General features: G+C 71.5%; 99 protein-coding genes, 2 tRNA genes and 4 pseudogenes. 65 read left to right on the forward strand and 40 right to left on the reverse strand.

What is annotated here, in order from left to right; all coding sequences use genetic code 11:
- Positions 1-380, reverse strand: a 380-nt coding sequence (locus ACF1A1_RS27960) for a transposase (protein WP_392003765.1), incomplete at its 3' end; no start/stop codon positions are given.
- Positions 381-891: 511 nt separating this feature from the next.
- The gene (locus ACF1A1_RS27965; RefSeq protein ID WP_392003766.1) at positions 892-1,344 is read right to left on the reverse strand and encodes an NUDIX hydrolase; all 453 of its coding nucleotides are present in this window, start codon (positions 1,342-1,344) and stop codon (positions 892-894) included.
- A 30-nt stretch (positions 1,345-1,374) separates the two neighbouring features.
- Between ACF1A1_RS27965 and ACF1A1_RS27970 the strand changes: the two genes are divergently transcribed.
- From ACF1A1_RS27970 to ACF1A1_RS28025, 12 genes and pseudogenes are all read left to right on the forward strand, one after another.
- Positions 1,375-2,154, forward strand: coding sequence for a GntR family transcriptional regulator (locus tag ACF1A1_RS27970; RefSeq protein WP_190154420.1), 780 nt, complete (start codon positions 1,375-1,377; stop codon positions 2,152-2,154).
- A gap of 139 nt (positions 2,155-2,293) precedes the next feature.
- Positions 2,294-2,656: a hypothetical protein gene (locus ACF1A1_RS27975; protein ID WP_392003767.1), complete on the forward strand. Its 363-nt coding sequence runs from the start codon at positions 2,294-2,296 to the stop codon at positions 2,654-2,656.
- A gap of 2 nt (positions 2,657-2,658) precedes the next feature.
- Complete coding sequence (locus ACF1A1_RS27980) at positions 2,659-4,014, forward strand: FtsK/SpoIIIE domain-containing protein (RefSeq protein ID WP_392003768.1); 1,356 nt, start codon at positions 2,659-2,661, stop codon at positions 4,012-4,014.
- An 87-nt stretch (positions 4,015-4,101) separates the two neighbouring features.
- Positions 4,102-4,260, forward strand: a complete 159-nt coding sequence (locus ACF1A1_RS27985) for a hypothetical protein (RefSeq protein ID WP_392003769.1) — start codon at positions 4,102-4,104, stop codon at positions 4,258-4,260.
- Positions 4,260-4,940, forward strand: coding sequence for a DUF2637 domain-containing protein (locus ACF1A1_RS27990; RefSeq protein WP_392003770.1), 681 nt, complete (start codon positions 4,260-4,262; stop codon positions 4,938-4,940). The genes ACF1A1_RS27985 and ACF1A1_RS27990 overlap by 1 nt, the downstream gene beginning before the upstream one ends.
- A gap of 20 nt (positions 4,941-4,960) precedes the next feature.
- Positions 4,961-5,146 (forward strand): hypothetical protein, encoded by a 186-nt coding sequence (locus ACF1A1_RS27995; RefSeq protein ID WP_392003771.1) that lies wholly within the window; start codon positions 4,961-4,963, stop codon positions 5,144-5,146.
- Positions 5,147-5,151: 5 nt separating this feature from the next.
- Positions 5,152-5,344: pseudogene (locus ACF1A1_RS28000) on the forward strand (mobile element transfer protein).
- Between the two features lie 12 nt (positions 5,345-5,356).
- On the forward strand, positions 5,357-5,515 hold the full coding sequence (locus ACF1A1_RS28005) for a hypothetical protein (RefSeq protein WP_392003772.1): 159 nt from the start codon (positions 5,357-5,359) through the stop codon (positions 5,513-5,515).
- Positions 5,516-5,526: 11 nt separating this feature from the next.
- On the forward strand, positions 5,527-5,838 hold the full coding sequence (locus ACF1A1_RS28010; protein ID WP_392003773.1) for a SpdD-like protein: 312 nt from the start codon (positions 5,527-5,529) through the stop codon (positions 5,836-5,838).
- Between the two features lie 91 nt (positions 5,839-5,929).
- Positions 5,930-7,351 carry a replication initiator protein RepSA gene (gene repSA, locus ACF1A1_RS28015; RefSeq protein WP_392003774.1) on the forward strand — a complete coding sequence of 474 codons (1,422 nt, stop codon included), beginning with the start codon at positions 5,930-5,932 and terminating at the stop codon, positions 7,349-7,351.
- Positions 7,348-7,542, forward strand: coding sequence for a helix-turn-helix domain-containing protein (locus ACF1A1_RS28020; RefSeq protein ID WP_290012560.1), 195 nt, complete (start codon positions 7,348-7,350; stop codon positions 7,540-7,542). The genes repSA and ACF1A1_RS28020 overlap by 4 nt, the downstream gene beginning before the upstream one ends.
- On the forward strand, positions 7,542-8,693 hold the full coding sequence (locus ACF1A1_RS28025) for a tyrosine-type recombinase/integrase (protein ID WP_392003775.1): 1,152 nt from the start codon (positions 7,542-7,544) through the stop codon (positions 8,691-8,693). The genes ACF1A1_RS28020 and ACF1A1_RS28025 overlap by 1 nt, the downstream gene beginning before the upstream one ends.
- A 71-nt stretch (positions 8,694-8,764) precedes the next feature.
- On the opposite strand, the gene ACF1A1_RS28030 is transcribed toward ACF1A1_RS28025, so the two are convergent.
- The 3 genes from ACF1A1_RS28030 to ACF1A1_RS28040 all read right to left on the reverse strand — a co-directional run bounded on the left by ACF1A1_RS28030 (position 8,765) and on the right by ACF1A1_RS28040 (position 12,171).
- Positions 8,765-8,837, reverse strand: a tRNA-Arg gene (locus tag ACF1A1_RS28030).
- 69 nt (positions 8,838-8,906) lie between these two features.
- Complete coding sequence (locus ACF1A1_RS28035) at positions 8,907-10,493, reverse strand: helix-turn-helix domain-containing protein (protein ID WP_392003776.1); 1,587 nt, start codon at positions 10,491-10,493, stop codon at positions 8,907-8,909.
- A gap of 346 nt (positions 10,494-10,839) precedes the next feature.
- A complete protein-coding gene (locus ACF1A1_RS28040; RefSeq protein ID WP_392003777.1) occupies positions 10,840-12,171 on the reverse strand; it encodes a M6 family metalloprotease domain-containing protein in 1,332 nt (443 codons plus the stop codon).
- A 501-nt stretch (positions 12,172-12,672) separates the two neighbouring features.
- Here ACF1A1_RS28040 and ACF1A1_RS28045 point away from each other — a divergent pair.
- On the forward strand, positions 12,673-13,317 hold the full coding sequence (locus tag ACF1A1_RS28045) for a TetR/AcrR family transcriptional regulator (protein ID WP_392003778.1): 645 nt from the start codon (positions 12,673-12,675) through the stop codon (positions 13,315-13,317).
- A gap of 50 nt (positions 13,318-13,367) precedes the next feature.
- Here ACF1A1_RS28045 and ACF1A1_RS28050 read toward each other — a convergent pair whose 3' ends face one another.
- Complete coding sequence (locus ACF1A1_RS28050) at positions 13,368-13,574, reverse strand: hypothetical protein (RefSeq protein ID WP_392003779.1); 207 nt, start codon at positions 13,572-13,574, stop codon at positions 13,368-13,370.
- A gap of 23 nt (positions 13,575-13,597) precedes the next feature.
- Between ACF1A1_RS28050 and ACF1A1_RS28055 the strand changes: the two genes are divergently transcribed.
- Positions 13,598-15,145 carry an MFS transporter gene (locus ACF1A1_RS28055; protein WP_392003780.1) on the forward strand — a complete coding sequence of 516 codons (1,548 nt, stop codon included), beginning with the start codon at positions 13,598-13,600 and terminating at the stop codon, positions 15,143-15,145.
- A gap of 207 nt (positions 15,146-15,352) precedes the next feature.
- On the opposite strand, the gene ACF1A1_RS28060 is transcribed toward ACF1A1_RS28055, so the two are convergent.
- Complete coding sequence (locus ACF1A1_RS28060) at positions 15,353-15,862, reverse strand: MarR family winged helix-turn-helix transcriptional regulator (protein WP_392003781.1); 510 nt, start codon at positions 15,860-15,862, stop codon at positions 15,353-15,355.
- A gap of 144 nt (positions 15,863-16,006) precedes the next feature.
- Between ACF1A1_RS28060 and ACF1A1_RS28065 the strand changes: the two genes are divergently transcribed.
- On the forward strand, positions 16,007-16,816 hold the full coding sequence (locus ACF1A1_RS28065; RefSeq protein WP_392003782.1) for a dioxygenase: 810 nt from the start codon (positions 16,007-16,009) through the stop codon (positions 16,814-16,816).
- Positions 16,817-17,006: 190 nt separating this feature from the next.
- Here ACF1A1_RS28065 and ACF1A1_RS28070 read toward each other — a convergent pair whose 3' ends face one another.
- The gene (locus ACF1A1_RS28070; RefSeq protein ID WP_392003783.1) at positions 17,007-17,537 is read right to left on the reverse strand and encodes a GNAT family N-acetyltransferase; all 531 of its coding nucleotides are present in this window, start codon (positions 17,535-17,537) and stop codon (positions 17,007-17,009) included.
- 204 nt (positions 17,538-17,741) lie between these two features.
- On the opposite strand from ACF1A1_RS28070, the gene ACF1A1_RS28075 reads away from it, so the two are divergent.
- Positions 17,742-18,740, forward strand: a complete 999-nt coding sequence (locus ACF1A1_RS28075; protein ID WP_392003784.1) for an RNA polymerase sigma factor RpoD/SigA — start codon at positions 17,742-17,744, stop codon at positions 18,738-18,740.
- Between the two features lie 776 nt (positions 18,741-19,516).
- Positions 19,517-20,368, forward strand: a complete 852-nt coding sequence (locus tag ACF1A1_RS28080; RefSeq protein WP_392003976.1) for a TetR/AcrR family transcriptional regulator — start codon at positions 19,517-19,519, stop codon at positions 20,366-20,368.
- A 64-nt stretch (positions 20,369-20,432) separates the two neighbouring features.
- Here the strand turns inward: ACF1A1_RS28080 and ACF1A1_RS28085 are convergent, their stop codons facing one another.
- Positions 20,433-21,404: a helix-turn-helix transcriptional regulator gene (locus ACF1A1_RS28085; RefSeq protein WP_392003785.1), complete on the reverse strand. Its 972-nt coding sequence runs from the start codon at positions 21,402-21,404 to the stop codon at positions 20,433-20,435.
- A gap of 63 nt (positions 21,405-21,467) precedes the next feature.
- Between ACF1A1_RS28085 and ACF1A1_RS28090 the strand changes: the two genes are divergently transcribed.
- From ACF1A1_RS28090 to ACF1A1_RS28110, 5 genes are all read left to right on the forward strand, one after another.
- Positions 21,468-23,024, forward strand: coding sequence for an MFS transporter (locus ACF1A1_RS28090; protein ID WP_392003786.1), 1,557 nt, complete (start codon positions 21,468-21,470; stop codon positions 23,022-23,024).
- A gap of 535 nt (positions 23,025-23,559) precedes the next feature.
- Positions 23,560-24,321 carry a DeoR/GlpR family DNA-binding transcription regulator gene (locus tag ACF1A1_RS28095; RefSeq protein WP_392003787.1) on the forward strand — a complete coding sequence of 254 codons (762 nt, stop codon included), beginning with the start codon at positions 23,560-23,562 and terminating at the stop codon, positions 24,319-24,321.
- Positions 24,318-25,265, forward strand: coding sequence for a 1-phosphofructokinase (gene pfkB, locus ACF1A1_RS28100; RefSeq protein WP_392003788.1), 948 nt, complete (start codon positions 24,318-24,320; stop codon positions 25,263-25,265). The genes ACF1A1_RS28095 and pfkB overlap by 4 nt, the downstream gene beginning before the upstream one ends.
- 328 nt (positions 25,266-25,593) lie before the next feature.
- Positions 25,594-27,735, forward strand: coding sequence for a fructose-specific PTS transporter subunit EIIC (locus ACF1A1_RS28105; RefSeq protein WP_392003789.1), 2,142 nt, complete (start codon positions 25,594-25,596; stop codon positions 27,733-27,735).
- A 223-nt stretch (positions 27,736-27,958) separates the two neighbouring features.
- Complete coding sequence (locus tag ACF1A1_RS28110; protein ID WP_392003790.1) at positions 27,959-28,261, forward strand: hypothetical protein; 303 nt, start codon at positions 27,959-27,961, stop codon at positions 28,259-28,261.
- Positions 28,262-28,294: 33 nt separating this feature from the next.
- Here ACF1A1_RS28110 and ACF1A1_RS28115 read toward each other — a convergent pair whose 3' ends face one another.
- The 3 genes from ACF1A1_RS28115 to ACF1A1_RS28125 all read right to left on the reverse strand — a co-directional run bounded on the left by ACF1A1_RS28115 (position 28,295) and on the right by ACF1A1_RS28125 (position 31,740).
- Positions 28,295-29,041, reverse strand: a complete 747-nt coding sequence (locus ACF1A1_RS28115; protein ID WP_392003791.1) for a DUF6227 family protein — start codon at positions 29,039-29,041, stop codon at positions 28,295-28,297.
- 372 nt (positions 29,042-29,413) lie between these two features.
- Positions 29,414-30,442 carry a P1 family peptidase gene (locus ACF1A1_RS28120; protein WP_392003792.1) on the reverse strand — a complete coding sequence of 343 codons (1,029 nt, stop codon included), beginning with the start codon at positions 30,440-30,442 and terminating at the stop codon, positions 29,414-29,416.
- Between the two features lie 41 nt (positions 30,443-30,483).
- Positions 30,484-31,740: a low temperature requirement protein A gene (locus ACF1A1_RS28125; protein ID WP_392003793.1), complete on the reverse strand. Its 1,257-nt coding sequence runs from the start codon at positions 31,738-31,740 to the stop codon at positions 30,484-30,486.
- 218 nt (positions 31,741-31,958) lie between these two features.
- Here ACF1A1_RS28125 and ACF1A1_RS28130 point away from each other — a divergent pair, with 218 nt between their 5' ends.
- Positions 31,959-32,141 carry a hypothetical protein gene (locus ACF1A1_RS28130; RefSeq protein WP_392003794.1) on the forward strand — a complete coding sequence of 61 codons (183 nt, stop codon included), beginning with the start codon at positions 31,959-31,961 and terminating at the stop codon, positions 32,139-32,141.
- Positions 32,142-32,274: 133 nt separating this feature from the next.
- Here the strand turns inward: ACF1A1_RS28130 and mscL are convergent, their stop codons facing one another.
- The 6 genes from mscL to ACF1A1_RS28160 form a co-directional block, all read right to left on the reverse strand.
- Positions 32,275-32,748: a large conductance mechanosensitive channel protein MscL gene (gene mscL / locus ACF1A1_RS28135; RefSeq protein WP_392003795.1), complete on the reverse strand. Its 474-nt coding sequence runs from the start codon at positions 32,746-32,748 to the stop codon at positions 32,275-32,277.
- 138 nt (positions 32,749-32,886) lie between these two features.
- The gene (locus tag ACF1A1_RS28140; protein WP_392003977.1) at positions 32,887-33,615 is read right to left on the reverse strand and encodes a hypothetical protein; all 729 of its coding nucleotides are present in this window, start codon (positions 33,613-33,615) and stop codon (positions 32,887-32,889) included.
- Positions 33,616-33,928: 313 nt separating this feature from the next.
- Entirely contained in the window at positions 33,929-34,762 is an 834-nt protein-coding gene (locus ACF1A1_RS28145) for an S-methyl-5'-thioadenosine phosphorylase (RefSeq protein WP_392003796.1), read from the reverse strand.
- 142 nt (positions 34,763-34,904) lie between these two features.
- Complete coding sequence (locus tag ACF1A1_RS28150) at positions 34,905-35,225, reverse strand: FmdB family zinc ribbon protein (protein WP_392003797.1); 321 nt, start codon at positions 35,223-35,225, stop codon at positions 34,905-34,907.
- Between the two features lie 67 nt (positions 35,226-35,292).
- On the reverse strand, positions 35,293-36,585 hold the full coding sequence (locus ACF1A1_RS28155) for an MFS transporter (protein ID WP_392003798.1): 1,293 nt from the start codon (positions 36,583-36,585) through the stop codon (positions 35,293-35,295).
- Positions 36,586-36,864: 279 nt separating this feature from the next.
- Positions 36,865-38,418, reverse strand: coding sequence for a potassium/proton antiporter (locus ACF1A1_RS28160; RefSeq protein WP_392003799.1), 1,554 nt, complete (start codon positions 38,416-38,418; stop codon positions 36,865-36,867).
- A 205-nt stretch (positions 38,419-38,623) separates the two neighbouring features.
- On the opposite strand from ACF1A1_RS28160, the gene ACF1A1_RS28165 reads away from it, so the two are divergent.
- Complete coding sequence (locus ACF1A1_RS28165; RefSeq protein WP_392003800.1) at positions 38,624-41,419, forward strand: penicillin acylase family protein; 2,796 nt, start codon at positions 38,624-38,626, stop codon at positions 41,417-41,419.
- A 141-nt stretch (positions 41,420-41,560) separates the two neighbouring features.
- Here the strand turns inward: ACF1A1_RS28165 and ACF1A1_RS28170 are convergent, their stop codons facing one another.
- Positions 41,561-42,175 (reverse strand): 5-formyltetrahydrofolate cyclo-ligase, encoded by a 615-nt coding sequence (locus tag ACF1A1_RS28170; RefSeq protein ID WP_392003801.1) that lies wholly within the window; start codon positions 42,173-42,175, stop codon positions 41,561-41,563.
- A gap of 93 nt (positions 42,176-42,268) precedes the next feature.
- Here ACF1A1_RS28170 and galU point away from each other — a divergent pair, with 93 nt between their 5' ends.
- The 7 genes from galU (at position 42,269) to ACF1A1_RS28205 (ending at position 48,068) form a co-directional block, all read left to right on the forward strand.
- A complete protein-coding gene (galU, locus tag ACF1A1_RS28175; RefSeq protein ID WP_392003802.1) occupies positions 42,269-43,180 on the forward strand; it encodes a UTP--glucose-1-phosphate uridylyltransferase GalU in 912 nt (303 codons plus the stop codon).
- On the forward strand, positions 43,177-44,502 hold the full coding sequence (gene glp / locus ACF1A1_RS28180; protein ID WP_392003803.1) for a gephyrin-like molybdotransferase Glp: 1,326 nt from the start codon (positions 43,177-43,179) through the stop codon (positions 44,500-44,502). The genes galU and glp overlap by 4 nt, the downstream gene beginning before the upstream one ends.
- A 130-nt stretch (positions 44,503-44,632) precedes the next feature.
- Complete coding sequence (moaC, locus tag ACF1A1_RS28185; protein WP_392003804.1) at positions 44,633-45,112, forward strand: cyclic pyranopterin monophosphate synthase MoaC; 480 nt, start codon at positions 44,633-44,635, stop codon at positions 45,110-45,112.
- Positions 45,109-45,651: a molybdenum cofactor biosynthesis protein B gene (locus ACF1A1_RS28190; protein ID WP_392003805.1), complete on the forward strand. Its 543-nt coding sequence runs from the start codon at positions 45,109-45,111 to the stop codon at positions 45,649-45,651. Before moaC ends, ACF1A1_RS28190 begins: the two co-directional genes overlap by 4 nt.
- A gap of 17 nt (positions 45,652-45,668) precedes the next feature.
- A complete protein-coding gene (locus ACF1A1_RS28195; RefSeq protein WP_392003806.1) occupies positions 45,669-46,316 on the forward strand; it encodes a GNAT family N-acetyltransferase in 648 nt (215 codons plus the stop codon).
- Positions 46,317-46,499: 183 nt separating this feature from the next.
- Positions 46,500-47,903 (forward strand): gephyrin-like molybdotransferase receptor GlpR, encoded by a 1,404-nt coding sequence (gene glpR, locus ACF1A1_RS28200; RefSeq protein WP_392003807.1) that lies wholly within the window; start codon positions 46,500-46,502, stop codon positions 47,901-47,903.
- A 91-nt stretch (positions 47,904-47,994) separates the two neighbouring features.
- Positions 47,995-48,068 (forward strand) — tRNA-Ala (locus ACF1A1_RS28205).
- Positions 48,069-48,479: 411 nt separating this feature from the next.
- Here the strand turns inward: ACF1A1_RS28205 and ACF1A1_RS28210 are convergent.
- Positions 48,480-49,451 carry a GNAT family N-acetyltransferase gene (locus ACF1A1_RS28210; RefSeq protein WP_392003808.1) on the reverse strand — a complete coding sequence of 324 codons (972 nt, stop codon included), beginning with the start codon at positions 49,449-49,451 and terminating at the stop codon, positions 48,480-48,482.
- 85 nt (positions 49,452-49,536) lie between these two features.
- On the opposite strand from ACF1A1_RS28210, the pseudogene ACF1A1_RS28215 reads away from it, so the two are divergent.
- Positions 49,537-49,846: pseudogene (locus ACF1A1_RS28215) on the forward strand (response regulator transcription factor); the annotation flags it as partial.
- 6 nt (positions 49,847-49,852) lie between these two features.
- Here ACF1A1_RS28215 and ACF1A1_RS28220 read toward each other — a convergent pair.
- A complete protein-coding gene (locus tag ACF1A1_RS28220; RefSeq protein WP_392003809.1) occupies positions 49,853-50,335 on the reverse strand; it encodes a GNAT family N-acetyltransferase in 483 nt (160 codons plus the stop codon).
- A gap of 81 nt (positions 50,336-50,416) precedes the next feature.
- Here ACF1A1_RS28220 and ACF1A1_RS28225 point away from each other — a divergent pair, with 81 nt between their 5' ends.
- The gene (locus ACF1A1_RS28225; protein ID WP_392003810.1) at positions 50,417-51,220 is read left to right on the forward strand and encodes an exodeoxyribonuclease III; all 804 of its coding nucleotides are present in this window, start codon (positions 50,417-50,419) and stop codon (positions 51,218-51,220) included.
- A gap of 115 nt (positions 51,221-51,335) precedes the next feature.
- Here ACF1A1_RS28225 and ACF1A1_RS28230 read toward each other — a convergent pair whose 3' ends face one another.
- Complete coding sequence (locus tag ACF1A1_RS28230) at positions 51,336-51,980, reverse strand: MerR family transcriptional regulator (protein ID WP_392003811.1); 645 nt, start codon at positions 51,978-51,980, stop codon at positions 51,336-51,338.
- Positions 51,981-52,144: 164 nt separating this feature from the next.
- On the opposite strand from ACF1A1_RS28230, the gene ACF1A1_RS28235 reads away from it, so the two are divergent.
- The 4 genes from ACF1A1_RS28235 (at position 52,145) to ACF1A1_RS28250 (ending at position 55,800) form a co-directional block, all read left to right on the forward strand.
- Positions 52,145-53,728, forward strand: coding sequence for a flavin-containing monooxygenase (locus ACF1A1_RS28235; RefSeq protein WP_392003812.1), 1,584 nt, complete (start codon positions 52,145-52,147; stop codon positions 53,726-53,728).
- Positions 53,725-54,627, forward strand: a complete 903-nt coding sequence (locus ACF1A1_RS28240; protein WP_392003813.1) for an alpha/beta fold hydrolase — start codon at positions 53,725-53,727, stop codon at positions 54,625-54,627. Before ACF1A1_RS28235 ends, ACF1A1_RS28240 begins: the two co-directional genes overlap by 4 nt.
- A complete protein-coding gene (locus ACF1A1_RS28245; RefSeq protein ID WP_392003814.1) occupies positions 54,624-55,508 on the forward strand; it encodes an SDR family oxidoreductase in 885 nt (294 codons plus the stop codon). The genes ACF1A1_RS28240 and ACF1A1_RS28245 overlap by 4 nt, the downstream gene beginning before the upstream one ends.
- 88 nt (positions 55,509-55,596) lie before the next feature.
- Positions 55,597-55,800: a hypothetical protein gene (locus ACF1A1_RS28250; RefSeq protein WP_392003815.1), complete on the forward strand. Its 204-nt coding sequence runs from the start codon at positions 55,597-55,599 to the stop codon at positions 55,798-55,800.
- Positions 55,801-55,878: 78 nt separating this feature from the next.
- Here the strand turns inward: ACF1A1_RS28250 and ACF1A1_RS28255 are convergent, their stop codons facing one another.
- The gene (locus ACF1A1_RS28255) at positions 55,879-59,328 is read right to left on the reverse strand and encodes a S41 family peptidase (RefSeq protein ID WP_392003816.1); all 3,450 of its coding nucleotides are present in this window, start codon (positions 59,326-59,328) and stop codon (positions 55,879-55,881) included.
- A gap of 176 nt (positions 59,329-59,504) precedes the next feature.
- On the opposite strand from ACF1A1_RS28255, the gene ACF1A1_RS28260 reads away from it, so the two are divergent.
- The 3 genes from ACF1A1_RS28260 to ACF1A1_RS28270 all read left to right on the forward strand — a co-directional run bounded on the left by ACF1A1_RS28260 (position 59,505) and on the right by ACF1A1_RS28270 (position 63,409).
- A complete protein-coding gene (locus ACF1A1_RS28260) occupies positions 59,505-60,104 on the forward strand; it encodes a TetR/AcrR family transcriptional regulator (protein WP_392003817.1) in 600 nt (199 codons plus the stop codon).
- 176 nt (positions 60,105-60,280) lie between these two features.
- Positions 60,281-62,497, forward strand: a complete 2,217-nt coding sequence (locus tag ACF1A1_RS28265) for an MMPL family transporter (RefSeq protein WP_392003818.1) — start codon at positions 60,281-60,283, stop codon at positions 62,495-62,497.
- A 315-nt stretch (positions 62,498-62,812) separates the two neighbouring features.
- Positions 62,813-63,409, forward strand: coding sequence for a lamin tail domain-containing protein (locus tag ACF1A1_RS28270; RefSeq protein WP_392003819.1), 597 nt, complete (start codon positions 62,813-62,815; stop codon positions 63,407-63,409).
- A gap of 92 nt (positions 63,410-63,501) precedes the next feature.
- Here the strand turns inward: ACF1A1_RS28270 and ACF1A1_RS28275 are convergent, their stop codons facing one another.
- Positions 63,502-63,930, reverse strand: coding sequence for an ATP-binding protein (locus ACF1A1_RS28275; RefSeq protein WP_392003820.1), 429 nt, complete (start codon positions 63,928-63,930; stop codon positions 63,502-63,504).
- Between the two features lie 140 nt (positions 63,931-64,070).
- On the opposite strand from ACF1A1_RS28275, the gene ACF1A1_RS28280 reads away from it, so the two are divergent.
- Both ACF1A1_RS28280 and ACF1A1_RS28285 read left to right on the forward strand, forming a co-directional pair.
- Positions 64,071-64,916, forward strand: coding sequence for a Scr1 family TA system antitoxin-like transcriptional regulator (locus ACF1A1_RS28280; RefSeq protein ID WP_392003821.1), 846 nt, complete (start codon positions 64,071-64,073; stop codon positions 64,914-64,916).
- The gene (locus tag ACF1A1_RS28285) at positions 64,913-65,101 is read left to right on the forward strand and encodes a DUF397 domain-containing protein (protein WP_392003822.1); all 189 of its coding nucleotides are present in this window, start codon (positions 64,913-64,915) and stop codon (positions 65,099-65,101) included. The genes ACF1A1_RS28280 and ACF1A1_RS28285 overlap by 4 nt, the downstream gene beginning before the upstream one ends.
- A 314-nt stretch (positions 65,102-65,415) precedes the next feature.
- Here ACF1A1_RS28285 and ACF1A1_RS28290 read toward each other — a convergent pair whose 3' ends face one another.
- Complete coding sequence (locus ACF1A1_RS28290) at positions 65,416-66,009, reverse strand: TetR/AcrR family transcriptional regulator (protein ID WP_392003823.1); 594 nt, start codon at positions 66,007-66,009, stop codon at positions 65,416-65,418.
- Positions 66,010-66,318: 309 nt separating this feature from the next.
- Here ACF1A1_RS28290 and ACF1A1_RS28295 point away from each other — a divergent pair, with 309 nt between their 5' ends.
- From ACF1A1_RS28295 to ACF1A1_RS28310, 4 genes and pseudogenes are all read left to right on the forward strand, one after another.
- Positions 66,319-66,975 (forward strand): CatB-related O-acetyltransferase, encoded by a 657-nt coding sequence (locus tag ACF1A1_RS28295; protein WP_392003824.1) that lies wholly within the window; start codon positions 66,319-66,321, stop codon positions 66,973-66,975.
- Positions 66,976-66,989: 14 nt separating this feature from the next.
- Complete coding sequence (locus tag ACF1A1_RS28300) at positions 66,990-67,880, forward strand: virginiamycin B lyase (RefSeq protein WP_392003825.1); 891 nt, start codon at positions 66,990-66,992, stop codon at positions 67,878-67,880.
- Positions 67,881-67,943: 63 nt separating this feature from the next.
- Positions 67,944-68,291 carry a YciI family protein gene (locus tag ACF1A1_RS28305; RefSeq protein ID WP_392003826.1) on the forward strand — a complete coding sequence of 116 codons (348 nt, stop codon included), beginning with the start codon at positions 67,944-67,946 and terminating at the stop codon, positions 68,289-68,291.
- Positions 68,292-68,507: 216 nt separating this feature from the next.
- Positions 68,508-68,870: pseudogene (locus tag ACF1A1_RS28310) on the forward strand (transposase); the annotation flags it as partial.
- 4 nt (positions 68,871-68,874) lie between these two features.
- On the opposite strand, the gene ACF1A1_RS28315 reads toward ACF1A1_RS28310, so the two are convergent.
- Positions 68,875-70,086 carry an IS110 family transposase gene (locus tag ACF1A1_RS28315; RefSeq protein WP_392003827.1) on the reverse strand — a complete coding sequence of 404 codons (1,212 nt, stop codon included), beginning with the start codon at positions 70,084-70,086 and terminating at the stop codon, positions 68,875-68,877.
- Between the two features lie 222 nt (positions 70,087-70,308).
- On the opposite strand from ACF1A1_RS28315, the pseudogene ACF1A1_RS28320 reads away from it, so the two are divergent.
- The 3 genes and pseudogenes from ACF1A1_RS28320 to ACF1A1_RS28330 all read left to right on the forward strand — a co-directional run.
- Positions 70,309-70,776: pseudogene (locus ACF1A1_RS28320) on the forward strand (IS5 family transposase); the annotation flags it as partial.
- 55 nt (positions 70,777-70,831) lie between these two features.
- On the forward strand, positions 70,832-71,323 hold the full coding sequence (locus tag ACF1A1_RS28325) for a YbaK/EbsC family protein (protein WP_392003828.1): 492 nt from the start codon (positions 70,832-70,834) through the stop codon (positions 71,321-71,323).
- Positions 71,320-72,165: an EamA family transporter gene (locus tag ACF1A1_RS28330; RefSeq protein ID WP_392003829.1), complete on the forward strand. Its 846-nt coding sequence runs from the start codon at positions 71,320-71,322 to the stop codon at positions 72,163-72,165. The genes ACF1A1_RS28325 and ACF1A1_RS28330 overlap by 4 nt, the downstream gene beginning before the upstream one ends.
- Before the next feature lie 3 nt (positions 72,166-72,168).
- On the opposite strand, the gene ACF1A1_RS28335 is transcribed toward ACF1A1_RS28330, so the two are convergent.
- Positions 72,169-72,573 (reverse strand): VOC family protein, encoded by a 405-nt coding sequence (locus ACF1A1_RS28335; protein ID WP_392003830.1) that lies wholly within the window; start codon positions 72,571-72,573, stop codon positions 72,169-72,171.
- 299 nt (positions 72,574-72,872) lie between these two features.
- On the opposite strand from ACF1A1_RS28335, the gene ACF1A1_RS28340 reads away from it, so the two are divergent.
- Both ACF1A1_RS28340 and ACF1A1_RS28345 read left to right on the forward strand, forming a co-directional pair.
- On the forward strand, positions 72,873-73,793 hold the full coding sequence (locus ACF1A1_RS28340) for an arylamine N-acetyltransferase (protein WP_392003831.1): 921 nt from the start codon (positions 72,873-72,875) through the stop codon (positions 73,791-73,793).
- Positions 73,794-73,858: 65 nt separating this feature from the next.
- On the forward strand, positions 73,859-74,131 hold the full coding sequence (locus ACF1A1_RS28345) for a DUF1876 domain-containing protein (RefSeq protein WP_392003832.1): 273 nt from the start codon (positions 73,859-73,861) through the stop codon (positions 74,129-74,131).
- A gap of 71 nt (positions 74,132-74,202) precedes the next feature.
- On the opposite strand, the gene ACF1A1_RS28350 is transcribed toward ACF1A1_RS28345, so the two are convergent.
- From ACF1A1_RS28350 to ACF1A1_RS28375, 6 genes are all read right to left on the reverse strand, one after another.
- Positions 74,203-75,369: a serine hydrolase domain-containing protein gene (locus ACF1A1_RS28350; protein ID WP_392003833.1), complete on the reverse strand. Its 1,167-nt coding sequence runs from the start codon at positions 75,367-75,369 to the stop codon at positions 74,203-74,205.
- Positions 75,370-75,448: 79 nt separating this feature from the next.
- A complete protein-coding gene (locus tag ACF1A1_RS28355) occupies positions 75,449-75,895 on the reverse strand; it encodes an organic hydroperoxide resistance protein (protein WP_392003834.1) in 447 nt (148 codons plus the stop codon).
- Positions 75,896-76,001: 106 nt separating this feature from the next.
- Entirely contained in the window at positions 76,002-76,463 is a 462-nt protein-coding gene (locus ACF1A1_RS28360; protein ID WP_392003835.1) for a MarR family winged helix-turn-helix transcriptional regulator, read from the reverse strand.
- Positions 76,460-77,227, reverse strand: coding sequence for an energy-coupling factor ABC transporter ATP-binding protein (locus tag ACF1A1_RS28365; RefSeq protein ID WP_392003836.1), 768 nt, complete (start codon positions 77,225-77,227; stop codon positions 76,460-76,462). Before ACF1A1_RS28365 ends, ACF1A1_RS28360 begins: the two co-directional genes overlap by 4 nt.
- The gene (gene cbiQ / locus ACF1A1_RS28370) at positions 77,215-77,976 is read right to left on the reverse strand and encodes a cobalt ECF transporter T component CbiQ (RefSeq protein ID WP_392003837.1); all 762 of its coding nucleotides are present in this window, start codon (positions 77,974-77,976) and stop codon (positions 77,215-77,217) included. Before cbiQ ends, ACF1A1_RS28365 begins: the two co-directional genes overlap by 13 nt.
- Position 77,977: 1 nt before the next feature.
- Entirely contained in the window at positions 77,978-79,036 is a 1,059-nt protein-coding gene (locus ACF1A1_RS28375) for an energy-coupling factor ABC transporter permease (protein WP_392003838.1), read from the reverse strand.
- A 182-nt stretch (positions 79,037-79,218) separates the two neighbouring features.
- On the opposite strand from ACF1A1_RS28375, the gene ACF1A1_RS28380 reads away from it, so the two are divergent.
- Positions 79,219-79,575, forward strand: coding sequence for an SsgA family sporulation/cell division regulator (locus tag ACF1A1_RS28380; protein WP_392003839.1), 357 nt, complete (start codon positions 79,219-79,221; stop codon positions 79,573-79,575).
- 107 nt (positions 79,576-79,682) lie between these two features.
- Here ACF1A1_RS28380 and ACF1A1_RS28385 read toward each other — a convergent pair whose 3' ends face one another.
- From ACF1A1_RS28385 to ACF1A1_RS28395, 3 genes are all read right to left on the reverse strand, one after another.
- A complete protein-coding gene (locus ACF1A1_RS28385; RefSeq protein ID WP_392003840.1) occupies positions 79,683-81,353 on the reverse strand; it encodes a penicillin-binding transpeptidase domain-containing protein in 1,671 nt (556 codons plus the stop codon).
- 178 nt (positions 81,354-81,531) lie between these two features.
- Positions 81,532-83,172 (reverse strand): penicillin-binding transpeptidase domain-containing protein, encoded by a 1,641-nt coding sequence (locus ACF1A1_RS28390; protein WP_392003841.1) that lies wholly within the window; start codon positions 83,170-83,172, stop codon positions 81,532-81,534.
- A gap of 209 nt (positions 83,173-83,381) precedes the next feature.
- Positions 83,382-85,145, reverse strand: a complete 1,764-nt coding sequence (locus ACF1A1_RS28395) for a dolichyl-phosphate-mannose--protein mannosyltransferase (RefSeq protein WP_392003842.1) — start codon at positions 85,143-85,145, stop codon at positions 83,382-83,384.
- A gap of 62 nt (positions 85,146-85,207) precedes the next feature.
- Between ACF1A1_RS28395 and rsmI the strand changes: the two genes are divergently transcribed.
- The 4 genes from rsmI to ACF1A1_RS28415 all read left to right on the forward strand — a co-directional run bounded on the left by rsmI (position 85,208) and on the right by ACF1A1_RS28415 (position 89,546).
- Positions 85,208-86,065, forward strand: coding sequence for a 16S rRNA (cytidine(1402)-2'-O)-methyltransferase (rsmI, locus tag ACF1A1_RS28400; RefSeq protein ID WP_392003843.1), 858 nt, complete (start codon positions 85,208-85,210; stop codon positions 86,063-86,065).
- Positions 86,066-86,398: 333 nt separating this feature from the next.
- Positions 86,399-86,842, forward strand: a complete 444-nt coding sequence (locus ACF1A1_RS28405; RefSeq protein WP_392003844.1) for a hypothetical protein — start codon at positions 86,399-86,401, stop codon at positions 86,840-86,842.
- 61 nt (positions 86,843-86,903) lie between these two features.
- A complete protein-coding gene (locus tag ACF1A1_RS28410; protein WP_392003845.1) occupies positions 86,904-87,782 on the forward strand; it encodes a TatD family hydrolase in 879 nt (292 codons plus the stop codon).
- Positions 87,783-87,902: 120 nt separating this feature from the next.
- Complete coding sequence (locus tag ACF1A1_RS28415; protein ID WP_392003846.1) at positions 87,903-89,546, forward strand: ubiquitin-like domain-containing protein; 1,644 nt, start codon at positions 87,903-87,905, stop codon at positions 89,544-89,546.
- Between the two features lie 59 nt (positions 89,547-89,605).
- Here the strand turns inward: ACF1A1_RS28415 and ACF1A1_RS28420 are convergent, their stop codons facing one another.
- Complete coding sequence (locus ACF1A1_RS28420; RefSeq protein ID WP_392003978.1) at positions 89,606-90,148, reverse strand: hypothetical protein; 543 nt, start codon at positions 90,146-90,148, stop codon at positions 89,606-89,608.
- A 305-nt stretch (positions 90,149-90,453) separates the two neighbouring features.
- On the opposite strand from ACF1A1_RS28420, the gene rsmA reads away from it, so the two are divergent.
- The 6 genes from rsmA (at position 90,454) to ACF1A1_RS28450 (ending at position 99,729) form a co-directional block, all read left to right on the forward strand.
- Positions 90,454-91,326, forward strand: coding sequence for a 16S rRNA (adenine(1518)-N(6)/adenine(1519)-N(6))-dimethyltransferase RsmA (gene rsmA / locus ACF1A1_RS28425; RefSeq protein ID WP_392003847.1), 873 nt, complete (start codon positions 90,454-90,456; stop codon positions 91,324-91,326).
- Entirely contained in the window at positions 91,323-92,219 is an 897-nt protein-coding gene (locus ACF1A1_RS28430) for a 4-(cytidine 5'-diphospho)-2-C-methyl-D-erythritol kinase (protein WP_392003848.1), read from the forward strand. Before rsmA ends, ACF1A1_RS28430 begins: the two co-directional genes overlap by 4 nt.
- Positions 92,220-92,292: 73 nt before the next feature.
- Complete coding sequence (locus ACF1A1_RS28435; protein ID WP_392003849.1) at positions 92,293-94,101, forward strand: ABC-F family ATP-binding cassette domain-containing protein; 1,809 nt, start codon at positions 92,293-92,295, stop codon at positions 94,099-94,101.
- Between the two features lie 495 nt (positions 94,102-94,596).
- Positions 94,597-96,450, forward strand: coding sequence for a PQQ-binding-like beta-propeller repeat protein (locus ACF1A1_RS28440; RefSeq protein ID WP_392003850.1), 1,854 nt, complete (start codon positions 94,597-94,599; stop codon positions 96,448-96,450).
- A 142-nt stretch (positions 96,451-96,592) separates the two neighbouring features.
- Entirely contained in the window at positions 96,593-98,755 is a 2,163-nt protein-coding gene (locus ACF1A1_RS28445) for a PQQ-binding-like beta-propeller repeat protein (RefSeq protein ID WP_392003851.1), read from the forward strand.
- A gap of 266 nt (positions 98,756-99,021) precedes the next feature.
- Complete coding sequence (locus ACF1A1_RS28450; RefSeq protein ID WP_392003852.1) at positions 99,022-99,729, forward strand: LuxR C-terminal-related transcriptional regulator; 708 nt, start codon at positions 99,022-99,024, stop codon at positions 99,727-99,729.
- Between the two features lie 59 nt (positions 99,730-99,788).
- On the opposite strand, the gene ACF1A1_RS28455 is transcribed toward ACF1A1_RS28450, so the two are convergent.
- Positions 99,789-103,280, reverse strand: a complete 3,492-nt coding sequence (locus ACF1A1_RS28455) for a DNRLRE domain-containing protein (RefSeq protein ID WP_392003853.1) — start codon at positions 103,278-103,280, stop codon at positions 99,789-99,791.
- A 584-nt stretch (positions 103,281-103,864) separates the two neighbouring features.
- Between ACF1A1_RS28455 and ACF1A1_RS28460 the strand changes: the two genes are divergently transcribed.
- The 3 genes from ACF1A1_RS28460 (at position 103,865) to ACF1A1_RS28470 (ending at position 112,847) form a co-directional block, all read left to right on the forward strand.
- Complete coding sequence (locus ACF1A1_RS28460) at positions 103,865-111,529, forward strand: ricin-type beta-trefoil lectin domain protein (RefSeq protein WP_392003979.1); 7,665 nt, start codon at positions 103,865-103,867, stop codon at positions 111,527-111,529.
- Positions 111,530-111,603: 74 nt separating this feature from the next.
- The gene (locus tag ACF1A1_RS28465; RefSeq protein ID WP_392003854.1) at positions 111,604-112,146 is read left to right on the forward strand and encodes a hypothetical protein; all 543 of its coding nucleotides are present in this window, start codon (positions 111,604-111,606) and stop codon (positions 112,144-112,146) included.
- 50 nt (positions 112,147-112,196) lie between these two features.
- On the forward strand, positions 112,197-112,847 hold the full coding sequence (locus tag ACF1A1_RS28470) for a hypothetical protein (protein ID WP_392003855.1): 651 nt from the start codon (positions 112,197-112,199) through the stop codon (positions 112,845-112,847).
- Here ACF1A1_RS28470 and ACF1A1_RS28475 read toward each other — a convergent pair.
- Positions 112,834-113,037 (reverse strand): DUF397 domain-containing protein, encoded by a 204-nt coding sequence (locus ACF1A1_RS28475; RefSeq protein ID WP_392003856.1) that lies wholly within the window; start codon positions 113,035-113,037, stop codon positions 112,834-112,836. The genes ACF1A1_RS28470 and ACF1A1_RS28475 overlap by 14 nt on opposite strands.
- 9 nt (positions 113,038-113,046) lie before the next feature.
- A complete protein-coding gene (locus ACF1A1_RS28480; RefSeq protein WP_392003857.1) occupies positions 113,047-113,898 on the reverse strand; it encodes a helix-turn-helix domain-containing protein in 852 nt (283 codons plus the stop codon).
- Between the last annotated feature and the right edge of the window lie 109 nt (positions 113,899-114,007).

A 114,007-nucleotide genomic window follows, 5' to 3' on the forward strand; every position in this document is an offset into this window, starting at 1 on the left:
CTGTCGGCGGGCAGAGAGCGGTGTTCGGCGGGATCGGTGCGCAGGATGTGGGCCAGGACTTTGGCGTCGAGGTGGTCGGACTTCTTGCGGCTGAGCGCGTAGCGGTCGCGGTAGCGGGCGGCGGTGAGTGGGTTGATGACGTAGATCGGCCGTCCGGTGGCGCGCAGGCAGGCGACCAGGAGTCCGTGGGAGGTCTCAATGGCGACGGGGATCGGGTTGTCGGGGTTGTCGCCGTGGCGGGCCAGGAGGTCGAGGAGCTGGGTGAGGCCTTCGGGGTTGTCGTCGATGCGGAGCTTGGCGAGGAGGGTGCCGGTTTCGTCGAGCAGGGCGATGTCGTGGTGGTCGGTGGCCCAGTCGATACCGCAGAACACGCTGGTCATGGGGGTGTCCTCTGATTGGCGGTGGCGTGCTGGTCCTCGCCGGGCAGGGGTTGCGCGTCTTCCTAATGGCAGGGCTCGACGGCCCGTCATCCGATCAGTCGTTCGCAATCCCAGCGGTCGTCAGGGGTCTCGGTCAGCTGCGGAACTGAAGCGTTCGCCGAGCGGTGAGAGGTGTTCCCTGGCGGCGGCTTGGACCACGAGAACTAACGATGCCGCTGTTTGCGTGCGAGCGGGGGTGGCGGGGTCGGCCCGCGCGGGACGAAGGCATGAGCGCGGGCCGGCCCCGCCACCCCCGCGATGCTGCACTGGGCAAGTAGGCACGTGGGGCCGGCTCTGTCTTAAGAGGTCAGGCCTCAGGAGCGGCTACGGATCACCACATGCCGACCCGCCCAAGACGCTCGGCCATCATGAACGGCTCAACGTCTTACCGCACCATTAGGAGCGCAGGCCCGGCCGGGGGCCGGGGCGCGCGGTGAGCGGAGCGAGCCGCCTTGATGATGGAGAGAAAGTCTTATCCCGCTGGGATGAGGTGCTTGCCGTCGTGGCTGCGTACGTGGGGGCCGTTGCCGTCCAAGGCGTCCAGGAGCCTGACTGCGTAGACCTCGGTCATGCGCTCGCTGACCTCGTCCGGAGTGAGCCAGGAAACGGCGGTGGACTCGCTGGAGGTGCGTTCCGTGCCGCCGGAGGGCTTGCAGCGGAAGACCAGGGCGACAACGCCTCGGACCATGTTCTTGTACACGCCGGTGAGTTCGTCCACCTCGACGTGGATGCCGGTCTCTTCCAGGACCTCGCGGACCACGCCGGCTTCCGGGGCCTCGTCGAGTTCGAGGATCCCGCCGGGGAGCTCCCAGGTGCCGTTGTCGGCTCGGCGGATCGCCAGGAGACGGCCGTCCTCGCGCACCACCACTCCGGCTACTGACACGGAGTGCAGGGGAGGCGGTGTCGCTTCCTGTGGTTGACTCATGTAGAGGAGCTTAGGAGGCAGAGAAGGACTATGGGAACTGCTGCTGGAGGGGGCACGGCCGGGCCTCGGTACGTGCAGATCGCGGAAGAGATCGTGCAGCAGATCCGGGCGGGGGTTCTGAAGCCTGGCGACATGGTGCCGAGTGAATCCGAGCTGGTGGATCGCTACGGCGTGTCTGGCGGAACCATCCGTAAGGCCATGGCCGAGGTGCGGGCGAGTGGACTCGTCGAGACCCGGCACGGCAAGGGCTCGATCGTGAAGAACCGGCCTCCTGTGCGGCACCGCTCCTCCGATCGCTTCCGGCGCTCGCTCAGGCAAGGAGGGCAGGCGGCCTACCTCGCGGAGTCCGCCCAGTCCGGCGCCACCGCAAAGGTCAGCGTCCTCTACATCGGGCCTATGGAGGCTCCCGAGGATGCCGCCCAGCGGCTGGGCGTCCCCGCCGGCACGCAGGTGCTGGCCCGTCGGCGCCTCTACTTCCGCAACGGCGTTCCGGTCGAGACCGCCACGTCCTACCTGCCGTGGGACGTCGTGAAGGAGATCCCGGAGCTGTTCGCCGAGAACCCCGGTGGCGGTGGCATCTACGCCCGGCTCGAAGATCACGGACATGAGTTCGCGGAGTTCGTCGAGACGCTGCAAGCGCGGCCGGCCTCGAAGGCGGAAGCCTCGGAGCTTGCGCTGAGCCCGGGTGCTGCCGTGGTTCACCTGATCCGGGAGGCCCGTACGACCGCGGGTCTCGTGGTCGAGGTGTGCGACACGCTCATGGCCGCTGATCAGTTCGTTTTCGAGTACCGCATCCCTGCCGACGACTGACGCTCACTCAACTTCTTACAGCCCGTCGCGAGTTCTTCTTCGCGGCGGGTTGACTCATGTACAGGAGTCATGCACTCTTCTTCATGTCACTCATGTACATGAGTGTCGAAGTTCGGCATCTATAGAGGAGTGCTCCGCTATGCGTCAGATTCCCGTCGACACCTCCGCCGCGATCGTGATGGTCGCCAAGACTCCGCAGCCCAAGGTCAAGGACCGCCGCACGGGCGAGATCGCCATGGACATCGAGTCCGGCGCGAAGCTGATGACGGTTGACGTGATGTTCGCGGCGAACGAGGAGGTGGAGATCCTGTCCATCACCGTCCCGGAGCCCGGGATCAGCGGTGAGCTGGCCATGGGCACGCCGGTCGCGCTCACTGGCCTGGTTGCCCGGCCGTGGGAGAACGACTTCAACGGTCAGAAGCGGCACGGCATCGCGTTCCGTGCGGTCGCGGTCACCTCGCTCGCTGACGTCAACGCCGCTGCAGGACCGAAGGCGGCCTGATCATGACCGGCTTCACGGTCGCTCTGGTGCTGGTCGTCGCCGCCGCGGGTCTCCTGCGGTGGCGGCGTCCCGCCTGGTACTGGCTGGCCTTCGGGATCATCCTGGCCACGCTGCGGGTTCTGGTCCGGTACGGCTCCGTCATGGACGCCTGCGGGCTGACCGTACCGCCTGCGAGATGGCGGCTCGCCCTGGCACGGGTCACCAACCGCCCTATGCCGGAGTCCCGTCCACCGCGCATCTTGCGGCTGTGGCCGACTCGCACCGGCCTGGTCCTACGGCTCAAGCTGCGCCCCGGACAAGACGCCTTCGACGTCGCCGCCGCCTCGGACCGGCTGCGGCACTCGTTCTCGATGTACGGGGTCACCTCGCGTGAACTGCGGTCCGGCGTCGTGGAAGTGCGGATGACCGGCTACGACGTCCTCAAGCGGGTGCAGATGCCCGCCACGACCGAGACCCGGCCCATGCGGGTTCCCGTCGCCCTGCGGCAGGACGGCTCGGTGCACTACCGCGACTACCGCGCCGTCCCGCACGCCCTCACCCTCGGCGCCACGGAATCCGGCAAGTCCGTCTACCAGCGCAACCTGGTCGTCGGACTCGCCCCCATGGATGTCGCCCTGGTCGGCATCGACTGCAAACAGGGGGTCGAGCTGTTCCCGCTGGCCCGCCGGTTCTCCGCGCTGGCCGACAATCCCGACACCGCCGCCGAACTGCTCGACGCGCTCGTGACTCGGATGGCAGACGTCTATCAGCTCATCCGTGCCCAGCAGCGGATCACGGTCGACGTGCCGGACGCGGAGATCGCCGCCGACATCTGGGACCTGCCCGAGCATCTGCGGCCGGTGCCGGTCGTGGTCCTGGTCGACGAGGTCGCCGAACTCGCCCTGTTCGCCAGCAAGGAGGAGGAGAAGCGGCGGGACCGGATCATCACCGCGCTGGTCCGCCTGGCCCAGCTCGGCCGTGCGGCCGGCATCTACCTGGAGATCTGTGGGCAGCGCTTCGGCTCCGAGCTCGGCAAGGGCATCACCATGCTTCGCGCCCAGCTCACCGGCCGTACCGCCCACCGCGTCAACGACGAGACCTCCGCCAACATGGCCTTCGGCGACATCTCCCCGGATGCCGTCCTGGCCGCCATCCAGATCCCCGCCGAACTGCGCGGCCTCGCCATAGCCGGAGACTCCACCGGCGGCTGGCACCGCATCCGCGCCCCACACACCTCACTCCGCCAGGCCGTGAACACCTGCAACCGGCACGCCGACCGCACCCCGGCCCTGCCCGAACTGGCACCGTTTCGGCCCGCCCTCGCCGGACCCGCCGCCGCTCCCGTGCCGTCGGCCAAGCCTTCTCCGGCCACCGCCTGATCTCTCGCTCGTCCCATCGGCCGGCGCGACCGTCCCTCGCGCCAAGTCCCTACCCCCGCCATGCCTGATGAAGGGAGAACCCGCGTCATGTGTCCCGACTGCGAGGACTTCGCCCGCACCGTCCTGCTCCTGGGCCAGCTCGCCCTCTACGCCGACTCCACCGGTGCTGACCTCGACTTCGTCGACATCGTCAGCCCCTCCCTGGCCGCCTCGCTCCCCGAGCCGCCGACCGGTGAGGAGTGCTGATGGCCGCCCGTCACGGCCTGCGCGTCGACGCCGTTCTGGTCCAGGCCGTCATCGCCGGGGCGCTGTCCTTCGCCCACCTGCACGACCTGGCCGCCGCTGCCGGACAGGACGGCTGGAAGGCCTGGGCCTACCCGGTCTCGGTGGACCTGCTCCTGGTTGCCGCCTGGCGACGCCTGCGCAGTGAGGGGCCGTCCCGGCTGGCCTGGTGCTGGTTCCTCATCGCCCTGTTCGCCTCGCTCGGCGCCAACGTCGCCACCGCTGGATTCCTCGACCTGGCCGACCCGCCCGCCCTGCTCCGCCTGGGCATCGCCGGATGGCCCGCCCTCGCCTTCCTCGGCGGCACCCTTCTCGCCCACTCCGCCGACCACCGCACACCCACTCCGCCGGCACCCGCCCCGGCCCCCGAACCCGACCGCGCCGACGACCGCACACCGGACCCCGACCCCGTGCCGGACCCGGAACCCGACCTGGCCCCGGCCCCGGCCCCGGTGGAGGAACCCCCGGCCCTTCCGCCCGCCGACCCGGCGCCCGCGGTTCCCGCCGTCCTCGTCGACCACGCCCGCAAGGTCGCCGCCGACTACCGCGACCGCACCGGCGCCCCCATCGACACCGACACCCTGCGCGCCCGCCTCGGCGTCCCGCCCCACCTCGCCGACGCCATCGCCGCCCACCTCACCTGACCGGCAAGAAAGGCACACCGATGACCTGCGACCCCGCCGACCTGACCGCCGCCGACTACCTCGACAGCGCCCGCGAGATGACCGCCGCCGACCGGCCCTACCTCGCCCACCTGCTCGCCGAGGAAGCCGCCCAGCGCACCACCAGCCCGGCCACCGCCGCCGCCATCCGCGCCAGCTTCCCCGACCCCACCACCCGGAAGGACTGACCGCCATGCCCGCCCGCGACCACTTCCACTCCGTGATGCGGCATCGGCCCCGTACAGATCGGCACCCACCGCGACCGCCACGGCCACACCGCACACGCCGCCGTCTGCACCGCCGACCGCTGCGGCTGGTCCGCCGACTACTCCAGCCAGACCGCCGCCCAGCTCGCCGCCCGCACCCACCGCTGCCGCGTCCGCTAGGAGACACCCGACATGCAGGTCCCCCTCTGGTTCGCCCTCGCCGCCGTCGGCTACCTCGGCTGCAAGCTCTTCCGCCCGCCGCTCTGGCTGGTCCTGGTGCTGCTCCTCGGCGGCTACCTCCTCGCCGACAGCCTCCTCGCCCCCGTCATCGACACCGCCATCACCAAGTAGGGAGCCCTGCCATGCTCCGCCCGAAGATTCCCACCATGCCCACCCCCACCGGGCTCGTCACCCCGCCCGCCGTCGTCGAGCCGACCACCGTGGTCCAGCATCACCCGACGTCCACCCCGGGCCCCGCCGCGTCGACTCGCCCTACGGTCCAGCTCACCCCCGGCACCGCCCTCGCCCTCGTCGGCGCTGGCACCGCCGCCGTCCTGGTCGTCGGCGCCGTCCTGGTCTCGATGCTCCTGGCCGTCGCCATCACCGGCGCCTCGGTCGCCGTCTGCGCGGTCGTCCTGCGCTCGCTGCTCGCCTCCGACGCCAAGCGTCGCTGACCGGCCCCCGGGCGGCCCTGATACCGCCAAGCATCCGCCGCCCGGGAGCCGTCCCCACCGATCGATCTCGCAACCGGAAGGAACCTCCAGCATGGCCCACCGGGCCTCACCCGCGACATCCAAGGTGACCACGTCCGCCCACCTGCTCGACCCGATCATCCTCGGAGACATCCTCCGGGTGGCCTCGGCTGCCGACTACACCCGCTGGGAGGACCAGATCCGCCGTACCGGCGGCTGCTCCGACCCGATCCACCTGACCGGCTGGACACTCACCAAGGACAAGACCACCGGCGAGACGCTGCACCACTACTCCACCGAGAACGAGCCGGGCGGACGCCTCCGCCTCGCCTGCGGCAACCGCCGGGCCTCCCGCTGCCCGTCCTGCGCCTGGACCTACGCGGGCGACACCTACCACCTGATCCGCGCCGGCCTCGCCGGGGACGACCGCCGCGACATCCCCGCCGACGTCCGCGATCACCCGCGTGTCTTCGCCACCCTCACGGCCCCCTCGTTCGGCCCGGTCCACAACCGGCCCGATCACGGCGGCCCCTGCCGCTGCGGCGCCCGGCATGCGTCCGACGCCCCGGAGCTGGCCACCGCCCTCGACCCGGACGCCTACGACTACGCGGGCGCCGTCCTGTTCAACAACCACGCGGGACAGCTCTGGCAGCGCTTCACCACCCGGCTCCGCCGGGAACTCGCCGCCCGTGGCGGCCTGGCCCGCCGAGAACTCGCCGACCACCTGCGCGTCTCGTACAGCAAGGTGGCCGAGTTCCAAAAGCGCGGGGCCCTGCACTTCCACGCCGTCGTACGCCTCGACGGCCCCGACGGACCCGGCACCCCGCCGCCCGTCTGGGCCACGGTCGATGTGCTCACGGACGCGGTACGGGCCGCCGCCGCGCACTCCTACACCTCCGTCTCCGTCCCGGCCGCCGCCGATCAACCCGCTCGGACGTTCCGCTGGGGCCGACAGCTCGACGTCCGCCCGGTCAAGGCCTTCGGGGACGGCTCCGACATCACGGAACAGGCCGTCGCCTCGTACGTCGCCAAGTACGCCACCAAAGCCGCCGAGAACACCGGCACCCTCGACCGCCGCATCGGCGAACTCGCCGAACTCGACCGCCACGGCGTCCCCGACCACACCCGGCGGCTCATCACCGCCTGCCGCGACCTCGATGCCCTGTACCCGGACCGACGCCTCTGGGCCTGGGCGCACATGCTCGGCTTCCGCGGCCACTTCTCGTCCAAGTCGCGCGCCTACTCCACCACCCTCGGCGCCCTCCGCCAGGAACGCGCCGACTTCCGCGCCGCCCAGGAGCACGCCGCCCTCGGCCTCGACGACCGCGAGCCGGACACCGTCCTCGTCCTGACCGACTGGCAGTACGCCGGCCACGGCCACACCCCTGGCGAAGCCGCCCTCGCCGCCACCATCGCCCGCGACCTCCAGACCAACCGCGAGACCGCCCGCGACGCCCTGCGTGACAGCTTCACCGAGGAGGGAGCCGCAGCATGACCACCGCCACCGCTACCGCCGAACTCCTGACCGTGCCGGAGGTCATGGCCCGGCTCAAGCTCGGGCGTTCCAAGGTCTACGACCTCATCCGATCGCACCGCCTCGCCTCCATCAAGATCGACGGCGCCCGCCGCATCCCTGCCCACGCCGTCACGGACTTCGTCCTCGGACAGATCGAGGAGGCTGCCTGATGGCCAGTCAGCGCAAGCGCAACCCGAACGGCGCCGGCACCATCACCAAGCGCAAGGACGGCCGCTTCCAGTGCGCGGTCTACGTGCTCCAGCCGGACGGCACCCGTGCCCGCAAGTTCGCCTACGGCAAGACGTGGGCCGAGTGCGACGCCAAGCGCCGGGAGCTGCTCGACAAGGTGGACCAGGGCGTGCCCGTGCCCACCAAGTCGGCCAAGCTCTCCGAATGGCTGCCGTACTGGCTGGACAACGTCATCAAGCCCCGGCGCAAGCTCAGCACCTTCGACAAATACGAAGCACACGTCCGCCTTTACCTGGTGCCCCTCCTCGGCAGCAAGCGGCTCGAAAGCCTCGGCGTCGCCGACGTCCGCCGTTTCCTCGTCCGCCTGGAGAAGGAGACGACCGCCGCAACCGCCAAGGAGTCGCACCGGGTTCTGCGCTCGGCGCTGACCTCCGCCTGCCGTGAGGAACTCATCACGCGCAATGTCGCCAAGCTCGTCGAACCGCCGCGCACGGACAATCGGGAGTTGCAGCCCTGGAGCCTCGACGAGACGCTCGATTTCCTCGCCGCCTCTCGTAAGGATCCGCTCTACGCGGCCTTCGTCCTCGCTATCGCCATGGGGCTGCGTCGGGGCGAGATCATCGGTCTCCGCTGGTCCGACCTCGACCTCGACAACCGCGTCCTCTACGTCCGCCAGCAGACCCAGCGCCGTCGCGGTGTCCTCTACGACGACGACCCCAAGAGCCGGCGCCGGCGTGTCGTCCCGCTGCCCGCGCTCTGCATCGCGTCCTTGCGTTGGCACCGGATGCGGCAGGCGGCGGCTCGGACCAGGGCGGGGGAGACCTGGCAGGAGTCGGGCTACGTCTTCACCACCCGTACCGGCCGTCAGGTCGAGCCGCGGAACGTCTACCGCTCCTTCACCCGTGTCGCTGAGTCCGCCGGCCTCCGCGTCATCCGGCTGCACGACGCTCGCCACGGCACCGCGACCCTCCTCACGGCGGCCGGAGTCGCGCCCCGCGTCGTGATGGAGATCCTGGGCCACTCGCAGATCAGCATCACCATGGACGTCTACACGCACGTCGTGCAGGACACGCAGCGGGAAGCCATGAGCCACATGGACCGGCTGCTGCGGAGGCGTCCCGGTCGTCAGTGACCGCCCGCGTTGATGTCAGAAGTGGATGTCAAAGGCCCCGGACCATGATCGGTCCGGGGCCTTTTCCCTTGTGCCCCCGGCAGGATTCGAACCTGCGACACCCGCTTTAGGAGAGCGGTGCTCTATCCCCTGAGCTACGAAGGCGAAGGTGTGACCGTTGGCGCGTGGGTCACAGGCGTCAGCGTACCGGATGTGGTCGGTGGGGGTGGGGGGTCAGGTCAGGGGGACGCGGGTGAAGCGGGCTGCTGTGTGGAGGTCTGTCTCGATGTGGGAGGCGGTCGACTCCAGGTCGGGGAGGATGTCGTGGACGCATTCCTCGACCGTGCGGCGGGCGACGTGGGTCGCCGCGTTCAGGGCGGCGATCACCCGGCCGGTCCGGTCGTGGATCGGGACCGCGATCGAGCGCACGCCCTGCTCCAGTTCCTCGTCGACCAGGGCGTAGCCCGCTGAGGTGTCCACGTCCGGCAGCAGGATCCGGCCCAGCGACGTGGCCCGCGCCGGAAGCCGTGTTCCCACGGTGATGTCCACGCTCATGACGTGGCTCGCGGTCACCCGGGCCGTGTACTGGATCTCGTCGCCCCGCTCACTCAGGACGGCCAGGGACGTCGACTCCTGGATCCGTTCCGCCAGCGTCGTCAGGTGCGGGGTCGCGATCCGGGGGAGGGACGTGCGGGAGAGGGGTGGGAAGCCCAGGGACAGGACGCGGGGGGTCAGGGCGAACCCGCGGTCGGGTGTCGGTGTCACCAGGCCCAGGTGTTCGTAGGTGATCAGTGCACGGCGGGCCGTCGCCCTCGCCAGGCCCGTGGCCTTGGCGACCTCCGTGAGGGTCAGCTCCGCCCTGCCCTCGCCGAACGCCGTCAGGACGGTCAGGCCGCGGGCCAGGGACTCGACGAACTCCCGGCCCAGTTCCTGCTTCGACGCGCCCGTCCAGATCGCCAGCCCCGCGGGGGGCGGTCCGGGTTCTGGGGGTGGCGCCTGGCGCAGTTCCTCCTCCATGGCCGTCACGGCCGTCCGGAGGCGGGGCAGGAGCGTGTCGCGCAGGTCGGCCGCGGTGTGCCGGCTGGTATGGCTCACGACGTTCGCCACGCACGCGATCCGGGCGGTGCGCGGATCGCGGACCGGGACGGAGACCGCCACCAGGCCCGGCTCGATCAGCTGGTCGTCCAGGGCGTAGTTCTCCGTGGCCGCCCGTGCCGTCCTGTGGACGAAGTCCTCGTCCGCTGTGCCGCGTGGCGCCGGCGGTACGGCCGGGAAACCGTGGTGGTGCGGGTCTGCCGCCCGGCGGGCGCGCCACGCCCGCCACTCCTCGTCCGTCCACTCCGTCGCGAACAGCGGGCCCGGCGCGGTGCGTTCGGCGGGCAGCAGGTCACCGATGCGGAAGCTCAGGGACATCGCGCGGCGGCGGGTCGCCTGGTGGATGAAACGGATGCCGTCGCGGTCGGCGACCGCCAGGGACACGGACTCGTCCAACTCGTCGGCCAGGGCGTCCGCCCGGGCGCTCAGCAGTGCGGGCAGGCGCAGGGCGGCCAGGTAGGCGTTGCCCAGTTCCATCACGCGGGGGGTCAGGGTCGCGTCCCGGCCGTCCAGGCGGACGTATCCCATGCGGGCGAGGGTGCCGACGATCCGGTCCACGGTCGAGCGGGCCAGGCCCGTGGCGCGTTCCAGCGCGCTGAGGCTCAGCACTCCGTTCGCCTCGGTGAGCCGGTGCAGCACGGCGATGCCGCGCATCAGCGGGGCCACGGCCTCGGCAGGTGCCGCGGCGGCGGTGGATGACGTCGTGGTGGTGCCGGTCGGTGGCATGGGTGGTGTGTGCTCCCGTGGAGGATCTCGGGGACACCGTAACCGGCAGGGCGGCGGGACGGCGGGGAGCGGTGGGCATGGAGGGAGGAAGCGGTGGGGGGTGGAGGGTAGGACCTGGGGAGGGGGTTCAGGTAGTGCGCAGTGGGTGCCCTCGGTGGTGTGGCACGTGATCGCCTTTGGGCCTTGCCGGACACGGTCCGGTCGGCCTGGTGGGGGAGCCAGTCGGTCTTCATGGCCAAGCTGCGCGCTCCCTGGCAGGGAAGGGCGGTGGACCATGCGCTGGAGTTGATGCTCATGGGGTCGCGCGGGGGTTCGATTCGTGAAGAGATTCGGAGGTCCGGGCGGTCTACCTCCGCGTCACCCGTATCCGGTACTTCCCCTCCAGGTCGGCCGCGGTCACCGAGATCCGCACCCCCCGCTTCGGGTCCTTGAAGGTCTCGCCCGGTACGAAGGGCGCGTCGGAGAGTTCGGCGTGGACGTTGGGGCTGCGGGTGCAGCCGCCGCTGTCGTGCCGGGAGTCGTAGACGGTCACCGGGCCCATGCCCGTGTCGACGTCCGCGTCGACCCGGTAGATGAGGATGCCGGGGCGGCAGACCGCCTCGTCGTTGCCGCCGCGGGTGCGCAGTTCGACGGCGTAGCCGCTGCGGCGGTCGAGCGGGACGAAGACCAGCTTCGGGCCGCCCCGCCGGAAGAGGGGCGTGAGGGCGTACTCCGACGTGCCGCGGGCGGCCGCGCAGTCGATCTGGTCGGCGTCCAGCCAGCCCAGCTTCCACTTGTGCCAGCCGAGCAGGTCGTTGTTGGCGCCCCAGTCCTCGCTCATGATGTCCCAGTGGCCGACCGCGCCTCCGCCCTCCTGGGTGTAGAGGTCGGGCAGGCCGAAGACATGGCCGTTCTCGTGCGGCAGGACGCGGTAGCCGGTCTCGGCGTAGGAGCCGGAGCCGTCGTCCTGGCGGGAGTAGACGAAGGAGGCGTTCGCGACGGGGACGCCGTCGGCCACCGGAGCCTCGGGGTTGCCGGCGAACGTCACCGACAGGACCGTGTCCAGCGCGGAGGGCCCCGCGTTCGGGGTGACCAGCACGTTCAGGAGGTCGTACGCCCGGAAGTCGACGGCCGGGTCGGCGGCGGCCACGATGTCCTGGACGAGTTCCCGGTAGCCGGGGTCGAAGGGCGCGCCGCGCTCTATGCCGTACGCCTTGAACGGCTTGGGCATGCGCAGCCAGTGCCGGACCGGGGTGTGGGGGCGGTAGTCGAGGCGGCCGTAGGAGGCGGTGCGGAACCACTGCTGGGTCTGCGGGAAGAACTCGCGGAAGCGGTCCAGCGCGCTGCCCCTGCCGGGTGCGTCGGAGAAGTCGATCATGAGGGTCAGGGCGCGGACGGTGCCCGTGGAGCGTGAGTAGCCGCCGGGCGTCGGCACCCCCTCGGAGAGGTGAACGGTGGGGTGGCCATTGATCATGCAGGGGGCGAGGGCGGCGGAGCGGGCCAGGGAGATGGGCCCCGCGCCGGCCGGCGCCTTCGGGTGCGGGCCGAGTCGTCCGGAGCCGGCCGACGTGCTGACCGCGAAGGTCAGGGCGGTCACGCACGCGAGGGCGGCCGCGCGGCGCGGGCGTATCCGACGGCGGAGCGGCTCCGAGGGTGTGCCCTGGTGGGCTCCCCGGAGGCGCTCAGGCTGCGGCTGCATGCAGGAACCTCTCGCTCCAGGCAGCCACCGGTCACCGGCTGCACCCTTGTCGTCACCCTCCGTCGGAGGCGGGGGAGGCGCGCGCTGTGGGCGGCCGATCGTGGATTACTCGCGCGTAGAGGTGGGGTGGGGTGGGGCGGGGTGGTGGGTCCGGGGGTGGTGTCGCTCAGGGGCCCGGGGTTGGTGTCCCTCAGTGACGCCGCGGCTTTATGTGACTGAGTTCGCGTCGGGTGCGCCGTACGTGTGCGGCTCCGGTCGCATCGGATGTAGCGCAGGTGTTCGGCTCCGGTCGCATCGGATGCAGTGCGGGTGTGCGGCCCGGTCGCAACCGGCGTGTGTGGCTCAGGTCACATCAGAAGAAGCGGTGGGTGGGAAATAACCGGGGATGGTCTCCCCGTTTAGTCAGGTGTCCGACTGAAACGGGGACGGCATCCCCGGATCGGTTCCCCGTCCGTGTCGCATCGGTTTCCCGTCCTGCTTTCCCGTCCTGAGGAGTACGTCGTGCAGTCCACAGCTTCCGCGCAGCGCAAGACGGCCCGGCCGCGCGCCGACGCCCTGCGCAACCGGGAGCGGATCGTCACCGCCGCCCGCGAGATGTTCGTCGAGCTGGGCCCCGACGTGCCGCTCGACGACATCGCCCGCCGGGCCGGCGTCGGCAACGCCACGGTGTACCGCAACTTTCCCGACCGGGACGCGCTGGTCCGTGAGGTCGTCTGTTCCGTCATGGACCGGACGGCCGAGGCGGCCCGGCAGGCGCTCGCGGAGACGGGCGACGCCTTCGGCGCGCTGGAGCGCTTCGTGCACGTCGCCGCCGACGAACGCGTCGGCGCTCTGTGTCCGATGGTCGCCAGCACGTTCGATGCGAACCACCCCGATCTCGAGGCCGCCCGGCTCCGTGCCGAGCAGCTCGTCGAGGAGGTCATGGAGCGTGCCCGGCGGGCCGGGCAGCTCCGCGACGACGTCGGCTTCGGTGACCTGATGGTCGCCGTGGCCCAGCTCAGCCGACCTCCGGCGGGCACCGCCTGCCTGAACGCGGACCGCTTCGTCCACCGCCATCTCCAGCTGCTCCTGGACGGGCTGCGGGCTCCCGCCCGATCCGTCCTGCCGGGGGCGGCCGTGACCATGGAGGACCTGCGCCAGGCCTGAGCGAATCCGAGCCACCCCAGCCCTCCGGTTCCGCGCGACCGGTCCCGTATTCACTGTGCGGCCGTCGCCGTCGACGCCGTCCCTTCCTCTGGCCCCCAGGCCTTCCTCGTCTCTTCCACCTTTCCCAGCCTCGCCCAGCTCTTCGTCGTTCGTAGTCGTTTCTGGTCGTTCCTGCACGATTCCAGTCGTTCTCCCTGGTTCTCCATCTCCTCCCTCCTCCCTGGTTCTTCCGAGTTCTTCCTGTTCTTTTCCGTCACGAAGTCCCGAAGTGGGTACCTCCATGTCTGAAACAGCCACCAAGGCGCCCGGCGCCGTCCAGGCCGACCCGGCTCGCTGGAAAGCGCTCGTCTTCATCGCGCTCGCCCAGCTGATGGTCGTCCTCGACGCGACCATCGTGAACATCGCCCTGCCCTCCGCCCAGCAGGACCTGGGCATCTCCGACGGCAACCGCCAGTGGGTCGTCACGGCGTACGCGCTCGCCTTCGGCGGGCTCCTCCTCTTCGGCGGCCGGATCGCCGACCTGTGGGGCCGCAAGCGCGCCTTCGTCCTCGGCCTGGCCGGCTTCGCCGCGGCCTCCGCGCTCGGCGGCGCGGCCACCAACGAGGCGATGATGTTCGGCGCCCGCGCCCTTCAGGGTGTGTTCGGCGCCCTCCTGGCCCCCGCCGCTCTCTCGCTGCTCGCCGTGATGTTCACGGACGCCAAGGAGCGCGCCAAGGCGTTCGGCATCTACGGTGCCATCGCCGGTGGTGGCGGCGCCGTCGGGCTGATCCTCGGCGGGTTCCTCACCGAGTACCTGGACTGGCGCTGGACGTTCTTCGTGAACATCCCCTTCGCCGTCCTCGCCGCGGCCGGCGCCTACTTCGTCATCCGTGAGCCGGAGGGCAGCCGCAACCGTTCCGCCCTCGACATCCCGGGTGTCATCCTGTCCACCCTCGGCCTCGTCGCCCTGGTCTACGGCTTCACCCGCGCCGAGTCCGAGGGCTGGGGCGACTCCGTGACCGTCGGCATGTTCGTCGCGTCCGGCGTGCTGCTCGCCGCCTTCGTGCTGGTCGAGTCGAAGGTCAAGGCCCCGCTGCTGCCCCTGCGCGTGCTCACCGAGCGCAACCGCGGCGGTGTCTACCTCTCGCTCGGCCTCGCGATCATCTCGATGTTCGGCCTGTTCCTCTTCCTGACCTACTACCTCCAGGTCGTGAAGGGCTACTCCCCGGTGAAGACCGGCTTCGCCTTCCTGCCGATGATCGCGGGCATGATCACCGGCTCCACCCAGATCGGCACGCGCCTGATGACCCGGGTCGCGCCCCGGCTGCTGATGGGCCCCGGCTTCCTGGTCGCCGCACTCGGCATGCTGCTGCTGACCCGTCTGGAGATCGGCTCCTCGTACGCGGCCCTGCTGCTGCCGGCGATGCTGCTGCTCGGTCTGGGCATGGGTACGGCGTTCATGCCGGCCATGTCCCTGTCCACGCAGGGCGTCGAGCCGCGGGACGCCGGTGTCGCCTCCGCGATGGTCAACACCTCGCAGCAGGTGGGCGGCGCCATCGGCACCGCCCTGCTGAACACCGTCGCCGCCTCCGCGACCACGTCCTACATCCAGGACCACACCGCCTCCGCGACCTCCCGGCCGCAGCAGCAGCTGGTCCAGCTGGAGGGCATGGTGCACGGCTACACCAGCGCGATCTGGTTCGCCGTCGGCATCCTGGTCGTCGCCGCCGGAATCGCCCTGACCCTCGTCAACGCCGGCAAGCCGGACATGGGCGCGGTGGGCGGTTCGGGCACGCGGGACGGCGAGAACACCGAGGACGCGGTGCCGGTGCCGGTGGTCGCCCACTGAGTTGCCTGAACCGACTGAGCCGCCTCGGCCAACCGAGTTCACTGGCTCACTGGTTCACCGGCGCCTGCTGGCCCGTCGGTTCACCGGGCCCGTCGGCCCATCGGTTCACCGGCCCGTCGGCTCACCGGCCCGTCGGCCCATCGGTTCACCGGCCCGTTGGCTCACCGAGCCCACCGCGCCTGATGTAGTCCGGAGGTGTGACCCGCCCTAGCGCAGCCAGGGCAGGTCCGCACCCGCTTCGTTCGGCTGGAGTCCCTCGGCGACGATCTCCATGATCTCGCCGAGGGACTTCTGCTGTTCGGGGGTGAGCCGGTCGAAGAGCGCGTTGCGTACGGCGGCCACGTGGCCCGGCGCTGCGCTCTTGAGCACCTCCATGCCCTGGTCGGTCAGTACCGCGAACTGGCCCCGCTTGTCGGAGGGGCAGTCCTCGCGCCGTACCCAGCCGTTCTTCTCCAGACGGGCGATGGCGTGGGAGAGGCGGGAGCGGGTGATCTTCGCGTGCATGGCCAGTTCGGTCATGCGCAGCCGCCGGTGAGGGGCGTCGGCCAGCTTGACGAGGAGGCCGTAATAGACGTGGGGCATGCCGGCGTCCCGTTGGAGCTGGCGGTCCATGTGGTCTTCTAGGAGATAGGTGGCGTGCAGGTAGGAGCGCCAGATGCGCTGCTCCTCTGCGGTGAGCCACAGGGGCTCGTCGGCGGATGCGGCTGCCTTCTTCATGGACTCCACTGTACGGCGCTTGTCCTTGAATTTTAAACAAGTGCCGCCTACAGTTATGAGCAGTAGGAGATTTAGACTTCAAGTAACAGTACGACCAAGAGGGATACGAGGACCTCTCCCAGGCCCTCGGAGGGAGTCATCGCCATGTCCGCCGCCATCCAGGAACCTGCCGTCCCACAGGAGCGCATGCCCGCCCTCTACCTCAGTCACGGTGCCCCGCCCCTCGCGGACGACCCCGTCTGGCCCGGCCAGCTCGCCGCCTGGTCCGCCGGACTGCCCCGCCCCAGGGCGATCCTCATCGTCTCCGCCCACTGGGAGGAGGCCCCGCTCGCCCTCGGCGCGATCGAGACGGTCCCCCTGGTCTACGACTTCTGGGGCTTCCCGGAGCACTACTACCGGGTGACGTACGAGGCCCCCGGCGCGCCCGCGCTCGCCGAGTCCGTACGCAAGCTGCTGCGCGCCCCTGGCACACCCGTGCAGGACATCCCCGACCGCGGACTCGACCACGGCGCCTACGTGCCGCTCGTCGAGATGTTCCCGGCCGCGGACATCCCCGTCCTGCAGATCTCGATGCCCACCCTCGACCCGGTGAGGCTGATGGAGATCGGCCGCAGGCTCGCCCCCCTGCGCGACGAAGGGGTGCTGATCGTCGGCTCCGGCTTCTTCACCCACAACCTGGCCGCGCTGCGCCACACCGGCGGGGGAGTGCCGAGCTGGTCGTCGGAGTTCGACGACTGGGGCCGCCGCGCCCTGGAGACCCGCGACTGGGACGCCCTGCTGGACTTCCTGCACAAGGCCCCGGCGGGCCGGTACGCCCACCCGCGCACCGAGCACTTCGCCCCGCTGTTCGTGACCATGGGGGCGGCGGATGTCTCCGGCGAGCTGGACGCGCAGCGGTCGGTGATCGACGGGTTCTGGATGGGGATGGCCAAGCGGTCGGTGCAGTTCGGCTGAGCCGGACGCGGGCGCGGGCCGCTGCGGGGCCTCCGGGATCGGAAGCCTGCGGGATCGGAAGCCTGCGGGGTCGGGAGCTTGCGGGGTCGGGAGCCTGTGTGGTCGGGAGTCCGCGAGGTAGGGAGTCTGCGAGCTCGGGAGCTTGCGGGGTCGGGAGGCCGGTGGCGGACTGCGTCCTCGGGGGCGCCCGTCACAGCTCCTTCTCGTACCAGGCCACGTCCCAGTACCTGCCGAACTTGCGGCCGACCTCGCCGTACGTGCCGATGTGGCGGAAACCGAAGCGTTCGTGCAGCCGTACGGACGCCTCGTTGGGCTGGGCGATGCCCGCGTACGCGCGGTGCAGGTCCTCGTCGGCCAGGGCCGCGAAGAGGGCCTTGTACAGGAGCGTGCCGATGCCGCGGCGGCCGGCGTCCGGGGCGACGTAGACCGTCACTTCCACCGAGGTCGCGTAGGCGGCCTTCGGCCGGTAAGGGCTGGATGTGGCGTACCCGAGAATCCGCTGTGAGTTCCCCCGCAGGCCGCTCTCCGCGGCAACCATCAGCCGGTACGGCCCGTCTTCAGGGTGGGAGAGCAGCCAAGGGCGGCGCTCTTCCGGAGTGAAGACCGCGGTGTCGAATGTGATGGGCGTCTCACGCACATAGTGGTTGTAGAGGTCGGTGAGGGCTTCGAGGTCACCCTCGACTCCCGGCCTGACCTGCACCTCTGTGGGTTTCGACGACATCACGCCTCCTCGTGTGGCCGGACAGGGTACTGCAAGATCAGAAAAAATGAGGGGCGCGCTGGGAATTCTGTCCTGATTCCAGTCGTTGTTTCCATCGGATGCAGGGCACCCGAGGAGAGTCCCGGTGAGAGTCCCGGGAGGACCCGAGTAGTGGCCCGGTGTCCACGGACCACCCGCTGACCCCACCATCGCAAGGGAGCACGCATGGCAACCCGTGCCGTCGCCCGTCGTAAGTCCGCCACCGGCGAGACGGCCGACGCGGCAAGCAGCGCTCGCGTCCACGGCGGCGAAATCGCCGACCGCGATCTGGTCGGCATGTACCTCGACGAGATCGCGCGCACACCACTGCTCGACGCCGCCAAGGAAGTCGAGCTGTCGCAGATCATCGAGGCGGGTGTGTTCGCGCGGCAGGTCCTCGACGGATTCGAGGAGTCCAAGGCGGACGCCTCCCGTGAGGAGCTCGAGGCGATCGTCGCCGAGGGGGAGCGCGCCAAGGACGTCTTCATCCGTTCCAACCTCCGCCTGGTCGTCGCGGTCGCCCGCCGCTACCCCCGCAGCGGACTGCCCCTGCTGGACCTCATCCAGGAGGGCAACGCCGGCCTGGTCCGCGCGGTCGAGAAGTTCGACTACCGCAAGGGCTTCAAGTTCTCCACGTACGCAACCTGGTGGATCCGCCAGGCCATCACCCGCTCGATAGCGGACCAGTCGCGCACGATCCGGCTGCCCGTCCACCTGGTGGAGGAGCTCGGCCGTATCCGCCGCGTCCAGCGCGAGTTCAACCGCGAGCACGGCCGCGACCCGGAGCCCGCCGAGATCGCCGCCGAGCTCGGCTCCACGCCGGAGCGCGTCATCGACGTGCTCGACTGGGCCCGCGACCCGGTCTCCCTGAACATGGCGGTCGACGACGAGGGCGAGACCCAGTTCGGCGACCTGCTCGAGGACACCTCCGCGGTCTCCCCGGAGCAGTCCGTCCTCACGCTGCTGCGCAGCGAGGAACTGGACGGCCTGATCGACCGCCTCGACCCGCGCACCGCCTCGATCATCAAGATGCGGTACGGCATCGAGGACGGCCGGGAGCGCACGCTGACCGAGGTCGGCAAGGAGCACGGTCTCACGCGGGAGCGGATCCGGCAGATCGAGAAGCACGCGTTGCTGGAGCTGAAGAAGCTGGCCCGGGACACCGGGTTCGAGGCGGCGGCCTAGGAGTGCGGCCCCGCCGGGTCGACGACGCGGCGGCATGGTGCTGTCGGGGCCCATGCCACCGGCGTACGCCGGGTGGCGGAAGTCCGCGCAAACATGGCGGTACAACGCCGCTTCAACCGGCAGGACCGGGGGAACAAGACTTCAGGGCACGGGAGTTCGGGCGCACCGAACCCCGCAGCCTTCGCGAGAGCTCTGTTCCGGTAGCACCCCCGTCCCACCCAGGAACCGCTCCGAACCACCCCGAGCCAAGTCCCGACGCACTCCCCCCGGCGCCGGGACTCTCCCCGAGCCGGGCTTCGGTGCCTCTCCCCCCAGGCGCCGGGGCCCGGCTCCTTCGTTGGCCCCCTCCCTCTACGGCGCGGTGAGGGGCGCGGGCGCGGTTGTACTTCCGGCGGATGGTGGCCCCCGTTTGAGTGGGGACCTGGTGGTGCGTGCCTGGACGAGGTGAGGGGCGGGGCTGGGCGGCCGGTGCGGAGGCGGTGCTGTACGGCGTGCGGAGGCGGCGTTGTACGGCGGTGCGGAGGCGCGCTGTACGGCGTGCGGAGGCGGTGCCGTGTGGTCGGCGGGCGCCGGTCGTCGGTGCGCGGGCATGCTGAGTGGGCGGGTCACCCCGTACCTGAACCCCGGGGTGGCCCGCCCGGATGGCAGATTGTGCCACATGGGCATAGCCTGCCGGTGTGACCAGCTCCACCCCAGTGCCGCCGCCCTCCCCCGGAAACCCGGCCGCTTCGCCCGTCCCGACCTCGCTGACCGAGCGGCGTAAAGCGGCGACCAGGATGGAGATCGCCCGGGCGGCGGCCCGCCTCTTCGTGAGCCGTGGCCCGAGGGCCACCCGCGCGGAGGACATCGCCCAGGCCGCCGGTGTCGCCCCGCGCACCTTCTACCGGTACTTCGCCACCAAGGAGGAGGCCGTCGCCCCCCTGTACGCGGCGGGCGCCCAGCGCTGGGCGGAGGCGGTACGCGACGCCCCGGCGGAACTGCCGCTGCCGGCGGCGCTGGAGCACGCCGTACGGCACACCCTGACGCCCGGCGCCGCGGTCTCGGGTGCCTCCTGGGAGTGGGTCCGCACCCTGATCCGCCTGGCGATGAGCAACCCCGCCCTGCACAGGATCTGGGCCGAGGTCTGCCATGCGTCGGAGGGCGCCCTCGCGGAGATTCTCTCGGGGCGGGGGGACGGGGTGGCGTCGACGCGGGAGGGGGCGGGGTCGTCTCGGGCCTTCGAGGCGGCGGAGTCTGATGCGGAGTTGGAGGCTGGGGCGGAGTCCGATGCGCAGTCGGGGTTGGGGTCGGGGCCGGGGTCGGAGCCGGAGCCGGAGGCCGAGCTGAAGTCCGAGTCGCCGCCCGAGAGCGAGCTCGACAACGTTGCCGAGCCGACCGCTCCCGCGCCCACCTCCCCGCCCACGGCCACGTCCACCCCCGCAGTCACCCCCACGTCCACCCCCATCCCCACTCCCCACGAACGCTTCACGGCGGCGGTCGCGAGTGCCGCCGTCAGGGTGGCCGTGGAGAGCTGGGCCATGACGGACAACCCGCCGCACGGCCCCAAGGGGCCGGCCGAGTTGGCGCTGCGGAATCTCGAGGCGTTGCGGGGCTTCCGGTGGGCGGAGGGGGAGCGGGAGGGCGCTTAGCGGGCGTCGGGTCCCGCACGTCGTGGCCGGACCCGCGGCCCTGGTCAGGCGCCCGCGGCCCTGGTCAGGCGTCCGCGGCCCTGGTCAGGCGTCCGCCCAACCGCCGTACGTACTCGACCAGTTCACCCGGGCCCTGGACCGAGAACTCGCACCCCACCATCGCCAGCCGCACCGCCAGCCACTCCACCGGATCACCGGTGACTCCGCGCAGCGAACAGCCCTCCGCGCCGCCCTCCGTCTCCACCGGCCGCCCGAACCACGCCGGCAACCGCCCCGCCACGAACTCCGCCGACGCGGCGAACGTGACCTCGAACTCGTAGGTCTCCTGCTGCCGTTGGATGGACTGCCGCAGGTACTCCGCCGCGTCCCCCCGCGGCACCTCGCGCGGCGTGAACCGTGCCCCGGTGGCGAAGGGCTCGCGGACCCGGTCGACGCGGAAGGTCCGCCAGTCCTCCCGTTCGAGGTCGTACGCGACGAGGTACCACCGGCGTCCCGTCGACACCAGCCGGTACGGCTCGGTCAGCCGCCGTGACTCCGTGCCGTCCTTCGCCCGGTAGGCGAACCGCAGCCGCTCCCGACCGGCCACCGTCGATGCCATGACGGTCAGCGTCTCGGGCGCGATGCTCGCCCCGTCTCCGCTGGTCAGCGGTGTGGTCGCGGCCTGGAGTGTGGAGACGCGGTGGCGCAGCCGGGACGGCAGCACCTGTTCCAGCTTCGCCAGCGCGCGCACCGACGCCTCGTCCACGCCCTCCACCGCGTGTCCGGCGCCCGCCCGCAGTCCGACCGCGATCGCCACCGCTTCCTCGTCGTCGAGGACGAGCGGCGGCATGGCCTTGCCCGCGACCAGCCGGTAGCCGCCGTCCGAGCCCTTGGTCGCCTGCACGGGATACCCCAGTTCGCGCAGCCGGTCGATGTCCCGCCGGACCGTGCGGCGGGAGACCCCGAGCCGGTCGGCGAGCTCGCCGCCGGGCCACTCGCGGGGCGTCTGGAGGAGGGAGAGGAGGTTCAGCAGCCGTTTGGGAGTGTCCGTCGTCATGCCTTCGAGGATGCCCGACCAATAGGACACGATCTGACCTAGTGCACTCCTAACGTACCGGGCATGACCTCCACCGAGACCACGCCCACGCCCGCTTCCGGGCCCACCGCGGGTGAGAATTCCAAGATCACCGCAGGTGAGAAAGCGGGGGACCGCCGTCGCTGGTTCGCCCTCGCGATCGTGATGACCGCGGCCTTCATGGACCTCGTCGACGTCACGATCGTCAACATCGCGATCCCGTCCATCCGGCGGGACGCCGGAGCCTCCTTCAGCCAGATCCAGTGGATCACCGCCGGATACGCCCTCGCCTTCGCCGCGGGGCTCATCACCGGTGGCCGCCTCGGCGACATCCACGGGCGCAAGCGGCTGTTCCTCGTCGGCATCGGCGGCTTCACCCTCGCCTCCGCGCTGTGCGGCTTCGCCGTGAACCCGGAGATGCTGGTCGCCTCGCGCATCCTGCAGGGTGGCATGGCGGCGCTGATGGTGCCGCAGGTGCTGTCGATCGTGCACGCCACCTTCCCGGCGCACGAGCGGGGGAAGGTGTTCGGGCTCTTCGGCGCGATCGTGGGGCTGGGCGCGGTCTCCGGGCCGCTGCTCGGTGCGTTGCTGACGGAGTGGAACCTGTTCGGGCTGGAGTGGCGGCCCATCTTCCTCATCAACCTGCCCGTCGGTGTCGCGGGTCTGATCCTCGGCAGCCGCTTCATCACCGAGTCCCGCGCGCCGAAGGCGCTCAAGCTGGACATCGTCGGCGTCGCGTTCGTGACGCTGGGTCTGCTGATGCTGCTCTACCCGCTCACCCGAGGCCGCGAGCTGGGCTGGCCGTTGTGGGGGTACGTCTCGATGGCCGGCGCGTTCGGTGTCTTCGGGGCACTCGTGGCGTACGAACGGCGCAAGGGCGCGCGGGACGGCTCGCCACTGATCGAGCTCTCCCTCTTCCGGGTGAAGAGCTTCGCGGCCGGTATCGCGGTGCAGACGGTCTTCGGTATCGGCCTCGGCATTTTCTTCCTGGTCTGGACGATGTACATGCAGGACGGGCTCGGGTGGAGCGCGCTGCGCGCCGGGCTGACCGGGATCCCGTTCTCGCTCGCGGTCTCGACGGCCGCCGGGCTGTCGGTGCAGAAGCTGGTGCCGCGCTTCGGACGCAAGGTGCTCCAGGCGGGCGCCCTGACCATGGCCGTCGGCGTCCTGCTCTACATCTGGGAGTCCGAGCGGTACGGCCTCGGCATCGCCCCCTGGCAGATGGCGCTGCCGCTGGTCGTGATGGGCGTCGGGATGGGCCTGATCGTCGCCCCGCTGACGGACGCGGTGCTGTCGGAGGTGCCGCGCGCGCACGCCGGTTCGGCGTCCGGGCTCATCAACACCGTGCAGCAGATGGGCAACGCGCTCGGCCTCGGCCTGGTGTCCGTCGTCTTCTTCGGGCGCGTCGGTGACGGGTTGAGGCCGGCCGAGGTGGGGCCGGAGTTCGCGGATGCCTTCCAGTACGCGCTGGGGTGGGTGGCCGCGGTGATGGGCGCCATCTTCCTGCTGATGTTCGCCCTGCCGAAGCGGCCGGCACAGCATGTGGAGGGGGCGGAGGAGGAGCCTCCGACGCGACAGCGGGAGCCGGAACTGGTGGGCTGACCGGCGGCGGCCTTGGGCTGACCGGCGCCCACTGCGCAGGCCGACCGCCGCCCACCACAGGCTGACCGTCGCCCTCACAGGGCCGACCGTCGCCCACCGACGAAGAGCCCACCACCGAGATTGAAAGGCCCGCGGGACTACCGAAGAGCCCGCCACCGGACGGCCGACGGCCCCGCTCCTGGACCACCGATGGGCCCACCCCCGGACCACCGATGGGCCCACCCCCGGACCACCGATGGGCCCACCCCCGGACCACCGATGGGCCCACCCCCGGACCACCGAAGGGCCCACCCCCGGACCACCGAAGGGCCCACCCCCGGACCACCGAAGGGCCAGCCCTCGGACCACCGATGGGCCCCCCGGACCACCGAAGGGCCCGGCACCGCCACAGGTGCCGGGCCCTTCGGCCTGCCCGAACAGGGTCGGAAGTCCGTTCATGCCCGGATTGAGCTCGAACCTGTTTACTTTCCGGACATCCGGGCGTAGCCTCCGCAGTGAAACCACAAGTTCGGGCATCGGTCGGAGGCAAACGGACATGTACGCACCGGAGCGGCAGCAGGAGATCCTGCGGCTCGCCCGTGACGGCGGCCGGGTGGACGTCGTGTCGCTGGCCGAGGAGTTCCAGGTGACGGCGGAGACCATCCGCCGCGACCTGAAGGCCCTCGACCGCGCCGGCCTCGTCCGCCGCGTGCACGGCGGTGCCATACCGGTCGGACGCCTCGACTTCGAGCCGGACCTCGCGGAACGCGAGAGCACCTCCGCCGACGAGAAGGACCGCATCGCCAAGGCGGCCCTCGCCGAGGTGCCGACCGAGGGCACGATGATCCTCGACGCCGGTACGACGGTCGCCCGCATGGCCGCCGCCCTCCCGCTGGAGGCCTCGCTCACCGCCGTCACGCACTCCCTGCCCATCGCGGCCCGCCTCGCGGACCACCCCGGCATGCAGCTCCACCTCGTCGGGGGGCGGGTACGCCACCGTACGCGCGCCGCCGTGGACGCCTGGGCACTGCGTGCCTACGGCGAGATCCGCGCCGACGTCCTCTTCGTCGCCGCCAACGGCTTCTCCGCCGAGCACGGTCTGACCACCCCCGACCTCGCCGAGGCCGCGGTCAAGCGGGCGGCGATCTCCGCCGCCCGCCGCGTGGTGCTGCTCGCCGACTCCTCCAAGCACGGCCAGGAGCACTTCGCCCGCTTCGGTGACCTGAGCGACGTGGACCTGCTGATCACCGACAGCGGGCTGAGCCCCGACGACGCGGCCGCCATCGAGCGCGGCGGCACGGAAGTAGTGCGCGCATGATCCTCACCGTCACCCCCAACCCGTCCCTGGACCGCACCTACGAGGTCCCGTCGCTGGAGCGCGGCGAGGTCATCCGCGCCACCGGCGAACGCATGGACCCCGGCGGCAAGGGCGTCAACGTCTCGCGCGCCGTCGCGGCCGCCGGACGGCGCACGGTCGCCGTCCTGCCCCTGGGCGGTGCGCCGGGCGCGCTCGTCGCCGACCTGCTCGACGCGCAGGGCATCGAGGTCGCGCCGGTCCCGGTCGCCGGGGCCACCCGCTCGAACATCGCGCTCGCGGAGTCCGACGGGGTGCTCACGAAGATCAACGCTCCGGGGCCCGAGCTGACGGCCGCCGAGCAGGAACTGCTGCTGGAGACGGTGCGCGAGCAGTCGCGGGACGCGGACTGGATCGCGTGCTGCGGCAGCCTTCCCCGGGGGCTCGCGCCGTCCTGGTACGCCGATGTGGTCGCGCGGGCGCACGCCGGCGGCGCGCGGATCGCGCTGGACACCTCGGGGCGTGCGCTGCTCGAAGCGCTGCGCGAGCGGCCCGACGTGGTGAAGCCGAACGCCGAGGAGCTCGCGGAGGCCGTCGGGCGCCCCCTGGCGACCGTGGGCGACGCGGTGAAGGCGGCCGAGGAACTGCGCGAGATGGGTGCGCGCGCCGTGCTCGCGAGCCTGGGCGCCGACGGGCAGCTCCTGGTGGAGGACTCGGGTACCTGGTTCGCCTCCGCGCGGGTCGACGTCGTCCGCAGCAACGTGGGAGCGGGTGACTCATCCCTCGCGGGCTTCCTCATCGCCGGCGGCAGCGGCCCGCAGGCGCTGGCCTCCGCCGTCGCGCACGGCGCGGCAGCCGTCCAGCTGCCCGGCAGCGTGATGCCGACCCCGGCCGACCTGGACCCGGCGGCGGTGACGGTCACGGACCGGGTGCCGGTAGACCGCGAACTGAAGGAGCCGGTGTCATGACCTTCCTGGTACTCCCCGACATGCTCACCGCACCGGGTCCCACCGCACCGGACGTCACCGCACCGGACGTCACCTCACCGGACGTCACCGCACCGGGTCTCACCGCACCGGACCCCACGTCACCGGACCGCGAGCGGCGAGGCTCCCCGTTACTCGCCGCGCAGGATGGCCGGCAGGGCAGCCTGAGCCGCTCTGCCGGCCGGCGGAGGCGGGGTTTCCCCGGCCCCGCCTCCGCCACACCCGCGTTCCCGGCAATCCCCCACTGCACCCCCGTCCCCTCCCCCGCCCACCCCACACTCCGGGCGATATGCGTGCGAAGGAGCCCGCGATGAGTGACATGATCACCGCGGATCTGGTCGACCTCGACCTGTCCGCCGAGACCAAGGAAGCGGCGGCGCGATCCCTCGCCGAGCGCATGGTGGCCCAGGGCCGGGTGACCGACCTGGAGGGCTTCCTCGCCGACGTGGCCGCCCGTGAGGCCCAGATGCCGACCGGCCTCGACGGCGGCATCGGCATCCCGCACTGCCGCAGCGAGCACGTCACCGAGCCGACGCTCGCCTTCGGGCGCAGCGCCGCCGGGATCGACTTCGGCGCCGCGGACGGCCCCGCCGACCTGATCTTCCTGATCGCCGCCCCCGCGGGCGCCGACGACGCCCACCTCACGATCCTGTCGTCGCTGGCCCGCCAGCTGATGAACGCCGACTTCACCTCCGCGCTGCGGTCCGTGCGGGACGCGGGGGCCGCGGCGGCGCTGATCCGCGGGGACGAGGCGCCCGCCGAGGGCGCGCAAGGTGCGCAGGGTGCGCAGGGCGCCTCCGGGAGCCCGAGCGGCGCCTCCGACGGCGCGAAGGCCGCCGCGAGCGCCACCGAAGACACCGCCGTGGCGTCGGGGGCGGCCTCCTCCGACGCCACGGCGGCAGACACGACGCCCGCGCCGGCCGCCGGCACCACCGCCGGCTCCGGCGAGCGCCCCTTCCGTATCGTCGCCGTCACCTCCTGCCCGACCGGCATCGCCCACACCTACATGGCGGCCGAGTCCCTGGAGAACGCCGGCCGCGAGGCGGGCGTCGAACTGGTCGTCGAGACGCAGGGCTCGGCCGGCTTCGCCCGGCTCGACCCGGCCGTCATCGCCGCGGCGGACGGCGTGATCTTCGCCCACGACGTCCCCGTACGCGACAAGGACCGCTTCGCCGGCAAGCCCACCGTCGACGTCGGCGTGAAGGCGGGCATCAACCGTCCCGCCGAGCTGATCACCGAGGTGCGCGGCAGGGCCGAGCGCGGGGAGGTCACCGCCGGGTCCGCGCCGGGCACGCCGGTCGACCGCGCGGGCGAGTCCGGCGAGGGCTACGGCACCAAGCTCCGCAAGTGGCTGATGTCCGGCGTCAGCTACATGGTTCCGTTCGTCGCCGCGGGCGGTCTGCTCATCGCCCTCGGCTTCGCGATCGGCGGCTACGAGATCAACAAGGCGCCGTCGGTCATGGAGCACTTCGTGTGGAGCCAGACCGACAGCTGGGCCGCGCTGCTCTTCCAGATCGGTGTGGTCTCCTTCGGCTTCCTGGTCCCCGTCCTGGCCGGCTACATCGCGTACGGCATGGCGGACCGGCCCGGAATCGTCCCCGGCTTCGTCGGCGGCGCGATCTCCGTCACCATCAACGCGGGCTTCCTCGGCGGCCTGGCGGCCGGTCTGATCGCCGGTGGCGTGGTGATGGCGATCCAGAAGGTCAACATCCCGGCGGCCCTGCGCGGCATCATGCCGGTGGTGGTGATCCCGCTGGTCTCCTCGGCGATCGTCGGGTTCCTGATGTTCGTCGTGATCGGCAAGCCCATCGCCGAGGCGCAGAAGGCCCTGACCGACGGGCTGAACGGCCTCACCGGCACCAACGCCGTCCTCCTCGGCGCCCTGCTCGGCCTGATGATGTGCTTCGACCTCGGCGGCCCCGTCAACAAGGTCGCGTACACCTTCGCCACGGCGGGCATCGCGGTCGCCACCCCGAGCGACTCCGCGATGAAGATCATGGCCGCGGTGATGGCGGCCGGCATGGTCCCGCCGCTGGCGATGGCCCTGGCCACCACCGTGCGCGGCAAGCTCTTCACCCAGACCGAGCGGGAGAACGGCAAGGCCGCCTGGGTCCTGGGCGCCTCCTTCATCTCCGAGGGCGCGATCCCGTTCGCCGCGGCCGACCCGCTGCGTGTGATCCCCTCCTCGATGGTGGGTGGAGCGGTCACCGGCGCCCTGTCGATGGCCTTCGGCGCCACGCTGCGCGCGCCGCACGGCGGCATCTTCGTGGTCCCGCTGATCGGCAACGCCTTCCTGTACCTGGTCGCCATCGCGGCGGGCGTGTGCGTGACGACGGCCCTGGTCGTCGTCCTCAAGGGTCTGCGCAAGCCGGCCGCCGGCGCCACGGCGCCCGGGACGGGGAAGGGTGCGGCCGCCACGGCGGCGGAGCGGAAGCAGCCGGTGGCCGCGTAACGGGCCGTTTCTGCCGGAGCGGCCGGTCGTATCCCCGCGGGACGGGGCGCGACCGGCCGCTCGTCCTTTCCCCGCGGGACGGGGCTGCGACCGGCCGCCCGCCCTTCCCGGCCCCTCGTCCTTCTTCTCGCCCTTTTCGCAAGGATTCACAGGACTTGTGCCGCATGCGATGTACGTCACGGTCCGGGGTCAAAGACCCGGACCGTGATGTCTACTGTTCCGCATGTCCGAGCACCTCTCGACCCCCCGACTGGCGGGTGCGGTCGCCCTCGCCCTGGCCTGCGCCGCCTCGCTGATCGGCGTGACCCGCGTCCGGCGCCGCAGCCGTCGCGACGCCGGCGCGCGGGGCTTCGGGGAGGGGTTCGCGTCCGACTCCGGGGCCGGCTCCTTCCGGGCCTTGCGCGGTGTGCTTCCCGCCCTCCCGCGCCAGCGGCAGGCCGGCCCGCACGTGGAGGCCGTGCGCCTGACCCCGGCGGAGCGGGCCGCCTTCGCGTGCCTCGTACGCCGGCTCAGCGGCGGACGCTGAGCGCACGCCCACCGGCGTGCTCCGGGGCGGCCGTCAGGAGACCTGGGCCGCCCGCCGTTCCATCGCCTCCCGGGCCGCGTCCTCCGACGGATACACCTCGCACATGTGCCGCCCGTCGGGCGTCGCCGTGTGCTCGACCTCCCACAGGGAGATCTCCCGGCCGTCACGGAGCAGGAACGCGTGCTCGTAGAGGGCGAATCCCAGACCGATGCGCCCCGCCCGGCACGGCCGCCCGAAGGCCTGCGTGATCTGGTGCGCGAACGCCGTCCTCAGCAGTGTGGCCGTGTCCGCGCCGGGCCGGTCGGCGTTCTCCGCGCGGCGCAGGAGCCGGCGGGCGTGGTCCGCCGAGTCGTCCGGCACGTACACATGCCGTGGCGCGGGGACCGGCGACAGCTGCACGAACACCGGCAGTTCGAAGTCGGGCGCGTCCGGCGGCAGCGGCAACCGGGCCGTGGCGGCGCGCAGCTCCTCCTCGTCGACGTACACCTCGTGCTGCGGCTCGCTGTCCGGCTCGGGGTTGTGGACGAGTTCCCACAGGGTCAGCGCGGAGCCGTCGGCCAGCAGCCAGGTGTGCCGGTAGGTCTCGCGGTGCAGCCCCGCGCTGTGGTGCGCGGAGTGCAGCGAGCTGTCGTGCGCGAGCGCGCAGTCGAGCCGCCTTATCGTGTCGTCGGGCAGCTCGAACGAGTTCAGGGCGCGACCGAGGAGCCGCGCGAGGTGCTCCTCCGGAGTCTCGGGCGACTCGGCTGGTTCGTGCGCTGCCGTCTCGTACGGAACGCTCAAGGTTTCTCCCGGCGTTGCTGCATGTCACCTTGTGGGTGCATACCGTAGCCCCTCGGTCGGACATCATGTCCGGGATCCGAGAAAACGTACGTCGGGAAAACGCGGGGGCCGCGCGAGATGTTCCCGCACGGGCCGATGATCCGTCAGAAACCGCCGGTCAACGGCCGCTCCCGCCGAAACGGCCGGACCCGCTCCCGCCGAAACGGCCGGACCCGCTCCCGCCCGCGCCGACGGAGCCGCAGCGCCTCACGGCGTACCGTCCGCCCCGTCGGACGGCGCTCCCGCCGATCCACGCGCTCCACGCCGCGTTCCCCCCTGTTGATCACCTGGCGGAACCGGGGCAATCACCCACGCGGTGCCCGCTCGCGGCCGCTATCTCCCGCCGTACAACTCCGTGTACGACGGCCACACCCCGCCCACGGCCTCCACCGACTCCGCGGCGCGCACGGCCCGTACGATCGCGCGGGTCACCAGGTCCGCGCCCGCCGCGAGGACGTCGTTCAGCGCCAGCGGGTGCTCGGGGGTGAGCGGGCGAGTGCCCGTCGCCAGCGCGAACACCGTGTCCCCGTCGTGAAGCAGGTGCACCGGCCGTACCGCGCGTGCGATGCCGTCGTGCGCGGTGCCCGCCAGCTTCTGCGCCTGCGCCTTCGTCAGGTCCGCGTCGGTTGCCACCACCGCGAGCGTCGTGTTGAGAGGAGCGGGCGCGTTCTTCGCGGCGCTCTCCGCCAGGCGCCGGAGGGCGCTGTCGTGCACGCGCGCCTCCGGGTACTCCACACGCCCCTGGAACATCTCCCCGTACAGCACTCCCGTGCCGGGATCCGTCACCGACCCCACCGCGTTCGCCACGACCAGCGCGGCCACCGTGATCCCGGAGTCGAGCACCGTGGCGGCGGTGCCCACCCCGCCCTTCATCGCCCCGACCGCGGCGCCCGTCCCGGCGCCCACGCAGCCCTCCGGCACGCGCGCGCCGGGCTCGCTCGCCGCGGCCGCCTCGACCGCCGCCCGGCCGGTGGCCGCGTCCGGGCGGGCCCGGAAGTCGCCACCGCGGCCCAGGTCGAAGACGCAGGCGGCCGGCACCACCGGCACGACGTGCGCCGGAGCCGGACCGACCGGCACCCCGCGCCCCCGCTCCTCCAGCCAGGCCATCACCCCGGACGCCGCGTCGAGCCCGTAGGCGCTGCCACCGGTCAGCACGATCGCGTCGATCCGCTGCACCACGTTGCGCGGGTCGAGGGCGTCGGTCTCCTTCGTGCCGGGGCCGCCGCCCCGCACGTCCACGGCGGCGACCGCCCCGCCCTCCGGCGCGAGGACGACCGTGGTGCCGGTGAGCCAACCGTCGCCGGTGCGCGTGGCGTGGCCCACCCGCACACCGGGGACGTCCGTCAGAGCGTCAACTGTCATGGCAGCCAGTCTCACCCAGCGCGCCGCGCGGCCGGCGGGACTTACCCCGCCGCGTCCGAAGCCCGCTGCGCGCTCGCACGTGCGGCCCGGCGCGCCGTCAGCGTCGTCCCGGTCGCCACCGACAGTGCCGACACCAGGCCGGCCGCGAGGACGGCCCACTCGCCCAGGAAGGTGCAGCAGATCACCAGCAGCGCGGTGACCGGCAGGACGAGCTGCTGGGTCAGGCCCACCTTGAAGTGGCGCGCGTGCAGCGCCCACACGGTGAGCAGGTACAGCGCCGTCGGCAGGGTCACCGCCGCCGACGCGGCGAGCGTGGACAGATGCGCCTTGCCGACCGCCTGCTCGACGGCCACCTCCAGGCCCGCGCCGATCGCCGCCGCCGAAGCGAAGACGACGTAGTGGCCGTAGCCCCACACGAACGCCTCCCGGCTGGAGCGCAGATGCCCGTGGATCGGCACCACGAAGTAGATCCACCAGGCGGCGAAGATGATCAGCAGCCCGCCCGCGGCGATCGGCAGCAGCTCGTCCAGCGCCTGGTTCTCCTCGAAGCCGGACTTCACGGCGACCGTGGCCGCGGCGATCGTCTCGCCGAGCACGATGATCGTGAACAGCCCGTAGCGCTCCGCGATGTGGTGCGGGTGCCAGGCGGTCGGGCGGTCCTTCTCGGCGTAGACCGGCACGCACATCTCCAGCAGGGCCATCACCAGGAACAGCCACGCCCTGCCGCCCTCGGGCAGGAGCAACAGCCCCACCCAGCCGATCTGGCAGAGCACGACACCACCGGCGTACCGCAGTGCCATGGCCCTCTCCGGGCCCTCGCTCGACCGCGCGGCACGCAGCCACTGCGCGGTCATGGCGAACCGCATGATGAGGTAGCCCAGCCAGACGGCCAGGAAGTCGTGCTCCTCGAACGCCGGGGACACCCCCGCCGCGAGGACCAGGACGCCGGCGATCTGGATCAGCGTGACGACCCGGTAGAGGACGTCGTCGTTGTCGTACGCCGAGGCGAACCACGTGAAGTTCATCCACGCCCACCAGATGGCGAAGAAGACCATCGCGTAGTTGATGAGCCCCTCGCCCGTGTGGGACTCCGCCACGGAGTGCACCAGTTGGATGCCCGCCTGGGCGACGGCCACGACGAAGCAGAGGTCGAAGAAGAGCTCGAGCGGCGTGGCGGCCCGGTGGACATCTGCGCGCCCGCGCGCGGTGAGTCTGCGTACGGGTCTCGCGTGGGCGGGCGTGCCGGAGGGGGAGGGCGGGGGAGTGGAGGAGGGTGGGGGAGTGGGGCTGCTCGTCATGGGTCCCAGCACAGCAGATGACCGCCGGGAAACCTTGCCGGACAGTGCACGGGAATCCCAGGTCAGACCCTGGGCATGGGCTGGCGTCCGGCCACCGCCGGGCCCTTCGGGCGGCGATCGGGGGAGCCCCGGCGGCGTCGGCCCCGGGGTCGACGCCGTGGTCGACGCCGTGGCCGGCGCCCCCGGGGCCGTACCCGCGGGGGCCGTACCCTGGAGGCATGAGTACCCCCTCCGCCCCCGAGCCGCGTGAGCCGAAGGCCGCGCTGATCTTCGACGACCCGTTGGACCAGCAGTCCTCGGACGACACGGACAGCGGGTGGGGCGAGCGTCCGGCGGCCGGCGCCGACAGCGCGGCCGACCTCAAGCGCTTCCTCGACGAGAAGCCGCCCCACCACCTCTGAACCTGCCGGCCAAGAGGCGGCAGAATCCGTCGGGCAAGAGGCGGCAGCACCCGTCGGGGAAGAGGCGGCAGAAGCCATCGCGCAAGAGGCGGCTGAACCCGCGCCGCCCGCAGGGCGGTCCGGAGAGGGCCCGTTACGGCTCGTTGTGACCCGCGCCCCGCTGGGCGACCAGCGCGTCGCGGATCTCCTTGAGCACCTCCAGCTCGGTCACCTCGATGACCTCGTGCGCGCCCTCCCGCGCCTTCCGGCGCTCCTCCTGCCTCGCCAGGTACCTGGACATGGGCAGCACCATCAGGAAATAGACCACCGCCGCGGTGATCACGAAGGTGAGCGTGGCGCCCAGGACGGAGCCCCACAGGATCCGGACACCCGTCGCGGCGTCGCCCGTGCCGGTGCAGGGACCTTTGAGGCAGGAGCTGTAGCTGTCCAGGTTCTTGGTGCCGAACGCGCCGACCAGCGGGTTGATGATTCCCTTCACCACCGCGTTGACGATGTTCGTGAAGGCCGCGCCGATCACCACCGCGACTGCCAGATCGACGACGTTCCCGCGCATCAGGAAGGCCTTGAAGCCCTGCAAGACGCTCGGTTCCTTCTTGTTCTCGCTCACCTCGGGGACACTCCTCGCATGCGCAGGTGGTGGAACGGACAGTTCCGCAACCTACGTCGGGGCGAGACCGAGGCGTCCGAGTGGACAGCCCGACCCAGGGACTCGACAGCACGCCGCGCAGGAAGCGGACAACGAAGCTCACCATAGGGTCACCGCCAGACGGCCCGTCGCACCGGCTCCCACCAGGCGTGCGGCGGTCGACCGGGGCACCGACAGCACGACCAGCGCGCCCCCGTCGACCGCACCGGCCAGGTGGTCCATGCCGCTCGTGCCGTCCATGCCGTCCATCCCGTCCGAGCCGCCCGTGCCGCCCGAGGCGGTCGCCGTGAGCGTCCCGTCCAGCGGTTCCGGCACCCTCGTCACGAGCGCCCTGCGCGCGACGACATGGGCCTCGCCGCCCGTGGCCGTCTGCTCGGCGGCGATGACGTCGACCCGGTCACCGGGCCGCAACAGCCGTACGGTGGCCGCGTCGGTGATCCGCACCGGCGCCTCGACGGTCTCGACTGCGGGGCGTCGGCGTACGGGATCGCCTGTCGACGACCCTGCGCGCGCCTGGGCCTGGGTGTCCTCACCGGGGTGCCCGCGGGCACGGTCGGCGTCCCCCGGTCCCCGTCCGGCCGCCACGAACGCGGCAGCGGTGACGACGAGGCCGAGTGCCAGGGCACGCCTGCGGCTGCGGACGAGCCGCCGCAGCCGATACCGCCCGCCGCGTACGCGCACGGGAGCGAACGGCGGCACCTCGCACGTGGCCGGGACGTCCGCGCCCGGCGGACGCGGGGCGGACGGGAAGACGAAGGGAGAGACGGAAGGGCGAGAGGCGGAAGGGCGAGAGGCAGAAGGGCGAAAGACGGAAGGAGTGGACGGGATGGGCGGGGGAGAGGGAGGCACGGAGTCACCACCTGCGACGAGGGATCGGCTTGCGAAGCCACGATGGGCCTTCTCGCCGCCGCCCGCAGGAGCAGGTGGACTACCAACAGGTTGTGGACAACTCCCTCACCCGAATGATGAGTTCCGCCTCCTAACCCTCATCTCCGAACCCGCATCTCCTCCGAACCCGCATCTCCTCCGAATCCCGTCTCGGCACCCGTCGGCACCCCAGCTCCGCATCCCCTCCCGGCATCGCCATCCCCGCGCCGCCATCCCGGCGCCCCCATCCCCGCGCCCCCACCTCCGGCCCCCGTTACGGCAGGGCGAACCCCGGATCCATCCCGCCCAGCGCGTTCGTGCACAGGCAGTCCCGTTCAGCCGTCGTGGGCAGTGCGGCCACCGCGTCGAAGAGCACGCCCCGCAGCCGGTCGACGTTGGCCGAGAACACCCGCAGCACCTCCTCGTGCGAGACGCCCTCGCCGGTCTCGGCGCCCGCGTCCAGGTCGGTGACCAGCGTCAACGACGCGTAGCACAACTCCAGTTCGCGGGCGAGCGCCGCCTCCGGGTGGCCCGTCATGCCCACCACCGACCAGCCCTGGGCCTGGTGCCACAGCGATTCGGCACGGGTCGAGAACCGCGGGCCCTCGATCACGACCAGCGTCCCGCCGTCCACCGGCTCCCAGTCCCGGCCGCGCGCCGCCTTCAGCGCTGCCGCGCGCCCGGCGGGGCAGTAGGGGTCGGCCAGCGACACGTGCACCACGTTGGGCAGTGAACCGTCGGGCAGCGGCAGCCCGTCGAAGTACGTCCCGGCCCGTGACTTCGTCCGGTCGACCAGCTGATCCGGCACGAGCAGCGTGCCGGGCCCGTACTCGGGACGCAGGCCGCCCACCGCGCACGGTCCGAGGACCTGCCGCACCCCGACCGAGCGCAGAGCCCACAGGTTGGCCCGGTAGTTGATGCGGTGGGGCGGCAGATGGTGGCCGCGTCCGTGCCGGGGCAGGAAGGCCACCCGCCGGCCGGCGATCTCGCCGAGGAAGAGGGAGTCGCTGGGCGGTCCGTACGGGGTGTCCACCTGGATCTCGGTCACGTCGTCGAGGAACGAGTAGAAGCCCGAGCCGCCGATTACGCCGATCTCTGCGTTCGCCATGACCAGCACAGTAGCCGGAATCGAACACGCGCTGGTCCCGGCTTCGCGAAGGCGGGAGGACACTCCGCGACGCCGAGGACCCCGGCGTCGTACGACACCGGGACCCCGACGTCGTACGACGTCGGGGTCCCGGGAAAGAGCCTTACGCGGCGGAGGTGCCGGCCGAGGTGCTGGAGCTCGACGACTTCGTGTCCGAGGACGACGAGGACGACGACGAGGTCGAGGCCGACGAAGCAGACGAGGACGTCGACGACGAGGACGACGCCGGCGAGCTGCTTGACGAGGAGCCGCGGCTGTCGTTGCGGTAGAAGCCGGAGCCCTTGAAGACGATGCCGACCGCGGAGAACACCTTCTTGAGGCGGCCACCGCAGCTGGGGCACTCGGTCAGGGCGTCGTCGGTGAACTTCTGCACCGCCTCGAGGCCCTCGCCGCACTCGGTGCACTGGTACTGGTAGGTCGGCACTGTCTTCCTCCTGGCACTCTCACTCAATGAGTGCTAACGACGATCCATACTGACGTATTCCGGAGCATCAGTCCACTGCCACCGGCACGCGGTGACCGACGCCACGTGCGACGGTACGGCCTCGGGACCCCGCCATCAGCCGGGAGCGCAGGGCCACCAGGGTCGCCAGGGCCAGGACGGTGCCGCCCATCGGCACCAGGAACCCGGCGCCGCCCCAGAGGCGGTCCTCCAGTTGTCCGGCGACCGTCACGGCCGCCGCCTGGCCGAGCGCCACCGCGCCGGTCAGCCAGGTGAACGCCTCGGTCCGCGCCCCGGCCGGGACCAGGCTCTCGACCAGCGTGTAGCCGGTGATCAGCGCGGGCGCGATGCACATGCCGACCAGGAGGCCGAGGCCGGCCAGGACGAGCACCGAGTGGGCGGCCCACAGGCCGGAGGCTGCCAGCGCCAGCGCGGCGTACCCGGCGACGAGGCGGTGCTGCGGGGCCGCCTTCCAGGCGATGGCGCCGCAGACCAGGCCGGAGATCATGTTGCCCGCGGCGAACGTCCCGTACAGGACGCCGTTCAGACCGGGCTCGCCGATCGACTCGGTGAACGCGGCCAGCGACACCTGCATGCCGCCGAAGACGGAGCCGATGCCCAGGAACGTCACGATCAGCACGCGCACGCCGGGGACGCTCAGGGCCGAGGTGCGCTCCACGCGCGCGTGCCCGGCGCCGGCGACGGGCGGCTGTGTGCTCTTCCGTGCCGCGAACAGCAGGCCGCCGAGCAGGGTCAGCGAGGCCTCGGTCACCAGGCCGGCGGCCGGGTTCACGGTGGTGCACAGGGCGGTCGCCAGCAGCGGGCCGACGACGAAGGTCAGCTCGTCGGTGACAGACTCGAAGGCCGCCGCGGTGGTCATCAGGGGCGAGCCCTTGAGCGCCACGCCCCAGCGGGCGCGGACCATCGGCCCGATCTGCGGGACCGAGGCGCCCGTGGGCACGGCCGCCGCGAACAGCGCCCACAGGGGGGCGTCGGCCAGTGCGAGGGCCGTGAGGGTGAGACCCGACAGCGCGTGCAGGAGCACGCCGGGGATCAGCACCGCCCGCTGACCGTAGCGGTCCGCGAGACGCCCGCTGTAGGGCGCGCACAGTGCCATGGAGACGCCGGTGACGGCCGCGGCGGCGCCCGCCGCGCCGTAGGAGCCGGTGGTGTGCTGCACGAGCAGCACGATGGAGAGGGTGAGCATCGCGAACGGCTGGCGCGCCGCGAAGCCGGGCAGCAGGAACGTCCATGCGCCGCGGGTGCGCAGCAGCTGCCCGTATCCCGGGCGGGAGGACGCCGGCGATTCCTTCGCCGGCTCGGAGGTGACCGTGGACGCCACGGCCCGTGCCTTTCTGCCGCCTGGTAGCGCGGCCCCTTGGTGCGTCGTCCGGGGGCGCCGAGAGCTGTCCTCTTGCGCGTACTGCGGTAGATACCGGCGCCCACTGCGGGGGCGTCGCGGCCGCCATACGGTCGCGCCAGCTCTGCGTCAGGCAGAGTTGGTTCGATCAACGTGCGCCTTCATCGTACAGGGATCGCCACCCACTGGGCCTGTGAAAACGAGCACCACGGGGCCGGTCACCTGTGAATGAGGGCCGTGTGAACGGTAGGAAACACGCACTTAACGCCCGTTGCCGTTCATGCCGAGCCAGCCGGCCAGCTTGCCGCCGCGTCCCACGGCGCGCAGGCGTCGTTCGGCCGCGTCGCGCACGGGGTCGGTGGCGACGACGAGGAGTTCGTCGCCGCGCCGCAGCACCGTCGTCGGCAGCGGGACGAACGAGGTGCCGTCGCGGACGACGAGGGTGACGGCGGCCCCCGCGGGCAGGCGCAGCTCGTTGATCTCGACGCCGTGCATCTTCGAGCCCTCGGGGATCGCGACGGACAGCAGGTGTCCGCGCAGCCGCTCCAGGGGCGCCGACTCGATGCCGAGGTCGGCGGCCTCGGTGTCCTTGCCCAGGTGGAGCCTGCGGGCCAGCCAGGGGAGCGTCGGTCCCTGGATCAGGGTGTAGGCGACGACCAGGATGAAGACGATGTTGAAGATCCGGCGGCTGGCCTCGACGCCCTCCACCATGGGGATCGTGGCCAGGATGATCGGTACGGCTCCGCGCAGTCCGGCCCAGGACATCAGCGTCTGCTCCTGCCACGACACCCGGAACGGCGTCAGGCAGAGCACGACGCTGAGCGGGCGCGCCACCATGGTCAGCACCAGTCCGATGACGAGCGCGGGCCACACGTCCTCGATCAGCTCGTGCGGGGTGACCAGCAGGCCGAGCAGGACGAACATGCCGATCTGGGCGATCCAGCCGAGCCCGTCGGCGAACCCGCGCGTGGCGGGCCAGTGCGGCAGCTTCGCGTTGCCCATGATCATGGACGCCAGGTAGACGGCCAGGAAGCCGCTGCCGTGTGCCAGCGCGCCCGCCGCGTACGCCGTGACCGCGATGGCCATGACGGCGATCGGGTAGAGGCCGGAGGCGGGCAGCGCGACGTGGCGCAGGCCCCAGGAGCCCAGCCAGCCCACCGCGAGGCCGACGGCGGCGCCGATGGCCAGCTCCAGCGCGATCTCGCCCAGCAGCAGGTACCAGTGCTCGACGGGGCCCGCGGCGGAGAAGGCGACGACCAGGATGACCACGGGGGCGTCGTTGAAGCCGGACTCGGCCTCCAGTGTGCCCGTCACGCGCGCGGGCAGGGGGATCTTGCGCAGGACGGAGAAGACCGCCGCCGCGTCCGTCGAGGACACCACCGCGCCGACGATGAGCGCCTGCCGCCACTCCAGCCCGACCAGGTAGTGCGCGCTCGCCGCCGTGACTCCGACGCTCACCGCGACCCCGGCCAGCGCCAGCGTGGAGGCGGCCGGCAGGACCGGCCTGACCTCCTTCCACTTCGTGCCCAGGCCGCCCTCGGCCAGGATCACCACCAGGGCCGCGTATCCGATGACCTGGGTCAGTTCGGCGTTGTCGAAGTGGATGTCGCCGATGCCGTCCTGGCCCATGAGGACGCCGATGCCCAGGTAGACGAGCAGGCTGGGGAGCCCGCTGCGCGAGGAGATCCGGACCGCCGCGACGGCGACGAGCAGGACGAGCGAGCAGACGAGCAGGAGCTGGTTGAGGTGGTGGACAGTCAGCGGCGGTTCCCTTTTCCTGGCGCACGCTCCGCGCGCGCGGGTGCACATGTACATGGGACACGAAGCGGCACACTCCGCACCCAACTACTTCGTTACCTTACCTAACTCTTGACGATTTCTTGACGTTCACCGAGGCAAGATCGAAGCTCCCTCCGTGCTGGTTGCCGACTCCGCGTCAAGTGCCGCGGACCCCTGCGCCTATGGTTGCTCCAGCACTCCAGGACCGCCTGCCGCTCGCGTTAGGACAGCAAGGACAGCGATGCCCCCCAACACCACCGCCACAACGGGTGACAAGCCCGGCAAGTCCGGCAGGAAGAAGGGGCGCAAAGCCCGTCTGATCGTGCTCGTACTGGTGCTGGCGCTCATCGGCGGCATCGCCTACGGCGCCTTCTGGTCCGTCAGTACCGTCCGTGCCTCCTTCCCGCAGACCAAGGGTTCGATCACGCTCGAGGGCCTCTCGGGACCGGTCGACGTGAAGCGGGACGGCAACGGCATCCCGCAGGTCTACGCCTCCTCCGACGAGGACCTGTTCATGGCGCAGGGCTACGTCCAGGCGCAGGACCGGTTCTACGAGATGGACGTGCGCCGGCACATGACGTCCGGGCGCCTGTCGGAGATGTTCGGCAAGGGCCAGGTCGACAACGACGAGTTCCTGCGCACCCTGGGCTGGGACCGCGTCGCCAAGCAGGAGTACGACACCGAGCTGTCGGCCGCCACGAAGAAGTACCTCCAGGCGTACGCCAAGGGAGTCAACGCCTACCTGCGCGGCAAGGGCGCCGAGGACATCTCGCTGGAGTACGCGGCCCTCGGGTTCACCAACGACTACAAGCCCGCCGAGTGGACCCCGGTCGACTCGGTCTCCTGGCTGAAGGCGATGGCCTGGGACCTGCGCGGCAACATGCAGGACGAGATCGACCGCGCCCTGCTGACCAGCCGACTCGGCCCCCAGCAGATCAAGGACCTCTACCCCGAGTACCCGTACGACCGCAACCAGGCGATCGTCCAGGACGGCCGGTACGACGAGTCGGCCGGGACGTTCGAGCAGGGCGACTCGGGCGAATCCGACGGCACCTCCGCGGACGGCACGGCGGACGGCACGGACACGTCCTCGGGCACCTCCGCGGGCACCTCCTCGGGCACCGACGGTTCGGCCCTCCAGAGCCAGCTCTCGGGCCTCTACGACGTCCTGGACGACCTGCCCACGGCCGTCGGCGTGAACGGCAACGGCATCGGCTCCAACTCCTGGGTCGTCGCCGGGGAGCACACGATCACCGGCAAGCCGCTGCTGGCCAACGACCCGCACCTGTCGGCCTCGCTGCCGTCCGTCTGGTACCAGATGGGCCTGCACTGCCGCACCGTCTCCAGCACGTGCCAGTACGACGTCTCCGGCTACACCTTCGCGGGCATGCCCGGCGTGATAATCGGCCACAACCAGAACATCTCCTGGGGCATGACCAACTCCGGCGTCGACGTCACCGACCTCTACCTGGAGAAGCTCTCCGGCGACGGTTACCAGTACGACGGCAAGGTGAAGCCCTTCACCACGCGCGAGGAGACGATCAAGGTCGCGGGCGGCACGTCCAAGAAGATCGTCGTACGGCAGACCGAGGACGGGATGCCCCTGCTGTCGGACCGCGACGACGAACTCGTGAAGGTCGGCAGGAAGGCGACCGTCGACACCGCGGCCCCCGACCGCGGTGACGGCTACGCCGTCGCGCTGAAGTGGACCGCGCTGGAGCCCGGCACCAGCATGGACGCCGTCTTCGCCATGAACAGGGCGGCCGACTGGGACGACTTCCGGGCCGCGGCCGAGCTTTTCGACGTGCCCTCGCAGAACCTGGTCTACGCGGACACCGAGAACCACATCGGCTACCAGCTGCCCGGAAAGATCCCCACGCGCGCGAAGGGCCTCGACGGCTCGATCCCGGCGCCGGGCTGGCTGTCGAAGTACAAGTGGACCGGCTACATCGACTTCGACGAGCTGCCCTACGAGTACGACCCGGAGCGCGGCTACATCGTCGCCGCCAACCAGGCGGTGATAGACCCGGACAAGTACCCCTACACGCTCACCACGGACTGGGGCTACGGCACCCGCAGCCAGCGCATCACCGACCTGATCAAGCTGAAGATCAAGGGCGGCGGCAAGATCTCCACGGACGACATGCGCCAGATGCAGCTGGACAGCGACAGCCAGATGGCACGGATGCTGGTGCCGGCGCTGCTGAAGATCAACCTGGACGACCCGGACGTCCGCGAGGCGCAGGACCTGCTGCGGGGCTGGGGCTACACGCAGGACGCCGACTCGGCCGCGGCCGCCTACTTCAACGCGGTGTGGCGCAACATCCTCAAGCTGGCCTTCGGCAACAAGCTGCCCAAGGAGCTGCGGGTCAAGGGCCAGTGCCTGTGGGTCGAACCGGTCAACAGCACCGGCCCCGTCGACGACACCGGCAAGGTCCGCGAGTGCGGCCAGCGCGATGGCACCCAGGCGCAGCCGGACGGCGGCGACCGCTGGTTCGAGGTCGTGCGCGAGCTCATGCAGAAGCCGGACAGCGACTGGTGGACGACGCCCGCGACGGGCACGCGCCCCGGCGCCGACCACAACCGCGACAAGCTGTTCGCGCGTGCCATGATCGACGCCCGCTGGGAGCTGACCGCCAAGCTCGGCAAGGACATCGACACCTGGAGCTGGGGTCGGCTGCACCGGCTGTTCCTGAAGAACAACACCCTGGGCACCAGCGGCCCCGGCTACCTTCAGTACATCCTCAACCGCGGCCCGTGGAAGCTCAGCGGCGGTGAGGCGGCGGTCAACGCGGCCGGCTGGAACGCCGCCGGCGGCTACGACGTCGTCTGGGTGCCGTCGATGCGGATGGTGGTCAACCTCGACGACCTCGACAAGTCGAAGTGGATCAATCTGACCGGTGCCTCCGGGCACGCCTTCAGCGCCCACTACACCGACCAGACCGACAAGTGGGCCAAGGGTGAACTGCTCGACTGGTCCTTCTCGCGGAAGGCGGTCGACAAGAACACCAGCGACACCCTCGTGCTCAAGCCGTGAGCCGGTGAAAGGGGCCCTCCACGCGCGCGTGGAGGGCCCCTTTCCGTGAGGCCACGGGTTTCCCTTTCCATGAGGCCACGGTTTCCCTTCCCGTGAGGTCCAGGGGTTTTCATGAGGTCCACGGGCTCGTTCCGGCCGGCCTCAGCTGAAGCGGCGCACCCCCGACGGTGTCACCACGGCGTGCACAGGCCGGTCGTGGGCCTCCTCCGGGACGCGCTCCACGACCTCGGCGTCGTACAGCAGCACCACCAGCGTGGGGCGCGCGCCGGCGCGCTCCAGTCGCGCCAGCACACGGTCGTAGGAGCCGCCGCCGCGCCCCAGGCGCATGCCCCGCGCGTCGACGGCGAGGCCCGGCAGCAGGACCACGTCGGCGTCCGTCACGGCGTCGGGGCCCAGGCGCTCGCCCACGGGCTCGAAGAGGGCCATCCTCCCGCCGTGTTGGATCCGCGCGAGGGAGCCCTCACCGGCGTAGGCGCCCCAGTCGAGATCGTTGTCGGGCAACAGGGCGGGGAGCAGGACGCGCACCCCCCGCTCGCGCAGCGCGTCCAGCAGCGCGAGCGTTCCGGGCTCGCTCCCCACGGAGACGTACGCCGCGACCGTCCGCGCGTGGGCCAACTCCGGGAGTTGCAGGGCGTGCTGGGCCAGCCCGGTGGCCGCCTCTCGCACGTCATCCGTCGTCAACCCGTTTCTCACCGCGAGGAGCTCTCGCCGCAACATATGTTTGTCAGGCTCGGGTCCGCCTTTGAGGTGCCTCATGTGTCGCTCCCGCACTTTTCCCATACGTTCATATGATCACGAATTAACCGGAGCTACAGATTCCTCTCAAATCCACCGGATAAGGTTGCCGACATGACTCAGTCGCACCCCAGGATCAGCAAGGCTGTCATCCCAGCGGCCGGCCTCGGCACCCGGTTCCTGCCGGCGACCAAGGCCACTCCCAAGGAGATGCTGCCGGTCGTGGACAAGCCCGCGATCCAGTACGTGGTCGAGGAGGCCGTCTCCGCGGGTCTCGACGACGTCCTCATGGTCACGGGCCGCAACAAGCGTCCCCTCGAGGACCACTTCGACCGCAACTACGAGCTCGAGTCGGCACTGCAGAAGAAGGGCGACGCCCAGCGGCTCGCCAAGGTCCAGCAGTCCAGCGACCTCGCGACCATGCACTACGTGCGACAGGGTGACCCCAAGGGCCTCGGGCACGCCGTCCTGTGCGCGGCTCCGCACGTCGGGCAGGAGCCGTTCGCCGTCCTGCTGGGCGACGACCTGATCGACCCCCGCGACCCGCTGCTGCGGCGGATGATCGAGGTGCGGGAGCAGCACGGCGGCAGCGTCGTCGCGCTCATGGAGGTCGCCCCCGAGCAGATCCACCTCTACGGCTGCGCCGCCGTCGAGAGCACCGCGGACGGCGACGTGGTCAAGGTGACCGGCCTGGTGGAGAAGCCGGACCCGGCGGACGCCCCGTCGAGCTACGCCATCATCGGACGCTACGTCCTCGACCCGGGCGTGTTCGGCGTGCTGCGCCAGACCGAGCCGGGCCGGGGCGGCGAGATCCAGCTCACCGACGCCCTCCAGCAGCTCGCGCAGGACGAGAAGGTCGGCGGCCCGGTGCACGGCGTCGTCTTCAAGGGCCGCCGCTATGACACCGGCGACCGCGGCGACTATCTGCGTGCCATTGTCAGACTCGCGTGCGAACGTGAGGATCTGGGTCCGGACTTCCGGTCCTGGCTTCGCCGTTACGTCACCGAGGAGATGCAGCAACTTTGAGCACCGCCGCGCCCCGCCCCGCCGGCCAGGACCCCCTCTGGTCGGTGGAGGAGCACCTGGAGGACATCCTCGCCACCGTCCGCCCCCTGGAACCCATCGAGCTGCAACTGCCCGACGCCCAGGGCTGCGTCCTGGTCGAGGACGTCACGGTGCCGGTCTCGCTGCCGCCGTTCGACAACAGCTCGATGGACGGGTACGCGGTGCGGGTCGCGGATGTCGTGGGCGCGAGCGAGGAGTTCCCGGCGGTCCTGGAGGTCGTCGGGGACGTGGCGGCCGGGCAGGCCGCCGACCTGCTCCGGGTGGGGCCGGGACAGGCCGCCCGGATCATGACCGGCGCCCCGCTGCCGCCCGGCGCCGAGGCCGTCGTCCCCGTGGAGTGGACCGACGGGGGGCTCGGCGAGGGCCCGGTCGACGGGATGCGCGCCCGCAGCCTCGCCCCGGAGCAGGCCACGGGGCACGTGCGCGTCCACCGGCCCGCCGAGGCTCGCGCGCACGTGCGCGCGAAGGGAAGCGACGTGAAGGCCGGGGACCGCGCCCTCGAGGCGGGTACGGTGCTCGGCCCGCCGCAGATCGCCCTGCTCGCCGCCATCGGACGCGGCACGGTCCGTGTGCGCCCGCGCCCGCGCGTGGTCGTCCTGTCCACCGGCAGCGAGCTCGTCCAGCCCGGCGAGGAACTGGGCAGCGGCCAGATCTACGACTCCAACAGCTTCGCCCTCACCGCGGCCGCCCGGGACGCCGGAGCCATCGCCTACCGGGTCGGCGCGGTCGCCGACGATGCCGAGACCCTCCGCTCCACCATCGAGGACCAGCTCGTCCGCGCCGACCTGGTCGTCACCACGGGCGGCGTCAGCGTCGGCGCGTACGACGTGGTCAAGGAGGCGCTGTCGCACGTCGGGGACGAGGACGAGGCCGGCAGCGGGATCGAGTTCCGCCGGATCGCCATGCAGCCGGGCAAGCCCCAGGGCTTCGGCTCCATCGGCCCCGACCACATCCCCCTGCTGGCCCTGCCCGGCAACCCGGTGTCGTCGTACGTCTCCTTCGAGCTGTTCGCGCGGCCCGCGATCCGCACCCTGATGGGGCTCCAGGACGTCCACCGGCCCACCACGCGCGCGACGCTGACCGCCGACACGGCGCTGACCTCGCCGAAGGGGCGCCGGCAGTTCCTGCGTGCCACGTACGCCGACGGCACCGTGCGCCCCGTCGGCGGCGCCGGCTCGCACCTGGTCGCCGCCCTCGCGCACGCCGACGCGCTGATCGTTGTCCCCGAGGACGTGGAGTCCGTCGAGCCGGGCACCGAGGTCGAGGTCGTCCTGCTCGGCTGAGCCCACACGCGCGTGCCCGTCCGCAGGCCGATCCTGGTCCGCTGCACGCCCCGACTTGGGGGTACCGTGTCGCGCACAACAGGCCCGTGCGCCGCACCGCGCGGGCCCGGACCGGGAGCGGCACACGAGCATGAGTACGCAGGACCGACTGACGCACCTCGACGACGCGGGCGCCGCCCGCATGGTCGACGTATCCGGCAAGGACGTGACCGCACGCACCGCGCGCGCCAGCGGACGCGTCCTCGTCTCGCCCCGCGTGGTCGAGCTGCTGCGCGGTGAGGGGGTCCCCAAGGGCGACGCGCTGGCCACCGCGCGGATCGCCGGGATCATGGGCGCCAAACGCACCCCGGACCTGATCCCGCTGTGTCACCCCCTGGCGGTGTCCGGTGTGAAACTGGACCTGTCGGTCGCGGACGACGCCGTGGAGATCAGCGCCACCGTGAAGACGACGGACCGCACGGGCGTCGAGATGGAGGCCCTCACCGCGGTCTCCGTCGCCGCGCTCACCGTGATCGACATGGTGAAGGCGGTCGACAAGGGAGCGGTCATCACGGACGTGCGGGTCGAGGAGAAGACGGGCGGCAAGTCGGGCGACTGGAGCCGGGCATGACACTTGACGCGTCGATCGGCGGGGCGCTGGTCGCTCCGTACAGCGCGCTGGTCGTCACGGCGTCCAACCGGGCCGCCGCCGGCGCCTACCAGGACAAGGGCGGCCCGTTGATCGCCGACGGTCTCAAGAGGTTCGGGTTCGCGGTCGACGGCCCCCAGGTCGTCCCGGACGGCGCCCCCGTCGAGGCCGCCCTGCGCGCCGCCGTGGAGGCCGGGTACGACGTCGTCGTCACCACCGGCGGCACCGGGATCTCACCCACCGACCGCACGCCCGAGGCGACCCGCGCGGTGATCGAGTACGAGGTGCCGGGCATCGCGGAGGCCATCCGGGCGTTCGGCCGGGAGAAGGTGCCGACCGCGGCGCTCTCCCGGGGCCTGGCCGGAGTGGCGCGGGGCACCCTGATCGTCAATCTGCCGGGTTCCGCCGGCGGGGTGAAGGACGGGCTGGCCGTCCTGGAGCCCCTGCTGGTGCACGCCGTCGACCAGCTTCGCGGCGGCGACCACCCCAGACCCGGCGCCGGCAGTGGGGGTGCGCGCTGAACAGCCCGTCCTGGCCCGTGGAACTCGCGGAGGGCGATGTCGTCCTGCGGCCGATAAAGCTGCGTGACCAGCGGGCGTGGCGCGAAGTCAACCGGCGCAACCGGGACTGGCTGCGCCCCTGGGAGGCGACGATCCCGCCGCCCGCGCCGACCGGGCCGATCGCGCACCGGCCGACCTACCGCCAGATGGTCCGGCATCTGCGCTCCGAGGCGAACGCGGGACGGATGCTGCCGTTCGTCATCGAGTACCAGGGGCGGCTCGTGGGGCAGTTGACGGTCGCCGGGATCACCTGGGGATCCATGTGCTCGGGGCACGTCGGCTACTGGGTGGACGAGGCGGTGGCCGGCCGCGGGGTGATGCCGACGGCCGTGGCGCTCGTGGTGGACCACTGTTTCCGCACCGTCGGGCTGCACCGCATCGAGGTCTGCATTCGCCCCGAGAACGGGCCCAGCCGCCGGGTCGTGGAGAAACTCGGATTCCGTGAGGAGGGGCTGCGGCCGCGTTATCTCCACATCGACGGGGCCTGGCGCGACCACCTCGTCTTCGCGCTCACCGCGGAGGAAGTGCCCGAGGGCCTGCTGAGCCGCTGGCGACGCGCGCGGGCTCGTGGCGGCCCGCGGGACGCGCAGAACATGCCGGGGGAATCCCACCGACCGGGAAATTGAATAAGTGTTCGAAAATGATCGGCCGGTGACCGTCCGGGGCCTTCTTCGGGCCTTGAATTTCGTGGCTTCGGCGACCTGCTGATCGCATGGGTCACAAAAAAAGCTCGAAATATCAGCCAGATCGTGCGACACACCGGCCCAATTGGCGGATGGCCTCACGTAAACCCCTCTACCGTGTGAGGCGTGAGCAGCAGCGGCCTCATCTACGCAGTCATTGTCGGGGCCTGGGCCGCCTACTTGGTGCCGATGTGGCTCCGTAGGCAGGACGAGCTGAACGAGGCCCGTCCGACGGAGCGCTTCAGCACCGCCATCCGGTTGCTGTCCGGACGGGCGGGCATGGAGCGCCGGTACGCCAAGGACCTGCGGGCGCGCTCCGCCGAGGAGGCGGAGCCCGACGCCGGAGTTCCGGACGCCGTCACCGAATCGGTGGACGTCCGGGCCTTCGCCATGCCTCCGGACCGCCCGCAGGCCAGGGCGACGGTCCAGGAGCGCGAACAGGAGCACGAGCGGGAACGCCCGGACGCGGCGCGGGAACAGGCGGCCAGGACCGCGCGCGAACAGGCGGTCAAGGCCGCGCGGGAGCAGGCGGCCAGGGTCGCGCGGGAGCAGGACGCCATGCCGGTGCGCGACCACGCGCCCCAGCCCGGGCACGAATCGGCTGCCGCGTCGGCGCACTCGCGCGGGCCCGACGCGCGGCGCTCGCCCGCGGCCGCCTCCGCGGCCGTCTCCACGCCCGCCTCGACCACCGCCTCCATCACCGCCTCCGAGCAGGCGGCCGCTGCGCGTGCCCGGCGCACGAAGGTGCTCGCGCGCCGTAGACGCACCACCGTGGTGCTCTTCCTCGCGTTCACGCTGGGCGCGATCGTCGCCGCCGTCGGAGGGCTCGCGTTCCTGTGGGCGCCCGGCGTGCCCGCCGTGCTGCTCAGCGCGTACATCGCGTACCTGCGCTCCCAGGAGCGCCGCCGCTTCGCCTACCAGATGGACCGCAGACGCGCCGAGGTCGCCGCACAGCGGCTGCGGGAGCGCCAGCCGCGCCGGCGGGCCTCCGCCTCGGCGTCCGCGTCGGCCGACGGCGGCCCCGACGCCGGCGCAGAGGAGCCGCACGAGGGCCCCGAACCCGAGACCGACCCCGGGCTGCTGGCGCTCGCCGCGGACCGCAGGGCGCTCGTCGAGCAGACCGACCACGCGGAGTGGATCGACCAGCAGCGTGAGCGGCAGCGGCGGCCGGGGCACGGGGACAGCTGGGACCCGGTGCCGGTGCCGCTGCCGACGTACGTGACCGCGCCGGTCGCACCGCGGGCCACGACCGATGTGGACCTCGGCGCACCGGACACCTGGAGCTCGGCCCGGTCGAGCTCCGTCGCGCCGGAGCAGGAGGCGACGGACGCGGCACGGGACCGGGGCGGCGGCGACGCCGCCGGGACCGGCGCGGCGAGTGAGGAGCCGGGGGAGGCGGCCAGGCCCGAGGACGACGAGCGCTGTGACGCGCGGCGCGCCGCGTCGGCCCGGCGGTCGCGGGAGCGGGGCCGTACGCCGTTGTTCGACCAGTACGAGGACGGGGAGCGGCCGCGGGCCGCGAACGAGTGAGCGGTCCCGCACCCACAGGGCGCCCTGGTCGGAGCCCGGGAACGGATTTCCAAGCAGCCCGACGGGGGTGCTAGAGTTTCACTCGTTGCAAGGGCCTGTGGCGCAGTCCGGTAGCGCACCTCGTTCGCATCGAGGGGGCCAGGGGTTCAAATCCCCTCAGGTCCACGCAGCTCGAAGCCCCGGTCGGGATTCCCGACCGGGGCTTTGACATGCCGTACAGCAGCGAAGTAGAGCAACTACTTCGGATCTTGCTTCCCAAGGTGCTTGCCCAGCTTGCGCAGTGCCCGGCGGGTGGCCTCCGACCACAGCTCGCCGGCCGCCCGCTTGGCCAACTGACCAGTCCCGCCACGTTCTTTGAGATCAGGTCCTCCGTCATGGCGTTGGTCGGGGCCGACCGCAGGACCGCGCGAGCGTCCTGCACTGTGCGGCGGGACGGGATGCGCTCGCAGCGGTCGCCGGCGGCGCAGCAACGGGGCCTGTCCCGCTTCGCGTCGAGGCCCTCGGCACAGCACTGGCACTGTTCCGGCAGGGTGTTCACCCAGTGGCCTTGCTGCCCAGTCGAGCGCGGCGGTGGTCTCAGCGCCAGTCGTCGATCACGTACGCGTCGGGGTGGCTGTACCCGGGTTCGTTGGGCCTGTGCATGGTCACGCCCTGCAACCAGGTGCGGAAACCACGGTCGATCATGCGCCGGTAGGCATCCGGGCGGCCCAGGTTCACGCCGGCGTCCAGTTGGCCCAGCCCGCGCTCCGCGGCCAGCCGCTCGCACGCGTCGAGCAGTCGCTCGAACCGGTCGGCGGCCTCCGGACCGGGACGTACGGCGCCGAATTTGACGAAGCACACGTCCGCGCCGGCCTCCGACCCGGCTCCGCAGTGGCAGACGGCCAGGCCATCGAGCTCGGAGCCGGCGCCAGGGAGCAGGATGGTGTCACCGAGTCCCTGCGCGTGCGCGGCCGCGATCTCGCGTTCCAGGCTCAGGCCCTCGTACACGGCTCCTGTCAGTGCGCGACAGAGACCCAGCGCGTCAGTCCGCTCGGCAGCGGGCAGTTCGCCGTAGAGCACTCTGCCGGGGACTGCGGCACCGTCTGTGACCTGCTTCTTCATGATGGCTGTGAGGAATCGAGGCCAGAAGCCGTACCGGCGGTAGAGCTCGAGATGCTTGGGACTGTGCGCGAAGGTGAACAGGCCGAGGTGGCGGTTCCCCCAGGCGTCGAAGCAGTCCATGACCGGCTCCATCAGACGCCTGCCGATGCCCTGGTCCCACAGGTCCGGACGTACGGTCAGCGGTCCGAAAAACCCGACGCTGCCCCAACTGGTGGCGAAGTTCGATCCCACTAGTTCCTCGTCGACCGTCGCCGCGAATGCCGCCCGCGGATCGGCCGCCCGGCGCGTACGGACATAGTCGACGGTTCCGAAAGGGTCAGGGGCCCCCAGGAAGGTCCCGAAGGCGAGCCTGCAGATCTCATCGGCCCGATCCAGGTCCGCCTCACCCAGCGGGCGGACTGATACCGAGGCCGCGCCACTCTTGCGCTCCGCTGCTGGTGGGATCATCACTCTGTACCTCCGTCGCCCCTTTCCATCGCACCACGGAGGTGCGCCGCAGGCGAGGCGAGCGGTCGATCGCGTGGGCCCGCACCAGCAGGCCGGTCGTGCCTGCGCCGCCGGACTCCTCGACTCCGGCGACGGCACCGGCGTCGGAGTCGGAGTCGAGGAGTTCGTGGACGCGTCCGCCGCCGCGATCCGCCGTCCCGCCTCACCTCGCGCGAACGGGGGTCCTGGCGCTGGTCGCCGAGGGGAAGGCCAACGGCGCGACAGCCAGGGCGCTGGTCGTCTCCGAGGCGGCCGTCGGCGAACACATCGGCGGCATCCTCACGAAGCTGGACCTGCCCCCTGCGGACGACACCCACCGCAGGGTGCCGGCGGTCCTGGCGTACCTGAGAAGCTGAGGAGCCTCAGGAGCCGAGCGGCTTGGCGTAGCACCGGCTCGACTCGTGGAACCGGTAGTACCCGAACTTGGTGCACGGCTCGTACCCGCTGGACGTGTACAGCGCGATGGCCTCCGGCTGTTCGGTGCCGGTCTCCAGCACCATCCGCCGACGGCCCGCCGCCCGCGCGTCCTCCTCCAGCGCGGCCAGGATCCGCCGGGCCAGTCCCAGCCCGCGCATCTCCTTGATCACGAACATCCGCTTGAGTTCGGCGTCCCCGTCCTGGTTCCCCTCGCCGTTCTCGTCCTGGCTGCGCCAGCCACCGGTGGCCACGGGCCGTCCCAGCTCGTCGTACGCGATGAGGTACACGCCACGCGGCGGAGCGAAGTCGGCCGGCTCCAGGACCGTGGCGTCGCCGCCGTCGCCGTAGCGCTCGTGGTACTCCGCCTGGACCTCGTCGTTGAGCTTGACGGCGTCGGGGTGGTCGAAGGAAACACGACGTATATTCATTCGGGTCAAGGTACATCCATGCAGATAGTCGGGGCGACGGTCGGATCTGGACGTCGTCCAGTGTGCAGGTATCGTGCCCGGGTGCTGACCGTGACCTCCGTGAACGTGAATGGGCTGCGCGCCGCCGCGAAGAAGGGCTTCGTGGAGTGGCTGGCCGAGACCTCCGCCGACGTGCTGTGCCTGCAGGAGGTGCGCGCCGAACCGCAGCAGCTGCCCGAGGAGGTCCGCGCCCCCGACGGCTGGTACGTCACGCACGCCCCCGCCGCCGCCAAGGGCCGCGCCGGCGTCTCCCTCTACACCCGCCGCGAACCCGACGCCGTCCGCATCGGCTTCGGCTCCTCGGAGTTCGACCCCAGCGGCCGCTACGTCGAGGCCGACCTGCCCGGCGTCACGGTCGCCTCCCTCTACCTCCCCTCCGGTGAGGTCGGCACCGACCGGCAGGACGAGAAGGTCCGCTTCATGGGCGAGTTCCTCGCCCACCTCAAGGACCTGCGTGAACGCGCCGCCGCCGACGGCCGGGAGGTCCTGGTCTGCGGCGACTGGAACATCGCCCACCAGCAGGCCGACCTGAAGAACTGGCGCTCCAACACCAGGAACTCGGGCTTCCTGCCGGAGGAACGGGAGTGGCTGACCCAGGTGTTCACGCCGGAGGCCGGCGGCTACGTGGACGTGGTCCGCGCCCTGCACCCCGACATGACGGGGCCGTACACGTGGTGGTCGTACCGGGGGCGGGCCTTCGACAACGACTCGGGATGGCGGATCGACCTCCACGTCTCCACTCCCGGCCTCGCCGCCAAGGCCGTCAAGGGCTACGTGGAACGGGCGGCCACGCACGCCGAGCGCTGGTCGGACCACGCGCCGGTGACGGTGGTCTACGACCTTTAGGCGTCCACGGACGCCGGGTGCGGCTGCGGGCTCCGGGTGTCCACGGCCTCCGGGTCTACGGCCTTCGAGCGCCTACGGCCTTCAGGCGGCTACGGCCTCCGGGTGCCTGCGACCCTCAGGCGTCCTTCCTCAGCCGTCGGTCCAGCGCCAGGGAGAACTCCGCCTCCACCACGCTCCTGGCCAGCGGCCTGAGGCGGGGCAAATCCTCCTCGGCGGCGTGGCGCAGGACCAGGTCGGTGAAGAGTTCGGCGAGGGCGTCGGCGTGTTCGCGGACCCGGGCGCCCGCCGTCAGGACCTCGGCGAGGGGGATGCCCTCGCGGACCAGGGCGGCGGAGACGTCCAGCAGACGCCGGCTGATGTGGACGATCTCCTCGCCGTCGGTGCCCAGGTAGCCCAGGTCGAGGGCGGCGGCGAGGTTCTCGGGGGTGACCTGGCCCTCGAAGCGGGCGGCGAGTTCCTCGGGGGTGAGGCGGACCGGCTCCTCCTCGGTGGGGGTGCCGACGCCCAGGAGGTCGGCGACGTCGCGTCCGTGGTCGAAGGCCTCGGCGAGCTCCGCGATGCCGTTCAGGGTGTGGCCGCGTTCCAGCAGCGCCGCGATCGTGCGCAGGCGGGCCAGGTGGTGGTCGTCGTACCAGGCGATGCGGCCCTCGCGTCGGGGTGGCGGGAGCAGCCCCCGTTCGCGGTAGAAGCGCAGGGTGCGCACCGTGATGCCGGCCTCCCTGGCCAGCTCCTCCGTCCGGTATTCCCGCTTGTCCGCCACGCCGGAAGCCTATGTCGTACTCCCGGTAACTTTCCTCCGTCCGGCCCCTACCCATCAGTACGGAGCTGTTCTAACCTCCCATCGTGCCAGTGTTCACTGGCGCGGTCGCAGCATCGGCAACAGCATCGGCAGATTCGCAGTGTGGCGAAGCAGGGAGGCGTCGGATGACCGAGCGCGAGCAGGGGCACGAACACGTGCGGGTGGCGGTGATCGGGTCGGGGTTCGGCGGGCTCGGGGCCGCCGTACGGCTGCGGCGTGAGGGGATCACCGACTTCGTCGTCCTCGAACGCGCCGGCAGCGTCGGCGGCACCTGGCGGGACAACAGTTACCCGGGGTGCGCCTGCGACGTGCCGTCCCACCTCTACTCCTTCTCCTTCGCACCCAACCCCGACTGGCCGCGCACCTTCTCCGGGCAGGAGCACATCCGCGCCTACCTGGAACACGTCACGGACGTCTTCGGCCTCCGTACCCACCTGCGCTTCGACTCCGAGGTCCGGCGGATGACCTGGAACGCGCAGCTGCTGCGCTGGGACATCGAGACCGCGAGCGGTTCCCTCTCGGCCGACGTGGTCGTGTCCGCCACCGGGCCGCTGTCCGACCCGAAGATTCCCGACATCCCCGGCCTGGACTCCTTCCCCGGCAAGGTCTTCCACTCGGCCCGCTGGGACCACGACTACGACCTCACCGGCAAGCGCGTCGCCATGGTCGGCACGGGCGCCTCCGCCATCCAGATCGTGCCCGCCATCCAGCCGAAGGTCGGCCGTCTCACCCTCTTCCAGCGCACCCCGCCGTGGGTGATGCCCCGCGTCGACCGGGGCATCAGCGGTGCCGAGCGCTGGGTGCACCAGCGGCTGCCCTTCACCGGCAAGCTCCGCCGCGGCCTCCTGTGGGGCATCCGCGAACTCCAGGTGCAGGCCTTCACCAAGCACCCGAACGAACTCGGCTTCGTCGAGCAGCTCGCCAAGCACAACATGGCCCGCGCCATCAAGGATCCGGCCCTGCGCGCCAAGCTCACCCCGGACTACCGCATCGGCTGCAAGCGGATCCTGTTGTCGAGTGAGTACTATCCGGCGCTGGCCCGGCCCAACGTGGACGTCGTCGCGAGCGGGCTGCGCGAGATCCGCGGGAACACGCTCGTCGCGGCCGACGGCAGCGCGGCCGAGGTCGACGCGATCGTCTTCGGCACCGGCTTCCGCGTCACCGACATGCCGATCGCCGAGCGGGTCGTCGGCGCCGACGGGCGGACCCTCGCCGAGTCCTGGAAGGACGGCATGGCGGCGCTGCGCGGCGCCAGCGCGGCCGGCTTCCCCAACTGGATGACGATCATCGGCCCCAACACCGGCCTGGGGAACTCCTCGATGATCCTGATGATCGAGTCCCAGCTGAACTACATGGCCGACTACCTCCGCCAGTTGAACGTCCTCGGCGGCCGTGCCGCCCTCGACGCCCGCCCGAGCGCCGTGCACGCCTGGAACCGGCGCGTCCAGGAGCGGATGGAGCGCACGGTGTGGAACACGGGCGGCTGCACCAGCTGGTACCTGGACGCGAACGGGCGCAACTCCACCATCTGGCCGGGTACGACGAGCGAGTTCCGCCGCGCGACCCGTCGGGTGGACCTCGCCGAGTACGAGGTCCTGCGCGCGCCCGCGCCCGCCCCCGAGCAGCCGGCGAAGAAGACCGGCCGGCAGACGGAGCAGACGGAGCAGAAGACCGGCCGGCAGACGGACAAGACGGAGGCGACCGCGTGACGGCGACCCCTGCCCCCGCCCCCGTCCCCTCCCGCACCCTCACCGCCCTCTCCGCCGACGGCGCCCGCCTCCACGTCGAGGTGCACGGTCCCGGCACCGCCCCCGCCGTCGTCCTCTCCCACGGCTGGACCTGCTCGACCGCCTTCTGGTCGGCCCAGATCCGCGCGCTGGCCGTCGACCACAAGGTCATCGCCTACGACCAGCGCGGCCACGGCCGGACCCCGGCGAGCCCGGCGTGCGGCACGGACGTACTCGCCGACGACCTCGAAGCCGTACTCCAAGCCACCCTCGCGCCCGGCGAGAAGGCGGTCATGGTCGGGCACTCCATGGGCGGCATGACCCTCATGGCCGCCGCCACCCGCCCCGCCTTCCGCGCCCACGCGGCGGCCGTCCTGCTGTGCAGCACGGGCAGTTCGCGCCTGGTGGCCGAGTCGACCGTCCTGCCCCTGCGCCCCGGCCGGCTGCGGACCTGGCTGACCGCGCACGTCCTCGGATCGAGGGCACCGCTCGGCCCGGTCACCCCGCTCGCCCGCCGGATCCTCGAGTACGCCACGATGGGCGCCGGTTCGGCCCCGCACATGGTCGACGCCTGCGCCCGGATCGTGCACGCCTGCCCGCGCCGGGTGCGCCACGCCTGGTCGCAGGTCCTGCACCTGCTCGACCTCGACCACGGCGTACGGGAGTTGAGGGTGCCGACGGCGGTGATCGTGGGCACGGCCGACCGTCTGACGCCGCCGGTGCACGCCCGCCGGATCGCTGCCGCGCTCCCGGACTGCGTCGGCGTGACCGAACTGCCCGGCCTCGGCCACATGACCCCGGTCGAGGCACCGGACCTGGTGACCGGGAAGATCCGTGAACTCGCCACCATCCACGCACCGAAGCTCAAGGAGGGCGCATGAGCAGGGTCAGTCTCGAAGGACAGGTCGTGGTCGTCACCGGCGCGGCACGCGGCGTCGGGGAACTCCTCGCCCGCAAGCTCTCCGCGCGCGGGGCGAGGATCGCGCTGGTCGGCCTGGAGCCGGAGGCCCTCAAGCAGGTCGCGGAGCGGCTGCACGGCGACAGCGCCCACTGGTACGCCGACGTCACCGACCACGAGGCGATGAGCCGGGTCGCGCAGGAGGTGAAGGAACGCTTCGGGAAGGTGGACGTCGTGGTCGCCAACGCGGGCGTGGCCACCGGCGGTCCCTTCGCCGACTCCGACCCCGAGGCCTGGCGCCGCGTCATCGAGGTCAACCTCATCGGCTCGGCCGTCACCGCCCGCGCCTTCCTGCCGCTGCTCACGGAGAGCCGCGGCTATCTGCTCCAGATCGCCTCGCTGGCCGCGATCACCCCGGCGCCGATGATGACCGCGTACTGCGCGTCCAAGTCGGGCGTGGAGGCGTACGCGCACAGCCTGCGCGCCGAGGTCGGCTACAAGGGCGTGCGCGTGGGCGTCGGTTACCTGTCCTGGACCGACACCGACATGGTGCGCGGCGCCGACCAGGACGCGGTGATGCGGGAGTTGCGGCAGCGGCTGCCGTGGCCGTCCAACAAGACGTATCCGCTGGGTCCGGCCGTGGACCGGATCGTCGCCGGGATCGAGCGGCGGTCCGCCCATGTGTACGGACAGTGGTGGCTGCGCGGCATGCAGGGCGTGCGGGGATACCTTCCCGGGCTCATCGGGACGGTCGGACAACGGGAGATGAGGCGGTTCGCACCCAGGTTGCGGGGAATGCGGACGGGGCTCGTCGGCGCAGGTGGGGCGGCCGACGAGGAGGCCCGTGCTACGCAGCGTAGTTGATCGAAATGCGCGCCATGTCACTCCGTGTGAATCTGGTCGAGGCCCGACCAAGGGCCAATCCCCTCACCCTCTACGGGAGTGAACCCACATGGGTATGAAGGACAAGTTCCAGGACCAGGCCGAGCAGTGGCAGGACCAGGCCAAGCAGAAGATGGAGCAGGCCAAGGAGCAGGCTCAGCAGCGTGGCCGCGGCCGCCGCGAGCGGGACGAGGACATCCCGGAGCGCGAGCGCGAGCGCACCCAGCGCGAGCGCGAGGAGCAGGACCGCCTCGACGCGGACTATGACGTCTGACGTCCCGCGCTGAAGGCAGAGGAACGGAAAGGGTGCCCCGGCTCGGGGCACCCTTTTTCCCTCGCAAGCTCCTGCGTCTCACGTGTTCCGCGGCGGGAGCTTCGGGCGGGACCGGTCGGGGATGTGCGAGTGGTCCGGGGGAGAGGCCGGCGGGTTGGTCTCCAGGAGGTCCAGTGCCAGCCGTACCGCGTCGTCGAGTTGGGCGTACCGGCCCTCGGCCCAGTCCAGGGGGGTGCGCAGGGCTTCGAGGTCGGGGGCGACGCCGTGGTTCTCGACGGACCAGCCGTAGGCGTCGAACCAGGCCGCGTTCATCGGTACGGTGATGATCGTGCCGTCGCCGAGCTGGTGCCGTCCGGTCATGCCGACGACCCCGCCCCAGGTCCGCTGCCCGACGACCGGGCCGAGCTTCAGCAGCTTGAAGGCCGCGGTGATCATGTCGCCGTCGGAGGAGGTGGCCTCGTCGGCGAGCGCGACCACCGGACCCCGGGGCGCGTTCGAGGCGTACGACACCGGCTGGGCGTCCCGTGTGAGGTCCCAGCCGAGGATCGTGCGCGTCAGCTTCTCCACCACCAGCTCGCTGATGTGCCCGCCCGCGTTGCCGCGCACGTCCACGATCAGCGCGGGCCGGGACATCTCCATGCGCAGGTCGCGGTTGAACTGGGCCCAGCCGGAGCCGCCCATGTCGGGGATGTGCAGATAGCCGCACCGCCCGCCGCTCAACTCCCGTACGACCTCGCGCCGTTTGGCCACCCAGTCCTGGTAGCGCAGCGGCCGCTCGTCGATGAGCGGGACGACCGCGACGCGACGCGCGTGGCCCGCGTCGCCCTCCGCCGGGGTGAAGGTCAGCTCGACCGTCGTGCCGCCCGCCTGCGCGAGCAGCGGGTACGGCCCGGTCACCGGATCCACCGGCCGCCCGTCGACGTGGGTGAGCACCGCGCCCTCCCGGATCCCGGTGCCCGCCAGCGGCGAACGCGCCTTGGAGTCCGAGGAGTCGCCGGGCAGGATCCGCTTGACCGTCCAACCGCCGTCGCGCCGGACGAAGTTGGCGCCCAGCAGGCCCTGCCGGCGCTGGTAGTGCGGCGGTCCCTCGTTGCGCCGGGCGGCGCTGACGTAGGCGTGCGAGGTGCCCAGCTCGCCGAGCACCTCGCGCAGCAGGTCCGCGAACTCGTCGGGCGTGGCGACCCGTTCGACGAGCGGCCGGTACTGCTCCAGCACCGCGTCCCAGTCGATCCCGCACATCCCCGGGTCCCAGAAGTAGGCGCGGATCAGCCGCCCGGCCTCCGCGTACGCCTGCCGCCACTCGGCGCCGGGGTCGACCTCGTGCATGATGCGGCGTACGTCGATCCAGACGGTCGAGTCGAGGTCGCCGGACTCCGTGGAGGGCACCGCCCGCAGTTCGCCCTCGTCGACCACGACCAGCCGGGTGCCGTCCCCGCTGACCGTGAACCAGTCCAGGTGCCCGACGAGTTCCGACTTCTTCGCCTTGCTGATGCTGAAGTACTCCAGCGTCGGCCGCCCGCTGGTGTCGTCCGGGTTGGCGAAGGTCTCGCCGAGCGCGCCCGAGATCGGCCAGCGCAGCCACACGAGGCCGCCGCCCGCCACCGGGAACAGCGCCGAGTACTTGGAGGCGGCCACCGGGAACGGTGTCACCCGGCTCTCCAGCCCCTCGATCTCGACGGTCACCGCGCCGTCGGCGCCCTCGTCCTCCTCCAGGGGATCCAGCCCGCCGGCGGCCGGCCGCCCCTCCGGGTTCAGCGCGAAGGGGGAGGGGGTGGCGGAGGACAGGGGGACCAGGTACGGCCGGCAGCCCAGCGGGAAGGACAGGTCGCCGGTGTGGACGTCGTAGACGGGGTCGAAGCCGCGCCAGGAGAGGAAGGCGAGATAGCGGCCGTCCCGCGTGAAGACGGGGTTCTCGTCCTCGAACCGGCCGTTGGTCACGTCGACGATCAGCCGGTCCCCCTTCCCGATTCCGGAGATGCGGGCCATCTTGATCTGCCGCAACGACCGCCCGATGCCCGGATGCGACCAGGTCAGCCACGCCCCGTCCGGCGAGAACGCCAGATCCCGCACCGGCCCGTTGATCGACCGGATCAGCTCGGTCACCTCGCCCTCGGAGCCGCCGGAGCTCCCGGGGTTCCCGGAACTCCCGGAGTTCTCGGAACCCTCGGCGCCACCCTCGGAGCCCTCGGCGCCACTCTCGGAGGCCGCGGAGCTCCCTGGGCTCTCGGAGCCCTCGGAGCCCTCGGAGCCCGAGGTGGCCTCGGTGTCCAGGGCGCCCTCGGCGATGACCGCGTCGCCGGACACCGTGAGGAGCAGCAGCCGCCCGTCGTGCGAGGCGATGGCGAGCCGCTCGCCGTCCGGGTCGGACACCATCTCCAGCACCCGTCCCAGCCCTCCGGACGCCAGCCGTCGCGGCGGGCGGTCCCCGGTCGCGCGCGGCAGGTAGGCGATCTCGACGGCGTCCTCGCCCTCCGCGTCCGTCACATAGGCGACCTGCCCGCCCGGGCCGAGCATCTCCGGGAGACGGATCCGTACCCCGGGCGGGTCGGTGATGGTCCGTGCCGGGCCGTCCCGGTGCGTCAGCCAGTACAGGCTGCCGCGTACGACGACCGCGCTGGCCCGGCCGGTCTCGTCCACCGAGATGCCGTCCACGTGCTGCGCGGCCGGGATCTGGTACGGCCGCCGCCCGGCGCGCGGACCGCTCAGCCGTACGTCGAGCCGGCGCGGCCCGGAACCGGCGGACAGGTCGTCGACGATCCACAGGTCCCCGGCGCACTGGTACACCACCCGGGTGCCGTCGCTGGAGGCGTGCCGGGCGTAGAAGGCGTCGTGGTCGGTGTGTCGGCGCAGGTCGGAGCCGTCGTGGGCGCAGGAGTAGAGGTTGCCGACGCCCTCGTGGTCGGAGAGGAAGGCGATGCGTCCGCCGACGAACATGGGGGAGTGCAGATGGCCGCCGAGGTCGGCGAGCAGCCGCTGACCGTGCAGCCAGAGCCGGCCCGTGGCGCCGCCCCGGTAGCGCTTCCAGGCGGCCGGCTCGTGCGGCGGGGTGCCGGTGAGCAGGAGGGTCCGTCGTTCGCCCCCGAGGTCGGCGACCTGGAGGTCGGCGACGGGTCCCCAGGGGAGTTTGCGGCCGGGGTCGCCGTCGGGGGAGACCTTGTAGGCCCAGGTGAAGTGGGAGAAGGGCTCGCCGTGGGAGGCGACGGCGAGGATGTCGGTGTGGCCGTCCTGGTCGGGGGGCGTCCACCCGCACACCTGCGTGTCCGGACTGCCCCAGTACGTCAGCCGCCGCCCCGGCCCGCCGTCCACCGGCACCAGGTGGATCTCCGGGACGAGACTGCGCCAGCTCGTGTACGCGACATGGCGGCCGTCGGGCGAGAAGCGGGGATGGCCCGCCTTGGTGCGGTCGACGGTGAGCCGCCAGGCGCGGCCCGGCCCGTCGGGTCCGTCGAGGGGGGCCAGCCAGAGGTCGTCCTCGGCCACGAAGCACAACAGGTCACCGCTGAGGTGCGGCAGGCGCAGATAGGTCACCTCCCCATGCTTTTCCTCTCGGGAGGGCCGGGCAACTCGTGAAAAACCCCCCCCGCATCGGATCGGGGCGGACCGGAGTGACCCACAGCACGTACGAAACAGTTTCGTTTCGAATGTGGGTGCGCTACATTCGTCACGTACGAAACAGTGTCGTTCGGAGCGGGAAGGAGAGCGGAATGACCGAGATCGCGACGGCGCGTCGCAGCCGGATCACTCCCGAGCGCGAGGCCGAGCTGTACGCGGCCGTGCTCGACCTGCTCCGCGAGGTCGGCTACGACGCCCTCACCATGGACGCCGTGGCCGCCCGCACGAGATCCAGCAAGGCGACGCTCTACCGCCAGTGGGGCGGCAAGGCCGAGCTGGTCGTGAAGGCCATGCGACACAACAAGCCGGGCAGCATCGCCGAGGTGGACACCGGATCCCTCCGGGGCGACCTGCACGCCCTCCTCGCCCACGAGGACGACTGCGCCATGGAGCGGAGCTCCGACCTGATGCGGGCGCTGGCGATGGCGGCGCACTCGAACCCCGACCTGATGCGGGCGTTCCGGGAACTGCTCGTCGAACCGGAGATGGCCGAGTTCCAGCGGGTCGTGCAGCGCGCGATCGACCGGGGCGAGGTCCGGGCCGACCGCCCGGCGCTCCAGTACATCGTGCACATGATGGTCGGCGCGTTCGCGACCCGCACCATGATCGACGACCAGCCGCCCACGCAGGAGTTCCTGCGGGCGTACACCGACGCCGTCGTCCTCCCCGCCCTCGGCGTCGCCACCTCCTGACCGTCCCCGCGGTCCACCCTTCCTGACCGTCCCCGCGGTCCACCCTTCCTGACCGTCCCCGCGGTCCGCCCATCCTGACGTCCCCGCTCATGTCGTCGGGCCGATCACCCCTGCCTCCCCGCCGGGTTGATCACCCCTGCCCCGAACACCCCACGACTGACCGGGAGTACGCCTCCGTGGCCACGTTCCTCTACAAACTCGGCCGGCTCGCCTTCCGGCGACGCCACTTCGTCGCCCTGCTCTGGGTGGCCCTGCTGACCCTCGCGGGCGTCGGCGCCGCCTCGGCGCCCACCGCCGGCAACACGTCGTTCTCCATCCCAGGGACGGAAGCGCAGAAGGCCTTCGACCTGCTGGAACAGCGCTTCCCGGGGATGAGTGCCGACGGCGCCACCGCCCGCGTCGTCTTCAAGGCGCCCGCCGGCGAGAAGATGACCGACGCCGCCCACAAGGCCACCGTCGAGAAGACGGTCCGGGAACTGTCCGACGGCTCCGAGGTCGCCTCCGTCACCGATCCCTACGAGGGCCGGGCCGTCAGCAAGGACGGCACCATCGCGTACGCCTCCGTGAAGTACGACGTCTCCGGCATGGAGCTGGAGGAGTCCTCGCGCGAGGCGCTGACGGAGGCCGGGAAGGAGGCGCGGGACGCGGGCCTGACCGTCGAGATCGGCGGTGACGCGCTCCAGGCGACCCCCGAGACGGGTGCGACGGAGATCATCGGCATCGCGGTCGCCGCGGTCGTCCTCGTCATCACCTTCGGCTCGCTGATCGCGGCGGGCATGCCCCTGCTGACGGCCATCGTCGGCGTGGGCATCGGCGTCTCGTCGATCACGGCGCTGGCGAGCACGCTGGACCTCGGCTCCACCACCTCCACCCTGGCCACGATGATCGGCCTCGCGGTCGGCATCGACTACGCCCTGTTCATCGTCTCCCGCTACCGCGCCGAACTCGCCGAGGGCCGCCCCCGCGAGGAGGCGGTCGGCCGGGCCGTCGGCACCGCGGGTTCCGCGGTCGTCTTCGCCGGTCTGACGGTCGTCATCGCCCTCGTCGGCCTCTCCGTCGTCAACATCCCGATGCTGACGAAGATGGGTGTCGCGGCGGCCGGCACGGTGGCGATAGCGGTCCTGATCGCCCTCACCATGGTCCCCGCCCTGCTCGGCTACGCGGGCCGCAAGGTGCGCCCGGCGGGCGAGAAGAGCAGGCTGCTCGGCGGTGGCCGTGCCACGTCCGCCGAGAAGGCCGCCAAGCCCAACCTGGGCACGCGCTGGGCGAGCTTCGTCGTCCGCCGCCCACTCGCCGTTCTCCTGCTGGGCGTGATCGGACTGGGCGCCGCCGCCGTCCCGGCGGCGTCGCTGGAACTGGGCCTGCCCGACGACGGCTCCCAGCCCACCTCCACCACCCAGCGCCGCGCCTACGACCTCCTCTCGGAGGGCTTCGGCCCCGGCTTCAACGGTCCGCTGATGATCGTGGTCGACGCGCAGGGCAGCGACGACCCGCAGGCCGCGTTCACCGAGGTGGGCGACGAGATCAAGGGTCTGAAGGACGTCGTCACGGTCACCCCGGCGGCCCCCAACAAGGCCGGTGACACGGCGACGATCACGGTCGTCCCCGACTCGAAGCCGTCCTCGGTACCGACCGAGGACCTGGTCCACGCGATCCGCGACAAGAGCGCGGAGATCACGTCCGACACCGGCGCCGAGGTCCTGGTCACCGGCTCCACGGCGATGAACATCGACGTGTCGCAGAAGCTCAACGACGCGCTGATCCCGTACCTGATCCTGGTGGTCGGCCTGGCCTTCCTGCTCCTGATCGTGGTCTTCCGCTCGATCCTGGTCCCGCTGAAGGCGGCCCTGGGATTCCTGCTGAGCGTGACGGCGGCCCTGGGCGCGGTCGTCGCGGTCTTCCAGTGGGGCTGGCTGGCCGGCCTGCTGGGCGTGGAGGAGACCGGCCCGGTCATGTCGATGATGCCGATCTTCATGGTCGGCGTGGTCTTCGGCCTCGCGATGGACTACGAGGTCTTCCTCGTGACCCGCATGCGCGAGGCGTACGTCCACGGCGAGAGCCCCGGCCAGGCCGTCGTGACCGGCTTCCGGCACGGCGCCCGGGTGGTCACGGCCGCCGCGGTGATCATGATGGCGGTGTTCGCCGGCTTCATCGGCTCGAGCGAGTCGATGATCAAGATGATCGGCTTCGGCCTCGCGATCGCCGTCTTCTTCGACGCGTTCGTCGTCCGCATGGCCATCGTCCCGGCCGTCCTGGCCCTGCTCGGCAAGAAGGCCTGGTGGCTCCCGAAGTGGCTGGACCGCGCCCTGCCCAACGTGGACGTCGAGGGCGCGGGCCTGCGCTCCCGGGGCGACAGGGACCCGGACGGGGAGCGGGAGTTGGCACGGGCGTGAAGCGCCCGGTGACCTGAGAGACCGCCGGTGAGGGCTCCGTGGGGACGGGGCGCCCTCACCGGCTTCTCCTTTCGGGCCCGCCAGCGGCTGTCACCCACTTTCGGGTGAGGGCCCGGGGCTGGCGGAGCCGCGCGGGCCGGTGGGCGGCCAGTTCGGGGCATTCACCGCATAGATGGACATTGAAGGCGACTGTCACCGTTATGTGGAGGATTGGTAACGCAGGGCGTCAAGCGGGCGCGTGGTCCGCGTCCGGTGGTCAGGTGTGGGTCCTGCGGCCGACCTCCGGCCGTAGCCCGCACCATCCAAGGAGACCTAGTGTCCGTTTCCACTGTTTCCGCCCGTCGCCTGGCCGCCGCCTCGCTCACGGCCGCCGCCCTGATCGGGGCGGTGGCGCTGCCGGCGTCCGCCGCGGGCCACCACCCGCGTCCGGACCGGCCGAAGGTGGAGATCAGCGCCGTGCAGTACGACGCACCGGGCCGCGACACCCGCTCCAACCGCTCCCTGAACTCGGAGTGGGTGCAGCTGACCAACACCACCCGCCACGCCGTCGACCTGAACGGCTGGACGCTGTCGGACGAGGACGGCGAGACCTACACGTTCGACCACTACCGTCTGCCCGCCCGCAGCACGGTCCGCATCCACACCGGCGAGGGCCACGACACCCGCACCGACCTGTTCCAGGACCGGCACCACCACGTGTGGGACAACCGCTCCGACACCGCCACGCTCCGCAACGGGCGCGACCGCTTCGTCGACGAGTACTCCTGGGGCGACGACCGCCGTCACCACGACGGAGACCGCCGCGACGGTGTGGAGGGGCGCCTCGGTGTGGACGGGCACCTCGACGGTGACCGCCACCACGGTGGCGACCGGCACCACGGCGGGGACCGCCACCACGGCGGCCGCCACTGACGGCAGCAGCGGACTCGCATAGACGGTGACGCGTCCGGCCCTCCCCTCCCGGGCCGGGCGCGTCGGCATGTCCGGGTCCGTGCACCCCGGCGTCACGCCCTCCTTCGCACCTCGGCCCACACCGTCTTCCGCGGGAACGGATCCGGCACCACGCCCCACCGGTCGGCCAGCGCGTCCACGAGGAGGAGCCCCCGGCCGGAGGCGGAGCCGGGCCCGGGTCGCCCGAGCCGGGGAAGACGGTCGCCCCGCGTGTCCGTCACCTCGATGCGCAGGGTGTCCGCGATGACGTACAGCGTCAGGCGGAAGTCCCGCCCCGGAACGCGGCCGTGCGTCGCCGCGTTGGCCGCCAGCTCGGCGACGATCTGCGGCGCGGCGTCCAACGGCAGCCCCCAGTCCCGGAGTTGTTCGGTCGCCAGCAGACGGGCCAGACGGGCGCCGCGGGGTGTCGGGGACAGGAGGACGGTGAAGTTGCGGAAGTGAGCGCGGAGGTCGTTTTCAGGGGCACGCGTCTCGTGATTCATGTGACTCAGCGTGGCCGCTGTTGCTTACTTGGGTGAGCGGCGACGCCTGTGCGTAGCGTGACTGTCCCGGCCCTGTCCTGCGCTGTCTCGGCTGTCTCGGGTGTCGTACGGGTACGACTGCGCGTTGGAGGTGGGTGAGCGTGAACGAGGCTGCGGACGAGACGGGTTGGGATGTCCAGCCCGGTGACGAGATCGCACAGGTCGTGGAGACCGTGGGGCGACTGCTGAGGCTGCACCGGGAGGCGGCCGGGATGCGGGTCGCCGACCTGGCCCAGACCCTCAGGTACGGCGAGGACATGATCCGGAAGATCGAGCGGGGGGTGCGGATCCCGAGACCGGAGTTCCTGGAGAAGGCGGACGAGGTGGTCGAGGCGCGGGGGGCGCTCAAGGAGTTCAAGGAGGACATGAGGAAGGCTCGGTACCCGAAGAAGGTGCGGGGGTTGGCGGACCTGGAGGGGAAGGCCGTCGAGTTACTGATGTACGGCAACCACAACATCCACGGGCTGTTGCAGACCGAGGAGTACATGCGGGCGCTGCTCTCGACGTGGCGTCCCGCTTACTCGCCCGACGAACTGGAGCGCATGGTCGCGGCGCGGATGGCTCGCAAGGCCCTGTTCGAGCGGTCACCCGGGCCGGAACTCAGCTTCGTCCAGGAGCAGGTGACGCTGGAGCGGCCTGTCGGGGACACAATGGTTCTACGCCGACAGCTCGAACACATGCTGGAGATAGCTCGGTTGCCGTTCGTCGAACTCCAGGTCATGCCGACCCATCGTGCGAACCACCCCGGTACAGGAGGCCGGATCCAGGTGCTGAAGTTCAGTGACGGAACGGCGTTGGGACGTACCGATGGCGACTTCGGAGGCCGTCCGGTCTCGGATCCCAGGCAGCTCCGGGTCCTTGACCTGCGGTATGGCATCATCCGGGCTCAGGCGCTCACGCCAGGGGAATCCCTGGCCTTCATCGAGCAAGCGCTGGGGAGACTATGAGCACGCCGGAACTCCACTGGTTCAAGAGCACCTACAGCGACAGCAGCAATGGAAACGACTGCGTCGAAGTGGCCACCACCCCCGCCATCATCCACATCCGCGACTCCAAGAACCCCCACCACGGCATACTCACCCTCTCTCCCGAGGCCTGGGCCGATTTCCTCACGCACGCCACCAGGGCTTAATGCATGTTTCACTTGGTGAGTCGGCGACAGTTGATCAGGCTGGTGGCTATGGCTGTGCAGGCGAACTAGGAGCGAAGCGACCGTGATCCGGCAAACCAATCCGTCGACAGCTGAGCCGAGCCCCGGGTGCTCTGGACGTTCTGAGGTGGGCCTGCCGGTCGTCCGGACCAGTGTGCGCACCCCGGCAGTCACGCAATTCCGTCAGCAGTCCACAGCAGCCACTTCCTGATGTCGGGCGTCGATCGTTCGGCGACGAGCGCCGCCATGTCGCCCGGTCAGGGGCGCGGCCGGAATCCGCCCCAGTTCGCGAGGGGTCATGGGGACACGGCATAGGCGGCCATGAACATGTCGAGTAGGCCGTCGATCGCCGCTTCGTCGACAGGGCGGGTGGACAGCAGCCCTCGGTAGTAGAGGGCGCCACACAGCACCTCGGTGGGGTAAGTGAGGTCGGCGTCCGCGATGAGCTCGCCGTCGCGCTGGGCGCTGGCCAGGCGGTCCAGGGTGCGCTGTTCGATCGTGGCGAGGAACTGCTGATAGAGCCGCTCGCGCAGTGCGTCGTCGTCCTGGGCCGCGATGATGACGGCGCGGTAGACGGGCCAGATCGCAGGGCTCAGTAGTGCAGCACTGGAGCGGACGAACTGCTCGCGCAGATCGGCGCGGACGTCGCCGGTGTCGCGGTAGTCGAGGTCGGAGCCGAGGGCACGGTGAAGCGCATCCAGGAGCAGCTCGGACTTCGTCGGCCAGCGCCGGTAGATCGTGTGCTTGCCGACGCCGGCACGGCGGGCTACCGCGGCGATCGTCAGGTCTGAGTAGCGGACCTCCGCGGCCAGTTCGAAGGTGACGCGCAGCAGCTCCTCGGTTCGCACCGCGCCACGGCGGCGGGGCTCGGCGGCCTTGTCGGCGGTCATGCTGCCGATCCTATCGGCACATATAGTGCCGTTGACAGTCGGGGCCTCTCCAGGCAACCTGATGTCCCGGCATCGGCACAAGGTGTGCCGATGTGATGTGGTACTCCGACTGCCCGGAGGACCTCATGTCCGGTAATCGAAGAGGAGAGGCACCCTGCAGCGGGGTGATCGTCAGTTCGCCGAGTGGGCCGCCCCCGTCCGGACCGGGGAACACCTGGCAGTGCCCATCACGTCGCCTTACGTCCGGTCCCGGCAACGTACGGTCCGGACCATGCATGTCATCCCGCAGCCCGGCAAGAGACCGAGACCATGTCACCTGATCCGACCTCCGTTCACCCACTGCCCGCCCACGACCGCGTGGTGTTCCTCAAACCGCTGGTCACCTCGCCGAACATCGTCGTGGGTGAGTACACCTACTTCGACGATCCGGACGGCGCCACAAGCTTCGAACACTGCAACGTCCTCTACGCCTACGGGCAGGAGCGCCTCGTCATCGGCAAGTACTGCGCCATCGCCACCGGCACCACCTTCCTGATGGCCGGCGCCGAGCACCCGACGATGGGCGTCTCGACGTACCCGTTCACCATGTTCGGCGGCCGGTGGGCGGAGCAGACCCTGGACATCGTCACCGGCATGCCCAGCCGCGGCGACACAGTCGTCGGCAACGACGTCTGGTTCGGATACCGGGCGACCGTCATGCCCGGCGTACGGATCGGCGACGGCGCCATCATCGCTGCCGGCACCGTGGTCACCGCCGACGTCCCGCCCTACACGATCGTCGGCGGCAACCCGGCCCGGCCGATCCGGCAGCGCTTCGACGACGCCGACATCGAGCGGCTGCGGCGCGCCGCGTGGTGGGACTGGCCCGCCGACCTGGTCACCGAACACGCCCGCACCATCATGGCCGGAACCCCGGCCGACATCGAACGCATCGCCGCCAAGCACGCAACGGGCAGGCCCCTGTGAGTCATGCGACCCGGATGTTCATCGAAGAGCACACGGTGGCCGACGGCGCGGCGGGGCCCTACGCCCTCACCACGGGACCGGACGGCGCCCTGTGGTTCACCCTCGTCCACAGCGGCCGGATCGGCCGCCTCGTCCCCGGCGAGGAGCCGACGAGTCATCGGCTCGATCCCGACTGCGGGCCGACCGTCATCACCCCCGGCCCGGACGGTGCGCTGTGGTTCACCGAGTACCGGGCGGACAGGATCGGGCGGATCACCACCAACGGCGTGATCGACGAATTCCACGCCCCCACACCTGGTTGCGGGCCGTTCGGCATCGTGGCGGGGCCCGACGGCGCGTTGTGGTTCACCGAGACCGCTGCCGACCGCATCGGCCGCATCACCGTCGACGGCCGCATCACCGAGTTCCCACTGCCCGTCACCGGCGCTTTCCCCTCGGCGATCACCGCCGGCGGCGACGGCGGGATGTGGTTCACCCTCAACCAGGCCAACGCCATCGGGCGGATCGGCGTGGACGGTACGGTCACCCTCCACCCCCTGCCGACGCCGGAGGCGGCACCGGTGGGGATCGCCGCGGGCCGCGACGGCGTGCTGTGGTTCACCGAAATCGCCGCAAGTCAGATCGGCCGAATCACACCCGACGGGCACATCACCGAGTTTCCGCTGCCCGACCGCGCCGCCCGACCGCACGCCGTCACCGTCGACGGACAGGGCACCGTGTGGTTCACCGAATGGGGCGGCAACCGGGTCGGCGCCCTCACCGCCGACGGTTTTGTCACCGGCCACGACCTGCCCACCCCACGTGCCGAACCGCACGGCATCGCCATCGGGCCCGACGGCGCCCTGTGGGCCGCACTGGAGATCGGTTCACTCGCCCGCATCGCCTCAGCCGACAGCACCGCCTGAAAGACCATCCCCTCCCACACCATCAGCAGCGGTCGCCCGTGGGACGACCGGAGAGGAATTCCCATGAAATTCGCACTCGTGATCTTCGAGACGGACGAGTCGCGACGTCGGATCCAGGCCGACCGTGCCGCATACCGCAAGGAGTACGAAGGCTGGATCGGCGGACTCGCCGCAGCCGGTAAGCTGGCCGGCGGCGACGCCCTGGAGACCGAACACACGGCCCCCGCGACAGTACGCAGCGCGGCCGACGGGACATCGATCGTGACCGACGGACCCGCGTACACCGGCGAGGAGACCCTCGGCGGCTGGTTCATCGTCGACGTGGCCGACCGCGAGGAAGCCCTCGAACTGGCCATGAGCCTCCCAACCCCGGAGACCGTCGAGATCCGCCCGATCCTCGAATCCGCCTGAACAGAGCGGGAAACCGGCCTGATGGCACACGTGCGGCCGCAGGGGCACCAATGCAGTGCCGCCTGGCCTCGCCTGATCAGGCCGTCTGGCCGCAGCCGTCGGCGCCAAGGATCTCGCCGCACAGCGGGCTGAAATCGACTCCAGCGACGTCTGAAACACGTTTTCGACGAGCTTTAGACGGCGCTTCTGATCGCGGAATCGCTCGTTGAGCCGTGCATGACGGATCTGATCGAGCGGTTGGTGCCGGACGAGTTGTGGACGATGTTCCGGCGGGTGGTCCCGCCGACGGAGGTCATACGCCCGCAAGGTGGCGGGCGACGGCGGGCCGGAGACCGCGAATGCCTGGCGGCGATCGTCTTCGTGGCCAGATCGGGCTGCACGTGGCGGCAGTTGCCGCCGGTGTTCGGGCCGGCCTGGCCCACGGTTTACCGACGCTTCGCCCAGTGGAGCCGGAACCGGGTCTGGGCCAGGCTGCACCGGCTCATCATCGACGAGCTCGGCGCTCGGGGTGAGCTGGACTGGTCGCGGTGCGCGATCGACTCCGTCAGCGTCCGAGCTGCAAAAGGTGCCTCTATGGGCTTCGTCAAGCTGTAGCAGGGGTGGGTGGCTGGTAGAAGGTGCCGTCTCGGAGCATGGCGAAGAGGACGTCGACGCGGCGTCGGGCGAGTGCGACGAGGGCTGCGACGTGGTGTTTCCCTTCGCGGCGTTTGCGGTCGTAGTAGGCACGGGACTCTGGTTGGGAGAGCGAGGCGAACGCGGCGAGGTAGAAGGCCCGTTTGAGCTGCTTGTTGCCGCGTCGTGAGGGGTGTTCGCCGCGGATGGAGGAGCCGGAGTTCCTGGTCACGGGTGCCAGGCCGGCGTAGGCGGCGAGGTGGCCGGCGGTGGCGAAGCCGCTGCCGTCACCGACGTCGATGAGGATGCGGGCTGCGGTCCTGACCCCGATGCCGGGCATCGAGATCAGGACCTGGGAAAGAGGGTGGGCCTCCAGGAGTTCTTCGATCCTCGCAGCGAGGAGTTTGCGCTGGTCAAGGACGGACTGGAGGGAACGGGCGAGGCTGGGGACGATCAGCGCGGCCGCGTCGGTGCCCGGGACGACGACGGTCTGTTCGTCGAGTGCGGTGAAGATGTCCTCGACCAGTCGTTCGGCCATCCGCGGTGCCTTCGGCCGTATCAGGGTGACCAGTCGTCGCCTTCCGGCTTTGCGGATCTGGGCCGGGGAACCGAACTGGTCCAGCAGCCTGAGCACGGCCGGGTGCTGGATTCGTGGGCCCAGGACCCGTTCCAGCGACGCATGGATCTGGGTGAGCAGGCCGCGGAGGCGGTTGGCGATCCGGGTGGACTCGCCCGCCAGGTCGTCGTCGAAGCCCGCGATCATCGCGAGCTCGGCGACCGTCTCATCGGCGGGGTCGACCGCCCGCAGGGTGTGGGGCATCGCTCTGGCAGCGTCCGCGATGACGAACGCGTCGCGGGCGTCGGTCTTGGCCTCACCGGGGTAAAGGTCGGCGATCCGCCGCATGGTCAGCCCGGGCAAGTAGGCGACCTGGCAGCCCGCATCCCGGGCGACTGCCAGGGGCAGAGCTCCGATGGAAGCTGGCTGGTCGACGACCATCAGCACGGTCCCGTGCTTGGCCCGCAGCTTCTCGAACAGTTCCCGCAGCCTCGGCTCACTGTTGGGCAGCGGCTTGTCGAACACCTTCTTCCCGGCACGGTCGACGGCGGCGGCGTGATGTTCGCCCTTGCCGACATCCAGCCCTAGATAGACGCTGATGTCTGTTTCGCCCGTCACGACCGTCACTCCCGCCCTCGCCTGTTCCCCGGCCTCACCTGCGGCATCAGCGTGCCGGCATCCACGTTACGAAGAGACTGCCGTACCCGGTTGAGGGATTGGCGCTCGTGCCTCTAATCAGCGGTCTGCCAATGCCTCCGGCACCGGCGACACCACCTTTTCGATCATCTCGACTGGGGGCGCAAGTCATACCGGGCCGAAGGCCGGGAGCCTCCTTGCGAGGCCACGAAGAAGGTAACGGGGCCACTGACTGGACCGAATCCGACCGACCGTGGCAAGCAGGGGTCGAAAATTCACCTGATCACCGACCGGAATGGCATGCCGCTGTCGCTAGGGATCTCCGGCGCCAACATGCACGACAGCCTCGGACTGCAGCCGCTCGTTCGCGGAATCCCGCCCATCCGCTCCCGCCGCGGACCCCGTCGGCGACGTCCGGCCAAGCTCCATGCCGACAAGGGCTACGACTACGACCACCTGCGGAAATGGCTTCGCGGGCACAGCATTCGCCACCGCATCGCCCGCAAGGGCATCGAGTCGTCCACGCGGCTTGGCCGACACCGCTGGGTCGTCGAGAGAACGATCTCCTGGCTCGCCGGATGCCGAAGGCTGCACTGCCGCTACGAGCGCAAAGCCGAGCACTTCCTGGCCTTCGTCGGCATAGCCGCAGCCCTCATCGGCTACCGCCGACTCACCAAGTGAAACAACGTCTTAACCACTCGCCCGTCTTCTCCACGCACCGCTAGCGTGCCTGTCCATGACGACGACCGGCGCCCACCCCCGTTTCGCCGATGCCCTGGACGCACTCGGCCTCGGTGACCTGCACACCCGTATCCGCCGCTTCCCCGACGCGACGCGTACCGCCGCCGAGGCCGCTGACGCGATCGGGTGCGAGCTGAGCCAGATCTGCAAGTCGCTGATCTTCGCGGCGGACGGGGTGCCGGTGCTGGTGCTGATGGACGGGGCGTCCAGGGTCGACGTCGAGCTGGTGCGCAAGGAACTCGGGGCCGAGAAGGTGACGAGGGCCGACGTCGACGTCGTACGGGAGACGACCGGCTACGCGATCGGGGGCGTGCCGCCCTTCGGGCACCGTACCCGCACCCGTGTGCTCGCCGACCGCGGGCTGCTCGCGCACGACGTCGTGTGGGCCGCCGCGGGCACCCCGTACACCGTCTTCCCCATGGCACCCGGGGAACTGGTCGACCGCGCCGGCGCCACTCTCGTGGACGTGCGCGAGCGCACCGCGTGACGCCGCTGGTCACGGCTGCCGTCCTGCTGGCCGCCGTCACGCACGCCGCCTGGAACGCGATCGCCCACCGCATCACCGACAAGCTCACCGGCTTCACGCTCATCTCGGGCGGCGGCCTGCTCATCGGTCTCGCGATGATCCCGTTCACGGCGTTCCCGGCGGGGGCGGCGTGGCCGTACCTGCTGTCGTCGGCGGCGATCCACATCGCGTACTACGCGCTGCTGATGCGGTCGTTCCGGCTGGGCGACTTCGGCCAGGCGTATCCGATCGCGCGCGGTTCCGCGCCGCTCGTCGTCACGGTCCTCGCCGCCGTCTTCGCGCACGAGGTGCCGGACGGCTGGGCGGCCGCCGGCGTCGCGCTGTCCTGTGCCGGTCTGACCGGCGTGGCGCTGTGGGGGCTGCGCGGGCACCGGCCCGACTGGGCGGCGATCGGCGCCGCGCTCGCGACCGGGCTGACGATCGCCGCGTACACGGTCGTGGACGGCCTCGGTGTCCGCGCCTCCGGTTCCTCCCTCGGCTACATCGCCTGGCTGATGGCCGTGCAGGGCACCGTCCTCCCGGCGTACGCCGTCACCCGCCGGCGCGGCGAGACCCTCGCCGTGCTGCGGCCGTTCGCCGCCCTCGGTCTGCTCGGCGCCGCCCTGTCCGTCACCGCCTACGCCCTCGTCCTGTGGGCGCAGACCCGTGCCGAACTGGCCCCGATCGCCGCGTTGCGCGAGTCGTCGATCATCGTCGGCGCGGCGATCGGAGCCGTGTTCTTCAAGGAACGCTTCGGCGCGCCCCGCATCGCCGCGGCCGGACTCCTCGTCATCGGCATCGGACTGATGCTGCACGCCGGCTGACGCCTACGGCCGCACGTACGGCCGCGTCATGATCTCCATGTTGTGGCCGTCCGGGTCGTCGAAGTAGGCGCCCCGGCCGCCGAACAGCCGGTTCACGCGGCCCGGTTCGGTGTGCCCGGGGTCCGCGTAGTACGTGACGCCGAGGGCCTCCAGGCGGTCGATCATCGCGTCGAACTGCTCCTCCGGCACGAGGAACGCGTAGTGCTGGGGCTGGATCGGCTCGTCGCGCTTCTCGTAGAAGTCCAGCGTGACACCGTTGCCGAGGTCCACCGGCAGGAACGGGCCGAAGGGCGCGCCGACCGGCAGGCCCAGGATCGCGGCGAGGAACTCGGCCGACAGTTGGCGGTCGCCGGCGTAGACGGCGGTGTGGTTCAGCTGTGCGATGGGGGTGTGCTGCTCAACAGGCATGGGTGTGAAGTTCTCCGGGTCTCGGGTCTTGGGCCTCAGGGAAGAGGAGGAACGCGGACACGGAGAGACGGCGGGGCCCTCGCCCGCCTCGCGCTCACGCCGAGGCCGGGATCCCCACTCGTGCGTGGCCCATGGCCGACCCGGCAGTCACCCGCCCGACGGTAGTGGTCCGTCGCGGGCGGCCGCAACCAAGATCCCGGCCACACCGCCGGCCGCCCGGGGACCTACGACCAGCGCACGAGTCCCGCCCGGCCCGCCGTCCGACGACACCCCTGCCCACCCGTGACTACGGTGAACTCATGTCTGAGACAGCGCGGTTGAGCCCCGACGACCTCGACGCCTACTTCCGCCGCATCGGCCGGGAGGCCGGGCGGCGTGCCGATCCGGAGACGCTGCGGGGCGTGCACCTGGCCCACATCCGCTCGATCCCCTTCGAGAACCTCGACCCGGTGCGCGGCACCGTCCCCTCCCTCGCCCCCGCCGACCTGATGGCCAAGCTGGTCCGCGGCCGGCGCGGCGGCTACTGCTACGAGCAGAACACCCTGTTCGCGGCGGTCCTGGAGGCGCTGGGCCTCCGGGTGACGCGGTTGGGGGCACGAGTGGTCGTCGGCGCGGAACGGTTCGAGGACCGGCCCCGCACCCACATGGTGCTGCTCGTCGAGGTCCCCGGCGACCCGCGGCCCTATCTCACCGACGTCGGCTTCGGCGCCCCCGGCGCTCTCCTCGAGCCGGTCCCGCTGACCGCCGGCGCCGAGTTCCACGTCGGGGGCCGCCGCCACCGCCTGGTCCACGCCCCGCACCGCGGCCCCCTGGAGCTGTGGGTCCTGGAGACGTACGGACCGGAGAAGGAGACGGAGGAGAAGGAGACGGAGGAGAAGGAGAGTGAGGAGAAGGGGACGCCCGGCGGGGAGGCGGGGGAGGCCGGGGGGAGCCCCTGGCAGGCCCAGTACGCCTTCACCCTCGAACCCTTCGAGCACGCCGACTTCGAGGTGGTCAACTGGTACATCGCCACCAGTCCCCGCTCTCCCTTCAGCCGCCGCCCGTACGCCCAGCGCGTCACCCCCGACCGGCACCTCCTCCTCAACGGCACGCACCTCACCGAGACCCGCGCCGACGGCACCGTCACCGAGCGCGAACTCACCGAGGAGAGGGAGGCCCGGCGCGTCCTGGAGGAGGAGTTCGACATCGCCGTACCGGCGGACACCACCCTGTTGTCCTGACCCGCGTGGGTGCGTCCGCCCGCCGGGAGGAGCACCCTGGAAGCAGATGTTCCGGAGGTGATCGCATGAAAACCGCTGTGGGATGGCACATCGAGCTGGAGTTCCAGGAGGACGACCAGCACACGCGCGCGGTCGCGATGGTACGGCTGCCCGACGGGACCGAGGTCAGGGCCAACGGGCACGCCAGCCGCCACCGCGTCGACGCCAACCAGCCCCGGGTCGGTGAGGAGATAGCGGGCGCCCGCGCCCTGAACGAGCTGGCCATGCAGCTCCTCACCAAGGCCCACACGGAGATCGACGAGGCGTCGGGGCGTACGTCGCACCCGATCCACGTCTGAGGGCGCTCCTGGTTGTGGGGCGAGCCGTCGCGGCGGCTCGGCCCACGGCCGCCGTGCGCCCCGGCGACGCCTCAGCCGGCGATCGCCGTCCGCACCGCCCGTGCCAGCGCCTGCGCCCGCGCGTCCGCCGTCACGCTCGACCGGAAGCCGTTGGTGACGTACCCGAAGGCGATGCCCGACTCGGGGTCGGCGAAGCCGAGGGGGCCGCCGCGGCCGGGGTGGCCGAAGGAGGTGGGGGACAGGAGCGGGGAGGCGGCGCCGTGCAGCATGTAGCCGAGGCCGAAGCGCGTGTTCACCACCAGCACCCGGTCCGCTCCCGCCGACCGCTCGCCGCGTGCCGCCTCCACCGTCCCCGGTGTGAACAGGCGGGTGCCGCCGCCCTCCACCTCGCCGATCAGTGAGGCGTAGAAGCGGGCCAGGCCGTCCGCCGTGGCGATGCCGTTGGAGGCGGGCAGGGCGGCGGCCCGGTAGGCGGGGTCGTTCTCGTCGGGCATCGGCGTGATCGCGGCGAAGGCGCGGCGGGTGAGGGAGGCGGGGTCGGCGTAGGCGTCGGCGACGGCCCGCTTGGGCCGGGTCCTCAGCCCGCCGGCCGGCGCGGGCGCCTCGGCCTGCCCGACGCGGCCCACGCGCGCGGCCCGTTCCGCGGGAAGTCCGAGCCAGAGGTCCGCGCCGACCGGTCCGGCGATCTCGTCGGCGATCCACTCGCCGATCGCCCTCCCGGTCACCCGCCGCACCAGCTCGCCCGTCAGCCAGCTGTACGTCTGCGCGTGGTACCCGTGGTCGGTCCCCGGCTCCCACGCCGGTGCCTGCGCCGCGACCGCCGCCGCGCCCAGGACGGGATCGGCGGCCTCGGCGGGTGTCAGCGGCCGGTCCAGCACGGGCACGCCCGCCCGGTGCGCGAGCAGGTCCCGCACGAGGGTCCGCTCCTTGCCGGCCGCCTTGTACTCCGGCCAGTAAGCCCCCACGGGGGCGTCCAGGTCCAGCTTCCCGCGCTGCCACAGCAGCAGCAGGACGGCGGCGGCGACCCCCTTCGTCGCCGAGCGCACGATCTGCGCGGTGCCCCGCTCCCAGGGCGCCGTGCCGTCCACGTCCCGGCTGCCGCCCCACAGGTCGACGACCCTGCGCCCGTCCCGGTAGACGGCCACCGCCGCGCCCCGGTCCCCGAGCACCTCGAAGTTCCGTACGAACGCCTCCCGGACCGGCTCGAAGCCCTCGGCCACCGCACCGTTCACGTCCACGCCCGCACGTCCTCTCGACTCGACCCGCCTTCGACTCCGGCGGGAACACCGGCCGCGCGCCTGCGATTCCTGCGTCCCGCTAACCGAGAAGAATCGTTACGTCGATGTTGCCGCGCGTCGCGTTCGAGTACGGGCACACCTCGTGCGCCGCGTCCACCAACTTCGTGGCGACATCGGCGTCGAGGACGGGCAGCGAGACGCTGAGCGCGACGGCCAGCCCGTAGCCCTTGGTCTTGTTCGGGCCGATCCCGACCTTCGCGGCGACCGTGGAGCCGGTGAGGTCGTATCCCGCCCGGTTGCCGACCAGGATCAGCGCGTTGTGGAAGCAGGAGCTGTACCCGGCCGCGAACAGCTGCTCCGGGTTGGTTCCGTTGCCGTCCCCGCCCAGCTCCGGCGGCATCGCCACCTTCAGCTCGATCTGCCCGTCCTGACTGGTGACGTAGCCGTCGCGACCGCCGTGGGCGGTGGCTTCGGCGACGTACACGATCTTCGACGGACGGGTGTCGACTGCGGTGTCGTCAGTCATGGCCGGCCTCCCCCGGGAAAGGTGCGCACACATACATCGCGCACAAGGTACTGGCTGGTAGGTCAGTTGTGGTGACCAGGGGGTGGCAACCGTGGGTAACCCGGGCTCAGCGCCTGCGGTCCGCGGCCTCCTCGGCCCGCTGTGCGAGCCGCCACAGCTCCTCACGCAGGCGGGCGGCGTCCCTCCCGTCGAGTCCCGTCGCCGAGAGCAGGGCGCCCGGCACCCGCGCCGCGCGCTCCCGCAGTTCCTCCCCGCGCCCGGAGCAGGCGACCAGCACCGAGCGCTCGTCGTGCGCCGCGCGCTCCCGGCGCACGAACCCCGCGCTCTCCAGCCGCTTCAGCAGCGGCGACACCGTGCCGTAGTCGAGCCGGAGCGCGGCGGCCAGCTCCTTGACCGTGGTCTCGCCGCGCTCCCACAGGACGAGCAGGACGAGGTACTGCGGATAGGTGAGGCCCAGCTCGTCGAGGAGCGGGCGGTAGGCGGACGTCACCGCGCGCTGGGCCGCGTACAGCGCGAAGCACAGCTGGTCGTCGAGCAGCAGCGAGCCCTCGGTCTCCTGGTTCGTCACGCGCCCATTGTCACGGACCGCGGGTCGAACCCGAAGGGCAGCTCCAGCCGGTGGGCGCGCATCAGCTCCTCGTCGGAGAGCAGCTCACCGGTCGGGCCGTCCGCCGCGATCACGCCCTCGCTCAGGATCAGGGAACGCGGGCACAGTTCGAGGGCGTACGGCAGGTCGTGCGTGACCATCAGGACGGTGACGTCCAACGAGCGCAGGATGTCGGCGAGTTCGCGGCGCGAGGCGGGGTCCAGGTTGGAGGACGGCTCGTCCAGGACGAGGATCTCCGGCTCCATCGCCAGCACGGTGGCGACGGCGACCCGGCGGCGCTGGCCGAAGGACAGGTGGTGCGGCGGGCGGTCCTTGAACTCCGCCATGCCGACCCGCTCCAGCGCGCGGTCCACGCGCTCCTCCAGCTCGGCGCCCTTCAGCCCGGCCGCCGCCGGCCCGAACGCGACGTCCTCGCGGACCGTCGGCATGAACAACTGGTCGTCCGGGTCCTGGAAGACGATGCCGACCTTGCGCCGGATCTCGGCCATGTGCCGCCTGCCCACGGGCAGTCCGGCGACCGTCACCGTGCCGGCGCCGGCGCTGAGGATGCCGTTGAGGTGCAGCACGAGGGTGGTCTTGCCGGCGCCGTTCGGCCCGAGCAGCGCCACCCGCTCCCCGCGCGCGAGGGAGAAGTCCACGCCGAACAGCGCCTGGTGCCCGTCGGGGTACGCGAAGGCCAGTCCGGCCACTTCCAGGGATGCGGTCACATCGGTCACAGGGCCCATCCCAACACGCAGACGACCAGGGCGGCGAACGGCAGGGTCAGCGCGTACGACCACTGCGCGCGCGAGGCGGTCACCTCGTCGATCACCGGCATGCTCCCGGCGTACCCGCGGCTGATCATCGCCAGGTGCACGCGCTCCCCGCGCTCGTAGGAGCGGATGAACAGGGCGCCCGCGGACTTCGCGAGCACCCCCCAGTGCCGCACCCGCCGCGCCTCGAACCCGCGCGACTCCCGCGCGATCCGCATGCGCCGCATCTCGTCCGCGATGACGTCGCCGTAGCGGATCATGAACGACGCGATCTGCACCAGCAGGGGCGGGAGCCTGAGCCGTTGCAGGCCGAGGAGGAGTTCGCGCAGTTCGGTGGTGGCGGCCAGCAGCACCGACGCGGCGACGCCGAGGGTGCCCTTGGCGAGCACGTTCCACGCGCCCCACAGACCGCTGACGCTGAGCGACACCCCGAGGACGTCCACCCGCTCGCCCTCCGCCACGAACGGCATGAGCACCGCGAACGCGACGAACGGCACCTCGATCAGCAGCCGCTTCAGCAGGAAACCGGCCGGCACGCGCGAGCGGAACGCGACGAGGGCGAGCAGGGCCGCGTACAGGCCGAACGCCCACATCGCCTCCCGCGGCGTCGACACCACGACCACCACGAAGGCGAACGAGGCGGCGAGCTTGGTGTGCGGCGGCAGGGAGTGCACGGGCGAGTGCCCGTGCCGGTAGAGCTTGTGCGCGTGCCCGGCGCCCATCTCAGACGTTCTCCACCGAGGACGGCGACACGTCCGCCGTACGGCGCCGGCGCACCGCCCAGAAGACGGTGCTGCCCGCGACGACGGTCACCCCGACGCCGATGACGCCCGCCAGCCCCCCGGACAGGCGGGCGTCCTCGACATCCTTGACGCCGTAGTCGGCGAGCGGGGAGTCGGCGACGGCGTGCTCCTCGGTCTTCCGGTCGATGCCCTTGTCGGCGGCGACCTTCTCCAGACCGTCGGGGTCGGCGGAGGCGTAGAAGCTGACGAAGCCGGCGAGGACGAGGGAGGTGACCAGGCCGGTCACCCACAGCGTGCGGCGGGAGGTGCGCGCCGTGACGGGCGCCGGACGCGCCCCCTCGGCCGCGGGCACGTCGACGAGTTCGCCGTTCACCCGCAACCGGAGCCGCTGCCCCAGCCCCCGCGCCCCGTGCACCAGGTCCGGCCGTACGGCGATGACGGCGCCCACGGTCAGCGCGGTGATCGCGGCCTCGCCGATGCCGATCAGCACGTGCACGCCGATCATCGCGGTGGCGACCTTGCCGATCGCCACGTCGGTGGTGCCGCCGATCCAGTACAGCAGCGTGAAGGCGAGGGCCGCCGCCGGCACGGACAGCAGCGCGGCGACGAAGGACGCGGCGGTGACGGACCGGCGGCCGCGCGGCAGCACCGTCACCAGCCCGCGGAAGACGGCGTACGCGACCACCGTCGTCACGACCGCCATGTCGGTGATGTTCACGCCGAGCGCGGTCAGCCCGCCGTCGGCGAAGAGGATGCCCTGCATCAGCAGGACCACGGACACACACAGGACCCCCGTGAAGGGGCCCACGAGTATCGCGGCGAGCGCGCCGCCGAGCAGATGGCCGCTGGTCCCCGCGGCGACGGGGAAGTTCAGCATCTGCACGGCGAAGATGAAGGCGGCCACCAGGCCGGCCAACGGCGCCGTCCGCTCGTCGAGTTCGCGGCGCGCGCCGCGCAGGCTCACGGCGACGGCGCCCGCGGCGACGACTCCGGTCACGGCGGAGGTGGGGGCGTTGATGAATCCGTCAGGTACGTGCACCCGTCGATGATAGTGGCTTAATGCGAACAGCTTGCAAGAGCGAGTGCGTCCCGTATTGCACGCGTGTATCGCACATGTGAGATAGCCCGGCCCCGGGAAGCGCCTCCGGGAAAATATGCGACATTGGAGGGGGGTGGACGCACAGCTTCCGCACAGGTCACCCAGCGTGAAGGGGTCGGTCGATGTCCGTAGTCGAGCAGTACGCGCGAGCCCACATCGTCACCGACGCCGACCTCCTGGACGAGGAACAGGCGGCCGTCCCCGTCGTCCTGCGGTACGACCCCGAGGACGATCCCCGCTCGGTCCGGGTCGGCCTGCCCGGCCGGCGCGAGTGGACCCTCGCCCGCACCCTGCTCGAACAGGGACTGCGGGCCCCCGCCGGGAGCGGAGAGGTCCGCGTGTGGCCGTGCGGGCGTGTGCAGGCCGTGGTCGAATTCCACACCTCGCAGGGCGTCTCGGTGGTGCAGTTCGAGTCCAAGACGCTCCTGCGCTTCCTGCGCCGCACCTACACGGCGGCGGCGCAGCCCGTCAGGCGCTGACCCCGCTCGGCCCGGCATGGGCCTGCCCCGCTCGGCCCGTCACGGGCCGACCCCGCTCCGCCGTCACCCGTCGGCGGCCGTTCGGCCGTCACCCGCAAGGCGGTCGCTCAGCCGGCCGCCTTCAGCATCGCCGCCACGATCGGCCCGGCCGTGTCGCCGCCGTGGCCGCCCGCCTGGACGACGCCCGCGGCCGCGAGGTCGCCGCGGTAGGCGGTGAACCAGCCGTTGGGCTTCTCCTGGTTGTCCACCTCCGCCGAGCCGGTCTTCGCGCCGTAGTCCGGGCCGAGCCCGGACATCGCCTCGGCGGCCGTGCCGTACGCGGCGGTGTAGTTCATCAGCTCCCGCAGCTGCGACAGCGTCGACGACGACATGGTGCGCGCGGCGGTGGCGAGCGTGCGCTTGTCGACCTCCGGGGCCACCAGGTACGGCTGGTGGAAGGTGCCCGACGTGACCGTCGCGGAGACCGACGCCATGTTCAGCGGGTTCATCCGCACCCCGCCCTGGCCGATCAGCGACGCGGCCATCTGGGCCTTCGACTGCACGGGCACCGAGCCGTCGAAGGTCGGCACCCCGACCGACCAGTTGTTCAGCGACAGGCCGAAGACCTGCTGGGCCTGCCGGGTCAGGCTGTCGTTGTCGAGCTCGCCGGCCTGGCTGATGAAGGCGGTGTTGCAGGAGCGGGCGAAGCTCGCCTTGAAGGTGCCGTTCTTGATCTCGAACTTGTCGTCGTTCTGGAACTTCCAGCCGCCGTACGTGAAGTACTTCGGGCACGGATGCGTCTCGTCCGCCGACGCCAGCCCCTTCTCGATCAGCAGCGACGCGGTGATGACCTTCATCGTGGAGCCGGGCGCCAGGGAGCCCTGGAAGGCCGTGTTGAAGCCGGGGTTGCTGTTGGCCACGGCCAGGATCTCGCCCGTGGAGGCGCGCATGAGGACGACCGAGGCGCGCGGGCGGCTCGCCACCTGCCGCTCCGCCTCGGCCTGGAGGGTGGGGCTCAGCGTCGTCTCCACCGTGCCCGGCGTGCCCTTGCTGAGTTCCAGGAGCGTCTTGTCCGAGGCCTTCTTCGCCTTCGACGCCTCGCCGCGCACCACGCGCAGCTCGACGCCCGCCGTGCCGCCGGCCTTCTTGCCGTACTTCTCGCGCAGGCCGTCCAGCACGGTGGCCAGCGACGGGTACTTCTTGGCGGTCAGCTCACCGCCGTGCTTGTCGAGCGCCTTGATCGGCGGGGTGCCGGACTCGCCGGTCACCAGGGTGTCCCCGTCGGCGAGATCGGGGTGGACCACGGACGCGTGCCAGTCCACCAGCGGCTTGCCGTCCTGTGCCCGCCGCACGACGGTCAGCGCGCTGGAGTACGCCAGCGGCTTGCCGGCCGTCTTGTAGGTGACCGTGCCCTTCACGGAGAACGGGACCCTGTCCCCCGCGCGCGTCCCGGCGGTGAGGGTCACGCCGGTGATGTGGGCGTCCTTGGTGTAGCCGGTCAGCAGGGCGGTGGCGGCCGTCGGGTCGTCGGTGGCGGCGGCCGCCCGGGCGACCTTCCCCTGCTGCCAGGCGGTGAGGAAGGTGCGGGCCGCGGTGGTGACCTCGGTGGCCGACAGCGGGCCGGTCCTGACCGTCGGCTTCTTCCCGGCGGCCGTGCCGGACCCGTCCTCGGCCGCCGCACCGCCGCCGTACAGCGCGTAGGCGCCGAGGCCCGCGCCGGCGACGACGACGGCGATCATGCCGGCGACCACGACGGGCCGCTTGTTCCGTCGCTCGGCGACGCGCCTTCTCTTGCCCACTCCTGCGTTCCTCCGCGATCCCCGGGGGCCGCCCCACTGTCCCCGCTGGTTGCCGTTGCCCTCATCGACCCCAACGACGGCGACCAGCCTAGAGTCCCCTCCTGTGGAGTGACGTCACGTGTGACGTCAGCCACCCCACGAGAACCGCCCCCGCAGCGCACGCACGCGCGTGTGCGGCTCAGCCGCCCGCGAGCAGCACCGCCGCGACGATCGGGCCGGCCGCGTCGACACCGTGGCCGCCGTCCTGGGTCATGGCCGCGGCGGCGACGTCGTTGCGGTAGCCGGTGAACCAGCTGTTGGACTTCGCCTGGCCGTCGACCTCGGCCGAGCCGGTCTTCGCGCCGATCCGGCCGCTCAGCCCGGACATCACATCGGCCGCCGTGCCGCTGGTCGCGGTGCGGTTCATCATCGACCGCAGCTGCTCCACCGTGCTCGACGACAGCCCGCGGGCCCGGGCGAGTTCACGGTCGTCGAGGCTCTGCGGCACGATCACCGGCTGCCGGAAGGTGCCCGTCATCGCGGTCGCCGTCACCGACGCCATGTTCAGCGGGTTCATCTGGACCTGGCCCTGGCCGATCAGGTTGGCCGCGGTGTCCGGGCCGCCGGACGCCGGGACGCGGCCGTCGAAGGACGCGATGCCGGTCTTCCAGTCGTTGCGCCCGAGCCCGAAACGATCCTGTGCCTCCTTGGTCAGCGAGTCGACCTGGACCTCGTCCGCGAACTTCACGAACGCCGTGTTGCAGGAGCGCGCGAAGCTCTCCGAGAGGGTCGCGTTGTCGTTCGGGGCCAGGTTCTCGATGTTGTGGAAGGTCTGGCCCTCCGACATCGCCTCGTCGGGACAGGGGGCCGGCCCGGTCGCCGTGGTGAGCTGGTTGTCGATGAGCGTGGCCGCGCTGATGATCTTCATGGTGGAGCCGGGCGCCACGGTGCCCTGGAAGGCGGCGTTGAAGCCGTCGGCACGGTTGTTGGCGACCGCCAGCACCTCACCGGTGCTCGGCCGGACGGCCACCACCGAGGACTCGGGGTACTTCTTCACGGCCTTCTCGGCGGCCGCCTGCACGCCCGCGCTGAGCGTGGTGGGCAGCTTGCCCGGCTTGCCCTCGGCGAGGGTCAGCAGCGGGGTGTCGCCGGTGTCCGGGGTGGCGTGCCGGATCGCCAGTTCGATGCCGGCCGTTCCGCCCGTCCGGTCGCCGTACTTGGCGCGCAGCTCGTCCAGGATCGTCCCGAGCGAGGGGTACTTCTCCTTCGTCAGGACCGTGCCGTCGCGGTCCACGGCCTCGATCGCCGGCGCCGCCGACTCGCCCGTGACCAGCGTGTCGTCCATGCTCTTCAGCTCGGGATGGACGACCGACGGCTGCCAGTCCACCAGCGCGCGACCGGTGCTCACCCCGCGCACCACCGTCAGCCGGCTCTGGTACGTCAGCGGCTTGGACGCCCCCTCGTACGACACGGTCGCCTTCACCGTGAACGGCACCGCGGCCCCGCTCCCCGCCCCCGGGGTGATCCTCACGCCGGTGATGTGCGCGGCCCGCCCGTACGAGGTGAGGAGCGGCTCCGCCTTCTCGGCGTTGTTGGTCAGGCCGGCCGCCGTGGCCGCGTCGCCCTTCTCCCAGGCCGCGAAGAACTTGGTGGTCACGTCCTTCACCTCGGACGCGCTGGGCGGCCCGCTCTTCTTCACGACCGCCGGCTCACCGGCCCCCACCGCGCCCTCGCCACCCCCGTTCAACGCGTTCACGAAGTTGTACGTGCCGTACCCCGCCCCGCCCACCATCACGGCGAACACCGAGCCGACGATCGCCGCCTTGGCCCCCTTGCGCATGCTCCGAACCCTCCCCGTTCACTCCCCGTCGGCCCGCGGGGTTCTCCCCCGGGCCTCGTGCGCCTCTCCGAGCATTTTCTGAACGCGTTCAGAAAGGCCGGTCATGTTCGCACTGTATGCGGAAGCGGCGCCCGCTGTGGCGGGAGTTTGCGGAAGTTGTCCGAACGGAGATCAGGTCATGGGGGTGAAAGGCCGGTCAAAGGGCTGAATCAGACCCAGGTATCCAGCCACATACGTGAACGCCAGGAGTCGATCGGGATCGCCTGGCCCGTGTACAGCGGCCAGAAGTAGATGAAGTTCCACGCGATCAGCAGCACCAGGACGCCCGCGCCCGTCGCCCCGACCACCCGCCGGGTGTCGCTCGACCCCGGCCGCCCGACGATCGCCCCGATCATCATCGCCACCGCCAGACACAGGAACGGCAGGAAGACGACCGCGTAGAACAGGAAGATCGTGCGCTCCTGGTACAGGAACCACGGCAGGTAGCCGGCCGCGATGCCGCAGGCGATCGCGCCCGCGCGCCAGTCGCGGCGGAAGAGCCAGCGCCACAGCACGAACAGGATCGCGAAACAGGCCGCCCACCACAGCATCGGCGTACCGAGCGCCAGCACCTCCCGCGCGCACTTCTCGCCCGCGTCCACCGGACAGCCGTCCTTGCCGGGCGCCGGGGACTCGTAGAAGTACGAGACCGGACGGCCCAGGACGATCCAGCTCCACGGGTTCGACTGGTACGTGTGCGGAGACGTCAGGTGGGTGTGGAACTCGTACACCTCGTGCTCGTAGTGCCACAGGCTGCGCCACCAGTCCGGGAACAGCCAGGTCCAGCTGCCGCCCTTGCCGTCGGTGGCCGCCCAGCCGCGGTAGTAGCCGCCGGAACCGTCGTCGGCGGAGAGGATCCAGCCGGTCCACGACGCGACGTAGGTGACGAGCGCGACCGGGACGGTGGCCAGGAACGCCAGGCCCGTGTCGCGCTTCAGGACCGTCAGGTACGGGCGGCGCGCACCGGCCACCCGGCGCGAGGCGACGTCCCACACCACCGTCATCAGGCAGAACGCGACCATGATGTACAGGCCGTTCCACTTGGTGCCGATGGCCAGGCCCAGCGTCACACCGGCCGCCCAGCGCCAGGGGCGCCACCCCAGGCGCGTGGTCTCCGCGATGTGCGCGTCCGGGCGGTGACGCCCGTCCGCGTCCGGCGGCAGGGCGGCCGCGAGCCGCTCACGCGCCTTGTCCCGGTCGACCACCAGACAGCCGAACGTCGCCAGCACGAAGAACATCAGCACCCCGTCGAGCAGCGAGGCGCGGCTCATCACGAAGTGCAGCCCGTCGACCGCCATCAGGGCGCCCGCGAGACACCCCAGGAACGTCGACCGGAACAGACGGCGGCCGATCCGGCACAGCATGAGCACGGACAGGGTCCCCAGCAGGGCGGTCATGAACCGCCAGCCGAACGGGTCGAACCCGAAGAGCAGCTCGCCCAGCCCGATGACGTACTTGCCGACCGGCGGATGCACCACGTACGCCGCGTCCGCCGGGATGGTGACGTGACCGCCCGAGGAGAGGATGAGGTCGTTGGCGTTCTTGTCCCAGTTGACCTCGAAGCCGCGGTGGACGAGCGCCCAGGCGTCCTTGGCGTAGTACGTCTCGTCGAATATCACCGCCTTGGGGCTGCCCAGGTTCCAGAACCGCAGCACGCCCGCCACCAGCGTGATCAGCAGCGGACCGCCCCAGCCCGACCAGCGCGTGAGGCGCTCGGCCGTCGTGGGCGGCACACCGAGCGCATGCCACAGGCGCGGGCTCGGCTCGGCGAACGGCGGCACCAGCCGCTCACGGACGTCGCCGGCCGGCTCCGCCGTGTATCCGAAACGGCGCAGCCGCTGCCGCCACGACGGCCGCTGGTCCCGCGGCGCCTGTTCCTGCTGCCGATGGTCCGTGGAGTCCGTGGAGTCCGTGGAGGACGCGGTACTGGTCACCGCGCCATCGTAGGGAACCCTTCTGTGGGATTCCCCTGCCTCACCCCTGCGAGACTGGAAACGTGACAGTCGCACCCGGAACCCTGGTCCTTGCAGGCACCCCCATCGGGGACATCGCGGACGCCCCGCCCCGGCTCGCCGAGGAGTTGGCCGGCGCCGACGTCGTCGCCGCCGAGGACACCCGCCGGCTGCGCCGGCTGACGCAGGCGCTGGGCGTGACGCCCAAGGGGCGCGTCGTGTCGTACTTCGAGGGCAACGAGTCCGCCCGGACGCCCGAACTGGTCGAGGAACTGCTCGGCGGCGCGCGGGTGCTGCTCGTCACGGACGCCGGGATGCCGTCCGTCTCCGACCCCGGCTACCGGCTGGTCGCCGCTGCCGTGGAACAGGACGTCCGGGTCACCGCCGTGCCCGGCCCGTCCGCGGTGCTCACCGCCCTCGCCCTGTCCGGGCTGCCCGTCGACCGCTTCTGCTTCGAGGGGTTCCTGCCGCGCAAGGCGGGGGAGCGGCTGTCGCGGCTGCGGGAGGTCGCGCAGGAGCGGCGCACCCTCGTCTACTTCGAGGCCCCGCACCGGCTGGACGACACCCTCGCCGCGATGGCCGAGGTGTTCGGCGGGGAGCGGCGGGCTGCCGTGTGCCGCGAGCTGACCAAGACGTACGAGGAGATCCGGCGCGGTCCGCTGGCCGAGCTGGCGGCGTGGGCGGCGGAGGGCGTGCGCGGCGAGATCACCGTCGTCGTCTCCGGGGCGCCCGAGCGCGGGCCCGGGGAACTCGACGCGGAGGAACTGGTGCGGCGGGTGCGGGTGCGCGAGGAGGCCGGCGAGCGCCGCAAGGAGGCGATCGCGGCGGTGGCGGCGGAGGCGGGACTGCCCAAGCGGGAGGTGTTCGACGCGGTGGTCGCGGCGAAGCACTCGACTGGTTGAGCGGCTCCGGGCGCGTCGTCGGGGTGGGGTGTGTGCCGCGGGCCGCGGGCCGCGGCCCGGTGGGGGCACAGGGGTACGGCCCCGCGCCCCTTCGGGGCGCGTGTCCCACCGGACGGTAAAGAAGTACCAGCGAGTGCAAAGCTCAGGACTCACCGCCCGTACCGCTTCGGCAAGGGACGCCCAAATCGGGCCCAACACTCGACAGGTCGGCTGCACTCGCCCCGGCGGCGCAGTCCACTGGACGCAGGGACGCACCCGTCCCTCGCCCTCACAGGGATTCCGGGGGGAATCCCCTCGCCGAGGGCGACAGTCCAGCGGACAACAGGAGCTGGCATGAGCGAGACAACAGGGCACACCGGCCTGCGCACCGAGGCGATCCCCGTCGTGCACGAGTCGTACTCCTTCGCCTGCATGCGCTGCGGGCACGGCTGGGAACAGTCGTACGAGATCGAGCACCACACGGACGCCGACGGCCACGAGTTCGTCGTCTACGTGGCGAACGGCCGGATCGTCCCGTCCCCCCTGAGCCACCCGAGCTGCCAGAACTGCGACGGGCACCTGGTGCGCATCATGCGGGCGGGACAGGTCTCCTCGGTGCTCAGCGCGGCCCGCCGGCCCCGCCAGGCGCCCCCGTCCGGACCGGTGCAGGCACCGGCGACCGCCGCGGAGGGGCACGAGGGGCACGAGGGTTCCGGGGTTCACGGCGAGCAGCCGCGGGAGTCCCACCACTGGCACCTGTCCGACCTCCTGCACCCCTTCCAGCGCAAGGCGGGCTGAGCCGGTCGGCGACCGGCGGGCGGCGCCCGGCGGAGGTCCGCCCCTTTCGTAGGATCGGGGCATGCCTTCGAACGCCGACAAGAACGCGGCGCCGCCGCTCCCGGCTCCCCTACGGGTGCCGGTCGCCGACTCCCACACCCACCTCGACATGCAGTCCGGCACGGTGGAGGAGGGCCTCGCGAAGGCCGCGTCGGTCGGGGTGACGACGGTCGTCCAGGTCGGCTGCGACGTCCGCGGCTCCCGGTGGGCGGCCGAGACGGCGGCCGCCCACGCGAGCGTCCACGCCGCCGTCGCCCTGCACCCCAACGAGGCCCCGCGCATCGTGCACGGCGACCCCGACGGCTGGTCCCGGCAGGGCGCGCGCGAGCCGGGCGGCGCGGCGGCGCTCGACGAGGCGCTCGCCGAGATCGACCGCCTGGCCGCGCTGCCCCAGGTGAAGGGTGTGGGCGAGACGGGACTGGACTACTTCCGTACCGGCCCCGAGGGCAAGGAGGCGCAGGAGCGCTCCTTCCGTGCCCACATCGAGATCGCCAAGCGGCACGGCAAGGCCCTCGTCATCCACGACCGCGACGCCCACGCCGACGTCCTGCGCGTCCTGAAGGAGGAGGGCGCCCCCGAGCGCACCGTCTTCCACTGCTACTCCGGTGACGCCGAGATGGCGGAGATCTGCGCCCGCGCCGGATACTTCATGTCCTTCGCCGGCAACGTGACCTTCAAGAACGCCCAGAACCTGCGGGACGCCCTCGCCGTCGCCCCCCTGGAGCTGGTCCTCGTGGAGACGGACGCGCCGTTCCTCACCCCGGCGCCCTACCGCGGACGGCCCAACGCCCCGTACCTCGTACCGGTCACCGTCCGTGCCATGGCCGCCGTCCGCGGCATCGACGAGGACGCCCTGGCGACCGCCCTCGCCACCAACACGGCCCGCGCCTTCGCGTACTGACTCACCCGAACACAACCGTCCGTAGCCGCGTCGCTTTGGAGAGTGACGATCGCTCCGCTAGGTTCTGGGGGCCCGATCCGGACCCCTCTGGACCCCCTCCGGCCCCTGGAGCGTGTCGGCGTGAGCAACTCCCAGTACCAGACGTTCGAGCCGTACGGCTCGCTCGACCCGAGTGATCCGTACGGCGCGGACCCGGCCCCCGAGCCGTCGGCGTACGCCTCGCCCACCGATCTGCACAGCGCGGAGACGCTGTACTACGGGGTGTACGCGGCGCCCACGCCGTACGACGACACGTACCGGCCCGCCTACGAGGCGCCCCCGTACGAGGCGCCCCCGTACGAGCCGTCCGGGTGCGAGGCGCCGCCGTACGAGCCGCGTCAGTACGAGCTGCGTCAGTACGGGCCACCCCTGTACGAGCGGCCCCCGTACGAGTCCCCCGGGCCGGTGCTGCGGCGCGGGACGGAGGACGTGCACGGCGCTGACACGCACGGGGCTGACGCGTCCGCACCCTTCGCCTCCGCACCCTTCGCCTCCGCACGAGTCGCCTCCGCGTCCGCCCCGTCCGCACCCGTCGCGCGGAAGCCCGTCACCCCCGTCACCCCCACGCTCGTCGCACCCGCGGGCACCGGGCGGCGGGCCGCGCGGCACCGGGCGCGCTACGCCGAGCGCCCGGACTCCACCATGCGCCGGCTGCTCCCGCAGGCGCTGGTCGTCGCCTTCCTCGCCGGCGGCACCACCGCGTTCGTCGCCGAGGACAAGGCGGTCGAGCTGACCGTCGACGGCAAGCCGCGCGTCCTGCACACCTTCGCCGACGACGTGACCGAGCTGCTGGCGGAGGAGGGCCTGCGGGTGGGTACGCACGACGTGGTGGCGCCCGCCCCCGGCACGGCACTCGCCAGCGGCGACGAGATCGCGGTGGGGTACGGGCGTCCCGTGCGGCTCACGCTGGACGGACACCGGCGCGAGGTGTGGACGACGGCGCGCACGGTGGAGGAGGCGCTCGACCAGCTGGGGGTGCGCGCCGAGGGCGCGTACCTTTCCATCTCGCGCTCCCAGCGCATCGGACGGGCGGGGCTCGCGCTGGACGTACGGACCGAGCGCGCCCTGACGATCATGGCCGACGGCCGGGCCCGCACGGTCCGCACCAACGCGGCGACCGTGCGCGAGGTGGTCGAGGAGGCCGGGATCACCCTGCGCGGCCAGGACACCACCTCCGTCCCGCCCGGCAGCTTCCCGCGCGACGGACAGACGGTCACCGTGCTGCGGATCACCGGCAGCCGGGAGGTGCGGGAGGAGGCCATCCCCTTCCAGGTGCGGCGGACCGAGGACCCCTCGCTGTTCAAGGGCACGGAGATCGTCGAGCGGGCCGGGCAACCGGGGCTGCGGCGGGAGACGTACCTGGTGCGCACCGTCAACGGCGTCCGGCAGAAGCCGAGGCGGATCAGGAGCGAGGTCGTGCGCGGGCCGCGGGCGCAGGTGGTGAAGGTGGGCACCAAGCCGCTGCCGGCCTCCGTGCGGGGCGCCGACAACCTGAACTGGCAGGGCCTCGCGGCCTGCGAGTCCGGCGGACGGCCGGACGCGGTGGACCCGTCGGGGACGTACGGGGGGCTGTACCAGTTCGACACCCGCACCTGGCAGAGCCTCGGCGGCAGCGGGCGGCCGCAGGACGCGTCGGCGGCGGAGCAGACGTACCGGGCGAAGAAGCTGTACATGCGCCGCGGCACGAGCCCGTGGCCGCACTGCGGTTCGCGGTTGCGCGGATAGTCCTGGTTCCGCTCGGCCGGTCCGTCCCCGCGAGGTCGGCCGCGGGGGAGGGGCCGCCGCTACTTGATCAGGGCGTTGGCCAGGATGATCACCAGGCCGATCAGCATGTCGGTGGCCCCCGCCCGGAGCGAAGCCGCCCGGCCACGGCCCGCCCGGTGCGCGGTCCACACCCCCCAGCCGGCGAGCAGCACGGTGTTGAGCACCAGCGCGGTGTTCACCGCCGCGGCCTCCGTCCACCACGCGGGCACCGCGGTCAGCAGCAGCACGACGGTGGGGGCGGCCGCCGCGACCACCGGCCACTCGGCGAGCATCGCGCGCAGCCCGACCCCGGCGTCCCCGCCGTCCTCCGACACCCGGTGGGCCACGACGTGCGCGTAGCCGTGGGCGGCCGCGGAGGCGAGGGCGGTGAGCAGGACCCACAGGGCGTCCGATCCAGGGTCGGACGCCTCGCCGGGAGCGTCGAGCGCGGCCGCCAGCGCACTGGCCAGGACGAGCCCGTAGACGCCGCTGAACAGCGCCGTCTCCGACGGCTGCCGGTCCGGTGCCCACCGCGGGGAGGCCGGCCGGGGGAAGTGGTGGGCTCGGTGGGCTCGGTGGTGCATCGCTACGGCCTCCGCCGGGACGGTACGGGACACGGGAACACAGCACGACGCGCGAGAGCGGCGCCCGACCATGCTCATCCAGAGCCGCGCGGAACGCCGCAGTACGCGCTGGGAAGCGTCTGAGTGGCGCCGTAGGAAGGACACCCGCGCCGCCGCGTCGCCTGTGTGCCGCCCGGGGCGGCACGGGCGGGAGCGGGCGGGAGCGGGCGGTACCCGCGGGCGCCGGGCCGCGCGACCCACTCCCCCCGCGCACCGGCGCCCGGCAACCGACAGGAGGGCCACCCGCGGCCCCGTACCCTTGTCCCGTGAGCAGCCCCACCCCCGACGCCCTGCTGGGCCCCGCCGACATCCGCGAACTGGCGGCCGCCCTCGGCGTGCGTCCCACCAAGCAGCGCGGCCAGAACTTCGTGATCGACGCGAACACGGTCCGCCGGATCGTCCGTACCGCGCAGGTGCGGCCCGACGACGTGGTCGTCGAGGTCGGGCCGGGGCTCGGCTCCCTGACCCTGGCGCTGCTGGAGGTCGCCGACCGGGTCACCGCCGTCGAGATCGACGACGTGCTGGCCGCCGCGCTGCCCGCGACGATCGCGGCGCGCATGCCGGAGCGCGCGGAGCGGTTCGCGCTGGTGCACTCCGACGCGATGCACGTGACCGGCCTGCCGGGCCCCGCCCCGACCGCGCTGGTGGCGAACCTGCCCTACAACGTCGCCGTGCCCGTGCTGCTGCACATGCTCGAGACCTTCCCGAGCATCGAGCGCAGCCTCGTCATGGTCCAGTCGGAGGTCGCCGACCGGCTCGCCGCCGCGCCCGGTTCGAAGGTCTACGGCGTGCCGTCCGTCAAGGCCAACTGGTACGCCGACGTCAAGCGCGCCGGCGCCATCGGCCGCACCGTCTTCTGGCCCGCGCCGAACGTCGACAGCGGGCTCGTCTCCCTGGTCCGCCGGGCCGAACCGCTGAAGACCACCGCCTCGAAGCGCGAGGTCTTCGCCGTCGTCGACGCGGCGTTCGCCCAGCGCCGCAAGACCCTGCGGGCCGCGCTCGCCGGCTGGGCGGGATCCGCCGCGGCCGCGGAGGCGGCCCTCGTCGCGGCCGGGGTGTCCCCGCAGGCGCGCGGCGAGTCGCTGACCGTCGAGGAGTTCGCCCGCATCGCCGAGCAGCGGCGGAAGGACTCCGAGTGAGCGTCACCGTGCGCGTGCCCGCCAAGGTCAACGTCCAGCTCGCCGTGGGCGCCGCCCGCCCCGACGGCTTCCACGACCTGGCGAACGTCTTCCTCGCGGTCGGCCTCTACGACGAGGTCACGGTGACGCCGGCCGAGAAGTTGCGCGTCACCTGCGAGGGGCCGGACGCCGGCCAGGTCCCCCTGGACCGGACCAACCTCGCCGCGCGGGCCGCCGTCGCGCTCGCCGAGCGGTACGGCCGCACGCCCGACGTGCACCTGCACATCGCCAAGGACATCCCCGTCGCCGGAGGCATGGCGGGCGGCAGCGCGGACGGCGCGGCCGCGCTCCTCGCCTGCGACGCGCTGTGGGGCACGCGCGCGTGCCGCGACGAACTGCTGGACATCTGCGCCGAACTCGGCAGCGACGTCCCCTTCAGCCTGGTCGGGGGCGCCGCCCTCGGCACCGGGCGGGGCGAGAAGCTGACCGCCCTGGAGGTCGGCGGCACCTTCCACTGGGTGTTCGCGATGGCCGGGCGAGGACTGTCGACCCCGGCCGTGTTCCGGGAGTTCGACCGGCTCACCGAGGGCCTCGACGTCCCCGAGCCCGTCGCCTCCGAGGAACTCCTCGACGCCCTCGCCCAGGGCGACCCCGAGGCGCTCGCCGCCGCCGTCCACAACGACCTCCAGCCCGCCGCCCTCTCGCTCTTCCCCGAGCTGGCCGACACCCTCGCCGCCGGACGCGCGGCGGGCGCGCTCGCCGCCCTCGTCTCCGGTTCGGGCCCCACCACCGCCTTCCTCGCCCGCGACACCGCCGCCGCGGCGGAGGTCGCCGGGGCGCTGCGGGCGTCCGGCACCTGCCGGACCGTTCGCACCGCGTCGGGGCCGGCGCCGGGGGCGACCGTGCTCGGCTGACCCGCGGTGGACCGGCCACCTACCCGCGCGCATTACGCTGGGAGGCTGACCGATCCCCCCGGGCAGGAGAAAAATGGCCGTCAACCTGGTCAATGTCGAGAACGTCAGCAAGGTGTACGGCACGCGTGCCCTGCTCGACGGCGTCTCCCTCGGCGTCTCCGAAGGGGACCGCATCGGCGTGGTCGGCCGCAACGGCGACGGCAAGACGACGCTGATCCGCCTGCTCGCCAAGCTGGAGGACGCCGACACCGGGCGGGTGACCCACTCCGGGGGCCTGCGGCTGGGCGTGCTGACCCAGCACGACTCCCTCGACCCGAAGGCCACCGTCCGGCACGAGGTCATCCGCGACCTCGCCGACCACGAGTGGGCGGGCAACGCCAAGATCAGGGACGTCCTCACCGGCCTCTTCGGCGGCCTCGACCTGCCCGGCTTCCCCCAGGGGCTGGACACCGTCATCGGCCCCCTCTCCGGCGGTGAGCGGCGCCGGATCGCGCTCGCCAAGCTGCTCATCGACGAACAGGACCTGATCGTCCTCGACGAGCCCACCAACCACCTCGACGTCGAGGGCATCGCCTGGCTCGCGCAGCACCTGCGCGAACGGCGGTCCGCGCTGGTCTGCGTGACACACGACCGCTGGTTCCTCGACCAGGTCTGCACCCGCATGTGGGACGTCCAGCGCGGGGTCGTCCACGAGTACGAGGGCGGCTACTCCGACTACGTCTTCGCCCGCGCCGAGCGCGAGCGCATCGCGGCCACGGAGGAGACCAAGCGGCAGAACCTCGTCCGCAAGGAACTGGCCTGGCTGCGCCGGGGCGCCCCCGCCCGCACCTCCAAGCCCCGCTTCCGGGTCGAGGCCGCCAACGAGCTCATCCAGGACGTACCGCCGCCCCGGGACAGCAGCGAGCTGATGAAGTTCGCCTCCTCACGGCTCGGCAAGACCGTCTTCGACCTCGAGGACGTCACCGTCCAGGCCGGCCCCAAGGTGCTGCTCAAGCACGTCACCTGGCAGCTCGGCCCCGGCGACCGCATCGGCCTGGTCGGCGTCAACGGCGCCGGCAAGACCTCCCTGCTGCGGGCCATGGCCGAGGCGGCCCGCACCGAGGGCGAGACGCAGCCGGCCGGCGGCCGGATCGCCGTCGGCCGGACCGTCAAACTGGCCTACCTCTCCCAGGAGGTCGGTGAACTCGACCCCGGCCTGCGCGTCCTGGAGGCCGTCCAGCGGGTGCGCGAGCGCGTCGACCTCGGCAAGGGCCGCGAGATGACCGCCGGGCAGCTGTGCGAGACGTTCGGCTTCAACAAGGAGAAGCAGTGGACGCCGGTCGGGGACCTGTCCGGCGGTGAGCGCCGCCGCCTCCAGCTCCTGCGCCTCCTCATGGACGAGCCCAACGTCCTCTTCCTCGACGAGCCCACCAACGACCTCGACATCGAGACGCTCACCCAGCTCGAGGACGTCCTCGACGGCTGGCCCGGCTCGATGATCGTCATCTCCCACGACCGCTTCTTCGTGGAGCGCACGACGGACCGGGTGTTCGCCCTCCTCGGCGATGCCACCCTGCGCATGCTCCCGCGCGGCATCGACGAGTACCTGGAGCGGCGCCACCGGATGGAGGAGGCGGCCGCCGCCGCGGCTCCCGTCCCGGCCGCCCAGAAGCCCGCCTCCGAGAAGAGCGCCGCCGACCAGCGCGCCGCCAAGAAGGAACTCCAGAAGATCGAGCGCCAGCTGGACCGCATCTCCGAGAAGGAGACCAAGCTGCACACCCGGATCGCCGACGACGCCACCGACTTCGAGAAGGTCGCCCGACTCGACGCCGAGCTGCGGGAGCTGGCGGGCGAGCGCGAGGAACTGGAGCTGCGCTGGCTGGAGCTGGCGGAGGACGCGTAGCGCGGTAGGACACGTAGCGCTGAGGACGCGTAGCGCGAAGGCGCGGTACGTGGGGCGCCCGGTACGTGGGGCGCCCCGGTACGTCGGTCGCCCGGTACGTGGGTCGCGTACGCCGTGAGGCACGGCGTGCGCGGCCATCGCGCGCGCCCGCTTCCCGCGGCATGCGACGCCGCACGCGAACTCCCTTGCGCCCGGCGTGAATTGGACACTCCGCGCCCCCAACTCCCGGCGCGAACCGTTCCCCCATCCGCCGCCGCCCACCTCCACGCCCCCGCGCGCGACGACAGCGCGTGCGCCGCGTGAAGGGGGAGTGAAGGCGCGTAACGACGGCATCACGGGGTGATGCGCCCTTGGGAACAGGCGCGGATCCGGGCCCGTGTGCTGTCGGTCCCGGGTGATAGAAAGAGCCGTCTGAGAACTTTCTGAGTACGACTCTGGGTCCGTCACGAACCTCAGGGCGTGGCTAAAAATCAGTGACATAGGGGGAACACGCTGATGACTCAGCCGCCCAACCAGCCGCCGCAGCAGGGCGGTTCCGGAGCACCACAGCAGCCCCAGGACCAGCCGGCGCAGCCTCCGCAACCTCCGCAATCTCCGCAGCCTTCGCAGGGCGGCTTCGGCGCGCCGCAGACGCCGGCCCAGCCGCCGCAGGCCCCGCAACCGCCGCAGCCGGGCTACGGCTACCCGCAGCAACCGCCCGCGCAGCCCGGCCCCTACGGTGCCCCGGCCGCGCCCGGCCCGTACGGCCAGCCGCAGCAGCCGGGCCCGTACGGCCAGCCGCAGCAGCCGGGGCCGTACGGTCAGCCGCAGCAGCCGGGGCCGTATGGTCAGCCCGGTGGGCCCTACGGGCAGCAACCCGGTTACGGGTACCCGCCCGGAGCCCAGTTCCCCGGCGCCCCCGGCACCCCGCCGCCCGGCTCGCGCAGCCCCTTCAAGGGGAAGCCCGCCCTGGTCGTCGGGGCGGCGGTCGCGGCGCTGCTGGTGATCGGCGGGACGGTGTTCGTGGTCACCGGCGACGACGGCGGGAAGAAGAAGCCGGTCGCCGGACCGAGCGACGACGGCAAGGCGACCGCGAGCGAGAGCCCGGTCAATCCCGGTGACGGTGACGGAGACGGCGGCGAGGAACCGCAGGACTTCAACGCGGGCCGCAAGGCCGGCGAGGCCAAGGTGCTCTGGTACAAGGAGGCGCCGGACGCGCCCGCCTCCGGCGCCGACGCCCCCGGCATGTGGGTCACCTCCAAGACCGCGGTGAAGGCGGCCTACAAGGACCTCGTCGCCTACAACGTCGGTGACGGCAGGCCGGCCTGGGACGCCATCACGTTCCCGCAGAAGATCTGCGCGGTCACCCCGCAGAAGACGGCGGACGACAAGGTCGTCGTGGCGTACATGAGCGGCACCAGCGACCGCGCCAAGTGCAACCAGCTCCAGCAGGTCGACCTCAACACCGGCGCCCGGGGCTGGAAGGCCGTCGTGGCGGACGGCGCGCTGTTCGACAGCGCGATCACCATCGAGCTGTCCCTCACGGGCAACACGCTGATGGTGGGCCGTTCGCAGTCCGGCACGGCGTACGACGTCCGTACCGGCAAGACGCTGTGGGAGAAGAAGAAGTACGGCGACGCCTGCTTCCCCACCGCCTTCGCGGGCGGCGCCAAGCTCATCGCGGTGGCTTCCTGCGACGCGACCGGCGCGAACGAGCACGACGAGATGCAGGAGCTGGACCCGGCGACCGGCAAGGTCAGGTGGACCCAGAAGTTCGACAAGGGCTGGACGGTCGCGCGCATGTACTCCGTCGACCCGCTCGTCGTCTACAGCACCAACAAGGACGAGAACGCCTGGAACATCTCGGCGTTCAAGGCGGACGGCACGTTCCGTTCGCAGGTCGCCTTCGACGAGGACTTCCTGCCCGAGTGCGGCTGGGCCGTCCTGCAGCGCAACCTGACCGGCTGCGACGGCACCGCCGCCGACGCCAACACCCTGTACCTGCCGACCGAGGCGACCAGCGGCCCCAACGAGATCGTCGCGATCGACCTCGCCACCGGCAAGGAGAAGTGGCGCGTGAAGTCCCCGGCGGAGGAGTCGATGATGCCGGTGCGGATGGACGGCGGGAACCTCGTCGCGTACGTCGAGCCGTCGTACGACGCGGCCGGCCGGGTCGTGTCGATCCCGACGGCCGGCTCCGCGCACACGCCGACGACGCTGCTGCAACTGCCCGAGAGCACGATCGACCTCGAGGACGGCTTCTTCTCGCGGGACACCGCCTGGGTCGACGGGCGCTTCTACCTCTCCTCCACCCGGCTGACGGGCAAGGACGACTCGAAGGAGAAGCTGATGCTCGCCTACGGCAAGTGAGGCGGGCGATCCCGGCCGCGGCGGCGGCAGTACCACCGGCTCACGCCGGCACCCCCGCCGCCAGGCCACCCCGGTCTCCCCGGCCCCGTCGTCCCGGCACCGTGCCCCGTCTCCCCGAGCGTTCTCCCGAGGTACCCACACCATGACCCAGCCGCCGCCCCCGCCGCCGAACCAGCCCCCGCAGGGGACACCCCAGGACCAGCCCCCGCAACAGCCCCAGCAGCAGGGCGCCTTCGGCGCACCCCAGCAGCAGCCGCCGTCGCAGCCACCGCACGCTCCGGCTCCCCAGGACGCCGCTCCCCAGGACGCCGCTCCCCAGGACGCCGCTCCCCAGGACGCTCCGCCCCAGGGTGGTTTCGGCGCCCCGCAGTCCCCGCCGCCGGCCCCGCCCACGGCACCGCAGGCCCCGCAGCTCAGCAAGTCGCAGGCGGCGGGCCCGCCCCCGCAACCCGGCCGGCCCCCGCAGGGTCCCCCGACCCCGCCCCAGTCCCAGCCCCAGCCTCCGCAGCCTCAGCCGGGCTACGGCTACCCGCAGGCGGCCCCGCCCGCCCAGCCGCCCCAGCCCCCCGCCGGCCCGGGCTACGGCTACCCGGCCCAGCCGGGCCAACCCGGCCAGCCCGGTCAGCCGGCCCAGCCCGGTCAGCCGGCCCAGCCCGGCCAGCCGAACCCCTACGCCCAGCAGCCCGGTTACGCCCAGCAGCCGGCGTACGGTCAGCAACCGGCGTACGGCCAGCAGGCCCCGTACGGCCAGCAGCCCGGCTACGGCTACCCGGGGCAGCCGGGCTACCCGGGCGGTTACGCCGGCCAGCCCCCCACCATGCCCATGCACCCCCAGCCCGGCGGGCAGTCCGGCACCGGCCGCAAGATCAACGCCCAGGTCGCCATCATCGTCGCCGCGGTCGTCGCGATCGCGCTGATCATCGGCGGTGGCGTCCTCTACGCGAAGTCGGGTGACAGCGGCAAGAAGGACGACACCGCCAGCTCCGGCGGCACGAACGGCGGGGGCGGCGACGACAAGGGCACCGGCGGCACGTCCTCCGGCGGTAGCGAGAAGGTGCCCGCCGACCCCGACGCCAAGGTCCTCTTCCAGATCCCGTCGCCCGCGGTCGCCAAGGACGACAGCGTCGTCGTGACCGGTTCCTGGCTGACCGACAAGGCGTACGTGAAGTCGGGCGTCGCCGAGGTCGTCGGCTACGACCCGGTCAAGGGCACGAAGCTGTGGACGATCAAGCTGCCCGGCCCGGTGTGCACGGCCAGCGAGTACGCCACCGACGACGACAGGACGGCGATCGTCTTCCAGCCGAAGATGCCCGCGAAGGACTCCTCGGCCGGCTGCACGCAGGTCGCGGCGATCGACCTCGCCGCGGGCAAGCAGCTGTGGACGAAGACCGTCTCGTCGGGCGACTACCCGGTCACCATCGACAACGTCACCGTCAGCGCGCGCACGGTGGCCCTCGGCGCGACCGAGGGCGGCGCGGCCTTCGACATCGACAGCGGCAAGCAGCTGTGGGCCCCGAAGCCGGCCGACACCTGTTACGACGCCGGCTACGGCGGCGGCGCCAAGCTGGTCGCGGTGCGCAAGTGCGGTACCTACGACGCGCGGCAGTTGCAGATCCAGACCATCGACCCGGCCTCCGGGAAGGTGCTCTCCGAGTACAAGATGGCGACCGGCATCGAGTACGCGAGCATCGTGTCGACGGACCCGCTGGTCGTGGCCGCCGACGTCGGTGACAGCGCCCAGGACGGCAGCGGCATCTCGGACTTCTTCTCCATCGACAACAAGACCGGCAAGCTGAAGACCCGTATCTCCGCGCCGGGCGAGCAGTTCGCGGCCCGCTGCGACGGCATCACCAGGATGGAGTACTGCTCGGGCCTGGCGGTCGGCGGCAACCGGCTGTACATCCCGACGGAGGAGCACGACGGCACCGGCGACTACGGCCAGACCAACGAGATCGTCGCCTTCGACCTGACCACCGGCAAGCAGACCGGCCAGCGCGCCGACGCCGGCGACGGCTACGAGCTGGTCCCGCTGCGCATGGACGGCAGCAACGTGATCGCGTACAAGCGGGCGCCGTACGACGAGGGCGGGCAGATCGTCAGCATCGACGGCGGCTCGTTCAAGCAGACGACCCTCCTGAAGAACCCGGACACGGAGTCGGTGCGGGACGCGGAGTCCAACATGTCCCCGGAGTACTCCGAGATCCTCTACTCCCAGGGGCGCCTGTACATGTCCGAGGTGTATGCGGACGATTCCGGTTCGGGCGACCAGGAGTACCTGGCGCTCGCCTTCGGCACCAGCGGCTGATCATCCCACCGGTTGCCGTGACGGCCCCGCCCCTGCTCAGGGGCGGGGCCGTTCACGTACCGCTCATCACCCTCGAATGCGAGGAATTTCGGCGATCCGGGCAGTTCTCGCCGGTAAGGGGAGCGCAACGTCGAACAAGCGTGTAGCTTCCGGGGGCATGAAGGGCGGGGTGCCGGGGGGCACCTTTTGTCTGTCTGGGTCTGGTTGTGTCCGGCGTTGCCTGTTTGTCCGTGTGGGCATCCATGGGGGGACTGGGGGGTTGCTCGATGGGAGTGCGGCTCATGGTGGTCGACGACCACCGACTGCTGGCCGAGGCGTTGGCCTCGGCGTTGAAACTGCGGGGGCACCGGGTGCTCGCCGCGGCGGCGCCCGCGGCGGGCGCGGCGGAACTCGTGATCACCCGGGCACCGGAGGTGTGCCTGCTGGGGACGGCGACCCCGGCCGAACCGGGGATCTTCGACCCCGTGGTCCGGATCAAGCGGGAGCGGCCGCAGGTCGCCGTCCTGGTCCTGGGCCCGGTCCCGAGCCCGCGTGGCATCGCGGCGGCCTTCGCGGCCGGCGCCTCGGGGTACGTACGGCACGACGAGCGCATCGAGGGCGTCGAGCGGGCGATCATGAAAGCGCGGTCGGGTGAGGCGGCGGTCGCCCCGCAGCTCCTCCAGGGCGCCTTCGGTGAACTCCTCAACCCCGCCGCGCAGCCCGACGACGAGGGCCAGCGTCTGTTGCAGCTGCTCACCCCGCGGGAGGTCGAGGTCCTCGTCCGGGTCGCCGACGGCGAGGACACCCGCCTGATCGCGGCCGGCATGGGCATAGCGCCCTCCACGGCCCGCACCCACGTCCAGCGCGTCCTGATGAAACTCGGCGTCGGCTCCCGCCTGGAGGCGGCGGCGCTGGCGGCGAGAACGGGACTGCTGGACCGGGCGGGCCCCCTGCCGCACGGGCCCCGCGACACGGCGACGGGGCCGGAGTCGTAGGACTCCGGCCCCGTGAGGGCTTCCCGCGAAGCGGTACCGAGTGGCAGGCGGGGCGCCGGTCAGCCGAAGGCCAGCTTCGTCGTCATCCACTCGCTGGTCGAGCTGATCACCGCCGTTCCGGTCCCGATCACCGTCGCACCACCCTTGTAGAAGTAGATGCTTCCGGCGCTCGACGGCGCCCAGATGTCGGGGATGCCGTCCTGGGTGACGTCCGGGGTGCCGCGGAGGTGCGTGACGGGCACGGCGGTCGTCGACCAGCCCTCGGCGTACACCTCGTCGGCGCCCGTCTTCGAGTCCACCGCGGTGGACAGCGAGGCGATGGTGGAGCCGCCCGCACCGTCCTTGACGCCGTACCGCAGGTAGAGGCGGCTGGAGGAGCCGGAGCGCCACAGCAGGTCGGGGGCGCCGTCCTTGTCGTGGTCGCCGACCGAGACGAGGTCCCGCTCCAGCCACGCCGTCGAGGCGATCTTGGTGACGGTCAGGAAGGTGGCGCCGGTGTAGCCCTCGAAGGCCCACATCTCGCCGCCGGTGGCCGTGGCGAACAGGTCGGCGCGGCCGTCGGCGTCGTAGTCGCCCACGATGATCTGGTCGAACGTCGCCGGGTCGGGTGAGCCGGCCGGCAGCCGGACGGTGCTGCGCTGGGCGATGTCGACGCTGCCGTAGCCGTCGCCCGGGTAGACGTACAGCTTGCCGTCGGGCATCCGGGCGAAGAGGTCGCCGACGCCGTCCGCGGCGATGGCGTCGCCGCCGTGCGCGATCAGCGCGGGCTTGCCGTCGCTGCCCATCCAGTAGCCGGGCCGGTGGTCCTCGCCGTCGAGGTCCGGGTCGGAGAGCAGGCCGATGCCGTTGTCGTGGGCGGCCTCCAGGCCGACGTGCAGGTCACCGGTGGTCATCGCCGGGTACATCAGCAGGTTGCCGTTGGAGCTGATCGCGTACAGGTCCGGGATGCCGTCGCCCGTGGTGTCGCCGGGCTTGTCGGCGGCGTCGCGCGGGGTGACGTAGAACAGGTACTTCGTGCCGAGCGAGGGGTTGCCGGAGCTGTCCACGGCCCGCACGTACAGCACGTTGGGGCCGGCCGTCGGCGGGTACAGCGCAACGGTCGTCGACGTGCCGGCGGTGACGGTCTTGTTCTTATCGTAGGTCGTGGTGTTGAAGGACCACTCGAACTTGGTGACGTCGGTGTCGTCGTCCGGCGCGAAGGTGAAGTTGCCGGAGGAGCCGAACTTCACCGTCGACCAGATCGAACCGTCCTCGTCGGCCGCCGGGAACGCGGTGGACGACACGAGCGGCTCGTTGGGCTTGGCGCTGTCGAAGATGAACCGGCACACGTACGGGTCGGAGGTCGGCGCGTACGGCGAGGCGGCCCCGCTGGAGTCGATCGCGCGCACCCGCCAGGAGTAGGTGTAGCCGTTGGTGAACTTGTCCTTGGTGACCGTGGCCGACGCCTTGCCGGTGCTGGTCACCGCGACGTTCTTGTCGAGGATCTTGGTGTCGCCGTAGCCGGTGCGCCACAGCTCGAAGTCCAGGTACTGGAGGTCCTGCCGGGTGGAGGTGTCGTCGGCGTCGGAGGAGACCGCCGAAAGCGTCAGGTCGCGCTTGCCGATGTGCATGTACGGCGTGGTCTTGTCGCAGTTGCCGCCGGGGGACTGCGCCAGCGAACTGGGCGTCCTGGGCTTGCGGTTGTAGACGACGGTGAGCTTGGGGGCGCTGTCGCCCTCCGCCCGGAACTTCTTCCAGGAGTACGCCGAGTCCTCGGTGGTGGCGCGCAGCCCGATCGTCATCGAGTACCAGCCGCCGTCGGCCGCGTCCTGGGCGACCGACTTGGCGTCGTAGCTGACGTAGGCGTCCGGACAGGACGAGTTGTAGCCGTACGCGAAGGACTTGGTGCCGATCTCCGTCTTCCAGTCCGGCTGGTTGTTCCAGGTGGTCTTGGAGGAGATGCCCCCGGTCAGCCACAGCTGCATCTCGCGCGAGGAGCAGGACCAGGAGTACGTCTCGCGCAGCTTGATGGAGGCGGAGGAGACATGGGCGCCCTTGATGCTGGTGGACCAGCCCAGGCGGAAGAAGGAGCGCGACAGACCCCAGGTGGTCGACTCGAAGCCGACGCGCGCCTCGGTGGTGCCGCTGTTGTAGTTGGCGCCGTCGTAGAAGCTGGAGCTCGGGTACTTCTTGTACGCCGTGGTCCAGTTCTTCGTCTTGCCGTAGATCGTGGGGTCGATGAAGACCGGGTAGACGGTGTCCGCGTCGGCGAGCAGGTCGGCGTCCGGGACCAGTGACAGCAGGGTGGAGGCGGCGCCGGGCGCGGTCAGCTTCGCGCCGGCGACGGCCAGGTGGGTGCCGGGGTCGGGACCGGCGAGTCCGGGCAGGGCGAAGACCTGCTCGTCGGAGAGGGCGGCGGGGACGGCGTCGCGGTGGGCGGCCTGCCGGAAGACGGCCGCGCCGGCCCGCGCGGTGCCGCGGAAGGCGGCCGGGTCGGCGGTCGTGGCGCTGCCGGAGGAGGACTCCGCCGGCGCGTCCGTGTCCAGCCCGTCCTCGGGTACGGCGTTCTCCTCGGGGGCCGGGGCGCCCGGCTCCTCGGAGTACGAGGGGGCCGGCTCCGTCTCCTCCTCCGTCGGCTCGGGGTCGCCGCCCTCGGTGGTGGCGGTGCGGCCCGCGGAGTCCCACAGGTAGGGGGTGGGGGAGACGGCGATCTCCTGGCCGTCGCGGTCCTTGCCGCTGACGACCTTGGTGACCGGGTCGAGGTGGAAGGTGAGGTCCGGCGAGGACAGCCCGTACGACAGCCCGGAGAGCGCCGCGTCCTTGGCCGCCTGCGCGTCGTGCACGATCAGCACGTGGCTGAAGCCGCTGGCCTGCGCGGTCAGCAGCAGGTCGACCCCGGTGAGGACGTCCCGGTACAGGGCGCTCGGTCCGCTGACGACCGGCTCGGGCAGCGCGCCCGGCCAGCTCAGGGTGATCTCGTGGCCGCCGCTGGTCATGGTGGCCAGCTCGGTGTAGCCCTCGGTGGCGTCGGCGGCCTGCACGGCGGTGCCGCCGCGCGCGACGGTGAAGACGGCCGGCTGAACGGTCGTCACCCCACGGCCGCCCTTGCGGGCGACGGCCCCTCGGACGCCGCTGCCGGCGCCGGCACCGCTGTCGCCGCCTGCCGAGAACACCACGGGGTCCACCGCGGCCCTGGGCGCCCAACCGCCCCCGGCCGCCTTGGTGAGCGTGGTGTCGATGGGCTTCCAGACCCCGTTGACCTCGGCCCGCACCGGCGCGCCGTGGGCGACCAGTTCGAAGCTGCCGTCCGGGCGCGCGTACGTCGTGGACGTCTCGTCGCGCAGGGCGGTCACCTCGACGCGCTTGCCCGTGGAGACGGCCCGCTTCTGCGCGGTGTCCTGGGTCAGCGGGCCGGTGGCGGCCTTCTTCGTCTCGGCGGGTGAGTCCGCGGGGCCCGCGTCGCCGAACAGCGGGACGGTGAGCAGGCCGACGCCGAGCGCGCCGGCGACTAGTGCGCCCACCCCTGCCCGCCCGCGTCTGGACGCGGGCAGGCCGAAGCGACGACGTTCCATGGTGCTGCGTCCCTCCCCCGGGAATTCCGGGACCCCCGGAATCCTGTGAACTGCTCTGTGGCGCCCCGGTCCGTAATTCCGTGTTCGGTGGTCCGGGAAGGCGAGCACAGAGCATGGCCGATGCGAAGGGATTGCGCCAGATCGCTCGATTCCCTTTGCCGTTCCGTGACCTGGCGGCCGGAGCGAAGTGGCTCGCCCATACGTCTAACCAGTAGGAGTGGCCTGCCGGTTCACTACTCGGGCGGTGTACCGCAAAAGATCACAAGTTGCCCATCGTTGGCGGATGATTGACCTCCGTTTGGCTGGATCTTGACGGTAATAAACCGCCGAATCTCATTTCTTATAAACCGTGGGAATTCGCTCTGTGAGCTAAATCACCCCCCATATTTCGCTTGTTGACTTTCCGTGAACGCGTGCCCCAGCATTCGTGCTCGTCAATGGACGGAACTGTGTGCACGGGGGCTGCCGCTGTGTGGGTATCGCTGTCATGGAGCGGCAGGACGAGGCACGTGAGCACGCGTGCCGAGCGCCGCAGACGGGCGCGGATGCGCGCCGGCATCATCGGCTCGGTCGTGGTGGCCCTGATGGTGGGCGCCGTGCCCGCCGCGTCGGCGCTGCCACCGGGTGACGACCGCAGCGGGGTCGAGCTGGTCGACCTCCCCGACGCCGAGCAGGCCGACGGCGAGGAGGGTGGCCAACTCGCCGAGCTGACCACGGCCGAGGCCGCACAGCCCACCGAGTACGAGCCGAGCCAGGTCGTCGTCCCCGAAAGCGGCACGGCCACCCAGGACCTCACCGGCCTCACCCCCGGCGACCTGGTCCCGCTCACCCAGGCCGACGGCACGGCACTCCCCGTCGAGGTCGGCGCCCCCGAGACCGCCACCACGACCGAGGCCGCCGCCCTGGAGGGCCAGTGGCAGGTCTCCCTCGTGGGCCAGGACGAACTCGCCGCCACCGCCATCGAGGGCGTGGCCCTGAAGGTCGCCCCGCCCACCGAGGCGAGCGGCGACGCCGTGATCGCCCTGGACTACACCGACTTCTCCGAGCTCTACGGCGCCAACTGGGCGGACCGGCTGTCGTTCGTGCAGTACCCGGCGTGCTTCCTGACCACCCCGGACACCGCGGGCTGCTCCGAGCCGACCGAGGTCTCCACGGACAACGTGGTCGCGCAGACCGGCACCGACGCCGACGGCGACCCGGTGTACGAGCGCCGCATCCTGGCGACCGTCGCCACCGAGGCCCTGGCGGCGGGCGGCACCAGCACGGCGTCCACCGCCTCCACGGCCTCCGCCGCCCAGGAGGGCACGGTCACCGACGCGGTGTACCGCGAGCCGAAGACCCGGACCGGCACCCGCATGGCCGCGCTCGCCGCGGCCTCCGACGGCTCCGGCTCCTCCGTCCTCCTCGCCACCGACTCCGGCTCCGGCTCCAAGGGCGACTTCGGTGCGACCCCGCTGGTCAGCGCCGGATCCTGGTCGGCCGGCGGCAACTCCGGCGCCTTCACGTACTCGTACACCCTGCAGACCCCGAGCGTCCCGGGCGGCCCGTCCCCGTCGGTGTCCTTCGGCTACAACTCGCAGGTCGTGGACGGGCGGACCTCCGCCTCCAACAACCAGCCCTCCTGGATCGGCGACGGCTGGGAGTACAACGCGGGCTCCATCACCCGCACCTACAAGAGCTGCCGCGACGACCAGACCGACGGCAACAACACCAAGAAGACCAGCGACCTCTGCTTCGGCTCGTACAACGCGACGCTCACGCTCGGCGGGACGACGACCGAACTGGTCCTGCCCGACAGCGCGACCAGCCCGTACGGCGACAAGTGGGTCACCGCCAACGGCGACGGCTCGCGCGTGGAGCTGCTGAAGAACACCGGCCTGGACAACGGCGACCAGGACGGCGAGTACTGGCGGGTCACCACCCGGGACGGCACGCAGTACTACTTCGGCCGGCACAAGCTGCCCAACTGGCAGACCGGCCAGCCCGTCACCAACTCCGTCCTCACCGCGCCGGTCGCCAGCAACCAGAGCAATGAACCCTGCTACAAGGCGGGCGACTTCACGGGATCCTTCTGCGCCGAGGCCTGGCGCTGGAACCTCGACTACGTCGTCGACGTCAACGGCAACGCGATGACGCTGTGGTGGGCGAAGGAGACCAACCACTACGCGAAGAACCAGAAGTTCAAGACGCCCGTCCCCTACGACCGCGGCGGCTACCTCAAGCGCATCGAGTACGGCCTGACCACGGCCGACCTGTTCGCGGCCCCGATCTCCAAGGTCACCTTCGAGGTCGACGAGCGCTGCTTCAAGGAGGGCGAGCTCGCCTGCACGACGGAGAGTGACACCAACGACCTCTTCGCCTCCGGCGACTTCGCCAAGAACCGCATCTGGTACGACACCCCGGCCGACCTGTACTGCGCCGCCGGCAAGGAGTGCTACGTCCCCGTCCCCACCTTCTGGTCGCGCAAGCGGCTCGCCCAGGTGACCACGTGGACCCAGCGCACCCAGGGCTCCACCGAGCTGACGAAGCTGGACAGCTGGACGCTCCAGCAGTCCCTGCCCGCCGACCTCACCGACGAGGGCACGGCCCTGTGGCTGGAGTCGATCACCCGCACCGGCTACGGCACCGACGGCGAGGCCATCGCCCTGAACCCGGTGCAGTTCCTCGCCAACAGCGTCTCGATGCCCAACCGCGTCAAGCGGGGGGCGAGCGACCCGAACCCGGCCTTCGACCGGCTGCGCATCGGCCGGGTCGTCAGCGAGTACGGCGGCGAGACCGTCGTCCACTACAAGACCGACTCCTGCAAGGTGGACGGCGCGTTCCCCAAGCCGGAGTCGAACGTCGGCCTGTGCTTCCCGTCCTACTGGCACCCGGATCCGGACAAGGAGACGATCGACTGGTTCCACAAGTACGTCGTCGACAAGGTCCAGGAGCTGCCCGCCCTCACCGGCGTCGACCCGGTCACCACGACGTACGAGTACCTCGGTGACGCGGCCTGGGCCCTGAACCAGGCGGAGTTCTCCAAGAAGAAGACCCGCACCTACGACCAGTGGCGCGGCTTCGCCCGGGTGCGCACCTACACCGGCGCCGACTCCAGCACCGCGTACATGTCCACCAAGCAGGGTCTGACGGAGACCCGCTACTTCCGGGGCATGGACGGCGACCCGCTGCCGGGCGGCGGCACCCGCTCGGTCATCGTGAAGGACACCGACGGCGCCACGATCGCGACGGACGAGGAGCCCTTCGCCGGCCGCGTCGCCGAGTCCCTCACCTACGACTCGGCCACCGCGTCCACCTGGCTGACCCGCACGGTCGACAAGCCGAAGGCGGTGAAGCTCGCCTCCCGCAGCCGCACCGGCGGCATCCCGGACCTCAAGGCCTGGCGGGTCCTCACCCCCGAGTCCCTCACCTACACCCGCTCCTCCGGCCAGGGCACCGACAAGCGCACCCTGCGCGTCCTGCGCACGGTCACGGAGTACGAGGACACCTACGGCCTGCCGACGCAGGTCACTGAGTACAACGACTGGTCGGCCGACACCACCGTCAACAACGCGGACGACGACACCTGCACGGTCATGTCGTACGTCCACAACACGGACAAGCACCTCATCGGCCTGGCCAAGCAGACCCTGACCACCGCCGGCACCTGCGCCCAGGCGGCCACCGCGACCGCCGCCGACTGGATCGACGGCTCCCAGGTCGCCTACGACGGCCTCGCCCTCGGCGCCACCCCGACCACCGGCAACGCCACCACCACCTGGGCGGTCACCGGCACCGGCGGCGGCTGGGTCAAGGACGGCGAGATCACGTACGACGCGTACGGCCGCACCACGTCCACCAAGAACGCCCTGGCCATCGCGAACGCCGAGACCACCAAGGACGTCACGACCTACATCCCCGACAAGGGCCAGGTCTTCCAGATCACCACCACCAACGCGCTGAACCAGAGCGAGACCACCACGCTCGAACCCGGCCGCGGCGTGGCCCTGACCGACGAGGACGTCAACGGGCGGGTCACCACGTACACGTACGACGCCCTCGGCCGCACCACCCAGGTGTGGAACCCGAGCCGCCCCACGTCCAAGTCGCCGTCGGCGAAGATCACGTACGACACCACGATCGGCCAGCCGGTCTCGATCACCACCGAGTCCCTCACCGACAACGGCGACTACGGCGTCTCCACCGTCATCTACGACGGCCTCGGCCGCGAACGCCAGAAGCAGGAACCGGCGGTCGGCGGCGGACGCCTCATCACGGACACCCTGTACAGCGCCAACGGCACCGTCAAGCAGACCAACAACGCGTACTACGACAAGGACGACCCCTCCACCGTCCTGTTCGAGCTGGCCTCCGACTACCAGGTCCCCAACGCCACGCTGTACGCGTACGACGGCCTGGGCCGCACCCTCACCGAGACCCCGTACCTCAACGGCACCGAGGTCCCGACGAAGGCGACCCGCTACGAGTACGGCCTCGACAACTCCACGGTGATCAACCCGACCGGCGCCGCCGCGCAGCGCACCTGGTCGGACGCCATGGGCCGCACGGTCCGCGTGGACACGTACACGGACGCGCTGCGCGCCGCGTACCGGTCGACGACGTACAAGTACGACGAGCGGGGTTACCGCGTCGAGGTGAAGGACCCGCAGGGCAACCTCTGGACGTGGAAGTACGACGCCCGGGGCCGTCAGACCGAGGCCGTCGACCCGGACACGGGCACGACCACGACCCGGTACGACCTCCTGGACCGGCCGGAACTGGTCACGGACGAGAACGCGGCCGTCCACACGGTCTACGACAAGCTGTCCCGCCCGATCGAGCAGCGCGAGAACTCCGCCACCGGCACCCTGCTGATGAAGACCACGTACGACACGCTGATCGGCGGCGTCGGCCTGGCCACCTCGCAGACCCGCTACACGGACGGGCTGGCGTACACCACGGCGGTGACCGGCTTCACGGCCGACTACCAGCCGACCGGCCAGAAGATCTCCATCCCCGAGTCGGTGGCGCTCTCCTACGGCCTGCAGAAGGATTACACCTACAGCTTCGAGTACTCGGAGTCGGGCGCCATGGAGGCGGTCAACCTGCCGTCCGTGGGCACCCTGCCCGCCGAGAAGCTGGTGATCCGCTACAACGACGACGGCATGCCCGTCTCCACCTCGGGCCTGGCCTGGTACACCGCGCAGACCTCCTACTCCCCGTACGGTCAGGTCCTGCGCACGGTCAGCGGCGAGAACCCCAACCGCGTCTGGACGACGAACCTGTACGACGAGGCGACGGGCGAACTCACCCGCAGCATCGTCGACCGCGAGTCGACCAGCGACACCACGGCCGTCACCGGCCACCGCGTCAACTCCCGTGCCTACGCCTACGACCCGGCCGGCAACGTCACGTCGATCGCGGACACCGCGAACTCGACGACCGACCGCCAGTGCTTCACCTACGACGCGCTGGGCCAGCTGACCGAGGCGTGGACCGCTCCGACCAGCTGCACGGCCACCGGCAAGACGACGGCGGCCCCGAAGTACTCGGACGGCACGACCAACGTCACGGCGGCGAACAGCGGCTACTGGCAGTCGTACACGTACGACGCGATGGGCAACCGCAAGAGGCTCGTCGAGCACGACCCGGGCCTGGACACCACCAAGGACGCGACGACCGACTACACGTACGGCAAGGCGGACGGCACCCGGCCGCACACGCTGACCGGCATGTCCTCCTCCTACCAGGCGGACTCGGGCGCTCGCGTCACCAAGGCGACGACGCTCACGTACGACGACGCGGGCAACACCCTCACGCGCACGTACGACGGCTCCGAGCAGGCGTTGTCCTGGACGTGGGACGGCCAGGTCGAGACGGTCACCGGCTTCGGCGAGAACGGCTCCGGCGCCTGGAAGGGCCTGGCGGACAAGTGCCTGGACCTGGCCAACGCGTCGACGACGGCCGGCACGCCGGTCCAGCTGTACACCTGCAACGGCTCCAAGGCGCAGAAGTTCCGCATCGACCCGGCGTCCTCCGCGACCCCGTCGACGGGCGCGCTGAAGGTCCTGGGCAAGTGCGTGGTCCCCAAGGACGCCGGCACGGCCAACGGCACGCTGGCCGTCATCGCGGACTGCACTGGCACGGCGGCCCAGCAGTGGACGGCGACGTCCACCGGCACCCTGAAGCACATCTCGTCGGACAAGTGCCTGGACGTCCCGAGCTCCAACTCGGCCGACAGCACCGACCTCCAGATGTACACCTGCAACGGCACGGCGGCCCAGTCGTGGGTGCCGGACAAGCAGACGAAGTACATCTACGGCGGTGACGGAGGCCGCCTGATGGCGATCTCCGCCACCGAGCGCACCCTGTACCTCGGCGAGTCGACGATCTCGGTCAACGCGGCCGGCGGTCCCGCCTACACCGAGCGCTACTACTCCCAGCCGGGCGCGCCGACCGTGATGCGTCACGCGCAGGGCACGGGCGCGGCGGAACTGTCCGTCCAGGTCACCGACCAGAACGGCACCGCGTACATCAACGTGGCGCTGACCTCGGGCAACAGGGTCAAGTTCTCCAAGACGGACCCGTTCGGCGTCGAGCGGTCGGAGCCGGGTACCTGGCGCTCCCACCGGGGCTACGTCGGAGGCGGCGAGGACGCGGGAAGCGGTCTGGTCCACTTGGGCGCGCGGGAGTACGACCCGAACACGGGCCGCTTCCTCTCCCCGGACCCGGTCCTGGACCTGGCCGACCCGGTCCAGATCAACGGCTACGTGTACTGCGAGAACAACCCGGTCACCTTCGCCGACCCGTCGGGTCTGGCGTCGGAGGGCGGCAGCTCGGAGTACGGAGGCCCGTCGGCGTCGGAAGAGGCGGCGGCGAAGAAGACGCTGAACACGTCGGTGTCGGATGTGATCCTGTCCATCGGCTGGGCGGCTCTGAAGGAGTTCGTCGGCTGGAACAGCGTGGTGGGCTGCTTCTCACGGGGCGACGTCTGGGCGTGCGGCGAGCTGTTCCTCAACGCCATCCCCTGGACGAAGGCGTACAAGGCCCTCGGAATCGCCAAGGCGGCGTACCGGATCGCGAAGGCCGTCAACGCCTTGATGAAGGCCAAGGAGAAGGCCCGCAAGATCATCGAGCTGGCCCGGAAGGCCCGTGAGCTGGCCCGCAAGGCGGCCGAGGCCAAGAAGAAGGCAGCCGCGCTGGCGGCACAGCTGAAGAAGAAGGCCAAGGAAGCGGCTACCCGGCAGGCGAAAAAGGCCGCGCAGAAGACGGGTAACGCGATCCAGAAGGCACGGAAGACGGCGGCGAAGAAGGCCGAGCCGAAGCCGCAGCAGGCGAAGGCGAGGAAGCAGTCGTCAGGAGGAGGCGGTGGCGACAGCGGCGCGTCCGGTGCCAGCTGCCCGATCAACAACAGCTTCGTCCCCGGCACCCGGGTCCTGATGGCCGACGGCACCGCCAAGCCGATCGAGGATGTCAAGAACGGTGACAGGGTCCTGGCGACCGACCCGGAGACCGGTGAGACCGCCGTTGAGACGGTCACCGCCGAGATCGTCGGCGAGGGCGTCAAGCACCTGGTCAAGGTGACCGTCGCGGTCGGCGACGGCGAGAAGACCGCTCAGGTGACGGCCACCGAGGGACACCCGTTCTGGGTCCCCGAACTGGGCGAGTGGGTCGACGCCACGGACCTGAGGACGGGCGAGTGGCTGCGCACCAGCGCCGGCACCTACGTCCAGGTCACGGCGGTCGAGCGCTGGACGACCCAGCGGGCCACCGTCCACAACCTCACCGTCGGTGACCTGCACACCTACTACGTGCTGGCGGGCGGAGCGCCGCTGCTCGTCCACAACTGCGGCACCGGCGGCGGCGACATCGACCACCTCACCGACATGGTGGACGACATCACGGACGCGGCCGGAGCCGGAGCGGGCTGGCGCACGATGGGTGCTCTCCACGCCGATGTGCCCGGCAGCGCCCAGGGACTGGACATCGTCGCGGTCGGTGCTCGCGCGGACTTGACGGCCGGGCAGTGGCAGCGGCTCCCGGACCTCGGGGCCGGAACGCTCGCCATCCGGGTTCCGCAGCCGTTGAAGACGGTCAAGAAGGAACACCTCTGGCACGCGGAGACCAAGATGTTCTTCGAGGCGGCCGGAATCCTCCAGATCAAGCCGAGACTTCTGGTGGTGAGCCGGCCGATCTGCCCCGCATGCCAGAACTTCCTCTCACGGGTGGGAGCCAGGATCACATCGGACACAACGGCCGAATGGCCTTAAAGATAGAATGCGGGTTGTGCTCGGGCTGCCTCGCTCCGAGCACAACCCCATCGTCCTGGAGGTGAGTTCTGCCCATGCCGTCCCTGAATGGTGAGAAGGCGGTGCTGTTCGGCTGTTCCGCGGCTGCTCGTGTGGGCGGGGCCGTCTTCGTCATCGCTTCCGACGAGGAACGTCTCCAGCAGCTCTACTACCGGGTCGATGCGGGAGTCAGCGCCATCTGGCGGGCGTTTCGCGGTTACGAACTGAGGGAGCGCCTGCTGGCGGACGCGGCATCGGCGAACGAGAAACTCTCGGGCGAGTTTCCGCCCGCATTGTTGCCGCGTGACTTCGTGGCCGATTACTCGCGGCTGGTCAGAAACCTTTTCCGGGCGTTGCCCGCGGCGGAGAGCACGGCAACCGAGGCGGATTTCTCGGAGATCGCTCTCCGTGCGGCGGAATGTCTGGCGGAGAGCGTTCCCGCGGCCCGGGGGGCCGTCGAGTTCGAGCAGTCCTGTCAGGACGAGGCGGCGCGCATTCTCTCCGGTGAGGGCCCTGTCGAGGAGAGCGTCGTGAGAGAGATCCGCAAGCGGTCCGGCGTATGGGCACTGGAGTACCAAAGACTCGTACGTCCGAGGTGACGACGGTCCCGCGCCCAGGAGAACCGAGGGGTGGAGTGAAGGAGACTCGGATGACGCGACAGCGTTCGGCAACCACTGCCGTCGTGCTGTGCGCGCTGTTGTCGGCCTGCGACGTGGCGAGCGGTGGCGGGGGAAGCGGCACCGACGGCCTGCTGAAGCCCACCGCCCAGCCGGGCGCCACGGCCAGGGCCGGAGGCCTGGGCGGCGCGGCGCTCGCGTCCCGCGACGCGGACGGCTTCACGGTCTCCACGCCGGCCGACGGCCGGTCGGTGAAGGTCACCCAGAACGCCTGCGCCCCGCTGGCCTACGCCCTGTCCGGCACGCCGGTCGGCAAGCCGACGTCCACGGTCGTACGCGAGGCGTCCGGCGAGGGCGCGGTGGTCACCGTCGTCCTCGCCGAGTACGAGTCCGACCAGGCCCAGACGGCGATGGACGCGATCGGCACGGCCCTCGACGAGTGCGCGGCCGGCTTCACGGCGACGGTCGACGGGGAGGAGCACAAGGCCGGCAAGGTCGCCCCGGAACTCGCCCCCGAAGGCACGGACCAGGCGATGGGCCTGGGCGTCACGGTGGAACGGTCCGGCAAGAAGACCCCGACCAAGGCCGTGATCCTCCGCTCGGGCAACACGGTGGCGTACCTCAGCGGCACGCCGTCGATCCCGGCCGCCGTCGTCGACGCCCAGCTCATCAAGCTGAGCTGACGGTCCCGCCGCCCGAACGTATGCCTGCGAGCAGGTGGGCGAGGGCGGTGGGGGTGGTGGTGAGGTGCGTGGCGGGGGTGTCGCCTTCGCGGAGGTGGACGGCGTTGGGGGAGGCGGCGAGTTCGACGCAGGCGTTGCCTTCGGCGCCGCCGGAGAACGTGGACTTCTGCCAGTGCAGGGCCTGGGTCATGAGGACGCCTCACAGTTCCTTCGACAAGCGGTGGATGAAGTCCCGGGACGCGCTGGGATCGAGCGTCGCCTTCTCCACCTTACGGAAAAGCGTTCGAAGCGTTCTCAGTTGGGGCTCAGCATCGATGAACGCCGTGCCGGTTGCCCCTTCTCGTAGCCCGGTGTCGAGTTGGGGTACCGCACCGCCCATGTACATCATCGAGGCGCCGGCACCGCCGAAACCGTCCTGGTCGGTGGGGATGACGCGCACCGTGACGTGCCCCTGCTCGGTCTGCTCCAGGATCCGGTGGAGTTGAGCACGGGAGACCGGGCGATCGGCGACGCGGATGCGCAGGGCGAACTCGTGGACGATCGCGTCGTACGGGGTGGGGTCATCGCCCTCAATGACAGTGCGCCGCCGCATGCGATGCTCCACCCGGGGCGTCAGCTCGCTCTCCGGTAGCTCCGGGCGCATGAACCCGAAGACGGCCCGTGCGTATTCCGGTGTCTGGAGGAGCCCGGGAACGTAAGTGATGACGACCTCGCGCAGAAACGTCGCATGATGCTCCGCCTCGGCCAGGTCCAGGTTCACCGGTGGCAGGACTCCCCGGTACTCCTCCCACCAGCCTCGCGTCCGATCGGTCGCCATCGCGACCAGCGCCTCGATCAAGGCCTCGTCCGTGCAGGCGTAATGGGCCGCCAGTCGACGTACGCGTTCCGCGCTCACCCCCGCGACGCCGGACTCGATCTGGCTCATCTGGACTCCGTCGGCGCCGAGCAGCGCCGCAGCTTCCCGAGCCCTCATGCCCGTCGCCTCGCGGAGTTTGCGCAGCTCGGCGCCCAGTCGCACCCTGCGGGCCGTGAGATGCCGCTTCGGTGGCACCGGGCGCCTCCTCGTCTCAACTGCCGTGAGCACGTACCTCGTTCGAGGGCCAGGATAGGGCAACGGCTTGCGCCTTCCTAATGTTAGGAAATACCGTCAGTGACGCGAA

It is taken from the genome of Streptomyces sp. NPDC014995 (assembly GCF_043080745.1).
Classification (GTDB): Bacteria; Actinomycetota; Actinomycetes; order Streptomycetales; family Streptomycetaceae; genus Streptomyces.

Bases quoted from the DNA above. Each gene is read 5' to 3' on its own strand.
- ACF1A1_RS27965 (WP_392003766.1), bottom strand. From the start codon at position 1,344: ATGAGTCAACCACAGGAAGCGACACCGCCTCCCCTGCACTCCGTGTCA.
- ACF1A1_RS27970 (WP_190154420.1), top strand. From the start codon at position 1,375: ATGGGAACTGCTGCTGGAGGGGGCACGGCCGGGCCTCGGTACGTGCAG.
- ACF1A1_RS27975 (WP_392003767.1), top strand. From the start codon at position 2,294: ATGCGTCAGATTCCCGTCGACACCTCCGCCGCGATCGTGATGGTCGCC.
- ACF1A1_RS27980 (WP_392003768.1), top strand. From the start codon at position 2,659: ATGACCGGCTTCACGGTCGCTCTGGTGCTGGTCGTCGCCGCCGCGGGT.
- ACF1A1_RS27985 (WP_392003769.1), top strand. From the start codon at position 4,102: ATGTGTCCCGACTGCGAGGACTTCGCCCGCACCGTCCTGCTCCTGGGC.
- ACF1A1_RS27990 (WP_392003770.1), top strand. From the start codon at position 4,260: ATGGCCGCCCGTCACGGCCTGCGCGTCGACGCCGTTCTGGTCCAGGCC.
- ACF1A1_RS27995 (WP_392003771.1), top strand. From the start codon at position 4,961: ATGACCTGCGACCCCGCCGACCTGACCGCCGCCGACTACCTCGACAGC.
- ACF1A1_RS28005 (WP_392003772.1), top strand. From the start codon at position 5,357: ATGCAGGTCCCCCTCTGGTTCGCCCTCGCCGCCGTCGGCTACCTCGGC.
- ACF1A1_RS28010 (WP_392003773.1), top strand. From the start codon at position 5,527: ATGCTCCGCCCGAAGATTCCCACCATGCCCACCCCCACCGGGCTCGTC.
- repSA (WP_392003774.1), top strand. From the start codon at position 5,930: ATGGCCCACCGGGCCTCACCCGCGACATCCAAGGTGACCACGTCCGCC.
- ACF1A1_RS28020 (WP_290012560.1), top strand. From the start codon at position 7,348: ATGACCACCGCCACCGCTACCGCCGAACTCCTGACCGTGCCGGAGGTC.
- ACF1A1_RS28025 (WP_392003775.1), top strand. From the start codon at position 7,542: ATGGCCAGTCAGCGCAAGCGCAACCCGAACGGCGCCGGCACCATCACC.
- ACF1A1_RS28035 (WP_392003776.1), bottom strand. From the start codon at position 10,493: ATGCCACCGACCGGCACCACCACGACGTCATCCACCGCCGCCGCGGCA.
- ACF1A1_RS28040 (WP_392003777.1), bottom strand. From the start codon at position 12,171: ATGCAGCCGCAGCCTGAGCGCCTCCGGGGAGCCCACCAGGGCACACCC.
- ACF1A1_RS28055 (WP_392003780.1), top strand. From the start codon at position 13,598: ATGTCTGAAACAGCCACCAAGGCGCCCGGCGCCGTCCAGGCCGACCCG.
- ACF1A1_RS28060 (WP_392003781.1), bottom strand. From the start codon at position 15,862: ATGAAGAAGGCAGCCGCATCCGCCGACGAGCCCCTGTGGCTCACCGCA.
- ACF1A1_RS28065 (WP_392003782.1), top strand. From the start codon at position 16,007: ATGTCCGCCGCCATCCAGGAACCTGCCGTCCCACAGGAGCGCATGCCC.
- ACF1A1_RS28070 (WP_392003783.1), bottom strand. From the start codon at position 17,537: ATGTCGTCGAAACCCACAGAGGTGCAGGTCAGGCCGGGAGTCGAGGGT.
- ACF1A1_RS28075 (WP_392003784.1), top strand. From the start codon at position 17,742: ATGGCAACCCGTGCCGTCGCCCGTCGTAAGTCCGCCACCGGCGAGACG.
- ACF1A1_RS28080 (WP_392003976.1), top strand. From the start codon at position 19,517: ATGGAGATCGCCCGGGCGGCGGCCCGCCTCTTCGTGAGCCGTGGCCCG.
- ACF1A1_RS28085 (WP_392003785.1), bottom strand. From the start codon at position 21,404: ATGACGACGGACACTCCCAAACGGCTGCTGAACCTCCTCTCCCTCCTC.
- ACF1A1_RS28090 (WP_392003786.1), top strand. From the start codon at position 21,468: ATGACCTCCACCGAGACCACGCCCACGCCCGCTTCCGGGCCCACCGCG.
- ACF1A1_RS28095 (WP_392003787.1), top strand. From the start codon at position 23,560: ATGTACGCACCGGAGCGGCAGCAGGAGATCCTGCGGCTCGCCCGTGAC.
- pfkB (WP_392003788.1), top strand. From the start codon at position 24,318: ATGATCCTCACCGTCACCCCCAACCCGTCCCTGGACCGCACCTACGAG.
- ACF1A1_RS28105 (WP_392003789.1), top strand. From the start codon at position 25,594: ATGAGTGACATGATCACCGCGGATCTGGTCGACCTCGACCTGTCCGCC.
- ACF1A1_RS28110 (WP_392003790.1), top strand. From the start codon at position 27,959: ATGTCCGAGCACCTCTCGACCCCCCGACTGGCGGGTGCGGTCGCCCTC.
- ACF1A1_RS28120 (WP_392003792.1), bottom strand. From the start codon at position 30,442: ATGACAGTTGACGCTCTGACGGACGTCCCCGGTGTGCGGGTGGGCCAC.
- ACF1A1_RS28125 (WP_392003793.1), bottom strand. From the start codon at position 31,740: ATGACGAGCAGCCCCACTCCCCCACCCTCCTCCACTCCCCCGCCCTCC.
- ACF1A1_RS28130 (WP_392003794.1), top strand. From the start codon at position 31,959: ATGAGTACCCCCTCCGCCCCCGAGCCGCGTGAGCCGAAGGCCGCGCTG.
- ACF1A1_RS28145 (WP_392003796.1), bottom strand. From the start codon at position 34,762: ATGGCGAACGCAGAGATCGGCGTAATCGGCGGCTCGGGCTTCTACTCG.
- ACF1A1_RS28160 (WP_392003799.1), bottom strand. From the start codon at position 38,418: ATGTACATGTGCACCCGCGCGCGCGGAGCGTGCGCCAGGAAAAGGGAA.
- ACF1A1_RS28165 (WP_392003800.1), top strand. From the start codon at position 38,624: ATGCCCCCCAACACCACCGCCACAACGGGTGACAAGCCCGGCAAGTCC.
- ACF1A1_RS28170 (WP_392003801.1), bottom strand. From the start codon at position 42,175: ATGAGGCACCTCAAAGGCGGACCCGAGCCTGACAAACATATGTTGCGG.
- galU (WP_392003802.1), top strand. From the start codon at position 42,269: ATGACTCAGTCGCACCCCAGGATCAGCAAGGCTGTCATCCCAGCGGCC.
- moaC (WP_392003804.1), top strand. From the start codon at position 44,633: ATGAGTACGCAGGACCGACTGACGCACCTCGACGACGCGGGCGCCGCC.
- ACF1A1_RS28190 (WP_392003805.1), top strand. From the start codon at position 45,109: ATGACACTTGACGCGTCGATCGGCGGGGCGCTGGTCGCTCCGTACAGC.
- ACF1A1_RS28210 (WP_392003808.1), bottom strand. From the start codon at position 49,451: ATGATCCCACCAGCAGCGGAGCGCAAGAGTGGCGCGGCCTCGGTATCA.
- ACF1A1_RS28220 (WP_392003809.1), bottom strand. From the start codon at position 50,335: ATGAATATACGTCGTGTTTCCTTCGACCACCCCGACGCCGTCAAGCTC.
- ACF1A1_RS28235 (WP_392003812.1), top strand. From the start codon at position 52,145: ATGACCGAGCGCGAGCAGGGGCACGAACACGTGCGGGTGGCGGTGATC.
- ACF1A1_RS28245 (WP_392003814.1), top strand. From the start codon at position 54,624: ATGAGCAGGGTCAGTCTCGAAGGACAGGTCGTGGTCGTCACCGGCGCG.
- ACF1A1_RS28250 (WP_392003815.1), top strand. From the start codon at position 55,597: ATGGGTATGAAGGACAAGTTCCAGGACCAGGCCGAGCAGTGGCAGGAC.
- ACF1A1_RS28260 (WP_392003817.1), top strand. From the start codon at position 59,505: ATGACCGAGATCGCGACGGCGCGTCGCAGCCGGATCACTCCCGAGCGC.
- ACF1A1_RS28275 (WP_392003820.1), bottom strand. From the start codon at position 63,930: ATGAATCACGAGACGCGTGCCCCTGAAAACGACCTCCGCGCTCACTTC.
- ACF1A1_RS28285 (WP_392003822.1), top strand. From the start codon at position 64,913: ATGAGCACGCCGGAACTCCACTGGTTCAAGAGCACCTACAGCGACAGC.
- ACF1A1_RS28290 (WP_392003823.1), bottom strand. From the start codon at position 66,009: ATGACCGCCGACAAGGCCGCCGAGCCCCGCCGCCGTGGCGCGGTGCGA.
- ACF1A1_RS28295 (WP_392003824.1), top strand. From the start codon at position 66,319: ATGTCACCTGATCCGACCTCCGTTCACCCACTGCCCGCCCACGACCGC.
- ACF1A1_RS28300 (WP_392003825.1), top strand. From the start codon at position 66,990: ATGTTCATCGAAGAGCACACGGTGGCCGACGGCGCGGCGGGGCCCTAC.
- ACF1A1_RS28305 (WP_392003826.1), top strand. From the start codon at position 67,944: ATGAAATTCGCACTCGTGATCTTCGAGACGGACGAGTCGCGACGTCGG.
- ACF1A1_RS28325 (WP_392003828.1), top strand. From the start codon at position 70,832: ATGACGACGACCGGCGCCCACCCCCGTTTCGCCGATGCCCTGGACGCA.
- ACF1A1_RS28335 (WP_392003830.1), bottom strand. From the start codon at position 72,573: ATGCCTGTTGAGCAGCACACCCCCATCGCACAGCTGAACCACACCGCC.
- ACF1A1_RS28340 (WP_392003831.1), top strand. From the start codon at position 72,873: ATGTCTGAGACAGCGCGGTTGAGCCCCGACGACCTCGACGCCTACTTC.
- ACF1A1_RS28345 (WP_392003832.1), top strand. From the start codon at position 73,859: ATGAAAACCGCTGTGGGATGGCACATCGAGCTGGAGTTCCAGGAGGAC.
- ACF1A1_RS28355 (WP_392003834.1), bottom strand. From the start codon at position 75,895: ATGACTGACGACACCGCAGTCGACACCCGTCCGTCGAAGATCGTGTAC.
- ACF1A1_RS28365 (WP_392003836.1), bottom strand. From the start codon at position 77,227: ATGGGCCCTGTGACCGATGTGACCGCATCCCTGGAAGTGGCCGGACTG.
- cbiQ (WP_392003837.1), bottom strand. From the start codon at position 77,976: ATGGGCGCCGGGCACGCGCACAAGCTCTACCGGCACGGGCACTCGCCC.
- ACF1A1_RS28380 (WP_392003839.1), top strand. From the start codon at position 79,219: ATGTCCGTAGTCGAGCAGTACGCGCGAGCCCACATCGTCACCGACGCC.
- ACF1A1_RS28390 (WP_392003841.1), bottom strand. From the start codon at position 83,172: ATGCGCAAGGGGGCCAAGGCGGCGATCGTCGGCTCGGTGTTCGCCGTG.
- ACF1A1_RS28405 (WP_392003844.1), top strand. From the start codon at position 86,399: ATGAGCGAGACAACAGGGCACACCGGCCTGCGCACCGAGGCGATCCCC.
- ACF1A1_RS28410 (WP_392003845.1), top strand. From the start codon at position 86,904: ATGCCTTCGAACGCCGACAAGAACGCGGCGCCGCCGCTCCCGGCTCCC.
- ACF1A1_RS28420 (WP_392003978.1), bottom strand. From the start codon at position 90,148: ATGCACCACCGAGCCCACCGAGCCCACCACTTCCCCCGGCCGGCCTCC.
- ACF1A1_RS28435 (WP_392003849.1), top strand. From the start codon at position 92,293: ATGGCCGTCAACCTGGTCAATGTCGAGAACGTCAGCAAGGTGTACGGC.
- ACF1A1_RS28440 (WP_392003850.1), top strand. From the start codon at position 94,597: ATGACTCAGCCGCCCAACCAGCCGCCGCAGCAGGGCGGTTCCGGAGCA.
- ACF1A1_RS28445 (WP_392003851.1), top strand. From the start codon at position 96,593: ATGACCCAGCCGCCGCCCCCGCCGCCGAACCAGCCCCCGCAGGGGACA.
- ACF1A1_RS28450 (WP_392003852.1), top strand. From the start codon at position 99,022: ATGGGAGTGCGGCTCATGGTGGTCGACGACCACCGACTGCTGGCCGAG.
- ACF1A1_RS28455 (WP_392003853.1), bottom strand. From the start codon at position 103,280: ATGGAACGTCGTCGCTTCGGCCTGCCCGCGTCCAGACGCGGGCGGGCA.
- ACF1A1_RS28460 (WP_392003979.1), top strand. From the start codon at position 103,865: ATGGTGGGCGCCGTGCCCGCCGCGTCGGCGCTGCCACCGGGTGACGAC.
- ACF1A1_RS28465 (WP_392003854.1), top strand. From the start codon at position 111,604: ATGCCGTCCCTGAATGGTGAGAAGGCGGTGCTGTTCGGCTGTTCCGCG.
- ACF1A1_RS28470 (WP_392003855.1), top strand. From the start codon at position 112,197: ATGACGCGACAGCGTTCGGCAACCACTGCCGTCGTGCTGTGCGCGCTG.
- ACF1A1_RS28475 (WP_392003856.1), bottom strand. From the start codon at position 113,037: ATGACCCAGGCCCTGCACTGGCAGAAGTCCACGTTCTCCGGCGGCGCC.